Source organism: Herbidospora solisilvae, assembly GCF_009901565.1.
Taxonomy (GTDB): domain Bacteria; phylum Actinomycetota; class Actinomycetes; order Streptosporangiales; family Streptosporangiaceae; genus Herbidospora; species Herbidospora solisilvae.
This window is the reverse complement of record NZ_WXEW01000002.1, coordinates 677313-792655: the sequence shown is the minus strand read 5'-3', so window position 1 is coordinate 792655 and position 115343 is coordinate 677313. Positions and strand designations below refer to the sequence as shown.

Genomic DNA, 115343 nt, shown 5'->3' with positions numbered 1-115343 from the left:
GGGCGTGGGCCTCATCCCGTGGTCCCCGCTGGCGAGGGGCCTGCTGGCCCGCGCCGGGCAGGAGCAGCACACCACCCGCCAGGAGGGCGACGGCGACCGCCAGCGCTTCCTGTACGGCGGACCGGGAGACGGAGACGTCCTGGCGAAGGTGGCCGAACTCGCCGGAGAAAGAGGCGTCGCCCCCGCGACTCTCGCGCTGGCCTGGCTGCTCCACCAGCCCGGCATGGTCGCACCCATCATCGGCGCGACCAAGGACGGCCACATCGGCGACGCCCTGGCCGCCGTCGGTCTCGATCTGTCGGACAAGGAACTGGCCTCTCTCCAGGAGCCCTACCAGCCCCGGTCCGCCCACTTCTGAGACAGGCGCCCGATCCAGGCCGACGGGCGCGCGGTACCCGTCGGCCTGGATGCGGCCGAAGCGCGTCTCCGATCCCGCGAAACGAGTAAGGCTGCGAAACCCTCTGGTCCGGCACGGGCCGATCAGAATGTGCGCAGGTGGGCGCGCGACTTCGGGCGGATCGCCGCCATCGGCATCTCGGCCGCCCGGGTGCCTGTCCAGTTCACCGTCCCGGCCGGCGAAAGGCGATCGGTTCCACCACGTGTCCCTCCGGCGGAACGGCGTGGAACGCCTTATGGGTGAGACACCGGCCACCGGCCGCGTCTCGAACTTGATACAGAACCCGAGAAGGACAGACCCATGAAAAGCGTTCTCACCCGGCTGGCCGCAACCCTCGTCGCCACCGTCGGCGTCATCGGCCTGACCACGGCCCCCGCCCAGGCCGCGACCGAGATCACCGCCCACCTCGAAATCGGCTTCAACAACGGCGTGCCGGCCGCCCGGACCATCAACCTGAGCGTGCACGTCCCCATGAACGAGTACGACGCCAACGGATACCTCATCCACGGCGCCCGGATCCAGGTCCGTTTCTACGGCAGCGACCCGGGCACCGACCCGCTGCTCTACGGCCCGGTCACCTGGTACAAGGACGACTACGGCCTGACCGCCGGCCCGGACGGCATCCACCTCGACTACGGCTGGGAGGTCCCCCAGGGCTCGTTCCTCAACGAGGACAGCGGCTTCGCCAACAACGGCGACGAGGTCTACATCGTCGCGAAGTTCATCGACGGCGACGGCGCGACCATCAGCGCCCAGTCCAACACCGAAGAAGGCCTCTACTGAGCCGACCCCTTGAGGCCGGTGGTCCGGCGCTCCCCCTTCCGCAGCCGGGCCACTTCACGCCAACCCGGAGCCGCCGACCAGCACCGGCGACCCCGGAACAGACCATGCCCCGCCGGGTCACGCCGACACCGACACCGCCCGGAACGCATACCCGTCCTGCCCCGGAGCCTCCCACTCCAGGTCGACAGGCTGCCCCGCAGTCAACACCCGATACCCCACAGCCCGGATATGGCTGAAGTGCGTCCAGCACCCGCCCGGCGTCTCCGGAGAGTCGATGACCCCCCACCCCTCGTCGGCGTGCCACTCCCGCACCACCCCTCGAACGCCCATATCCGGACGATACAGTCGCCCCCATGGCGCCCATCGAGTTGTTCCACCGTGTCGCGGCCACCGTCCCCGCCTACGCCGCGTTCCTCCGGGAGCACGACGTCGACCCGGCCCGCATCAGGACGGACGCCGACTTCGCCACCCTCCCCTTCACGACCAAGGACAACTACACCCGGCGCCACCCGCTCAACGACCTCTGCCGTGACGGCGTCCTCCAGGGCATGATCGCCGTCTCCTCCGGCTCGACCGGCGAGCCGTCGTTCTGGGCGCGGACCGCCGATGACGAGAAGGTCATCGCCGACCGGTTCGCCCAGGTCATGGATAATTTCGGCCGCAGGCCCACGCTGGCGGTCGTGTGTTTCTCCCTCGGCACCTGGGTGGGCGGCCTGTTCACCCTCGCCTGTGTCAGGCACCTCCAGGACCGTGGCTACCCGATCACCGTCGTCGCCCCGGGGAACAATCCGGCGGAGATCGCGCGGGTCGTGCCGCAGCTGGCCCCGCTGGCCGAGCAGACGGTCCTGTTCGGCTATCCGCCCTTCGTCAAGGATGTCATCGACACCCTCGACCTCCCCTGGGCGTCGTACAACATCAAGATCGTCACCGCGGGTGAGGTCTTCTCCGAGGAGTGGCGCACGCTGGTCGCCGAGCGGGCCGGGATCGCCGAACCGGTCAGGTCGTTCGCGTCGTTGTACGGCACCGCAGACGCTGGCGTCCTGGGCAACGAGACGCCGCTGTCCATCGAGATCAGGCGGCATCTGGCCGCCCGTCCCGATAAGGCCAGGGAGATCTTCGGGGCCGACCGGCTGCCGACGCTCGTCCAGTACGACCCGGCGGTCCGCTTCTTCGAGGAGTCCGGCGGAACGCTGCTGTTCAGCGGCGACAACGGCATCCCGCTGATCCGCTACCACATCGCCGACGAGGGCGGCCTGATCCCCTACCGGGAGATGCTGGACCGGATCGGCTTCCGGCCGACGGGCGAGGGGCCCGAGCTTCCGTTCGTGTACGTCTTCGGCCGCAGCCGCTTCGCCGTCTCCTTCTACGGCGCCAACGTCTACGCCGAGAACATCTCGGTCGGCCTGGAGCAGCCGGAGGTCAACAGGGCGGTGACCGGCAAGTTCGTGCTGGCGGCCCCGGAGGGCGCCGACGGGCTGCACGTCACCGTCGAGCTCGCCCCCGGCCGGGAGCCGTCCGACGACCTGGCGAAGGAGGTCGCGGCGCAGATCGTCGCCCACCTCCGGCGGCTGAACAGCGAGTTCGCCCACTACGTGCCGGAGCACAGGCAGCTCCCGCTGGTCACGCTGCGGCCCTACGCCGACCCGGTGGACTTCCCGCCCGGCGTCAAGCACCGCTATGTACGCTGATCGGCATGGCACGGGCGAATGACGAGGCCGCTGCGGCCCTGGAAGAGTACGCCGAACTGTTCGCGCTGAACGGCGGCGACGCCTTCCGGGTGCGCAGCTACCAGAAGGCGGCCAAGTCGATCGCCGGTTACCCCGACGACCTGCGCGAGATCCCGGTCCGCCAGATCCCGGGCGTCGGCGAGGCGATCGCGAAGAAGATGGAGGAGTTCCTCGAACGGGGGAGCTTCCGCCAGCTCGACGACCTGCGGTCGAAGGTGCCCGACGGCGTGCGGCGGCTGACGAGGATCCCGACCCTCGGGCCGAAGAAGGCGCTGTTCCTGTTCCAGGAGCTCGGCATCGACTCCCCCGACGCGCTGGCCGCCGCGATCGGCGAGGGACGGCTCAAGGGGCTGAAGGGCTTCGGGCCGAAGACCGAGGAGAACATCCTCAAGGGCATCGCGCAGATGGCCGAGACCCGCGTCCACCTGGGCGTCGCGGCCGAGCTGGCCGACCGGGTCATCGCCTCGCTCGACGCCGACCAGATCACCTTCGCCGGTTCGCTCCGCAGGATGCGCGACACGGTCGGCGACATCGACATCCTGGCCGTGGGCTCGCCCGAGCTGATGGAGCGCTTCGCCGGGCAGCCCTACGTCACCGAGGTCATCGCCCGCGGCGAGAAGAAGACGTCGGTGCGCACCGACCGGGGGCTCCAGGTTGACCTGCGGCTGGTCCCGGAGGAGTCGTGGGGGGCCGCGCTCATCTACTTCACCGGGTCGAAGGAGCACAACGTCCACCTTCGCGAGATGTGCGTGAAGAAGGGGTGGAAGCTCTCCGAATACGGGCTCTTCGACGCCGACGACAACGTCATCGCCGCCGCGACCGAGGAGGACATCTACGCCGCGCTCGGGATGGAGTGGATCCCCCCGACCCTCCGTGAGGACGGCGGCGAGATCCAGGCGGCGCTCAAGCATGAGCTGCCCCGGCTGGTCACGCTCGACGACCTGAAGGGCGACCTGCACACCCACACCGACCTGACCGACGGCATCGCCACGCTGGAGGACATGGTGGCCGCCGCCGCCAAGCGCGGCTACGCCTACTACGCCGTCACCGACCACGCCCCCGACCTGGTCATGCAGCGCATGACGCTGGAGAAGGCCCTGGCGCAGCGGGCCCGGCTCGACGAGCTCCAGAAGAGCTATCCCGGCATGCGGCTGCTGCACGGCAGCGAGCTCAACATCGGGCCCGACGGGAGCGTCGACTGGCCCGAGGAGATCCTCGCGGGCTTCGACGTGTGCGTGGCCAGCGTCCACTCCCACTTCAACCAGTCGCGCGACGAGATGACCCGCCGGTTCATCGCCGCCTGCGAGAACCCCCAGGTCGACATCATTGGCCACCCGACCACCCGGAAGATCGGCAGGCGTCCGGGCGTCGACGCCGACTGGGACGCGATCTTCCGCGCCGCCGCCCGCACCGGCACCGCGCTGGAGATCGACGCCTACCCCGACCGCGCCGACCTGCCCTCCGACCTGGTCCGCCTGGCCCGCCACCACGGCGTCAAGTTCTCCATCGACAGCGACTCCCACGCCATCCCCCACCTCGACAACCAGAAGTTCGGCGTCGGCATCGCCCAGCGCGGCTGGCTGACCCCCGACGACGTGATCAACACCTGGCCGATCGAGAAACTGCTGCGCTTCCTGGGCCGCTGAGAAAGCCTTCTTCCGTTACGGCTCCCGCCCGGCCGGCGCCGACCACCGCCCCCGGCCGGGCGCCGCATCCGGCGCCCCGCACCGCTCCCGGCGACCCGCCGTCACGACTCAGCACACCACCCGATCACCGACCGTGACACCGCCGGGCCGGACGACCTCGGCGTAGGCCCCCAGGCAGGGATATCCCCCGACGTGGTTGTCGCGCAGCAGGGTCCTGACCGCGTCGGTCCGGCGCGGCAGGTTCCCGTGGGCGAGCGTCGGGACCGCGCAGCGCGGGGTGGGGCCGAGGATCCGCAGCACCACCGGACCGACGGTGAGCTCGCGGCCGGTCCAGCCGTTCTCGGCGTAGGGCGTCGCACCGGGCAGGTCCACGACCAGGTTCGGCCGGTAGCGCACCATCTCCGCCCGGGCCTGGGCGAGGGTGGCGGTCGTCACCAGGTGGATCGCGGCGTAGTCGACGAAATTGCGGCCCGGCGTGCCCTGGCCGATCTGGAGGTGGATATAGGGCACGTCCGCGTCGACCCCGGCGTCCATGACCGCTTCGGGGTCCGGCCGGACCACCGTCGCCTGCTCCGGCCGGGTGGTCAGCAGGCGGACCTCGCGGCCCAGCGCCCGTGAGACGGCGTCGTCGGCGTGGTCGGCCCGCACCGTCCGGCCGCCCGGGAGCCGGATCAGGGTCGTCCCGTCGTCCCATCGGGCGGCGAAGCCGAGCAGGTCCCGCCACAACCGGGGATGCTTGGCGCTGGCCACCGTCCCGGTCGCCACGTCCAGCAGCGCGGCCACCCGGTCGCCCTCGACGCCCTGCTCGGTCACGGCCGCCGCTTCGACGTCCTCCCCGAGCATCGACTTGACCGGGTAGCGCCGCAGCGCCACCACCGATCCCGTGGCCGGGCTCATGCCGTCGGGAGGTGCTTGGAGAGGAACGTGCGGATCAGGGCCGCGACCTCGTCTCCGGCGCTCTCCAGCAGGAAGTGGCCGCCGTCGAACAGGTGGATCTCCGCGTGCGGGCTGTCGCGGGCGAAGGCGCGGGCCCCGTCGGGGCCGAAGAAGGGGTCGTGCCTGCCCCACGCCGCCAGCACCGGCACCCGCCTGGCCCGCAGCCACTCGTGCAGCGCCGGGTAGAGCGGCGGGTTCGTGGCGTAGTCGAGGAACAGCTGCAACTGGACCTCCGCGTTCCCGGGTCGTGAGATGGAGGCGTGGTCGAGGTGCCAGGTGTCCGGGCTGAGGACGCTCTCGTCCGCGACGCCGGTCACGTACTGGCTTCGGATCGCCTCCAGCGTGAAGGCCTCGCGCAGCGCCGCCTCGTTTTCCGGGCTCTGGTCCCGCTGGTAGTCCCACACGCCCTGCCAGCCCGCGGGGACGAAACCCTCGTCGTAGCCGTTCCCGTTCTGGCTGATCACCGCGACGACCGCCTCGGGGTCGCGGAGCGCCAGCCGCCAGCCGATCGGAGCGCCGTAGTCCTGGACGCCGATCGCGTAGCGGGTCACGCCCAACTGGTCGAGCAGCCCGGCGGTGAGGCCGGCCAGCGCGTCGAAGCTGTAGCCGAACTCGGCGACCGACGGCGCGTCCGACAATCCGAACCCGAGGTGGTCGGGGGCGATGACCCGATATCCCTCCAGCGCGGGGATCAGGTTGCGGAACATGAACGAGCTGGTCGGAAAGCCGTGCAGCAGCACGACCGTCGGCTGGCCCGCCGACCCGGCCTCGCGGTAGAAGAGACGGTGCCCGTCGACCGTCGCATACCGGTGGTGCACCCTCACGCTCATTGATCTAACCACCTTTCGTCATTGATGACGGTTAGATCGTAGGCCTGCGACGTGTAACCTTGTCAACAGGCGAATGGAGGTTAGACCGAATGAAGGCGGCAGAACCCGACGAGGCGCTCCTCCTGGCCCTGCTGAACACCACCCCGACCGTCGGCGGAGAGGTGGACGACCGGCTCGCCGACCCGGCGGCGGCCCGCGCCTGGATCGTCGAGCACGCCGGCGACCAGCACGCCGACGAAGACCTCACGCTCCTGCGCTCGACCCGCGACACGCTGCAGGCGCTGGTCCACGGCCAGGCGGCCCCGGCGGCGCTCGCCCCGGCGCTCGACGGCGTCGGCTACCGGCCGGTCATCGGCGACACCGGCATCGAATGGCGGCTCTCGACGCCTCGCGAGCACACCCTGGCCGCCCGGGCCGCCGTCGCCTGGGACACCCTCCGGCGCACCGCCCCCGGCCGGGTCCGCCCGTGCGAGAACGCGGACGAGTGCACGCTCTTCCTCATCGACCACTCCAAGAGCAACAGCGCCCGATGGTGCTCGATGGCCGGTTGCGGCAACCGCATGAAGGCGCGCCGCCACTACGAACGCCGGAAGAACACCCGGACCAGCGGCTGACAGATTTGCCGCTTTCCTGGTAGGAAATACCTACAAGGGAAAGGGGTTCCTCATGGACCGGACGGCTCTGTGCACCCTGGGCGACATCCCGCCTCTCTCCGCCCACCGCGGCCCCATCGTCAAGCCACTCCCCGCCGACCTGTTCACCACCCGTGGCTCCAGCGCCGAGACCCGCTGGGAGGCCATGGCCGGCCAGGGCTACCACACCCCCAACGACCGCTTCTTCGTCGGCAACCACACCACCACCCCCTTCATCGACGCCCACTCCTGGCGGCTGCGCCTGCACGGCGACGGCCTCACGGGGCCGCGCGTGCTCACCTACGCCGACCTGCGCGGACTGCCCGCCCGCACGATGGACGTCGCCATCGAGTGCGCCGACAACGGCCGGTCGCTGTTCGGCCACCGGGACGACGGGTGGGGACTGGGCGGCATCGGGGTGGCCCGCTGGCGCGGCGCGCCGCTCCGGAGCGTGCTCGAACTCGCCGGGATCCGGCCCGACGCGGTCGACGTGCTGGCCACCGGCCTCGACGACCCGGTCGGCGACCGGGGGCACGTCCGGCATGTGGTCCCGCTCGCGAAGGCCCTCGACGACGTGCTGGTCGCGTACGAGATGAACGGCGTCACTCTCCCGCCCGACCACGGCTATCCGGCCCGGCTGGTGGTGCCGGGGTGGGTGGGGATCGCGTCGGTCAAGTGGCTCGGAGACGTCGAGGTGTCGACGCGGCCCCTGGACAACCCGTTCGGCACGGGCGTCACCACGCCGTCGGTGAAGAGCGCCTTCGAGCTGCCGCGACCCGCCCGGATTCCGTTCGGGCGGCGGCACGTCCTGCGCGGGCGCTCCTGGTCGGGCGCGGGCGCGATCGCGAAGATCGAGGTCAGCACCGACGGAGGCCGGTCGTGGCGGAAGGCCTTCCACCGCAGGGGAACCCGCGCCTGGACGCCGTGGCACCTGGAGTGGTGTCCGAGGGAGAAGGGCCCCGGCGTGCTGCTCGCCAGGGCGGTAGATCACAATGGGTACAGGCAGCCGGAATTCACTGCGTACGACAAGATGGGGTATTTGTTCGACGCCATCGTGGCGCACCCGGTGATCGTCGAGTAGCCAAGTGTTACCTTTACGGAAGGTTCGCTGGCTTTCGCGCAGCTCGGGGGGGTTCGCGAAGGGCTGGCCGCCTATGGGGGAAGTACGGGGAGACGATTCCGCGCTGCCAGAATCGCTCCTTGGAGACGTCTTGGTAACGCCCCGGTAACCGCTCCTCAGGAGGATGGGGGCGGAACCCGGCGGAGAACGACAGGGGGAGGTTGCCCATGGGCCAGCTCACGGCACTCGACGCGCAGTTCCTCAGCACGGAGTCCGACACGACGGTCACCCACGTCGCCGGTGTGGCCGTCCTCGACGGCAGCGTCACCCGCGACCGCCTGGTCGCGCTGTTGCGCGACCGGGTCCATCTCGCGCCGCCGCTGCGGATGCGGCTCGCCGACGTGCCCTTCGGGCTCGACCGGCCCTACTGGACCGAAGACGACGACTTCGACGTCGCCGACCACGTGCACGAGTCGACGCTGCGCCACGAAGACGAACTCGCCGTCCACGTGGCCCGCCTGCACGCCCGCAAGCTCGACCGGAGCCGCCCGCTCTGGGAGATGCACCTGATCCACGGCCTGGGCGAGGGCCGCGTCGCCGTCTACACCAAGGTCCACCACGCCGCCATCGACGGCGTGTCGGGCTCGGAGATCCTCGGCGCCTTCCTCGACCTCACGCCCGAGCAGCGGCAGGTCGAGCCGCCCTCGGCCGACACGCCGCGCGCCAAGGCGCCCAACCCGGCCGAGATGCTCGCCGAGGCGTTCGGCCGGCTGCTGACCCAGCCCGGCGACACGGTGCGGTCGCTGACCCGCGCGGTCGCCGACCTCGACGCCATGCCGGTCTCCGGCGGCCTGCCCGGCGCCCACCGCCTGGCCAGCGCCGCCCGCCGCCTGCTCGGCGAGAAGCCACTGCCGCCGCTGCCCTCGCTGGCCGCGCCGCGCACCCCGTTCAACGGCCCGATCACCCGCATGCGCACCTTCGCCTACGGGTCGATCGCGCTCAGCGATGTGAAGCACGTCGGCCGGACGTTCGGCATGAGCGTCAACGACGTCGTGATGACGGTCGTGTCGGGCGCGCTGCGGTCGTGGCTGGAGGAGCACGCCGCCCTGCCGGGCCAGCCCTTGGTGGCGGCGGTCCCGGTGGCGGTGCGCACCACCAAGGGGCACGAGACCATCGGCAACCAGATCTCCGCGATGATCACCCCGCTGGCCACCGACGTGGCCGACCCCGAGGAGCGCCTGTCGGCGGTCAGGGGCCTGATGGCCACCGCCAAGCGCCGCTTCGCGGTGTCGCGCACGAACTGGCTGAACGACCTGTGCTCCGTCCTGCCTGCCCCGATCGCCACCTTCGCGACGCCCCACCTGTTCCGGCTGGCCGGGAAGGTGACGCCCGGGGTGAACCTGATCGTGTCGAACGTGCCGGGCCCGCAGTTGCCGCTCTATCTGTGCGGGGCCCGGCTGCTGGCCTACTACCCGATGTCGGTACTGAGCGACGTGACGGGCGGGTTGTCCATCACGTGCCTGTCCTACGACGGCAGCCTCGACTTCGGCGTCGTCGCGTGCCCGGCCAGAGTGCCGGACGTATGGCGGATCATGGACCATCTGCGCGAGGCGATGGCCGAGCTCGTCAAGCTCGCCGACGCCACCGACCCCGAGTAGCACCTACTCCCCGCGCAGCACGTCGCCCGGCCGCGACCGGGCCACGCGGCGGGCGGGCCCGACCGCGAGCACGCCCCCGGCCAGCAGCGCGACCGGCACGGCGAGCCCGAGGGCCAGCGGGGCGAGCGGCGGCACGTACAAAAGCGGGGTGAGCCCGGCGACGGCCCGCCAGGCGGCGCGCCCCGCGGCCACCCCCAGCGGCACGCCCACCAGGAGACCGACGGCGGCGAGCGTGCCGACCTGAGTGAACACCATCGCGGCGCCTTGGCGCGGCGTCATGCCGATCGCGCGCAGGACGGCGACCGTGTGGCGGCGGCGTCTGGCCGCGGTGCCGAGCGCGTGGCCGACGGCGCCGACGGCGAGCAGCCCGAGGAACCCGGCGAGGACCGGCGGCAGGGCCTGCACGTTGCGGAGCCGGTCGAGGGCCCCGGGTTCCATCGGCGGCAGAGTCCCCGCGCCGAGCCGGGCCGACACCTCGGCCGGGTCGGCGCCGGGGCGCAGCGCGAGCAGGGTCTCACGGAACTTGAAGTAGCCGTTGGGGAACAGCCGGGCGTAGCCGTCGCCGCTCAGCCAGGCGCCGTCGGCGTAGCCGTTGTGCGGGTTCTCCGGGACGAACACGATCCCGGTCACCGTCAGGTCGGCCGTGGCGTAGGCCTTGACGGTCAGCGTGTCCCCCACGCCGGCGCCGATCGTGTGCGCCGAGTCGGGGGCCAGCGCGATCTCCCCCGGCCCGCTGGGCGGGCGGCCTTCAATCGCGACGAGGGGAAGCGATCCGGGGCGGGTGAAGACGGTGACCGGGGTGGAGCCGACGGTGACGACGCCGACCGTGGTCTCGGTCGCCGAGGCCACCGCGGGGTCGGCCGCCCACGCGCGGACCGAACCGGCCGGGATGACCTCGTCGCCGTCGAAGCCGGTCATGGCCCACAGCTGGAACGTCTGCCCGAACCGGGAGGGCGCGACGACGGCGTCGGCCGCCCCGGCCTGGAAGGTCAGCGCGGCCAGCACCCCGGCCGTGCCGGCCACGACCCCGGCGAGCACGGGGCGTACGGAGGCCGGCCGGCGTCCCGTGCCCGGTTCGAGGGCCAGCCGCACCCCCATGACGGCCGGGACCGGCAGGCCCATCCGATGGGCGGCCGCCGCCACGGCCGACCTGCGCGTCACGGCGGCCTCCCGCCCGGGTGACGGCCACGCGGCGAGGGCGGCGGTCACGGTCAGGACGGCCACCACGACGCCCGCGACCCCGGCGAGGACCGGCAGGTCGGCGTACACGCCGGGGGCCGGCTCCGCCGACGCCGCCGAGCCGATCGGGAAAAGGGGCGAGGCGGCGACCGCGAGCCCGGCGCCCAGCAGCGCACCGGCCCCCACCGACGCCGCGGGCCCGCAGACGGCGGCGGCCAGCGCCTGCCGGGGCCGCATGCCCAGGGTCCGCAGGACGCGCAGGTCGCCGGCCGAACCGGCGGCCTGGCGGGCCACCGCCTGGCCGAGGAGCGCGAGCGCGGTCACCAGCGCGGCCAGGGCGAGGGCGGCCAGAATGACCGCCTCGAACTCGTTCGCCTGGTCGACCTTGCCCAGGAGCCGGGTGAGGTCGCGGATCTCGATGTCGTTGCGGCCGGTCAGCGCGGCGAACGCACGCTGGAACTCCGGGATCGAGGCGGGTCCGCCGCTCAGCCGGACGATCGCGTTGTGGATGGCGTCCCCGGTCGTCCCTTCCAGGTCGGCGCGGTGGCGCTCGGCGAACGCCCGTGTCGTGGTGAACGCCGGGACCATCACGGCGAACGGGTAGCGGACCACCCCGACGATCGTGACCGGGTGCCGCGCCCGCGCCGATCCGGCGACCACCACGTCACCGACCCGCAGGCCGTTGGCCGTGAGGAAGTCCGTCGTCGCGACGGCCTCGTCGGCCCGGTCCTCGTCGGCGGCCCGGCCTGCCACGACCACGGCCCGCTCGACGGTGTGCAGAAGATCGCCGCCGGGCGCGACGTACTGGATGCCCGGCTCGGGCAGCCCCTCGAACCGGATGTCACTGATCAGGTACGTCGCCACGGCGACGACCCCCGGCAGCCGCCGGACGGCGTCCCAGTCGAACCCCGGCTGGTTGGGCTGGACGAGCACGGTCGCGGGCAGCGTGACGGCGCTGAGCCGGTCGACGGCCGAGGCCCCCCGGCGGGCGCCCGCGGCGGCGGCCGTCACCGCGGCCGAGCCCACCGCGACCAGCAGGGCGAGCGCCACCAGCGGGCGCAGGCGACGCCGCGCGTCCAGCCGGATCCACGTCCACATGGGGTCATCGCACCCCGCCGGCGGATCGGGCCGCCATGGGGTTAGCCCTCCGGCCGGAGTCTCCGCAGGCAGATCGCCGTGTACCAGATGGAGATCACGATGACTCCGGCGGTGAAGAGGAGGAGGCTCCAGCCCGCGCCGCCGGCCGCGGCCATCGCGCCGAAACTCGCGAAGAAGAAGACACCGCACAACGCCGAGGCGAGGGACCAGCCCCGGTCGCCCGCGTGCCGGTGGCGCCGGGCCAGGACCAGGGCCGCGACGGTGATGGCGGTGAAGCCGACGGCGCCGCAGACGAAGTGGAGGATGCCGGACGGGCTCACCTCGCCGCCCACCGGGTCGATCGTGAAGATGCCGGCGCCCATCAGGCTCAGGCCGTACAGGCAGAAGAGCGTTCTGACCAGACCGGTGAACGCGGTCGCGCCCGCGATGACGGCCAGGCCGGAGAGTTCGAGGGTGGTGACGTGGATCCAGCCGAGGTCGCCCAGGGACAGGGCGCTCCACGGGTGCGTCAGGGGGTCGAAGCCGTCGCGGAAGGCGATCTCGAGCAGGGAGACGACGACGTAGACGGGGCCGGCGAGAGCGCCGAGGAGCGGCATGAGTCGGTTCATGCCTACTCCTCGAACGGGGACGACGGTTTTCTACCGCCGCCCCGGAGAATTTCCCGGTGATGCCCGACGGACGGCTGTGGGTTCAGCCGAACAGCGCCGTCGCGATCAGGTCGGCCACCACGTCGGCGTCGATCGTGTGCCCCGTCAGGTGGGCGATGCTCTCCTGGTAGAGCAGCACCGCCGCGAACGTGGCCGCCGCCGCCTCCAGCCGCGCCGCGTCTCCCCGCCCGCCCGGCAGCGCCAGTTCGAGGGCGAACCGCGCCCGCCGGATGAGCTCGCTGTTCAACCCGTGAATACGGTCTTTGACCGATCGGTGGGTGTCGGCCTCGCGGAAGAGGATGCGCCGCATGGAGGGCGACGCGGTGAGCGGCAGACGCCGGGCCAGTGTGGAGAGCGCACGCGCGGGATCCCCCGGTTCGGGGTCCTCCTCGGTCACCAGGGTGCGTTCGTCGACCAGGGACACCAGCACGTCGATCTTGCGGGGGAAGTAGTGGAAGACGAGTCCTTTGGGCACCCCGGCGACCGCGGCGATCCGTGCGGTCGGGGTGGCGTCGTAGCCGCCGCCCGCGAACAGTTCCTCGGCGGCGTCGAGGATCCGGCTGCGCGCGTCCGATGGGCTGTCCACGCGCCGACCTTAACCGCTGTCCGTACCGCCCCGACATGCCGGAAAAGGGACACCAGCCTTCCAAGCGAGAAGCCCCCGGGGGCGGGTCCCGGGGGCTTCTCTCTGGAGGGGTTACTGGGTGGCGATCAGTGGGTGGACGCCTTCTCGGCGCCGACGCCGGTAAGGGAGCGGACCTCCATCTCGGCGTACTTCGACTCGTTGTACTCCTTGCTCATCCGCGTGGCGATGTAGCCGCACAGGAAGCCGATCGGGATCGAGAACAGGCCCGGGTTCTCCATTGGGAACCAGTGGAAGTCCATGTCCTTGATCAGCGAGGTCGGGCGGCCCGACACGACCGGCGAGAAGATCACCAGGACCAGGGCGGAGACCAGACCGCCGTAGATCGAGGCGACCGCGCCGGCGGTGTTGAACCTCTTCCAGAACAGGCTGTAGAGGATCGCGGGCAGGTTGCCCGAGGCCGCGATGGCGAAGGCCAGGGCGACCAGGAACGCCACGTTTTGCGCCTGGGCCAGGATGCCCAGCCCGATCGCGACCGCACCGATGACGAAGGCCGAGACGCGGGCGACCAGGATCTCCTGCTTCTCCGTGACGTTGCCGCGCTTGAAGACGTGCGCGTAGAGGTCGTGGGCGAAGCTGGAGGAGCTGGCGAGGGTCAGACCGGCGACCACCGCCAGGATCGTGGCGAAGGCCACGGCCGCGATGATGGCCAGCAGGATCGTGCCGCCGACGTCGCCGAAGATGGCCTCGCCGATCGCCAGCGCGAGCTGGGGCGCCGCCGTGTTGCCGGCCGCGTTCTCGGCCCGGATCGCCTCGCTGCCGACCATGGCCGCCGCGCCGAAGCCCAGGACCAGGGTGAGCAGGTAGAAGGTGCCGATGATGCCGATGCCCCACAGGACCGACTTCCGGGCGTCCTTGGCGGTGGGCACGGTGTAGAAGCGGATCAGGATGTGCGGCAGACCGGCGGTGCCGAGAACCAGGGCAAGGCCCAAGCTGATCAGGTCGAACTTGCCCCAGATGCCCTGGGCCTCGGTGGCGTAGCGCAGGTTCGGCTCAAGGAAGGCCGCGCCCTTGCCGCTCTGCGCGGCGGCCTCGCCGAGCAGGCCGGAGACGTTGAAGCCGTACTTGCCGAGGACCAGCAGGGTGACCAGGGTCGCGCCGCCCATCAACAGGACGGCCTTGACGATCTGGACCCAGGTCGTGCCCTTCATGCCGCCGACGACGACGTACACGATCATCAGGATGCCGACGCCGACGATGGTCAGCGCCTTGCCGGAGTCGGAGGTGATGCCGAGCAGCAGGCCGACCAGCGCGCCCGCGCCGACCATCTGCGCGAGCAGGTAGAAGATCGAGACCACGATCGTCGAGACGCCGGCCGCGGTGCGGACCGGGCGCGGGCTCATCCGGAAGGCGAGCACGTCGGCCATCGTGTACTTGCCGGAGTTCCGCATCAGCTCGGCGACCAGCAGCAGCGCGACCAGCCACGCCACCAGGAAGCCGATGGAGTAGAGGAAGCCGTCGTATCCGTAGAGGGCGATGAGGCCCGCGATGCCGAGGAACGAGGCGGCCGACATGTAGTCGCCGCCGATGGCCAGGCCGTTCTGCGCCGCGCTGAAGGCGCGCCCGCCCGCGTAGTAGTCGGCGGCGGTCTTGTTCTGCCGGCTGGCCCAGAAGGTGATCGCCAGCGTCCCGATGACGAACAGCAGGAACAGGACGGTGGCGAGTGTCGTGTGGCTCATTTACCTGTCCGCCTTCTCGATCTCACCGCGCAGCTCGTCGGCCAGGGGGTCGAGCTTGGCCGCCGAATGGCGCGAGTAGGCCCACGAAATGTAGAAGGTGGACACGAACTGGAGCAGTCCGAAGATCAACGCGACGTTGATGTTGCCCAGCACCTTGATGGCCATGAAGTCGCGCGCGAACGCCGACAACACGACGTACAGGAGGTACCAGACCAAGAAGGCGACCGTCATCGGGAACGCCCACGAGCGGTAGCGGCGGCGCAGCTCCTGGAACCGGTCCGTCGCCCTTATCTGCTCATATACCGAGGAGTCATGTTGCTCCGTCGTCACGAGACCTCCCACGCTGTGATCTGGATCACCCACACGGTAGGAGTGGACGCTACCCCGGGAGGAGATACGGAGACCCGTCCTTCGCCGAGCAGACGGGCAAAGGCGCTCAATGTTGTACGGCTTGCGCCGAATGGTCCGCTATCCGCGACGAACGGCACCCTTTTCGGCCGGCCTCAACAGTCCGTTATGACGACCGTGGACGCCAATCGCCCCGGTCCACGTCAAGTGTCTCGGGTGTGTGGAGACGTACCATCGTGCGTGCCACGTTCGGCGGCGTCCGCCCGGGGGTGAGCAGCGAGACGACGACCATGACGGAGAACGAGATCGGCACCGTCCAGGCGGCCGGCTGGGCCAGCAGCGCCCCGGCCCAGCCGCCGTGGGGCCCGCCGACGACGGTGACCAGCCCGGCCACCGCGGCCAGCCCGCCCCCGGCGAGCAGCCCGGCGATCGCCCCCGACGTGGTCAGCCTCCGCCACCAGATGCCGAGCACGAGCAGCGGGCAGAACGACGAGGCGGCGACGGCGAACGCGAGCCCGACGACGTCGGCGACCGGCAGCGCCCGTGCGACGACGGCCAGCCCGAACGGCACCGCGACCCCGATGACCGTGGCGACCCGGAACGACCGCACGCCGTCGGTGAACCGCAGGATGTCCTGCCCGAGCACGCCCGCCACCGACACCGCCAGCCCCGACGACGTCGACAGGAACGCCGCGAACGCCCCGCCGGTGACCAGCGCGGTCAGCAGCTCCCCCGCGACCCCGGGCACCAGGTGCCCCGGCAGGGCCAGCACGACGGAGTCGGGCCCGTCGAGCGACAGGGAGTAGACCCGGCCGAGATAGCCGTAGATCGACGGCAGCAGGTAGAAGGCGCCCAGCAGCGACAACACCACCAGCGTCGTGCGCCGCGCGGCCCGCCCGTCGGGGTTGGTGTAGAACCGCACGAGCACGTGCGGCAGCCCCATGGTGCCCAGGAACGTGGCCAGGATGAGCGAGTACGTCGCGTAGACCGGATGCTCGCGCCCGTGCAGCGGCAGCGCCCACGGGTCGCCCGCCTGGAGCCCTGGAGCGCCGTCGGCCCGCCAGGCCAGCAGCATGAACACCAGCGGCACGGCCAGCGCGGTCAGCTTCAGCCAGTACTGGAACGCCTGCACGAACGTGATCGACTTCATCCCGCCCGAGAGCACGTTCACCGCCACCACCCCGGCGACCAGCAGCCCGCCCGCCCACGCGGGCGCCCCGGTGATCGCCCGGAACACCATCCCGGCGCTCTGGAACTGCGGCATCAGGTAGAGCCACCCGATGAGCACGACGAGCACGCTCGACACCCGCCGCACGGCCATCGACTCCAGCCGCGCCTCGGCGAAGTCGGGCAGCGTGTAGGCCCCCGACCGCCGCAGCGGCGCCGACACCAGCACCAGCAGCACGAGGTAGCCGCCGGTCCACCCGACGGGCAACCACAACATGTCGGCGCCGTAGGTGAGGATGAGCCCGGCGATGCCCAGGAACGAGGCCGCCGACAGGTACTCCCCGCCGATCGCCGAGGCGTTCCACAACGGGGTGACGGTCCGCGAGGCGACGTAGAAGTCGGAGGTGGTCCGCGACACCCGGACGCCGAACGCCCCGATGAGGACCGCCGCGAGCACCACGAGCACGATCGCGACGAGCGAGCTCAATCGCCCTCCACCAGCTCGGCGAACCGCCGTTCGTTGCGCTCGGCCGCCCGGACGTACAACCAGGCCCCGACGACGAACGCCGGATAGATGAGCCCGGCGAGCACCAGCCACGGCAGCGGCAGCCCGAGGACGACCACCTCCCGCATCGACGGGACCAGCATGAACAGTAAGGGCAGCCCGCCGATGACGCAGGCCAGCAGCGTGCAGACGAACAGGGCCAGGCGGAGCTGGGTGCGGATGAGCGACCGCATGTAGACCTCGCCGAGCCGCGTCTGCTCGTCGATCTCCCGCGTGGCGGGGTAACGCGGTCGGCGGGCGGCGCTCGTGCGGGGGCTCGTCACCGTCTCGCGGCGCGGTCTGCTCGGGTCCGGGTCGTCTCCGGCGCGCGGCTGGCGGGCCGGCGTGCGGCGGCGGCGCTGGGCCGGGGGCGGGTCACTGCTCCGGCTTGGCACGGCGGGCCCGTCGAACCAGCAGATCACGGAGTTCACGCGTGTGGCGGCGGCTGACCGGGATCTCGGTGTCGCCGATGCGCACCACGCAGCGGCCCGAGTCGATGTGCAGCTCGTCGATGTGCTTGACCGCGACCAGGTGGCTGCGGTGCACCCGCAGGAAACCCGCCGAGGCCCAGCGTTCTTCGAGGGCGGCGAGCGGGATGCGGACCAGATGGCTGCCGGTCGCGGTGTGGAGGCGGGCGTAGTCGCCGCGGGCCTCCACGTAACGCACCTCGGTCGAGGCGACGAACCGGGTGACGCCGCCGAGTTCGACCGGGATGGTGTCGCTGGTCTCGGGCTCGGTGTAGGACTCGCTCCCGGCGCAGACCCGGCGGATCGCCTCGGCCAGGCGGTCGGGGCGCACCGGCTTGAGCAGGTAGTCCTCGGCCTTCAGCTCGAAGGCGTCGACGGCGTGGTCCTCGTAGGCGGTGACGAAGACGACCTTCGGGGGCCGCGAGAACTGGGTGAGCAGCCGGCCGAGCACCACGCCGTCGAGCCCGCGCATGCGGATGTCGAGGAAGACCGCGTCGATCGGCCGCCCGTCGGCCATGGCGCGGTCGAGGAGCTTCAGCGCGGCGGCGCCGTCGCGGGCGGTCTGCACCTCGCCGATGCGGGGGTCGGCGCGCAGGAGATAGGCGAGGTCTTCGAGCGCAGGCTGCTCGTCGTCCACAGCCAGCACCCGCAACCCGCTCACGTCCTACCCCTTCCCTTGATGAGTCCCTAGAGCGTGATAAATCGCCATTTGGAAGTCAACGCTCGTTCGGAATCGTTAACTACGAAGCTCTTCCGTTACGGCTCCGCCCACCCCGGCGCCGACGCCCGCCCCCGGCCCGCGCCGCACCCGGCGCCGACCGCCCGCGCCCGGAACGCCCGGCGACGAGCGATCTGTGGCCATCAGGTGTGGCCGCGTTCCACGCCATGCCACCGGCTATCGGACCGTCACCCCCGGCCGGTACTTGGGCATCCGCATGCTGACCTTCGTGCCCGCGCCCTTGCCGGTCTCCACGACCAGACCGAACTCGTCGCCGTAGACCTGCCGGAGCCGTTCGTCGACGTTGGCGAGGCCCACTCCCGTCGCCCGCTCCTCCCCCGCGAGCACCCGCCGCAGGTGCTCCGGGTCCATGCCGAGCCCGTCGTCCTCGACGGTGATGGAGCACTCCGACCCGGCGTCCTCGGCCACGATCGAGATGCGGCCCACCCCGGGCTTGCTCTCCAGCCCGTGCCTGACCGCGTTCTCGACGAGCGGCTGGATGCACAGGAACGGCACCGCCACGGCCAGCACCTCGGGCGCGATGCGCAGGGTGACCTGGAGCTGGTCGCCGAACCGGGCCCGCTCCAGGGTGAGGTAGCGGTCGATCGAGCGCAGTTCCTCGGCCAGGGTGGTGAAGTCGCCGTGCCGCCGGAACGAGTAGCGGGTGAAGTCGGCGAAGTCGATCAGAAGCTCCCGGGCCCGTTCGGGGTCGGTGCGCACGAACGAGGCGATGGTCGTGAGGGAGTTGTAGATGAAGTGGGGCGAGATCTGCGCCCGGAGGGCACGTACCTCCGCCTCCATGAGCAGGGTGCGCGACCGGTCGAGCTCGGCGAGTTCGAGCTGGGAGTCCACCCACCGCGCGACCTCCTGCACGGCCCGCACCAGCCCGGCCGAGGTGTGGTCGCCGTAGGCGGCCAGCGAGCCGACCACCCGGTCGTCGGTGGTGAGCGGGACGACCACCGCGTGCCTGATCGGGCACTCGGGCTGCGTGCAGGAGAGCTGGAGCACCTGGATGCGGCCGTCCTTGAGGGTGCTCCTGGCGTGGTCGAAGGCCTCGCGGGCGTGGTGGTCGCCGGTCCCGTCGTAGACGAGCAACTCCTCGGCGTTGGTGATCGCTATCGCCGGCGAGCCGAGGAGTTGCCGCAGGTGACGTGAGGCCTTCAGGACGCCCGCCTGGGTGAGCCCGGCGCGGAGCGGGGGCGCGGCGAGGCTGGCGGTGTGCAGGGTCTCGAACGTGGCCCGCTCGGCCGGTCCGCTGCCGAGTTCACGCCGTCCACTCAGCACGCGCCACAACACGACCGCCGGTACGCCGACCAGGGCTGCGACCACCAGGACGGCGACCAGGGGCTCCACGTCGCGGAGCCTACCGGACCGATTCGGGAACCTTGTCTTCTGAGACGGTTTCGTGCTCCTCGTCCAGCAGCGTGGTCTCGTCGAACGGGTCGCGGCCCGACAGCACCTCCTGGGCGCGCTCCCGGTCGAACTCGCCGGTCCAGCTTCCGATCACGACGGTCGCCACCGCGTTGCCGGCGAAGTTGGTCAGCGCGCGGGCCTCGGACATGAAGCGGTCGATGCCGACGATGAGGCCGACGCCGTCGACCAGCTCGGGCCGGTGCGACTGGAGGCCGGAGGCGAGGGTGGCCAGGCCCGCGCCGGTGACCCCGGCCGCGCCCTTGGACGCGATCATCATGAAGACCAGCAGCGAGACCTGCTCGCCGAACGACAGCGGGGCCCCGGTCGCGCTGGCCACGAAGAGGGTGGCCATCGTCAGGTAGATCGCGGTCCCGTCGAGGTTGAAGGAGTAGCCGGTCGGCACGGTGATGCCGACGACCGGGCGGCTCACGCCGAGGTGCTCCATCTTGGCGATCAGCCGCGGCAGCGCCGACTCCGACGACGAGGTCGACAGGATCAGCAGGAACTCGCGCCGCAGGTAGGAGAACAGCGAGAGCACGTTGACGCGGGCCACCAGGTGCAGCAGCGGGCCGAGGACGACGAACACGAACAGCAGGCAGGTCGCGTAGAAGCTGAGCATGATGACGCCGAGGCTGGTGAGGGCGTCGACGCCGGTGGCGCCGACCACCGCCGCCATCGCGCCGAACGCGCCGACCGGCGCGGCCCACATGATCATGGCCAGGATGCGGAAGACGAGCCGCTGGATGTGCTCGACGCCGGTGAGGATGGGCGTCGCGCGCGGCCCCATCGCCTGGAGCGCGAACCCGGCGAGCAGCGCGACCAGCAGCGTCTGGAGCACCGAGCCCTCGGTGAACGCCGAGACGAGCGTGGCCGGGATGATGCCGAGCAGGAACGCCGTGGTGTCGCTCTCGCCGCCCTTGGCGGCCTCGGCCGCGGCGGCCTCCCTCGCGGAGTCGGTAAGCTGCAGCCCCTGACCGGGGTCGACCAGGTTCCCCACGACCAGGCCGATCGCGAGCGCCACGGTCGACATGACCAGGAAGTAACCGAGGGCGAGCCCGCCGACCCGGCCGACCTTGGCCGCTTTGGCCACCGAGCCGATGCCGAGCACGATGGTGCAGAAGATGATCGGGCTGATCATCATCTTGATCAGCGCCACGAACGCGGTGCCCAGCGGCTTCAGCGCCACCCCGAGGTCGGGGGCGAGGAAGCCGACGGCGACACCGGCGACGGCCGCCACGATGACGGCGAGGTAGAGGTAGCGGGTCTTGTCGCGCCTCACCTGGGGTTCGGACATCAGGTTCACTCTCCCTGGGGGGTGTCGGTGGGGCGACTATCTGCCCGGGGAGTGACCTGGGTCACTATTGCGTACATTTCGTTCACCGGACCGAGTCAGAAGGGGTGAGGCCGATGCGGCGGTGGAGCCTCGCGCGGCAGATGCTCGTGCTGCAGATCGTCGTCGTGGTGGCGACCGTTGCGGCCGGCACCGTGATGGCCGTGCTCCAGACCCGTGAGCTGGTCGCGGAGGACGCGACGGCGGTGACCCACGCGGTCGCGGTGAGCGTGGCGTCGGCGCCGTCGGTGCTGGCGGCGCTGGAGGAGCCCGACCCGACGGCCCTGCTCCAGCCCTACGCCGAGAAGGTGCGGGCCGAGACCGGGGTCAACTTCATCACGATCATGACTCCGGCCGGCATCCGCTACACCCACCCGACCCGCGAGGAGATCGGCAAGCCCTACCTGGGCACCATCGCCCCCGCTCTGGCCGGACGGCCCTACAGCGAGACCTACACCGGCACGCTGGGCCCGTCGATCCGCACCATCACCCCCGTCGAGGACGCCGCAGGGCGGGTCAGGGCGCTGGTGAGCGCCGGTATAACGGTGGAGAACATCGGCGGGCGGCTGCGCGAGCAGTTGGAGGCCGGCGTGCTCGCGGGCCTGCTCGGGCTCGCGGCCGGAACCGCGGGCACCTATCTGGCCGGCCGCCGCCTCCGCCGCCACACCCACGACCTGGGAACCCACGAGCTGACCCGCATGTACGAGTACCACGAGGCGATCCTGCACGCCGTCCGCGAAGGCCTGCTGCTGGTCGACGGCCGGGGCGTGCTCACACTGTGCAACGACGGCGCCCGCGAGCTGCTCGGCCTCCCCGCCGACGCCGAGGGCCTGGGCATCACCGAGCTGGGCCTGCCGCCCTCCCTCACCGAGCTGCTGTCCTCAGGCGGAGACCGGACCGACGAGATCCACCTGACCGGCGACCGGGTGCTGCTGGTCAGCGTCGCCGCCGTACGCTCGGGCTCCCGTTCCCTCGGCACGGTCGTCACGCTGCGCGACCACACCGAACTGCAGGACGTGACGGGCCGGCTCGACGCCGAACGCGGCTTCGCCGACGCCCTCCGCTCGGCCGCCCACGAGGCGGCCAACCGCCTCCACACGGTGATCAGCCTGGTCGAGCTGGGCCGCCCGGAGCAGGCGGTGGCCTTCGCGACCGAGGAGCTCCGGGCGGCCCAGGAGCTCACCGACCGGGTGGTCGCGGCGGTCCGCGAACCGGTCCTGGCGGCGCTGCTGCTCGGCAAGTCGGCCCAGGCGGCCGAGCGCGGCGTGGAGTTGTCGATCAGCCCCGAGAGCGACCTCGACGACATCGGCCTCGACCCCCACGACCTGGTGGCCGTCCTGGGGAACCTCATCGACAACGCGGTCGACGCCGCCAAGTCGGGCATGCCCCCGGCGCGGGTGGAGGTGCACGTGGGCACGTCCGGCCCGGTGTGCGAGATCCGGGTCGCCGACAGCGGCCCCGGCCTCGACCCGGCCCGCGTGGAGCAGGCCTACCAGCGCGGCTGGACGACCAAGGGCGACGGCCGGGGCCTCGGCCTGCCCCTGGCGGCCCAGGCGGTGCGGCGGCTGGGCGGCACGATCGACGTCTCCGCCGACCAGGGCGCGGTCTTCACCGTCCGCCTGCCCCTGCCCGAGAGGACGCCGTCGTGATCTCGGTGCTCGTGGTCGAGGACGAGGAGATCACCGCCGAGGCCAACCGCGTCTACGTGGAGCGCATCCCCGGCTTCGAGGTCGCCGGGGTGGTCAGGTCGGGCGGCGAGGCGCTGCGTTTCCTCCGGCGGCGGCCGGTCGACCTGGTGCTGCTCGACCTCTACCTGCCCGACATGCACGGCCTGGAGGTGTGCCGGGCCATCCGGGGCGCGGGCGTCCTGTGCGACGTCATCGTCATCACCTCGGCCCGCGACCTGTCGATGGTCCGGTCGGCGGTGTCGGCGGGCGTGGCCCAGTACGTCCTGAAGCCGTTCACCTTCGCCGCGCTCAACGAGAAACTGCGGCAGTACGCGAGGTTCCGCTCGACGGTCGACGCCCCGGGTGAGGCCAGCGGCCAGGGCGAGGTCGACGACATGCTCGCCGCCCTGCGCGGCCCGGCCCGCTCCCACCTGCCGAAGGGCCTGACCCAGCCGACGCTGGAGGCGGTGGTGGCCGAGCTGCGGAGCGCGGCGGGCGGCCTGTCGGCGACGGCGGTCGCGGCCTCGGTCGGCGTCTCACGGGTGACCGCCCGCCGCTACCTGGAGCACCTCACCGAGAGCGGCGTCGCCCGCCGACTGCCCCAATACGGCGGGATCGGCCGGCCCGAGCTGGTCTATCAGCTCATCTGAGCGCGGATCTTGGCGGCGTACTCGCGCGCCTCCTCGTCGGAGGCGTATTTGGTGCGCGGCCAGAAGAAGCCCTTGAGACCGTCTTTCGGGTTCCGCGGCACGACGTGGGTGTGCAGATGCGCGACCGACTGCGAGACGACGTTGTTGAGCGCGACGAAGCTGCCCTTGGCGTCGAGCCCGGTCATGACGGCCCGGGTGAGGGCCTGGACCCGCTCGAAGTAGGGGCCGACCTCGTCGAGATCGAGCAGGGTGACGACGTGGGTCTTCGGCACGACCAGGACGTGGCCTTTGAAGACGGGGCGATGGTCGAGGAAGGCGAACACGACGTCGTCGTCGTAGACCGCGACGGTCTCGGTCTCCCCGGCGATCATCGCGCAGAACAGGCAGTCACTCACCTTCGCGACCCTAGTTGACGTCCGGCTACCAGCCGACCTTCAGCGCACCCTTCAGCAGGGCTCGGGCGATGACCATCCGCTGGACGTCGTTCGTGCCTTCGCCGATGGCCATCAGCGGCGCGTCGCGGTAGAGGCGTTCGAGCACGAACTCCTGCGAGTACCCGTACCCCCCGTGCACCCGCATCGCCTCCATCGTCGTGGTCAGCGCCGTCTCGGAGGCGAAGTACTTGGCCATGGCCGCCTCGCCGGTCACCGCGCCCTGCTCCGACCGGGTCGCCGCCCAGTACGTCATCAGCCGGGCGGCCTGGATCTCGGTCGCCATGTCGGCGAGCTTGAGCTGGATCGCCTGGAACTCGGAGATGGGCTGCCCGAAGGCCGTGCGCTCCTTCGAGTAGGCCAGCGCGGCGTCGTAGGCGCACTGGGCCACCCCGACCGCGCGGGCCGCGATGTTGATCCGCCCGAGTTCGAGCGCCGCGAGCACCTGCTGCATGCCCCGGCCCTCGGCCCCGCCCAGCAGCCGCCCGGCCGGGACCCTGACCTCGTCCAGGACGACCTCGCACGTCTCGGTGCCCTTGTAGCCGAGTTTCGGCAGGTCGCGGCTGACCTGGAGGTCGTCCTGGTCGACCAGGAGGACGGACATGCCCCGGTGCGCCGGGGTCTCCGCCGACGTCTTCACCAACACGGGCAGCGGGTCGGCGTGCCGGGCGTTGGTGATCCACGTCTTGGTGCCGGTGACCACGTAGTGGTCGCCGTCCCTGACGGCGCGGGTGGTGATGCCCTGGAGGTCGGTCCCGGCGCCGGGCTCGGTCAGCGCGATGCCGGTACGCCGCTCGCCCGACGCCCACCCCGGCAGGAACTCCTCCTTCTGCTCCGCGGTCCCGTAACGGGCCACCATCCACGTCGCGAGCGAGTGGGAGCCGAGGATGCCGGCCACGCCCATCCAGCCGCGCGCGATCTCCTCGAAGACGAGGGCGAAGGACACCCGGTCGAGGTCGAGGCCCCCGTACACCTCCGGAACCGTCATGCCGAAGAGGCCGAGTTCCCTGAACGACTCGACGATCTCGGCCGGGTAGCGGCCCGAGCGTTCCCACTCGGCCGCGACCGGGACGATCTCGGCGTCGACGAAGGCGCGCAGCGTCTGCCGGAAGAGCCGCTGGTCGTCGGTGAGGTCGAAGTTCATGCCAGCGGGCCGTTCTTCGCGACGGGGAAGAAGCCCTTGTCGTGGGGGGCGTCGCGTTTGTAGACCATGACGGAGCGCCGCCACGACATGACCTCGTCGCCGTCCTGGTTCAGGCCGCGGGTGCGGCAGGTGACGATGCCGGCGTAGGGGCGCGACCGCGACTCGCGCACGGCCTCGACCAGCGACTCGGCGTAGAGGGTGTCGCCGATGAAGACGGGGTGGGTGAGCCGGATCTCGTCCCAGCCGAGGTTCATCGAGGCGTTCTGGCTGACGTCGATCACCGACAGGCCGAGCACGATCGCGACCGACAGCCCCGAGTTCACGATGATCTTCCCGACCGGGGCCCTGGCGGCGAAGTGGGCGTTGAAGTGGTTCTGGTTGGTGTTCATCGTCAGCAGGGTGAACCAGGTGTTGTCCGCCTCGGAGATCGTGCGCCCGAGGGGGTGCTGGAACACGTCGCCGACGACGTAATCCTCGTAGTAACGGCCGAGATGGGCTGCGTGTACGGTCACTCCCCTATCGTCCCCAGATCGTCTCCCGAGTGATCACCCCGTCGGCCGGGAATGTCTTGGTAAACAAATGGTGAACAAAAGGCAAACGAGGGGAGATTGTTGTCCGCCTCACTGGCTGTTCTCGCCGGAGTGTTCGCGGTGGTCTCGGGGGTCAATGACGGAGGCGCCCTGCTGGGCGCCGGGCTCCGGGTCCCGGGGGTGCGCCCGCTGGTGGCGCTGTTCGTCCTGGTCGCCGCGGTCGCGGCGGTCCCGATGGTGACGTCGCGGGTGGCCGCGACCTTCACGACCCGGCTGGCGTCGCTGCCGGGCGCCGCCGGGCAGGTCGCGATGACCGTCGCGGTGGTCTGCGCGCTCGTCGTCGTGCTGGCCCTCAGCAGTAGGGGGTGGCCGACCAGCCTCACCCTGGCCATCGTCGGAGGGCTGACCGGCGCGGCCGTCGGGCTCGGGCTGCCCGTCTCGGCGGGCGCGGTCGGCCTGGTCCTGGTCGCGGGGGTCGCGGCGCCCTTCGTCGGGGCCACGGTGGCGGTGCTGGCCAGCCGCGTGGTGTCGGGGCTGGGCCGGGCGCAGTCGCTGCCGCGGCTCCACTGGGGCGGGTTCGCGGTGCAGTGCCTCGCGTACGCCGCCAACGACGGCCAGAAGATGCTGGCCGTCTTCCTCGTCGGGCTCGGGGTGGGCGGCGCACCTCCCCTGGTCTGCCTGCTGGTCGCGGCGCTGTTCGCCGTCGGCGCCGTCTACGGGCTGCCGCGCGCCGGGCGGACCCTCAGCCGGCAGTTGCTGCCCGCGCGTCCGCTCCATGCCGTGGCCGCGGGGCTGGGCAGCGGCCTGTCGGTGATCGGCTGCGCGGCGGCCGGGGCGCCGGTGAGCATGACGCAGGCCATCGCGGGCGGTTTCGTCGGGGCGGGGGTGGCCGACAGCGTCCGGCGGGTGCGGTGGGCGGCGACGTCGAAGATCGTGCTCGCCTGGACGCTGACCCTGCCGGTCAGCGGCCTGCTCGGCCTGACGGCCGGGCTGATGATCAAGGGGGTGGCGGGGTGAGACGGCTCCGGCGGGTGTTCGGCATGATGCGGGGCCGCATGGACACCACCCTGGCCGACGCGCTCATCGGCCAGCTCGACGCGACCCGGGAGGGCGCGTGGCTGGCCATCGCGATGAGCGGCGGCGAGATCGGCCGCACCAAGGCCCACCAGGCGATGCGCGAGATCGAGCACCGCGGCGACACCTGCCGCGCCCGCCTGGTCGCCGAGCTCGCCGGTGCCCTGGTCACCCCGATCGACCGGGAGGACCTGTTCCGGTTGTCGCGGTCGATCGACGACATCCTCGACTCGCTGCGCGACTTCGTCCGGGAGTCCCACCTCTACCGGGTGCGCGGTCGCCAGCGGTTCGCGCCGATGCTCGACCAGGTGATCGTGGGCGTCGACGCGCTGGAGAAGTCGGTCCGCGACCTGGCCACCCGCTCCTCGGCGGTCGGCCACGACGCCCTGGAGGCCAAGAAGGCCGGCGGCACGATCCGGCGGATGTACCAGTACGAGATCGCCCGCATCCTCTCCTCGGACGTCACCGCCGAGGCGCTGCGCGAACGCGAGCTGGTCCGCCGCCTGGAGATCGTGGGCACCGCGATCGGCGAGGCCGCCGACGCCATCGCCGACGGCGCGATGAAGCGGTGACTACAGTCGGGGCCATGCGAAGATCACTCCCCTTCCGGCGCCTCACACCGGCGGAGAAGCGACTCGTCGCCGCCTACCCGACGGGCGAATGGGTCGACGTCCGCCCCGACCGCGTCACCCGCCCCAGGGACGCGTCCCCGCCCGACGACGACCAGACCACCGACCATGAGGAGAACCGGCGAGCCGGGCGGGTCCGAGAGGCTTGGGCCCGGCTGAGCGAAAACAGGCGAGCCGAAGTGAACGGCGACAGACCGGCCCGCCGGGTCCGCGAGGCCTGGGCCTACGTGAACCGGAACGGTCCGGCCGATCGCGAGCGGGTCGTGCGGGCCGAGGTGATCCGGGCGCTGCTGCTCGGCGCCCGGCCCGGCCTGCCCGGCCAGGTGGCCGCGATCCGGCTCATCGGCGCCCGGGTGGTGGGCGATCTCGACCTGGCGGGGGCCGAGCTGACCACCACGCTCCACCTGATCGAGTGCCAGGTGGGCGGGGTGATCGACCTGGTCGAGGCGCAGACCAGGGCGCTGCGCCTCCGCGACTGCGACCTGCTGCGATTACGGGCCGGGCGGGTGCGGGTCGACGGTGTGCTCGACATCGGCGGCTGCGTCGTCCACGACGGCATCCGGCTCGACAACGCCCACGTCAGCGGGCAGTTGCGGATGTCGGGCTGCGAGATCGGCAGCCCGGCCCACTGGACGCTGAAGGAGGCGGGCTGGGCCGGCGCCCGCTACAGCGGCGACCCCCGCGAACAGGAGCAGCAGCACACCGCGCTCTGGGCGGGCGGCCTGGTGGTGGAGGGCGGCGCGTTCCTGCGCGGGATGACGGTGACCGGCGGCCTGCGCCTGCACGGCGCCCGGTTCAACGGCGGGTTGTGGCTGCAACACACCGAGATCACGGCGACCGGCCGCTACGCCGTCCACGGCGACTACCTGCAGGCGACGGTCGTGAACATGGGTTCAGGGTTCTCCGCCAAGGGTGAGATCAGTCTGCGTGGCGGTCGAATCAGCGGCACCCTCTCGCTCGACGGAGCGACGCTGAGATCCGAGGAGCTGGCGGTTCACACCCGCCACCTCGATGTCGGTGAGTTCCTGCTCACCCCCGAGTCGATCGAGGGCGGGGTCGATCTCGGATACACCCGGGTCGGGCTGCTCGCCGACCGTCCGGAGAGCTACCCGGGCGCGGTGCGGCTCAACGGGCTCGTGTACGAATCCCTCCGCAGCCCCGCGACGCTGCGCGACCGCCTGTCGTGGCTGACCAGGCACCCCGACGGCTACCGCCCGCAACCCTACGAGCAGCTGGCCGCCTACTACCGCCGGATCGGGCACGAGCACGACTCCCGGCGGGTCCTGCTGGCCAAACAGCGGGCCCGGCGGCGCACGCTGACCGTGGCCGGACGCGCCTGGGGCGTGTTGCTGGACGCCGTCGTCGGCTACGGCTTCCGTCCCTGGCTGGCCGCGGCCTGGTTGTCGGCCGTGCTCACGGCGGGGACGGTCGTCTTCTCCCTGGTTCCCCCGGTCCAGATCGGACTGGACGAACGTCCCCGCCACTTCAACCCTTTCGTCTACACCCTCGACCATCTGGTGCCGGTGAGCCTGTTCGAGCAGCGGGCCGCCTGGGAGCCCACCGGCTGGACGATCTGGGTGGCCAACGCGCTCATCGCATCGGGCTGGATCCTGGCCACCGCGCTCATCGCGGGCGGCACCCGCGTGCTGCGCCCGGCGAGCACGGCACCCTGATCACCTCTTGCGGCGCAACATCCGGCGGAACACCAGCAGCGCGGCGACCCCCGCCGCGACCGCCAGCATCGGGCGCTTCTTCGCCTCGGCGGTCAGCCGGTCGGTGGCGTCCTTGAACTGCGCGGGCGTGACTTCGGCCGCCTTGGCCGACACGGTCTCCCCGGCACCCCTGACCTTGTCCTTCACGACGTCGGGGATGTGCTGGTCCATGGTGGCGACCGCCTTCTGGGCGGCCTCGCGGACCTCGGGCATCTTCTCCTCGACGGTCGCGGCGACCTTGGCGGCGGTCTCGTGGAACGCCCCTTCGATCTTGGCGGCGGCCGTCTTCGCGGCGTCGGTCATCTCGTTCACTCTGTCGTTGGCCATGCGCGCGCGACTACCCGCAGGTGACGGCCTCACACGTGACGCCTGAGGAGGTGAAAGTTTCACCTCCGCGCAGGTGAAAGAGCGGCGAATCCGCACGTCGATTGACAGGGATTCGGGCGATCCGGGCATGCTACCGGTGGGAGCGCTCCCATCCCCCTGTGTCCCTGAGAGCTTGGAGACCCCCCGACAATGGCGATACGTGCTTATCGCAAACGCACCCTGTGGGCGGCCGCGCTGGCCGTCTGCACGGCCGCCGTCACATTGGTCGCACAACCGGCCTCCGCCGCCGTGACCTGCGACGTGACGTACGTGACGAACGACTGGACGACCAGCCCCGGCAACGGCGGCTTCACCGCGAACATCACGGTGCGGAACACCGGCGACGCCCTGAGCAGCTGGAACCTGGGCTTCACCTTCCCCAACTCCGGCCAGCGCGTCCAGCAGGGCTGGTCGGCGAACTGGACCCAGTCGGGCGCCAACGTCACCGCCACCAACATGCCGTGGAACGGCTCGCTGGCGAGCGGCGCGACCCTCTCCCTGGGCTTCAACGGGACCTGGAGCGGCAGCAACCCCAAGCCGACGTCCTTCCGGGTGAACAACGTGGTCTGCGGCGGCAGCCCCTCGCCGTCCCCGTCCCCGTCGCCCTCTCCCTCGCCCTCCCCGAGTCCTTCCCCCAGTCCTTCACCCAGCCCCTCGCCGTCTCCGTCGCCGAGCCCGTCGCCGAGCCCGTCGCCGCAGCCGGACGGGTTCGTCCGCGTCGCGCCGACGTCGGTGCTGGTCGCCGAGGGCGGTTCGGCCACGGCGGCGGTGTCGTTGTCGCTGCAGCCGACCTCGAACGTCACGGTCACCGTGTCGAAGCAGAGCGGCGGTGACGCCGACCTGACCGCGGCGCCCACGACGCTGACCTTCACGCCGGCCAACTGGAACGTCACGCAGAACGTCACGGTGAGCGCCGCGCAGGACGCCGACTCGACCAGCGGCACCGCCCGGTTCAACCTGTCGACGAGCGGGGGCGGGGTCTTCTACTTCTCCTCGGCCCTGGACGCCACCGAGGCCGACGACGACGGGACCACCCCGGGCAACGAGTACATCCAGCGCTTCACCACGCTCTACAACAAGATCCACGACCCGGCGAACGGCTACTTCTCGCCAGAAGGCGTGCCCTACCACTCGGTCGAGACCTTCATGGTCGAGGCGCCCGACCACGGGCACGAGACCACCTCCGAGGCCTACAGCTACTACCTGTGGCTGGAAGCGGTCTACGGCCAGGTGACCGGCGACTGGTCCAAGTTCAACACCGCGTGGGCGTCGATGGAGAGGTACATCATCCCCTCCACGCAGGACCAGCCGACCAACTCCTTCTACAACGCCAACTCCCCGGCCACCTACGCCGGTGAGTTCGACGACATCAGCTCCTACCCGTCGCAGATCAACTCGGGCGTCTCCGTGGGCACCGACCCGATCGCGGCCGAGCTGCGGACGGCGTACAACACCAGCGACATCTACGGCATGCACTGGCTGCTGGACGTCGACAACACCTACGGCTTCGGCCGCTGCGGCGACGGCACGACCAAGCCGGCGTACATCAACACCTACCAGCGCGGCCCCGAGGAGTCGGTCTTCGAGACCATCCCGCAGCCCTCGTGCGACACCTTCGCGCACGGTGGCCGCAACGGCTTCCTCGACCTGTTCATCAAGGACAGCAGCTACGCCCGCCAGTGGAAGTACACCAACGCCCCCGACGCCGACGCCCGCGCCGTGCAGGTGGCCTACTACGCCAACGAGTGGGCCAAGGCCCAGGGCAAGCAGTCGCAGATCGCCTCGACCGTGGCCAAGGCCGCGAAGATGGGCGACTACCTGCGCTACGCGATGTACGACAAGTACTTCAAGCAGCCCGGCTGCACCAGCACCTCGTGCCCGGCCGGTACCGGCAAGAACAGCGCCAGCTACCTGCTGAGCTGGTACTACGCGTGGGGCGGCGCGACCGACTCGTCGGCCGGATGGGCCTGGCGCATCGGTTCGTCGCACAACCACGGCGGCTACCAGAACCCGCTCGCGGCCTGGGCCCTGTCGACCCAGTCGGACCTGCGTCCGCGCAGCACCACCGGCGCCTCGGACTGGGCGACCTCGCTCACCCGCCAGCTCCAGTTCTACAAGTGGCTGCAGTCGGACGAGGGCGCCATCGCCGGCGGCGCGACCAACTCGTGGCAGGGTCACTACGCCATCCCGCCGTCGAACCTGCCCAAGTTCCACGGCATGACCTACGACTGGCAGCCGGTCTACCACGACCCGCCGTCGAACCAGTGGTTCGGCTTCCAGGCGTGGTCGATGGAGCGCGTGGCCTCGTTGTACTACGCCAGCGGCAACGCCGACGCCAAGACGATCCTCGACAAGTGGGTCGCCTGGGCGATGGCGAACACGACCATCAACGCCAACGGGACCTACCAGATCCCGTCGACGCTGCGCTGGTCCGGCGCGCCCGCCGGTAACTGGAGCTCCACCACCGGCATGCCCCCGGCCAACCCGGGCCTGCACGTCACCGTGGCCGACCACACCACCGACGTGGGCGTCGCAGGTTCGTACGCGAAGGTCCTCATGTACTACGCCGCCCGCGCGAACCACACGGGCGCGAAGAACATGGCCAAGGCGCTGCTGGACGGCGTCTGGCTCAACCAGGACGCCAAGGGCGTCTCGGTGCCGGAGACCAAGGCCGACTACAACCGCATCGACGACCCGGTCTACGTGCCCGCGGGCTGGACCGGCACCATGCCGAACGGCGACGCGATCAACTCCAGCTCGACCTTCATCTCGATCCGGTCGTTCTACAAGAACGACCCCGACTGGCCGAAGGTGAAGGCCTACCTGGACGGGACCGGCCCGGCCCCGACCTTCAACTACCACCGCTTCTGGGCCCAGGTCGACGTAGCCGTCGCCATGGGCGAGTTCGGCCGCCTCTTCCCGAACGGCTGATCCCCGAAGACGGGGGCGTGGCGGTGCCGGACCCGCCGTCACGCCCCTGAAGAACACCCATGAGGAGCCCTCTCCGGAGGGCTCCTTCCCTTTTGCGCGGGCCCCGAAGTGAAACATTCAGACGACGGAAGCCCAGGTCAAGGGCCTGGCCGGGGCCCCTTGATTGACATCTCAACCGTCGTCCACGAAATTCGCCTTGGGAGCGCTCCCACGCCCCAGATGGCGAGGGGCGCGACAGCGCCTGACCCGCTGCCGCGCCCCCGACACCCCCCTCCGTAAGGACGCTCCTATGCGCCGTACGCTCCGCATCGCGGCCGTGGCACTGGTCGCCGCCGTCACCCTGCAACCGCAGCAGGCCTCCGCAGCCGTCTTCAACTACGGCGAGGCGCTGCAGAAGTCGATCCTGTTCTACGAGGCCCAGCAGTCGGGCCCGCTGCCCTCCTGGAACCGCGTCTCGTGGCGCGGCCCGTCCGGGCTGACCGACGGTTCGGACGTCGGGCTCGACCTGACCGGCGGCTGGTACGACGCCGGCGACCACGTCAAGTTCGGCCTGCCGATGGCGGCGGCCACCACGATGCTGGCGTGGGGGGCGGTCGAGTACCGCTCGTCGTACGGCACCCAGCTCACGCACCTGATGAACAACCTGCGGTTCGTCAACGACTACTTCATCAAGGCGCACCCGTCGGCCAACGTGCTCTACGGGCAGGTCGGCAACGGCGGGCTCGACCACGCCTGGTGGGGTCCGGCCGAGGCGATGCAGATGAACCGGCCGTCGTACAAGATCGACGCGAGCTGCGGCGGCGCCGACCTGGCCGGGGAGACGGCCGCGGCGATGGCGGCCTCCTCGATCGTGTTCCGGCCGACCGACCCGACGTACGCGAACACGCTGGTGACCCACGCGCGCCAGCTCTACACCTTCGCCGAGAACGTGAAGCGCGCCTACAGCGACTGCATCACCGACGCGGCGGGCTACTACCGCTCGTGGAGCGGCTTCAACGACGAGCTCGTGTGGGGCGCCATCTGGCTGCACCGGGCCACCGGTGAGGCGTCCTACCTGGCCAAGGCCGAGGCGGCGTACGCCAACCTGGGCACCGAGCCGCAGTCGACGACCAAGTCGTACAAGTGGACGATCGCCTGGGACGACAAGTCCTACGGCGCCTACGTGCTGCTGGCGAAGCTGACCGGCAAGCAGCAGTACCTCGACGACGCCAACCGCTGGCTCGACTACTGGACCGTCGGCGTCAACGGGCAGCGGGTGGCCTACTCGCCGGGCGGCCAGGCCGTCCTCGACCGCTGGGGCTCGCTCCGGTACGCCGCCAACACCTCCTTCGCGGCGCTCGTCCACAGCGACTCCATCACCGACGCGACGCGCAAGGCCCGCTACCACGACTTCGCGAAGCGCCAGATCGACTACGCGCTCGGCGACAACCCGCGCAACTCGTCGTACGTGATCGGCTTCGGCGCCAACCCCCCGAAGAACCCGCACCACCGCACGGCGCACGGCTCGTGGACCGACCAGATGACCAACCCGGTCGAGACCCGCCACGTCCTGTACGGCGCCCTCGTCGGCGGCCCCCCGGACCCGAACGACGCCTACACCGACAAGCGCGACGACTACGTGATGAACGAGGTCGCGACCGACTACAACGCCGGCTTCACCAGCGCCCTGGCCCGCCTCTACGGCGAGTACGGCGGCACCCCGCTGGCCAACTTCCCGCAGCCCGAGACGGCCCCGGAACCGGAGATCTTCACCGAGGCGTCGGTGAACGCGACCGGACCCAACTTCACCGAGGTCAAGGTCATGGTCCGGAACCAGTCGGGCTGGCCGGCCCGGAACCTGACCAACGGCTCGTTCCGCTACTACTTCACCCTCGACGGCGACACCACCCCGGCCGACATCACGATCACGGCCAACTACAACCAGTGCAGCGCGCCGACCGGTCCCACCCAGCACTCCGGGGCGGTCTACTACGTGACGATCAACTGCACCGGCCAGAACATCGCCCCGGCGGGCCAGTCCCAGCACCGGCGCGAGGTGCAGTTCCGGGTGGCCAGCTCGAAGCAGTGGAGCGCGGCCAACGACTGGTCGTACGTGGGCGTGTCGACGACGCCGGGCTCGACCCCGGTGCGGGTCACCAACATCCCGCTGTACGCGGGGACGACCAAGATCTGGGGCAACACCCCGGGCAACGACCCGTCGCCCTCCCCCAGCCCGTCCCCGTCGCCCTCGCCCTCGCCTTCGCCTTCCCCCTCGCCCAGCCCGTCGCCTTCACCTTCGCCGTCGCCCTCGCCCTCGCCGAGCCCCAGCCCGTCGCCTTCCCCGACCGGTAAGGCCTGCACGGCGACCTACACGATCAGCAGCCAGTGGGGCGGCGCGTTCGGCGGGGAGGTGTCGGTGCGGAACTCCGGCAGCGTCGCCATCACCGGGTGGACCGTGAACTGGACGTGGCCCAACGGCCAGAGCATCTCCCAGCTCTGGAACGGCCAGCACACCCAGTCGGGCTCGGCCGTGACCGTCCGGAACATGAACTACAACGGCAACCTGTCCCCCAACGCCTCGACCGGCTTCGGCTTCAACGCGAGCTGGAACGGCACCAACGGAGTGCCGGCGGTGACCTGCACCCCGGCCTGACCCGAGCCGCCCGCCTTCCCCAGACGGACCCCTCTGGGGGAGGCGGGCCCCCAAACGGCCCCGCCCCTCATTCCGCAGGGGGGCGGGGCTTTCCACATGCGTTTCCTGGACGCCCGATTTGATGTGCGGCATTCTGCTCGCGTGACCGATCTGGACGATCAAGCGATTTCGCCCGCCGCACGGCGAACGGGTGAGCCGCCGGGGAAGATGTTTCTTTCCTGCACGATCCTGGTGACGCTGATGGCTTTCTACCTGACCTCCGTTCCCCACCCCTATTCGGAGGCGTGGGTCTTCGGCTTCCTGGCCTGGTGCGTGATTCTTCCGACGTTCGTCGTCAAGCTGGTGCTGGCCAAGCCCGGTGGCGGATCCTCACCGGTCCCGTCGCTGCTGGTGCTGGTGGTCTTCGCGGTCTGCCTGCTCGGAATGGCGCTCGACCTTCCCCACAAGGCGCGTTTCGCGTTGTCGGAGAGCAGCCTGGAGGCGTATGCGCGCGATGTCGCCGGCGACCGCGCCAGGACCGATTGCCGAATGGTCGGCCTCTATAACGTCTGCGACGCGCAGCCCATCGCCGGCGGGGCCCAGCTCATGGTCACCGATCCGCCCATCGCGCAGTCCCGAGGATTCCTCTGGCTTCCGGGCGGAACTCAACCGCCCGACGATACGGAGTGCGAGACGTTCCGGCATCTGTCCGGCCCGTGGTGGTCGTGCAAGACCTGGGACGGATGGTGAAATTCCTTGGCGCGATGAGAACATCCGCGCCGAAACAGACGCGGTAGAACCGAAATGTGGAATCGGATTCAGCCCGGCGTCTCCTGCACTGGTTCCATTTCGCGGTGCGCATCCTGCTGCTGCTCGTCCTGCTCGGTGGGGCCGTGCTCGTCAGCGCCACGTTCCGGCCGTCGATCCGCACCCTCGACCAGTTCCGGTTCGCCCTTTCGTCCGGTGAGGTCGACCGGGTGACGTGGCGGGGCAACGGCGGCGAGATATGGCTGCTGACGTGGTCGGAGTCGCCGCTGGTCTGGCACGAGGTCCAGAGTGACGGGCTGCGGGATGCCAAGGGGCCGTACACGATCAAGCGGCTCAACGCCGACGCCTCGCGCAACCCGGTCGTGCCCTCGATCGTGCAGCTCGACGATCGACGGGGCGGGTCGTTCGCGCCCTCATGGCCGTTCCGGTTCCCCGGCGGCACGAACCTGTGGTGGCTGGCGACCGCCTGGATCCTCACGTTCCTGCTCATGCTGTGGTCGCGGCCGAGGCTGGGCAACCGGTGGGCGTGGTTCTGGTTGTTCACCGTCGGGGAGATCGGCGCGCTGCTGTTCCTGGTGCTGGAACCGAGACCGCTGTGGCAGGGGCCCGGTGAGCGGCCCGCTCACGGCAGGCCGATCAGCGGCGGCACCGGCTGCCTGTACTCGATTCTGCTGGCCGTCGTCTCGGTCGGCGCCGCCCTGGGCGTCGGGGAACTCGTCAGGCTGCTGCTGGGCTGAGGCGCGGGTGATTTGATTTACCTGCCATCGCGCCCCAGCATGGCCGGGTGAAGCCCTGGGTGAAAGTCGTCTGTCTCGTCCTGGTCGTGAGCCTCGCCGGCGCGGCGTTGTTGTCGGCGGTGAACCTGGTCACGTCGTTCCTCTAGGCCGCTCTGATCTGGCGCACGATGGTCGGGTCGGTGATCGCGGTGTCGTCGGCCAGGAGGAAGGCCTTGCTGAGGATCAGCGACAGGCGGCCGTCCTCCTCGAACGGCAGGAACAGGCCGCTCGACGCGGTGGTCTTGGCGACGATGCACAGGTAGGCGTCGTTTGGCTCCATCAGGATGTTCGCCGAGTTGAGGTGGATCCGGTAGGTCCGCAGGTCACCCCTGACGACCAGGTAGCGGCCCGTCAGGGTGCAGCGGTCGGCGATGGTGAGGCGGGGCAGCAGGCGGGCCAGGGCGTCGCGGCGCACCTCGGCCGACGAGGACAACTCGGCGAAGGAGCAGCTCTCCCAGTAGTGGCGCAGCTCCCCCGGTTCGCGGTCGGCCCACTGCGGCTCGGACATGATCGAGCTGACCCCGACGAACAGGTCGGCGTCGCGCATGGCCTCGCTGAAGACCAGCGGCGGGACCTCCGTGAGCGGCGCCTCCCGCCACCGGTCTCCGATGTGCCGGTCGAAGGTGACGACGGAGGTCTGGGCGTAGCCCTCCTCGTAGAGGTGGTGGCTCAGGGTGGCCCGCCACTGCCCGCCCGCCAGCACGCGCCGGGCCTGGCCGTCGTCGTGTCCGCCGTCCCAGAAGCCCATGTAGCGGGAGGCCCAGCCACGGTCCTTGAACAGCGCGCGGATCCGTGAGTAGTGCACGATGTGCCCCTCGAACCGGCGGGAACCGACCCCGCTCGCCTCCTCGGCCGGGGTCAGCAGATAGACCTCGCGGAACGCCTGCTTGAACGGCTGGCGGATCTCCTTGTCCTGGACGACCTCCCGCCAGGCCCGCACCTCCTCGACCGACGCCCGCGCCGGGTGCCACAACCGCACCGGCACGTCGGGGACGGTCAGCCCGAGCCGCGCCTCCCACACGCCGGGCGTGACCTCGAACTCCCAGATCAGGCGGTCGGCGACCGGGTTGCCCTCCAGCTGGCGGTAGGGCGGCGGGGCCGGGCTCGTGTATCCGGCCTCCAGCGCCCTGGCCAGCGTGAGCTGCCGCTGTGCGGCCTGCCTGGCCGCGTCTTTCAGCCGTTTGACGTCGTCGGGGTGGTCGCGCCGGACCGCCGCGGGCACCGACTTGAGCTTCCGGTCGCCGTGCCACCACGACAACTCGACGGCCCCGTCGGTGGAGATGACCGCGGTGTGCTCGCCGAAGGTCTCGCGGAGCCGCCCGTCGGGCATCCGGAACGCGACGTCGAGCCGGTCGGCGAGCGTGGGCTCGATGCGCTTGAACTTCTTGGCCAGCTCCTTGGGTACCCCGGCGTGCCGGGTGATCCGGGCGGCGGTGCGCAACGAGGCGATCGCCTCGGGCGTCGGCCGGTCTTCGGTCGCGCGGGCGATCTCGTACAGCAGCGCCTGAGAGGGCAGGGTCTTGGCGTTGGTGGGCGCGACGGCGATGCCCCGTACAAGACCGTCGAGCAGGTCGGGCAACCAGGTCTCGTCGCGGTGGAGCGCCAGCCGGACGGCCCGGCCGAGCGCCGCGACCTCCGCGTCGTCGAAGAGCCTGGTCGTGTACGGGATCTCGCCCGCCTGCAGCCGGGCGACCCTTGCCTCGGCCGACTCCAGCGCGGTGCGGGTGAAGCCGAGGTAGCCGGGCTGCTCGGCCAGCCAGTCGAGCCCGTCGATTGGCATCGGCCTGCGGGGCACCGTCCAGGCGACGCTCCGCAGCAGCTCGCTGAACAACGCCCGCCGTTCGACCTCCCAGCCGAACACCACCGTGTTCTCGGCGACCGCGATGACCCCCTGTTTCTCGGCGAGCCAGGCCGCCAGCCGGGCGTCCATGCCCCCGATCCCGGCCGCGACCACGGTGGACCACGTGCCCAGGCTCGGATGCCGGTCGTGAATCGTGTTCTCGACCAGTTCACGCGCCCCGGCCGCCATCACCCGCAGGTCGGGGATGTTGGCCCCGGCCAGGGTGGTCGTGTCGCGGGCGGTTGCGCCGAGCACGTCGTAGAGGCGCTTGGCGAGGGGGGAGAGTTCCATGGAGAACATGTGCGTCATTTCGGTCAGGGGCGGAGCTGGCGGGTGATGGTGGGGTCGGTGATCTCGGTGTCGGCGGCCAGCAGGAACGCCTTCGAGAGGATGACCGACAACATGCCGGGCCGGACCCGCTGCGCGGCCGGGCCGTGGAGGACCTCCCAGATGAGGGCGCGGGCGTGGGAACCGGTGACCGGGTGGTCGAGGTAGAACTCCCGGACCGCTTCCCAGTGCCAGACGCGCTCGGTGGCCATGGCCCGCTCGACGCGGAACCGCTCGGCGGGCAGCGCCTTCTTGAGCTCCTTGGCGGTGGCCCGGAACTCGGCCAGCAGCCCGCGGTCGACGCTCTTGGGGATGGTCGTGCGGCCGTGGTGGGTGATCGCGCCGGTCACCGACAGGGTGAGCCCGTCTTCGGTGCGGGAGCCGTCGAAGCCCAGGCCGAAGGTGGGCACGGTGCGTTCGAGAAGCTGGTCGGAGGTCAGCCCCTCCCGCGCGGCGATCGACGCCAGGATCCCGGCGACCTTGGCCAGGATGTTCCTCCTGCGGACCCTCGCCTGCACTCGGGCGAGCCATGGCACCGCGTCGAGCCCGCCGCGCCGGTCGAGCACGCCCAGGGCGGCGTTGGCGACCCGTTCGTTGCGCGCGTTCGGACCGGAGCCGCCCATCCCGATGCCGGTGGCGAGGGCGACGTCACCCAGCAGGCCGGTCACCCAGGGCTCGTCGAGCGGCTCGCAGGTCCAGATCATCCCGCGCAGCAGGTCGGCGGTGCGGTGCTCCAGGTAGACGAGGACCTCGACGTAACCGTTGTGCCGGAGCCCCTCCCGGTAGGCCGGTACGCGGCCCAGGATCTCGCGGACCAGCTCGGCCGCCTCGGGGGTGAGGCGTTCGGCGGCGACCTGCGTCCACCGCCTCGACGGGTTGGCGGCGGTCGCGGTCGCCCAGTGGCGCGCCATCGGGAGGACCCGGCCCAGCCGCTCGCCGTATTCGTCGTGCAGCAGGTCGGCGAAGGCGTCGTCGGCGGGCAGGAGCGCGCGCACGGCCGCGCCGGGATCGCCGGCCAGGTGCTCGGCGAGGAGGTCGTCGAGCCGCCGCACGACCGGCGACGCGATGACCCCGGGAAGCCTCTCCATCTGGCGCCGGGCGTGGGTCATGAGCGCCAGCAGGGGTTCGCGCTCGGCGACCGGCACCCGGCGCACGGCGGAGACGGGGATCTCCAGGACGGTGTCGGCGTAGCGCTCCGAGACGCTGCCCGTGGTGCGCCACAGCAGCTCTCGCTCCCGGGGCGTCCAGTTCAGCCTGCGCCTGGCCACCTGGACGAGGAACGGCCAGTCGAAGACGTCGTCGGTCAGCGTGAGCAGTTGCGCCCACAGTGCCGTCGCGCGCCATTCGGCCTCGCCCCACCCGCCGCTCAGCTCCTTGAAGCGCGGGTTGTCGATGTAGCCGTAGGGGGCACGCGGGCTGACGACGCCGTCGAGGCGGTCGAACATCCGCAGCGTCCCGGGGTCGAGCTCGTCGAGCCAGCCGCGTGACTCCGCCGGGAGCCCGTCGAGCACGCCCATCTCAGCCGCCCACCAGCGGCACCAGCTTGACGAACGACACGACCGGGTCGACGAGCAGGTCGATCTCGGCGTCGAGGTCGAGGATCTGGCGGTCGCCGACCAGCAGCAGGAATCCATTGCGGAGGAACGCCGCCTCGGCCGCGTCGGCCTGCTTCTCCCAGTCAAGCCGCCGGGCCGTGCGCATGCGGTAGCCGTTGAGGTCGGCCTCGGCGTCGGTCGGCTTCACCAGGCCCCGGTAGTGGTGGGACGGCGCGGCGTTGTGGCGGGCCACCTCCTCGCGCACCCGCAGCCGGACCAGTTCCCGGGCGGTGATGCGTTCGGGCAGGTCGGGCAGGGAGAACTCGGCCAGCGCGCGGCCGGTCGCGGTCTCGTCGCGGAACGTCACCAATGCCATGGGGGCACCCGTCCTCGTGGGGGAAGATCATGTGTTGGCCCCAATTCATAGCAACGGCTTCCGACAAAAACGGCGGTAGCTTGTCGGGATGCCAGTGCACGCGGTCTGGGCCGGGGGGCGGGCCGGATTCTGGGCGGAAGGTTCGCCAAGCCCCGCGACGTCGGAACGTCATCCGTTCGCCGGGCCGCCGGAGGAGGTCGACGGCCGGCCCGAGGAGGTCGTGTTGCGGTTGCCGTCCGACGCCGACGGGCCGGTGCACTCGTCGTTCACCACGGCGACCCACCTGCGCGAGTGGGCCCTGTCCGCGGTCTTCCCGGGCGAGCCGCCCGAACTGGAGGAGCCTTCGGGGTCGGTACGCTTCCTCGCCGCCCTCGACGAGTTCGCGCGTGACCTGGTGAGAAGAGGCCGGGTCCTGCCCGGCCTGGTCGGCCGGGAGGCCCGCTGGCGGCCGGTGCTGACGGGCGCCGACGCGAGCCGGGCCGCGGAACTGGCCGCCGCGATGCCGCCGGTGTTCCGGGCGGCCGACGCGCGGCCCGCCCGCGAGGTGCTGCACGACGCGCTGACACGGCTGGCCGACCGGGCCGTCCGGGCCGCCCTGCCCGACCGCATCCTCATGGGCCACCGGCCGGGCAAACGCAGCCCGGTCGCCGACCAGTGGGCGGTGAAGCTGATCGGCGACGACGTCCACCTCGACGGCGACCTCGGTGAGCTGCGCGCGGAGCTCGACCGCTGGCACGACGCCGCGCACGCCTTCGACGGGCCGGTCAGGGTGGCCTTCCGGCTGGGCGAGACCGGCGACGACGGCTGGGAGGTCGGCTTCTCGTTGCAGTCGGCCGACGACCCGAGCCTCGACCTGCCGGCCGCCGAGGTGTGGCGGGGGGCGCGGCTGCCGGGGGTCGTCGCGGAGAACGAGCTGCTCGCGGGGCTGGGCCGGGCGGTCCGGCTCTATCCGGAGCTCGACCGGGCGCTCCGCGACCCCCGGCCCGAAGGGCTCACGCTCGACACCCGGGGCGCGTTCGCGTTCCTCAAGAACGCCGCGCCGCTGCTGAGCGCGGCCGGGTTCGGGGTGCGCCTGCCCGCGTGGGCGGGGAAGACGAAGCTGGGGCTCAAGCTCACCACCCGCAGCCGGCAGGGGCCGAAGGCGGTCGGCGGCCAGGGCTTCGGGCTCGACCAGATCGTCGACTTCCGGGTCGATCTCGCCGTCGGCGAGCACGTCGTCACCGAGGAGGAGCTGGCCGAGCTGGCCCGGCTGAAGGTGCCGCTGGTCCGGGTGCGCGGCCAGTGGGTCGAGCTCGACGACCGGCAGCTCAAGGCCGCGCTGAAGATCCTGGAGCAGCGCAGAGACGGCACGAGAACGGCGCGGGAGGTCATCAACGAGGTCGTGCTCGGCGGCGACGACGACCTCCCGATCACGACGGTCGACGCCGACGGTCTGCTCGGCGACCTGCTGTCGGGCGAGGCCGACCGGCGGCTGGAGCCGGTCCCCGCTCCCGAGGGGCTGACGGGTGCGCTGCGGCCCTACCAGCAGAGAGGGCTGGCCTGGCTGAGCTTCCTGTCGGACCTGGGGCTGGGCGGGGTGCTGGCCGACGACATGGGCCTCGGAAAGACGATCACGACCCTGTCGCTGCTGCTCGCCGAGCGCTCGGCATCGGCTTCCGGGAAGGCGGGACGCGGTGAATCCGGCTCGGAGACGCGCACCCCCGCGCCGACGTTGCTGGTCTGCCCGATGTCGCTGCTCAGCAACTGGCAGAAGGAGGCGGCACGGTTCGCCCCCGGTCTGCGGGTGCACGTCTACCACGGCTCCGGCCGCGAGCTGGCCGACGCCGACCTCGTGCTCACCACCTACGGCACCGCGCTGCGCGACGTCGGCCACCTGGCGGCGCGGGAGTGGGAGCGGGTGGTCTGCGACGAGGCGCAGGCGATCAAGAACAGCGCGGCCCGGCAGGCGCAGGCGGTCAGGTCGATCCCGGCCCGGACCCGGCTCGCCCTCACCGGCACCCCGGTCGAGAACCACCTCGCCGAGCTCTGGTCGATCATGGAGTTCTGCAACCCTGGCCTGCTCGGTTCGGCCCGCGCGTTCCGCGACCGCTTCCAGGAGCCGATCGAGGTGCGCCGCGACGAGAACGCCGTGGCCGCGCTGAAGCGCGCGACCGGCCCGTTCGTGTTGCGGCGGCTGAAGACCGACAAGACGATCATCTCCGACCTGCCCGACAAGCTGGAGATGAAGGTGTGGTGCACGCTCACCCCTGAGCAGGCCACCCTCTACCGCGCGGTCGTCGACGACGTGATGGGCCGCATCGAGGGCAGCGAGGGCATCGAACGGCGCGGCAACGTGCTGGCCGCGATGACCCGGCTCAAGCAGGTCTGCAACCACCCCGCCCACCTGCTGAAAGACGGCTCCCGGCTGGCCGGGCGGTCGGGCAAGCTGGCCCGCCTGGAGGAGCTCTGCGAGGAGATCCTGGCCGAGGGCGAGAAGGCCCTGGTCTTCACCCAGTACGCCGAGTTCGGCTCACTGATCCTGCCTCATCTGGAGGCCCGGCTCGACCGGCCGGTGTTGTGGCTGCACGGCGGCCTGACCAAGCGGCGGCGCGACGAACTGGTCGACCGTTTCCAGACCGACGACGAGCCGATGATCTTCCTGCTGTCGCTGAAGGCGGCCGGCACCGGCCTCAACCTGACGGCCGCCAACCACGTGATCCACGTCGACCGGTGGTGGAACCCGGCGGTGGAGAACCAGGCCACCGACCGGGCCTTCCGCATCGGCCAGACGAAGAACGTGCAGGTCAGGAAGTTCATTTGCACGGGCACCATCGAGGAGCGCGTCGACGAGATGATCGAACGCAAACAGGCCCTGGCCGAGCGGGTGGTCGGCACCGGCGAAGACTGGCTCACGTCGCTGTCGACGGAGCAGCTCCGCGACCTGTTCACGCTGGGGCCGGAGGCGGTGGCATGACCCGCTCGCGCCTCGGCGAAGCAGGCCGGCCCCGACGATTCGAGGTGGTCCGATGAGTCCCGTCGGGAAAGACGGCTGGTTCGAGGCCGGCACGCCCATCAAGGTCGAGGGCGGCATCAGAGCGCGGGGCCGGCGCGGCACCATCGGCGAGAAGTGGTGGTCGCGGCGGTTCGTCGACATCCTCGAACGGGTCTGCGACCCCGGGCGGCTCGCACGGGGCCGCGCCTATGCCCGCCAGGGCCAGGTGGTCTCGATGACCGTCAGGGCCGGGTCGGTCGAAGCGGTGGTCCAGGGGTCGCGCCCCGAGCCGTACAGGGTCGAGATCGAGATCGAGGCCTACGGCCAGGAGGAGTGGGCGGAGCTCGAACGGGTCGTCGCGGGGCAGGCCGGTCATCGGGCCCGGCTGCTGGCGGGTGAGATGCCGAAGGAGCTCGACGCGCTGTTCGCAGGCGCCGGTTACCCGCTCTTCCCCGAGCAGGGCGAACTGGAGATGACCTGCGGTTGCCCCGACTGGGGCAACCCGTGCAAACACGTCTCGGCGGTGCTCTACCTGCTGGCCGAGGCGTTCGACGACGACCCGTTCCTGGTGCTGGCCTGGCGCGGCAAGCCCAGGGAGCAGCTCTTGGACGAACTCCGCACCCCCGCCGACGAACCGCTGGAAGACCGGCTCGCCGACTTCTACGCGCTCAACGTCTCGGCCGCCCGGTTGAAGGGCCCGCGGACCCCGGACACCCTGCCCGACCTGCTGCTCCGGGCGCTGGAACCGCCGAAGGTGAAGGTCAGGCACATCCCGCTGCTCGACCTGCTGCGACCGGCCTATCGAAGCTTCACCGGGCCGGAGGAACCGCCGGGCGACGCTTGACCGCGGCCGCTTCGGGGGCTCAGGTGTCGACGAAGCCCTGCGGCACCATGACGCGCACCCCGTTGGGGATCGTCTTGATCACCAGCGGGGTCATCAGCCGCACCTCACCGTCGATGTCGGCGGCCATCGGCGGGTCGGTTTCGAGGAGCATCTCCTTGCCGACCACGAACGGGCCGCCCGCGAGGCTGCGCCACTTGCCGGTGGTGGCCCGCAGGAACGTCTCGCCCAGCAGCCGCAGCCGCTTGCCGGAGCCGAGCTGGTAGGCGACCAGGTTGCGGTTGTCGATGGAGATGTCGCTGGCGATCTGCCAGCCGCCGTGGAAGCGGCCGTTGGCGATGTTGAGCTGGTGGGTGAGCAGCTCGTGGCGGCGGCCCTCGACGGTGATGAAGGCCCGGAAGGGCGTGTGGCCGGGCAGGATCGTCAGCGCGGTGAGCGGGTAGGCGGCCCGGCCGGCCAGCCGCTTCAGCCACGGTTTGACGGTTCCGGCGACCTCGACCGAGACCCCGAAGCTGGCCAGGTTGGCGAACGGGCGGTCGCCGCACAGGCCGAGGTCGATGTCGGCGACCTTGCCCTCGGTGAAGACCCGCACCGCGCCCGCGCGGGTCAGCGGCAGGCCGAGGCTGCGGGCGAAGTTGTTGGTGGTGCCCAGCGGCAGCACGCCGAGCGCGACGTCGCGGTGGGCGATGTGCTTGATCGAGCTGGACAGGGTGCCGTCGCCGCCGCCGACGATGAGCAGGTCGGGACCGAGGCCGAGGGCTTCGTCGAGGCGGGCGCGCAACCGGCGCGGATCGTCGACGGGGAACACGCCGAGCGGCGAGAAGCCGGCTTCGCGGATGAGCCGCACGACTTCGGCGAAGTGTTTGCGGCCCCGGCGCGATTTGGTGTTCACGACGACGGCGGCCCGGCGATGCTCCCGGATGGCCGCCGTATGGTCGAGCTTGCTCCGCACCCTGCACATGGTAGTGCCCGGCGGTCTCCCGCCGGGCACCGGTCAGCCGAACGCGATCTTAACGGCTACTTCTTCGGCGGGGTCACCTGGACGATGACACCGAGGTTCAGCGGCAGCGGGCTGACGAGCTTCAGCTTCACGCCGAGCTCCTTGCCCTCGTCACCGGGGTTGCCGGAGCCGAGCACGAACCCGTTGACGTTCTCGCCGTACAGGTCGGTGGCCGGGCTGCCGTCGGGGTTGACGATCCGGGCGGTGTAGGCCTGGTTGTCCTTCGACGGCACGACCGCCGAGGCGTCGCGCAGGCGGAAGTAGAGCCCGTCGGGACGGTTCTCCAGGCCCGGGTACCAGGTCTTGGCGTCGGTGAACTCCTTGACCGGGTTCTGCGCCGGGAAGCTGGTGCAGTACTCGACGAACGGCTCGGCCGCCGGCTCCAGGCACTCCTTGAACGGATACGTCTTGCCGAAGCCGAAGGCGGCGTTGGAGGCCTGCGGACGCATCGGGATGTTCTTCAGGGCGCTGGTGTCCTTCGTCGCGGCGACGCCGGAACGGCGCAGCGGCTCGAAGTGCGAGTCGACCAGCAGGAGCTGGCCCTTCGACCCCACCGACGGCAGGTTGAACTGGTTGGCGGCCGGGTTGTTCATGCCGTACGACGCGTCGCGCAGCCACACGAGGAGGCCGGGGGCGTTGTAGGCGACCTTCTCGACCTTCCAGGCGCCGTCGCGCTGCCAGGTGGTGTCGTAGGTGTACTTGAGGCCCTGGTCGAAGCCGTCGTAGTTGCGCCACTCGGCCAGGTAGTACTGCTCGGAGTTGATCGAGCCGCCGTGGATGTTCCAGCCCGCGCCGGTCGTGTCGGTGAACGTGCCGGTGGTGGCGGTCCAGCCGTTGGCGCCGCCCTCGACGTCGTCGCTCCAGACGGTCGCGCCACCCGCGGTGACGGCGAAGTCGTCGGAGAACCAGCCGCGCTCGATGGCGGCCTCGTCGGTGTTGTACGCCAGGCGGATCTGGATGGTGGCGCCCGCGAACGGCGTCAGGTCGACGTAGTCGTGCCGCCAGCCGTGGGTGTCGCCGGTCAGGCCGTACTTCTTGTTGCCGAAGTCGTGCATGCGGCCGTTCGGGTCGGCGTAGCCGTCGTCGGTGGTGACGAGCGTGCCGTCCTCGGAGTAGACCTTCTGCTGGGCCCAGGTGGCACCGCCGTCGGTCGAGACCTCGACGAAGCCGAAGTCCCACTCCTCCTCGATGGTGTAGTCGTTCCACATCCAGAAGCGGGGGCTGCCGGTCGCCGGGACCTGGACGGTCCGGGTCAGCTTGCTGTCGGCCCACATCTGGTCGTTGTTCGACCACCACATGTTCGCGCCCGAGTGGGGCGTGGCCATGACGACGTGCTTGGACGGCAGGTTGATGCGCAGGCCGTCCTCGGTCAGCTTGGGCGTGCGCGAGGTCTGGCCGATGGTGACGAGCTTGCTCTTGTCACCGGGGTTGACGACCTCGGGGTCCACCCAGCCGAGCACCCACTTGTCCCAGAGGCCCATGTGGGTCGGCATGGACTGGAAGATCGGGCCCGAGTGGGAGCCGGTCGACATCAGGTCCCAGAACTCCACCGAGCTGTCGCCGGCGCCGGAGGCGTCGTACAGGTCGGGCAGGCCGAGGTCGTGGCCGTACTCGTGGGCGAAGACGCCGACGCCGGAGTCCTCCGGCTGCACGATGTAGTTGGCGATCTTCTTGTTGGTGCCGGGGACGGTGTAGCCGCCGGGGATGGTCGAGGAGTGCGCCCAGATGGCGTACGTGCCCTCGGCGCCGCCGCCGCCCGACTTGTCCTCACCGGCGTGCACGAGCACGAGGTGGTCGATGACGCCGTCGGGCTCCAGGACGTTGCCGTCGCCGTCGGCGTCGGCGGTGTCCTCGATGTCGTAGTCGGCCCACGGGAAGCTCGGCTGCTGCTGCGCGAGCACGTTCACCGCGTCGATGCCGAGCTGGGCCGGGCCCGCCGGGTTGTCGGGGTGGCCGGCCATCTGCTGCGGGTAGGTGCCGCACTGGCCGGCGCCGTACCAGGCCTCGGAGTGGGGGACCTTCAGCCAGCCGATCGCCGCGCCCGAGACGGTGTAGGCACCCTTGGACATCTCCTCGTACATCTTCTTCATGGTGAAGCCGGAGATGTCGATGCCCTTCTTACCGTCGCGGGGGTCCTTGAGGTCCTTGCGGACCCGCTCGGTGATCCCGGCGTCGGAGTAGAGCATCTTGTTGAAGTGGTCGGTGCTGAAGTTCGGCACCCAGAAGGAGTTGTTGTCCTTCCCGCCGCCCGCGGCCGTGGCCGGGTCGGGGATGTTGTTGTGCAGCGGGCCGTTCATCTTCGTGCCGGCCGGCTCGGTGACGCACGTGTTGATGTCGGCGGTCGACACCGGGCGGACGAAACCGGAGAAGTCGTCGTTGGCGTTCTCGTTGAACTCCACGAGAAGCGTCAGCAGTTTGGCCGTACGCTTCGTGCCCGCCTTCTTGTAGATGAAGTCGAACGGGTTCTGCCCGGTGCGGATGGCGCGGCGCTCGTTGTTGGCGAGCGTCCGGGCGGCGACGGGGTTGCCGCCGGCGTACTTGTGGTCGATCTCCTCGGCGATGGCCTGGGTGGCCTGCCGGCTCGCCTTGGCCGCCTCGCTCAGCTTCTCGGCCGAGCGGTCGGAGGTGTCCGACTGCGCGCGCGGGGGCGTGTAGTTGATGTAGTGGTCGCTGAGCGACGGGGTCCAGCGGGCCACCGTGGTGTCCGCCGAAGCCGGGACCGTGGCCGCGGTGAGCCCCGCGGCCAGCAGCCCGAGCGCGGGCACGATGGCGGCCAACCGCCGCGCCCTGCGAGGGGATGCTGCAAAGGCTGACAAGTGATTCCTCCCTCACCCGGTAGTCAGCCGGGCTTGTCGAGGCGCGCGGGGGTGGTGCGCGCCACCGTGCGGTCGTGGCGAAACCGCCACATCCGCCGCAACGGGACGTTAGATCACTCGGTAAAGGAAAAGTAAAGTGAATGGGGGATGTTGCGAAACCGATATCGATTGATCGCCTTACCGTGCATGTCAGACCCGTTGGTACTGTTTCGGGATGTGGACGACCTCATCTCAGCGCTGGCTCCCGGACGGGTGCTGACCGACCCCGACGTGACCGCCTCCTACGCCCGTGACCGCACGTTCCTGCAGGCCGGAGCGGTTCGTGCGGTGGTCCTGGCGGAGTCGCGCGACGACGTCGTGGCGACGATGAAATGGGCCACCGCCAACGGGGTCCCGGTGGTGCCGCGCGGCGCCGGCACCGGGCTGGCCGGAGGGGCGGTCGCGGGCGACGGGTCAATCGTCCTGTCACTGGCCCGCATGACTCGGATTGTGGAACTCTCCCCCGCCGACGAGATCGCGGTCGTCCAGCCCGGCGTGATCACCGCCGACCTCGACCGCGCCGCCCGCGCCCACGGGCTGATGTACGCCCCCGACCCGTCGTCCTACGAGATCTCCACGATCGGCGGCAACCTGGCCACCAACGCCGGGGGCCTGCGCTGCGTGAAATACGGCGTCACCCGCGACTCGGCCCTGGGCCTGGAGGTCGTGCTGGCCGACGGCCAGGTGATCAACACCGGCCGCCGCACCATGAAGGGCGTCACCGGCTACGACCTGACCGGCCTGTTCGTCGGCTCGGAGGGCACCCTCGGGATCATCACCGAGGCCACGGTCCGGCTGCGCCGCGCCCCGGCCACGCCGCCGGTGACGATGGCGGCCGAGTTCACCTCGTTGCGCGACGCCGCCGCCGCGGTGGCCGCGATCATCGCGGCGGGCTGCCGGCCCTCGATGCTGGAGCTCATCGACCGCAACACCCTCGTGGCGATCGACGACTGGCGGCACATCGGCCTCGAACCCTCGACCCAGGGCATGCTGCTGGCCCAGTCGGACGCCACCGACGGCGAGGAGTCCGCCGACCGCATGACGGCGATCTGCGAGGAGCACGGCGCCACGTTCGCGGCCCGGTCGACCACCCCCGAGGAGGCCGACGAGCTGATCGCGGTCCGGCGGATGGCCTACCAGGCCAAGGAGCGCCTCGGCGAGTGCCTGACCGAGGACGTCTGCGTGCCGAGGTCGAAGCTGCCCGACATGATCGCCGAGATCGAGGCCGTCGCCCGGCGGCACGACGTGCGGATCTGCACCGTCGCCCACGCCGGCGACGGCAACCTGCACCCGGTGTTCATCTTCGAGCGCGGCCTGCCCGAGCCGCCGCCGCACGTGTGGGCGGCGGCCGACGAGATCTTCCGGGCCGCGCTGCGCCTCGGCGGCACCCTCACCGGGGAGCACGGCGTGGGCCTGCTGAAGAAGCGGTGGCTGGAGCTGGAGAGCGGGCCCGTCGTGGCATCCCTCCAGACCGGGATAAAGCAGGTCTTCGACCCCCACAACATCCTTAACCCGGGCAAGGCCATCTGACCCACTGGTAGCGTGCTCCCCATGGTGGAAGGCGACCCCTCACGGCTGGGGCCGTTCGAGATCGTCGGCCGGCTGGGCGAGGGTGGCCAGGGCGTCGTCTACAGGGGCGTGACCCCCGACGGCGCGACCGTGGCCGTGAAACTGCTGCACACCCGGCTCAGCGCCGATCCGGCGGCCCGCGCCCGCTTCCTGCGCGAGGTCAGCCTGGCCCAGCGGGTGGCCCGGTTCAGCACCGCTCCGGTCCTGTACGCCGACCTCGCCGGAAACCAGCCCTACATCGTCAGCGAGTACGTCCCGGGCCCGTCCCTGAAAGACCTCGTCGAGCGGGAGGGCCCGCGCCGCGGCGCGGCGCTCGAACGGCTGGGCATCGCGACCGCGACCGCCCTGGCGGCCATCCACCAGGCCGGGATCACCCACCGCGACCTGAAGCCGGCCAACGTGCTGATGGGCCCCGAGGGCCCGGTCGTGATCGACTTCGGCGTGGCCAAGGCGCTCGACGCCCCGCAGGCCACGATGAGCGGCACCACCATGGGCACCCCCGCCTACCTGGCCCCCGAGTTACTGAGCGAGGCCACCGCGAGCCCCGCCTCCGACGTGTTCGCGTGGGGCGTCACCATGGTCTTCGCGGCCACCGGCCGCCCGGCGTTCGGCGCCGACTCGATCCCGGTCGTGCTGAACCGCATCCTGCACTCCGAGCCCGACCTCGGCGGGGTCGAGGAGCCGATGCGCACCCTGGTCGCGCGCTGCCTGGCCAAGAACCCGGCCGACCGCCCGACCCCCGAGCAGCTGATCGCCTACCTGCGCGGCGACCACGGCGTGATCAAGGCGGCCCCCGGGAGACGCGGCCGGACGGTCCTGGCCGCCGCGACGGCCGTGGTCCTCCTGGGCGCCGCCGCCTATGTCCTGACCCGGCCCGAGCCGCGCACCGCGATGGCCGCGCCGACGGCCGCCCCGGTCATCGCGCAGCTCACCCCGACCAAGCGCGCCCCCCGCCCGTCGCTCTCCCCGGTCGCGGCCCAGCCCGAGCCGCCCGCGCCGACGACGGAGGCCCCGACCGAGCGCCCCGACGTGGTCGACAAGCCGCGCCCGAGCCTGACCCCGACGCCCTCGCCGTCGCCCAGCCCCTCGCCGTCCCCGTCGCCGTCCCCCTCCCCCAGCCCGAGCCCGACGAAGGCCAGGGAGCCCAACCCCAACACGCCCGAGGGCCTGTGCGGGGCCGGGTTCACGATCGTCGACCGGCACCGCTGGCAGAACGGCCGGGCCACCACCTATCTCCTGTACGAACAGGCGACCGGCCTCAACTGCGTGGTCACCCTGTCGAAGAACGTCATCCCCGGCACCATCAAGATGGGCGCCCTCCTGCGCGTGCAGAAGGGCGCCCACGGCAACGACTGGGGCCGCTACACCGCCTACGCCGGCCCGATCCGCCTCCTGGCGAAGAAGAAGTGCGTCGTCTGGGGCGGCGGCTTCGCGAAGGCCACCTGGCAGAGCGGCTGGACCCACTGCGGCTAGAGCCGCTTCTCGTTCCAGGTGTAGTAGAGGTACGTGCTGCCGGGGCCGGTCAGCGTGCCGTAGACCTGCCAGAAGCTGTTGGGGGCGAGCGAGTAGCGGAAGATCTTGTCGCCGGGCCGGTTGTCCGTGAACGTGCTCCAGCTTCCGTTGTTGTAGATCCGCACCTCGATCGAGAACGTCTCGTTGTCGGGGATGTCGAGGCAGATCTCGTAGTCGTACGCCAGGTTGGCGCCGATGTTGTAGCTGCGCCCGTCGACGGCCCCCCGCTCCATGTTGGTGGGCATGTAGCTGGTGTAGACCCGCGTGTACGTGCCCGTGGAGCAGTCGACCGGGGAGGTCGCCGCGGACGCGGGAGTGATGCCGGTGAGCATGGCGCCGATGACGCCGACGACAACGAAGATGATGCGCTTCATGCCTCTCCTCATCCGTGCAGATAGTTGAAGACTCAATGAGTCTGATGAGGTCGCCATGGCCGGACAAGGCCGGACAGGAGTTTCCACGTAAGGGAGTCAAGCGGGGCCACGTTGAGCTGCGCCGATGAACAGGTCAAGGCTTACTTCGCCTGAAATTAGGCTGAAAGCCGCATGTCAGGGGGTTCGGGGGTCGTCCGCCCGCGCGGAAGATTAAACTCACCGAACGTGATCGAACCTCCCGACTCGGCGGAAACGCAGCGGCGGCGTGCGGCGATGCTCGACAGGATCGCCGAACTGACCGCCGAGCACGCCAAAGCGGTCGAAGGCGGCGGGCAGAAGTACGTCGACCGGCATCATGCCCGGGGCAAGCTCCTGGCCCGTGAGCGCGTGGAGCTGCTGCTCGACCCCGGCGCCCCCTTCCTCGAACTGTCCCCGCTGGCCGCCTGGGGGTCCGACTTCCCCGTCGGCGCCAGCGTGGTCACCGGCATCGGCGTGGTCGAGGGCGTCGAGTGCGTGATCGTCGCCAACGACCCGACCGTCCGGGGCGGCGCGTCGAACCCGTGGACGCTGCGCAAGACGCTGCGGGCCACCCAGATCGCCCTGGAGAACCGGCTCCCGCTCGTCAACCTGGTCGAGTCGGGCGGCGCCGACCTGCCGACGCAGAAGGAGATCTTCATCCCGGGCGGGCGCGTGTTCCGCGACCTGACCCGGTTGTCGGCGGCCGGCATCCCGACGATCGCCCTGGTCTTCGGCAACTCCACCGCCGGCGGCGCCTACGTGCCGGGGTTGTCCGACCACGTCGTCATGGTCCGGGAACGCGCCAAGGTGTTCCTCGGCGGCCCGCCGCTGGTCAAGGTCGCGACCGGCGAGGACGCCGACGACGAGTCGCTCGGCGGCGCCGAGATGCACGCCCGCGACTCGGGCCTGGCCGACTACCTGGCCGAGTCGGAGCACGACGCCCTGCGCATCGGGCGCGACATCGTCAAACGGCTCAACTGGCGCAAGCTGGGCCGGGCCGCCAGGCCGAGCCGCCCGCCGCTGCTCGACGAGGACGGACTGCTCGGCGTCGTCCCCGAAGACCTGCGCGTCCCGTTCGACCCGCGCGAGGTGATCCGCCGGATCGTCGACGCGAGCGAGTTCGACGAGTTCAAGCCGCTCTACGGCCCGAGCCTGGTGACCGGCTGGGCCGTGATCCACGGCTACGACGTCGGCGTCCTGGCCAACGCGCGGGGCGTGCTGTTCGGCCAGGAGGCGCAGAAGGCCGCCCAGTTCATCCAGCTCGCCAACCAGTCGCGCACGCCGCTGCTGTTCCTGCAGAACACCACCGGCTACATGGTCGGCAAGGACTACGAGCGGTCCGGCATCATCAAGCACGGCTCGATGATGATCAACGCGGTGGCCAACTCGACGGTCCCCCACCTGACGGTCGTCATGGGGGCCAGCTACGGCGCGGGCAACTACGGCATGTGCGGGCGGGCCTACGACCCCCGGTTCCTGTTCACCTGGCCGAGCGCGAAGTCGGCGGTGATGGGCCCGGCCCAGCTCGCCGGGGTGTTGTCGATCGTCGGCCGGGCCGCCGCCGAGGCGCGCGGGCAGGCGTTCGACGAGGAGGGCGACGCGGCCATGCGCGCGATGGTCGAGGCGCAGGTCGAGGCCGAGTCGCTGCCGTTCTTCCTGTCCGGCCGTCTCTACGACGACGGGGTGATCGACCCGCGCGACACCCGGACCGTCCTCGGGTTGTGCCTGTCCGCCATCGGCTCGGCACCCGAGCCGCCCGCCGCCGGTTTCGGCGTCTTCCGGATGTGAGTCAGATGATCAGTCGGGTTCTGGTGGCCAACCGGGGCGAGATCGCGCGCCGGGTGATCCGCGCGTGCGACGCGCTGGGGATCGAGACGGTCGCGGTGTTCAGCCACGCCGACGCCGGGTCGCGGCACGTCGCCGAGGCCGGGGCGGCGGTCGGCCTGGGCGACGTGAAGGCGTACACGGACGCCGGGAAGCTGGTCGCGGCGGCGCGGGCGGCGGGCGCCGACGCGGTGCACCCGGGCTACGGGTTCCTCTCCGAGGACGCCGGGTTCGCGCGGGCGGTGGTCGAGGCGGGGCTGACCTGGATCGGGCCCTCCCCCGAGGCCATCGCGGCGATGGGCGACAAGATCGAGTCCAAGGCGCTGATGGCCGAGGCCGGGGTGCCGTTGCTGCCCACCGTGACGTTCGCGGGCGGGGTCGAGGAGCCGCCCGCCGACCTCGTCTATCCCTTGCTGCTGAAGGCGTCGGCCGGGGGCGGCGGGCGCGGGATGCGGGTCGTGCGGTCGGCCGACGAGCTCGCCGAGGCGGTCGAGTCGGCGGGGCGCGAGGCCGCGGCGGCGTTCGGCGACGGCACCGTGTTCGCCGAGCCGCTGCTGGAGCGGGCCCGGCACATCGAGGTGCAGATCCTCGCCGACACCCACGGCACCGTCTGGGCACTCGGCGAGCGCGAGTGCTCGATCCAGCGCCGCCACCAGAAGGTCCTGGAGGAGGCGCCCTCCCCCGGCGTGACCCCCGACCTGCGGCGCGCGCTGGCCGACGCGGCGGTGAACGCGGCCCGCGCCATCGGCTACACCGGCGCCGGGACCGTCGAGTTCCTGCTGTCCGGCGACCAGTTCCACTTCCTGGAGATGAACACCCGCATCCAGGTCGAACACCCGGTCACCGAGGCCGTCTACGGCGTCGACCTGGTCCGCCTGCAGATCGAGATCGCCGAGGGCGCCGCCCTGCCCGGCCTGCCGCCGAGCCCGGTCGGCCACGCCATCGAGGTGCGCCTGTACGCCGAGGACCCGGCCGACGGCTGGACGCCGCAGAGCGGCCGCCTGCACCGCTTCGAGGTGCCCGGCGTGGAGGCCGAGTTCGCCCAGGGCGGCCTGCGGCTCGACTCGGGCGTGGTGTCCGGCGACGAGATCGGCACCTTCTACGACCCGATGCTGGCCAAGGTCATCGCCTACGCCCCCACCCGCGAGGCGGCGGCGCGAAGGCTGGCCACGGCGCTGGCCGGCGCGAAGCTGCACGGCCCGGCGACCAACCGCGACCTGCTCGTGCGCGTCCTGCGCCACCCGGAGTTCCTCCAGGGCCAGACCGACACCGGCTTCCTGACCCGCCACGACCTGGGGCCGCTCGCCGGCCCCGAGGCGGTGCGGTTCTCGGCGCTGGCGGCGGCCCTCGCCCAGGCGGCCCGGCCGAGGAAGACGCTCGGCGACCTGCCGCCGGGCTGGCGCAACGTCGTGTCGCAACCTCACCGGGTGTCCTTCGCCGAGGCCGGGGAGGTCACCTACCTGCACACCCGCGACGGCCTGCGCTCCTCGCCCGAGGCGGTCCTCGTGTCGGCCGCGCCGGAGGAGGTGGTCCTGGAGATCGCCGGCGTGCGCCGGGTCTTCGCGGTGGCCTCCTACGACGACGCCGTGTACGTCGACTCCTCGCTCGGCCCCGTCCGGCTGACCCCGCTGCCCCGGCTGCCGGAACCGGTGGTGCAGACTCCTCCTGGTTCGTTGCCCGCCCCGATGCCCGGGACCGTGCTCCGGGTGGAGGTCGGCGTGGGTGACACGGTGAAACCGGGGCAGACGGTCGTGGTGCTGGAGGCCATGAAGATGGAGCATCGCATCACGGCCCCCGCCGAGGGGGTGGTGGCCGAGCTGACCGCCGTCGCCGGGCGGCAGGTCGACGCGGGCACACCACTGGCCGTGATCAAGGAAGTGACACAGTGACCGAGGTCGTACACATGGCCGTCGAGCGCGGGGTGGCCACGGTAACTCTCGACTCGCCGCGCAACCGCAACGCCCTGTCGCGGCAGCTCGTCGAGGAGCTGTCGGCCCACCTGGAGGCGGCCGGGTCCGACGACGGCGTCCGGGCGGTGCTGCTCACCCACACCGGCCCGGTGTTCTGCGCCGGGGCCGACCTGTCGGAGGCGGCGGCCGAGGGCATGGAGGCCGGCACCCGCCGCATGATCGACCTGTTCACGCTGGTCGTCGAGCTGCCCAAGCCGGTGGTCTGCCGGGTCGCGGGCAAGGCGCGGGCGGGCGGCCTGGGGCTGCTCGGCGCGTGCGACGTCGTCGTGGCCGACGACGGCGGCGACTACGCGTTCACCGAGGCCCGCCTCGGCCTCGCGCCCGCGATGATCTCGCTGACCCTGCTGCCGCGCCTCGACGGCCGGGCCGCCGGACGCTACTTCATCACCGGCGAGACGTTCGGCGCGATGGAGGCCGAGCGCATCGGCCTGCTGACCCGGGCGGTTCCGCTGCCGCAGCTCGACGACGCGGTCGAGAGTGTGCTCGACGGCCTGCGCGCGGCCTCGCCGCAGGGCCTCGCGGAGTCGAAGCGGCTGGTCACCGAGCCGGTCCGGCGGCTGCTGGCCGAACGCGGCGACGAGATGGCGACCCTGTCGGCCAAGTTGTTCTCCTCGGCCGAGGCGCGCGAGGGCATGAGCGCCTTCCTGCAGAAGCGCCCGCCCGCCTGGGCCGTCTGATGGTGCGCATCGCCAACTGCTCGGGCTTCTACGGCGACCGCCTGTCGGCCGCGCGGGAGCAGGTCGAGGGCGGCCCGATCGACGTGCTCACCGGCGACTGGCTGGCCGAGCTGACCATGCTCATCCTGGCCGGGAACCGGACGAAGGGCCGCCCCGGCTACGCCACGACGTTCGTGACGCAGCTCTCCGACGTCCTGGCGACCTGCCTCGACCGCGGCATCAAGGTCGTGTCGAACGCGGGCGGCCTCGACCCTGAGGCCTGCGCGCAGGCGATCAGGGACCTCGGCCTGCCGGCCAAGGTGGCGACCGTCACCGGCGACGACCTCATGCCGCGGCTGCCGGAACTCGGGCCGCTGGTCAACCTCGACACCGGCGAGACCCTGACGGAGAAACCGGTCACCGCCAACGCCTACCTGGGCGGCTTCCCCATCGCCGCCGCGCTCTCGGCGGGCGCCGACGTCGTGGTGACCGGCCGCGTCACCGACGCGGCCCTGGTCACCGGTCCCGGCATCTGGCGGTACGGCTGGGGCCCGGCCGACCTCGACGCGCTCGCCGGCTCGGTCGTGGCCGGGCACGTCATCGAGTGCGGCTGCCAGGCCACCGGCGGCAACTACGCCTTCTTCGACGAGATCCCCGACCTGGCCCACTGCGGCTTCCCCATCGCCGAACTGCACGACGACGGCTCCTCCGTCATCACCAAACACCCCGGCACGGGCGGCGCGGTCACCGTGGGCACCGTCACCGCCCAGCTCCTGTACGAGATCGCCGGCCCCCGCTACCCCGGCCCCGACGTGACGGCCCGGTTCGACACGATCCGCCTCATGCAGGAGGGCCCCGACCGCGTGTCGGTGAGCGGCGTGCGCGGCGAGGCGCCCCCGCCGACGCTCAAGGCCGCGGTCAACCTGCTCGGCGGATACCGGAACACGATGACGCTGGTGGTGACCGGTCTCGACGCCGACCGCAAGGCGCAGGTCGCCGAGGAGGCCGTCTGGGCGCGGGTGCCCAGGGAGACCTTCGAGCAGACGTACACCGAACGGAACGGCGACCTGCTCCGGATCACGGTCATGGACCCCGACCGGCGCAAGGCGGGACGCCTGTTCTCCTCGGCCGTGGTGGAGACGGGGCTGGCCAGCTACCCGGGCTTCTACGGCCTGACGCCGCCGGGCGACGCCTCTCCCTACGGGGTCTACTGGCCGGTGGCGGTGCCGCGGGTCACCGCGTCGGTCACCCTCGACGGCGCGGAGGTGCCGTTCGAGGAGGCCGTGCCGGAGGCGGGCGAGGCCGCTCCGGTGGTCCCCGAGGGGTCCGAGACCCCCGGGCCGTGGTTCTCCCCGCCGATGCCGATCCCGCTGAACGGCGAGGAAGAGCTCCGACCTCTGGGCCTCATCGCCGGGGCGCGGTCGGGCGACAAGGGCGGCAACGCCAACCTCGGCGTGTGGGTGCGGTCGGCCGACCACTACGCGTGGTTGCGGAGCTATCTCACGGCCGAACGGCTGCCCGAGTTGCTGCCCGAAGTGACCGGATTGCGCATCGACCGCCACACGTTCCCGAACCTGCTCGCCGTCAACTTCGTCGTCCACGGCCTGCTCGGCCGGGGGGTCGCCGCCAGCCCGCTGATGGACGCCCAGGCCAAGGCCCTCGGCGAACGCCTGCGGGCGGTCCTGGTGCCGCTGCCCTGAGTCCATACCGAAATCCCAGCGAAACGTGAGCCCTCCTACAATTGCTCGCAATTGCGACTGTACGGAAGGACACCCCCTCATGCGCCTCCGCTTCCTCGGCACCACCTCCGAGGCCACGTCGTGCCCCGCCCTGTACGAGACCGACCGCGGCACCATCGTCGTCCAGGGCACGGAGGTGGTGGATCCGGAGGCCAGAGCCGATCTCCGGCACCTCGCCGACTACGAGACCGCCGTCGAGGTCCCCCGGGAACTCCTGGTCGAGATCGCACGCAAGGTCTTGACCTGATCACGATTAGGGAGCTCCCTATGGCCTGGGCGGCGAACTGAGGTCTACCTTGGTCCGCACCATGGCGGGAGGGATCGAGTGAGCGGTTTCCAGCAGGCGCGCATCGACCTGGGCATCCAGCTCAGGCAGCTCCGGGAGGTCGCTCACCTGTCGGGCAAGGACCTCGCCGAGCGCCTCAACTGGCAACCCTCGAAGGTCTCCCGCATCGAGAACGCCCGCCAGACGCCGACCGAGGACGACGTGGTCGTCTGGGCCCAGGCCGTCTCCGCCGACCCCGGCATGGTCGACAACCTGATCCAGCAGGCGGTCGGCCTGAGCGAACGCCACGACTCGTGGAAGGCCCGGCACAAGGGCGGGCTGGCGGCGCTCCAGGAGGACGTGCGCGATCTCGAGGCCCGCATCCGGACGCTGCGGATCTTCGAGGCCGGGCTGGTGCCCGGTCTGCTGCAGACCGCGGAGTACTCCCGGCACATCTTCCAGAAGGTGCGCCGGGTCTACGAGGCGGTCGACGACGTCGACGCGGCGATCCGGGTGCGGATGCAGCGGCAGGAGATCCTCTACGACCCGCAGCGCCAGTTCCGCTTCGTGGTGCCCGAGTCGGTGCTGCACGTGCGGCTGGCGCCGCTCGACGTGATGCGCGGCCAGATGGACCGGCTGCTGGCCATCACGACGCTGCCCAACGTCGAGTTCGGCGTGATCCCGTTCGAGACGATGTTGCCGGCCACCCCGCTGCACAGCTTCGCGATCTACAACGAGGCGCTCGTCGGCGTGGCCACGTTCACCAAGGACCTGCTGCTCAGAGACCCCGACGACATCGCCTTCTACGCCCGCGCCTACGACGACTTCGCGGGGGCCGCCGCCTATCGCGACGACGCCCGCGCGGTGATCGTCCGGGTCATCGACGAATTGGGGAAACAATCCGCTGATTCGTAAGAGCAATTGCTTGCCTCATGTGACGGGAGCGTGCAATCCTTTCCTCTCAGCCGGGAGGTGATTGTGCGATGCTTGACACTTTGTGGTGTCTTGAGCGATTCGCCGATGCGACACGTGAACACATCGACCTTTCGGTGCGCCTGCTCAGCGCCAATCCGCCGGCGGTACACGTCCGGAACCGCTTCTCCGACACCCTCGCGGAAACGGTGACCTGCACCGACTGCGGCGCCTTCGTGACCTCGTGGGGCTACCGCCTCGGCACGGTCGAGTCGGTCGAAGACGCCGCCGCCCGCCTCGCCTACCTGATGGCGGCGCTTCCGGCGTAGTCACGCCCCATGGTGTCGAGGTTGGTCAGGAATCTGCGCACGTCGTCGTCGCTATGCTGGACCGACAACGTCCACTGCTCGGTCTTTCCCCAGGGCGGCAGGAAGACCCCGCCGTTGTGCTGGTAAAGCCAGTGCGCGTGTCCCCACTCGTCGGGATAGTCCAGAAAGTCGCGATAGTCGCGGAGTTTCTGGTGAAATATTACCGAGCCTTTCGCGCCATATGACTGGACATATCCTGGCATGCCCCATTTGCGGAGAATGGCGGTGGCCTCGTCCGTCATCACGGTGCGCAACCGATCAAAGTGACGATAAGCGTCCGAATTCAGCACGTCCCGCAGCACGACCGCCGCGACCGCCATGGTGAGCGGATTGCCGTTGAAGGTGCCGACCTGCTCGTACACGCCCTCGGAGATCAGCCTCATCAGGTCTGGCGTGCCGCCGATCGCCCCGCACGGCAGGCCGCCGCCGAGCGCCTTGGCCAGGCAGATGAGGTCGGGCGTCACGCCCAGTAGCTCGGACGCGCCGCCGGGCGCCACCGACAACCCGGTCTTGACCTCGTCGAAGGCGAGGTAGGCGCCGTGGCGGTGCAGCAGGTCCTTGAGCTGGGCCAGGTAGCCGTCGGGCGGCGGGATGAGCCCGATGTTCATCATGACGGGTTCGAGGATCATCCCGGCGATCTCACCGGCGTTCTCGATCAGCGCCCGCTCGACGGCCTCCAGGTCGCCGAAGGGCACCACGACCGTCAGCCGGGCCAGGTCCGGCGGCACCGAGACGCTGTAGCGCACCGAGCGGGGCCGCAGCGGCGGGCCGGCCTCCTCGATGGACGGATAGACGCTGACCTGCACGGAGTCGTGGTGGCCGTGGTAGCTGCCCTCGACCTTGATGATCTTCATGCGCCCGGTGGCGGCCCGCATGAGGTGGACGGCGTCCATCGTGGCCTCGGTGCCGGAGTTCCCGAACCGCCACATCGGCAGCCCGAACCGCTCGGCCAGCAGCCGGGCGACGACGACGGCGTCCCGGGTCGGCTGGGCGAAGTGGGTGCCCTTCCTGACCCGTTCGTCGATGGTCTCGACGACGGCCGGGTGGGCGTGCCCGACGAGGTTGACCCCGAACCCGCCGTGCAGGTCAACGTACGAGGTGCCGTCGAGGTCGACGACCCGGGAGCCCTGGCCGTGCGAGATCCACACGGCGCCGGGGGGTGCGTCCTGCCAGTTGGAGGCCACTCCCCCGGGCAAGACATCGGAGCATTCGGTGCGCACTCGCCGCGACTCGACGGTCCGGGCGAGGAACGCGCCTTCTTGAAGGGCGATCAGGTCGTCCAGTACGCGAGCCGGTGTCCGCTCGCTGACGACGGTCATCGTCAGATCCTTTCGGGCAGGGCCGGCGCGCGGCCCGTGAGATAAGCGGTCGCCACGGTGGCGATCCACTGGAAGGTGACGTCCTCGTCGGCGGAGAACGGCCCCGGCCGGTAGCCGCGCGAGCTCACGCCCCGCTGCACGCCCTCGCAGGCCTGCCAGTCCTGGCGGTTGGTGAGGTCCCAGAAGTCGACGGCGTAGCCGACGTCGGTGGTGCCCCGGGGGAACAGCCACTGGCAGGTGACCTTGGTCCGGGTGGCGGACAGGGGTTCGAGGACGTGCGTCATGACGTAGTCGGGATGGAGGCTGAGCAGCAGGTTGGGGAACAGGTGGAGGTACTCGACGATCCGGAGCCGCTCGCCGGTGATGCCCGGGAGGGGCCCGGCCGCCGAGTTGCCGTCCATCGACATGGTCTCCGCGCCGTCGACCAGGTCCATGCGGCCACCCGCCCACAGGCCCGTCGGCACGTAGTTGTCGCCGCTGTCGGGAGGGCTCACGGCGCAGAGCTCCGGGTGGATCGCGGGGCAGTGGTAACACTCGTGGTAGTTCTCGACGGCGAGTTTCCAGTTGGCGTCCAGCTCGTACTCGTGCGACGCGGCGACGTCGAGCTCCTTCAGCGTGTACGGGCTGACGATCTCCTCCAGGCCGTGGAGGTAGTCGTGGACGGGCGGCGCCTGGCCGTCGGCGTTGACGAACACGAACCCGTGCCATTCGGTGACCGGCACCTCGACGAGCCCCAGCTTCGGCGCGGGCTCCCCGGGGATGCGGTGCAGGTCGCCCTTCAGGGTGTAGACCCAATTGTGGTACGGGCAGGCGATGAACCTGCCGGTCGCGCTCGACCCACCCGGCAGCAGTTCGTGGGCGCGGTGCCGGCACACGTTGTAGAAGCCGCGCAGGACGGCGTCGTCGTCGCGTACCAGCAGCACCGAGTCGTCGCCGACGGCGACGGCCTTCCTGCCCCGCTTCGGGATGTCGGCCGAGCGCCCGGCGCAGACCCAGCCCCCCGCGAAGATGACCCTGCGCTCCCAGGCGAGGACGTCGTCGGCGGTGTAGGCGGCCTGCGGAAGCATCTGACCTGGGGCTTTGAGACACTCACGGACCTCGTCGAGGTCCAGCGGAGCGGAGTTCACTTTCTCCAACCTCTCTTGCGGTCCTTGAGGATGCGGCGGGTGGCCAGGTAGCCGGCGATGCCCGTCACTCCGCCGCCGCCGTGGGTCGCCGAGCCGCACTGGTAGAGGCCCCTCACCGGGGTGGTGAAGTCGGCGTAGCCGGGGGCCGGGCGCAGGTGGAAGAGCTGGTCCGGGGAGAGTTCGCCGTGGAAGATGTTGCCGCCGAGCAGGCCGTACTCGTGTTCCATCTGGTGGGGGCCGATGACCTGGCGGTGGATGACCGAGGCCTTGAAACCGGGGGCCAGCTGGTCGTAGCCGTCGATGACGCGGTCGGCGTAGGCGTCGAGCTCCTCGGTGCGGGGCTCCTCGTTCCAGGTGTGCGGGACCCACTGGGTGAACATCGACATGATGTGGGTGCCCTCGGGGCAGAGCGTGCGGTCGACCGTCGAGGGGATGACCGAGTCGGCGAACGGCCTGCGCGCGGCGACGCCCGACCTCGCGTCCTGGAAGGCCTGTTCGACGTACTCGATGGAGTGGCAGAGCTCGACCGAGCCGGTCAGGTCGGCCTCGGGGTCGGACGGGAAGATCGGCAGCTCCGACAGAGCGACGTTGATCTTCACGACGCCCGAACGGGAGCGCCAGCGTTCGATGTCGCGCACGAAGTCGTCGGGCAGGTGGTCGCGGCCCACGTGCTTGAGGAACGTGGTCTTGGGGTGGGTGGCGGCGACGACGGTCGGGGCGGTGAACTCGCGCCCGTCGTCGAGGGCCACACCGGCGACCCTGCCACCTTTTATGAGGATTTTTCGGACAGGGGCCTCGGTGATGACCGTCGCGCCGAAGGCCTCGGCCGACCGGCGGATCGCGTCGCCGACCGCGCCCATGCCGCCGATCGGGTAGCCCCACGACCCCATCCGGCCGTCGCCGACGTCGCCGATCGTGTGGTGCATCATCACGTAGGCGGTGCCCGGCTCGGCCGGACCGGCCCAGGTGCCGATGACGCCGTTGATCGACATCACGCCCTTGACCTCGGGCGACTCGAACCACTCGTTCAGCAGGTCTTCGACCGACATGGTGAACAGGCGGACCGCGTCGGCGACGCCCCGGGTCCGCAGCCCCCGCAGCCCCCAGGCCAGCCGCAGCTGGTCGATCAGGTCCCTCGTCCTGAGCGAGCCGACGTTGGGCGGGGTGCGCATGAGGAGCGGGGACAACACGTCGCCGATGCCCTGGAGCCAGGCCTCGTAGCGGGGCATGGCGTCGGCGTCCTTCGCGGAGAACGCGGCGAGCTGGGCGTGGTCGCGGGCCGGATCGCCCGTCTCGGTCTGCAGGGAACGGCCGTCGGGGAAGGGGACGAAGCTGGGTCCCATGGGGATGACGTCATAGCCGTGCTCCCTGAGCCGCAGGTCACGCAGGATCGTGGGGGGCATCAGGCTCATGACGTACGAGAGAGCCGTGACCTTGAAGTCGGGGCCCCAGGGGGTCTCGGTCGTGGCCGCGCCGCCGGTGACCGGACGGGCTTCGGCGACGAGGGTGGACAGTCCGGCACGGGCGAGGTAGGCCGCGGCGACGAGCCCGTTGTGCCCGCCCCCGACGATGATCGCGTCGTATGCGTGTTTCACCGGCTGTACCCCTTCTGCATGGCGTTACGACCCGGAAAACTTATGCCCGCACGCCTTGCGGCCCCTGGGGGCCACACCGTCAGACTAACTGGGCAACCAGTCAGTCTGGCAAGAGGAGATTCGGTACCGGAAAAGGAAACAGCATGGATCGACGCAGGTTTCTGCTGGTCAGCGCCTTAGCTGCGACGGCGGCATGTGGAGGCGAGCGGCCCGGCCGCTCGACGGGGTCCTCCGCAGTGCCGCTGACCCGAACGGATTCACCCGGCGCCCTGCCGCTGCACGACGACATCCCGCAGGTCGCGGACGGGCTCTCCCCGGAGTCCGGCGGGGTGTTGAAGATCTTGAACTATCCCGAGTACGTGTCACCCGACGTGCTGAAGGCCTTCGGCAAGACCCATGGGGTCGAGGTCGAGGTGACGACCTTCAACACGATGGAAGACGCGATCTCCAAACTCCGCACGCCCGGGGCGTCGTTCGACGTGTGGTTCCCGACCCCCGACGTGATCGGGAAGGCGGCCGTCGGAAAGCTGCTCCGGCCCCTGAACAAGACCTATCTGGGCAACCTGGCCAACGCGTGGCCCCAGCTCCAGTCCCCCTTCTACGACGAGGGATCGCGCTATTCGGTCCCCTACTGCGCCTACACGTCGGGCGTCGGATACCGGGCCGACGAGGTGACGGCCGGGTTCGGGTACGGGCTGCTGTGGGATCCGGCCTACAAGGGCAAGGCCTACCTGATCGACGACCATCGCGAAGGCCTGGCCCTGGCGATGCTCAAGAACGGGTCCCGCGAGATCAACACCGAGGACCCGGTGAAGATCAAGCAGGCCGGGACGTGGCTGTCGGAGCTGGTGCCGCTGATGAACATCAAGACCGGGATCGCGGCCTACCAACTGGTCGCCGAGGGCCAGGCGACGGTGCACCACTGCTGGTCGGGCGACATGATCAACGCGCAGTCGTACCTGCCCAAGGGGGTGGACGCGGACGTGCTCGGCTACTGGTATCCGTCCGACGACCTCGGCGTGGTCGGCACCGACTCCATCGCCGTGCCGGCCTCGGCGACCAAACCCGTGCTGGCGCACCTGCTGCTCAACCACCTGCTGGATCCTGCCGTGGCGCAGGAGAACTTCTCCTTCACGGGCTACCAGCCGGCCCTGTCGGCGATCACGCCCGAGAAGATGGTGACCGACGAGTTCGTGACCGAGGGCCTGAAATCGGCGATCGTGACGCCGGAGGTCTACGCCCGCAGCCAGCAGATCTTCCAGATCTCCCCGGCGGCGGAGGCGGTCTGGCTGGACACGTGGTCGCAGTTCAAGGCAGGCCAGTGAGCGGGGACGGCGGCGGTTCCACGGAACCTCCGGAACCACCCGGCGAGGTGGCGCGCGGCGAGCACGCGGCTCCGGTCACCGCGTCGAGCCGCTCGGCCGGCCTCCAGGGGTCGTCTAAGCCCTACCGGCGGCGCGGCGGAACGCGTGGCGGTGGCCTGTGGGTCCTGCTCGCCGCGCCCGGCACGTTCTGGCTGGTGGTGCTGTTCGCGGTGCCCTTCTACGCCATCGCCGCCGTGGCCTTCGGCTCCACCGACCCGGTCTTCAACGCGCCCGTACCGGAATGGGACCCCCGCTACTGGGACTTCACCGCGTTCTCCGAGATCCTCACCCGCTCGGTCACCGGCGACCTGCGGCCGGTCTTCCTCCGCACGCTCCTCTACGTCGCCCTCGCCCTGGGACTGTGCGTGGCCATCGGCTATCCGGTGGCCTACTACGTCGCCCGGCACGCCGGCCGGCGCCGGGCCCTGCTGCTCGGCCTGATCCTCGCGCCGTGGTGGGTGAACTACCTGACCCGGATGCTGGCCTGGCTCAACCTGCTCCAGGACGACGGCTACGTCAACGACCTGCTGATGTTCACCCGGATCGTCGACGAGCCGGTGCGCTGGTTGTCGGGCAACCCGGTGACGGTCGTGCTGGCGCTGGTCTACGGGTACATCCCGTTCTTCATCGTGCCGCTGTTCTCGACCCTCGACCGCATCGACCCGCTGCTCCTGGAGGCGGCCCGGGACCTGGGCTGTTCGAGCCGGAGCGCGTTCTGGCACGTGACGCTGCCGCTGTCACGGCCGGGCCTGCTGACGGCGTCGGCCATCACGGCGCTGCCGATGTTCGGCGACTACTACACGAACACGCTGGTATCGGGGTCGCCCACCACGACGATGATCGCCAACCAGATCGAGTTCTACCTGCTCGGCGGGACCCGCAAGGAACTGGGGGCCTCGCTCGTCCTGCTGCTGTCGGCGCTGCTCATGGTGGTGATGGTGTACTACCTGATCTCCAGCCGGCGAGCCGAGGAGGGGTTGTCATGACATCCCAGCCGCCACCGGGCGGATCGACGTCCTGCCTGCTCAGCCGTTCGCCGGCCGTGCGCCGGATCCGCTTCGTGCTGCCGGAACTCGCCAGCTGTTCGAGAACGCCGGCGTGTTCGACGTTCAGGGCCATGCGCAACTGCAGCCATTGGGACCACGAGGTGACGTCGCACTCCACGTCCGCCCCATCGGGGAGCTCCCGAAACCGGTCGAGCAGATCCAGGTCCGCGCGCCTGTTGTCGGCGTATCGACGGTTCCGCTCGTCCGCGAGCTGGTTCACCCAGCCAGGCCGCCGCTCCGACGGCACGACCGGCAGAACCCGCAGGGCGACCGCCAGAGCGATCTCACCCTCGCCCTCCAACCGGACGACCTCATGGAGCAGCTCCGCTCGCGACTCATCCAGGTCGTCCAGCGCCCGGCAGTACAACTCCCACCGCTTGTGCTCGTCGTCCCTCTCGGCGCCCATGTCCACACCGATGAGCGCGGCCAGGCGATCGATCACCTCGTCCAGGCTATCCACCACCCGTGGCACCTCCCGTCGTCGAATCGGCCGGTCGTTCGCCCTCCCCGCCCCGCGAGCCGAGGAGGGTGTGGCGTGAGACGACGCCCGTGGGTGCTCGCGTCGGTGACGTGGGCGTACATCGTGTGGTCGCTGGTGCCGATTCTGGTGGCGATCCAGTTCTCCTTCAACGACGGCCGGTCCCGGAGCACCTGGCAGGGGTTCTCCCTGCAGTGGTACTTCGGCTCGTCCGGCTCGGTCGCGGAGGACCCCTCGCTGCGGCTGGCGCTGGTGAACAGCCTGGTCGTGGCCGGGCTGACCACGCTCATCGCCACCCCGCTGGGCGTGGCGACGGCCCTCGGCCTCGCCCGGTGGCGGGGACGGGCCGGGCGGGTCGTCGGCGGGCTGACGCTGCTGCCGCTGGCCACCCCGGAGATCGTGATGGGCTCGGCGCTCTATCTGGTCTTCACGAACCTGTTCCTGTTCGTGCCCCTGGGCCAGCCCGCGCAGGTCCTCGGGCACGTGACGTTCTCGGTCTCGTACGTGGTGGTGATCGTCCGCTCGCGGCTCGCCTCCATCGGCACCGACTACGAGGAGGCGGCACGCGACCTGGGCTGCGGACGCCTGTCAGCCGTCCGCCTGATTCTGCTCCCCCTGCTCACGCCGGCCGTGTTCGCCGGGGCGATGATCGTCTTCGCCTCGTCGATGGACGACTTCGTCATCTCGGCTTTCCTGTCCCCCGACGCCTCGTCGGTGACGGTCCCCATCAAGCTCTACAGCTCGGTACGCAATGCGCCGACACCCGCGCTCAACGCACTGGCGACCTTGCTGGTGTTCGCATCGCTGCTGGCGATATTCCTCGGCTGGCTGGTGCAACGACGACTGCCGGAACGGAATGCAGTACTTCGCCATTGATTTTGGTGAACGTGATCAGGTGCGCAGCTCCCTGCCACTCTCAGCCTTTCCGAGGCAGGCCGTTATTGTGCCGATCGAGGAAGCAGAGCACGGGCGCCGATGATTTCGAAACCGAGGATGCGGCCGTTCTCGTCGAGGTCGACGACAATGGTTCCGTTGAGATCGGGGGCATTCACTGCTATCTGACTCACCGCCTCGCCGTCCGCGATGGAGTCTGCGAGACAGAGATAGGCCGCGTCGGCCTCACCGTCGATGACCAGCCTCACCAACTGTGGTCTCCAGTTCCAGCGACGACGCCATGAATCCGCAGGTCCAGTCACCTGCGTCTATTTCGAATTCGGACCCCGCCGACGCCACCCGGTGCGTGATCCCCTCAAGCGTGATCGCCGCCTGAGGATCGAAATCCGCCGCCTGGTTCAGCCGGAGCATTCGCACGCCCGTGAACTTCAGCCATACGTTGACGTCGTTGTCATCGATCTCTTCCCAATTCGCCGCATACCGGAACGCCAGCACGACCTCGGCGAGTTCCGCGAAAAAGCTGATGCTCTCGAAGTGGGCGTTGTTGTGGAGATCGAATGCCCCAACCGGGGTCTCGAAATCAATCCGGTAATCATTGCCTGACCATGGCGAAAGCCCGATGAAAGACGCTTCCGTTGCCATTTCACACCTCGACGAGAACTGTGACCACCGCCGCGACGATGCGCATTCGGATCGGCCCGCCGACCTCGATCCACAACATCCGCCGATGACCGCCGATCGGAGGTTTCCCCAGCTCAGTAGGCCACTCTTCGGCCCACGGACGAACCCACCGGGCCGCGATGGAATCGACGAGCGGAACGGTATCAGGCATCCGATCCACCTGAAACCCATATATCTCGCGAACCGAGATGGCCACGTCGGGCTTTCCCGGCTGGGCCCGGAGATTCACGTCGAGGGCATCGGAATCCTCCATGAGGTGAAGATTCATGGATTCCACGAAATAACCCCGACAAGATTCGAGCGTCCGCACGACGCGATCGTCTGGGATCATGAGATGACCTGGCGGACTCCTCGCCGGGTCATCGACCGCGTGATGATCAGCCGCTGGATCTCGCTCGTCCCCTCCCAGATGCGGTCGACTCGCAGTTCCCTCAGGAACCGTTCGGCCACGTTCGTCCGCATGTAGCCTCGCCCGCCGAACGTCTGCACCGCCCGGTCGGCGCACCGCCACGCCGCCTCCGACGCGAACAGCTTCGCCAGCGACGCCTTCGCGTGCACAACCTTCCGGTCGGCCCCCGAATCGGCAAGCGCCGCCACCTCGTACACGAGAAGCCGCGCGGCGGCGGCGTCGGCCGCCGAGTCGGCCAGCGGGAAGGCCACCCCCTGGTGGTCGATCAGCCGCGAACCGCCCTGTTCCCGCTCGCAGGCCCAGGCCACGGCCTCGTCCAGCAGCCGCGTCATCGCCCCGACGCAGTGGGCGGCGATGCCCAGCCGTTCCTCGACGAACCAGTTCTGCTGGAGCGCGTCGGCCTGGCCGAGCCCGCCGAGCACGGCGTCGTCGCCCACGAGGACCCCGTTCAGGTGGAGGGTCGGGTGCCCGTGCGGGAAGGAGTGGGTGAAGGGCGGATCGTCCAGGTATTCGACCCCGTCGGCCTCGGCGTCCACGAGGAACAACGTCGGCCCATACCCCTCGGCCAGGGCCACCACGATGTGGACGGCCGCCACGTCGCCGCTGGTCACGAACCACTTCTCGCCGTCGAGCCGCCAGCGGTCCCCCACCCGTTCGGCGACGGTCGAGATGCCCGACGGGTCGGACCCGGCGTATTCCTCGGTGACCGCGTAGGAGACCCATCCCTCGCCGCGCAGGGCGGGGCGCAGGTAGCGGGAGATCTGGTCGGGCGTGCCGGCGGACAGGACGTTGTAGGCGTCGGGGACCCACCACCACAGGCCGTTGGTGTTGCGGCCGAACTGCTCGTGCACCACGACGTAGTCGGTGGCCGACCACCCCTGACCGCCGTGCTGGGCGGAGTGGCGGCCGCCGTTGAGCCGGGCCGCCAGGGCGGCCTTCATGATCTCGCCGACGTCGGAGGAGGGCAGTCGTCCGCCGGCCCGTTCGGCCGACTCCTCCCGTGGAATCAGCACGTCGTCGACGAAGGTCTTCGCCCGGTCACGCAACGCGATCTGTTCGTCCGACAGCCGTATCAGCGACATGTCGCTCTCCCCAACGATCCTGACTGGCGACCCAGTCAAATCGGAGAGCGATCACCGTGTCAAGCAGGGAACGACGCCCGGTCGACGCCCACCTCGCGGGCCGCCGCGATCCGGGCGTGCTCCAGCAGGCGCTTGCGCGACATCGCCCCCGAGTGGAGCGTGTAGCGCACCACGAGCCCGTCGAGCATGCCGTCGAGCCGCTCGGCGGCCCCCTGGGGATCGTCGCAGGTGAACTCGCCGGCCTCCATGCCCTGGGAGATCACCTCGGACAGGATCTCGATCCAGCCGCCTTCGAGTTCGAGCAGGATCTCGCGTACGTGGGGCTCGCGCACCCCCAGCGCCCACGCGTCGAGCCACAGGATCCAGCTCTGGTCGGAGCGCGACGACGGGATGTAGAAGCGCAACACGCGGTCGAGCCGCTGGATGGCGGTGCCCGGACCGGCGATGATCTCGCGAAGCCGCCGGACCTCGCTCTCGGAGGTGGCCCGCAGCATGGCGGTGATCAGGTCGTCTTTGGTGGCGAAATGGTAGTGGATCAACCCGCCACTGACGTTGGTCGCTTTCGCGATGTCGGAGACCCGGGTGCTGGCGAGACCTCGCTCCAGCACCACACGCCGGGCGGCGTCCAGCAGTTCGGCCCGGCGCTGATCTGCCTGATCGGCCCGGCTGCTCCGGGCGCCCTCCGCGCTGCGCACCCGGCAAGCCTACCCCAGCGCCGCCTCGCGTTGACGACACTCCTTGACTACTGACTGGTTGACCAACCAGTGTGGGAAGGGTGAGACCCGCGCGCCTGCTCGCTCCCCGTTCGGTCGCCGTCGTCGGCGCTTCGCCCCGCCCCGGCTCCTACGGCAACCAGGCGGTCGCCAACCTGGTCACCGCCGGTTTTCCGGGGCCCGTGTACGGGGTGCACCCCACCGCCCGCGAGGTGCACGGCGTGTCCTGCGTGCCGACCATCGGCGACCTGCCGATCGCCCCGGACGCGCTCGTGATCGCGACCCCGGCGGCCACCGTGCCGGACCTGCTGCGGCAGGCGGGGGAACGAGGATGTGGCGGCGCGGTCGTACTGGCGGCCGGTTTCGCCGAGATCCCCGAGGGCCGGGCGCTCCAGGACGACCTCCGCCGGATCGCCCTCGCGCACGACCTGCCCGTCTGCGGCCCCAACGGCAACGGCGTCGTCTCGGTCGTCGGCCGGGCCCCCATGTGGGGCGACGCCTACGCGCCCAAACGCCCCGGCCCGGTGGCGCTGGTCTCGCAGAGCGGCAACGTGGCGGTCAACGCCCTGCTCAGCAGGCGTGCGCTGCGACTGCACACCGTCGTCTCCTGCGGCAACCAGGCGGTCCTATCCGCCTCCGACTACCTCGCCGCCCTGGCGGAACTCGACGGCGTGCGGTCGGTCGCGCTCTACCTGGAGACCGAGGACCCCGGCCTGCCCGCCGCCCTGGCCCTGGCCGCCGGGCACGGCATCCGCGTGGCCGTGCTGAAGGCGGGCTCCAGCGAACGGGGCGCCGCCGCCGCGTCCGCCCACACCGGCGCGGTCGCGGGCGACCACCGCGTGCTCAGGGCCCTGGTCGAGGAGGCTGGCGGGGCGTGGGCGCGCAATCCGCACGAACTCCTGGAGCTGGCCAAAGCCCTGAGCTGGGACGGAAGCGTCCGGCGAAGGCCGCGCCCGCGTGGAGCGGGGGTGCTGGTGGTGACGTGTTCCGGTGGAGACGCGGCCATCGCCGCCGACGAGGCCGCCCGGCTCAAGGTCCCGCTTCCGGCGCTGGGCGCCGTCACGGTGGACAAGCTCAACGGCCTGCTCCCCGGTACGGCCACCGCCGCCAACCCCCTCGACTACACCGCCGTCATCTTCGGCGAGACACGCAGAACGGCCGACGTCATCACCACGGCCGGAGACGACCCGTCGGTCGGCGTCGTCCTGGTTTGCTACGACCGTCCGGAGGAGATGGACGCCGCGCAGACGGAGGCCTGGGACGCCGCCCTCGACGGGATCACCGCTGCGGCGGCGGATCTGGACGTCCCGATCGTCGTGGCCGCCACGCTGCCCGAACTCATGCCGGAGGCCACGGCCGAACACCTCATCGACCTGGGCGTGGTCCCGGTCGCGGGCCTCACCGAGGGCCTGGTCTGCGCACACGCCATGACGGCCCGCCCCGACCTGGGTCGTCTTCGCGAGATCGCCGACTGGCAGGCGGCGCACCTCGTCGTCGGGGCAGATCAAGGCCTGCCGCATCCAAGCCGGGGCGCCTCGCAGCGGCCGAGCGGACCCGGAGGCGCACCTGGGAGAGCCCCCCAAGGTCCCTGGCTCAGAGAGGTCGAGGGCAAGGCCTGCCTCAGGGCCCACGGCGTCGCCGTGCCCCGGGGCGCCGTGGCCGCCGACCCGGAAGAGGCCGCGGCGCTGCTGGAGGAACTGGGCACCGTCGTGGTCAAGGTGGACTCCGCCGACGTCCGCCACAAGGCCGCGGAAGGCGGCGTCATCCTGGGCGTCTCGACCCGGGAAGACCTCGACAGGGCGCTGCGGCAGGTGCCCCCGCCGGTCCTGATCGAGGAGATGGTCCCCCAGGGGGTCGAGGTGATGATCTCGGTCAGGTACGACGCCGTCACCCCGGTCGTCGTCGTCGCCCTCGGCGGGGCCTGGGTGGAGGTCTTCGACGACGCCGCCGTCGTCCCCCTGCCCGTCACGGCGGAACGCGTCGCGGAGGCCGTCCACCACCTGAGAGCCGCCAGGCTCGTTCCGGACGTCAGGACACTCGCCCGGACCGCCGTCGCGATCGCCGACATGACCCGTCGGGAGGGCTTCGCGCTGGTCGAGGTCAACCCCGTCATCCTGCGGGGCCGGACCGCGACGGCGGTCGACGCCGTCATCTGCCGAGGGCGCCCTGCAGGTCCATGACGTGGTCCTGCGTCTGCTGCAGCAGGGGGCGCAGCGCCTCGGCCACGTCGGGGAGGCCCAGGGCGATGGCCTGCTCGACCCGTTCCCGGTAGCGGACGAGCTGGGTCTCCTCCAGCTCCAGGTCCAGCCGGAGGGCGGCCGCGCCGTCGTGGGCGTCGGGGATGTGCGGGACCTTGACCGAGGGGACGCCGCCGAGGAAGTCGATCTGCTCCGCCAGGGCGGAGGCGTGTTCGAGTTCCTGCGACAGGTGGGCGCGCATCTCTTCGACGATGGGCTGGTATTCGGCGCCCTTGATGGTCGCCGCGTGCTGGGTGTACTGGACGATCGAGCGGTATTCGCTCTCGAGGTCCTCGTTCAGGAGCGCGATGAATGCCTGTTTGTCCATGCGGCTGCGGCTACCCCGCGATCGCGTTCCGACACCACCCGGGCGAGGCCGCGCAGCTGGGCGATCGCGGTGCGCACGACGTCCACGCTGCTGTCGGGATCGTCGACCCACCGCACCGGCACCTCGTGGAGGCGAAGGCCGCGCCACTGCGCCTTGAGCAGCAGTTCGGTGTCGAAGAACCAGGCGTCGTCGGTCACGTGCGGGAGCAACTCCCGGGCGACCGGGGTGCGCATCGCCTTGAACCCGCACTGGGCGTCGGTGAACTCCGCGCCGAGCGAGCGCAGCAGCCCGTTGTAGGCGCGGGAGATGAAGTCGCGCCGGGGACTGCGGACCACCGAGGATCCGGGGGCCAGCCGCGAGCCGACCGCGACGTCGCGCTCCCCGGCCAGCAGCGGGCCGACGAGCGGCACGAAGGCGGCCAGGTCGGTGGACAGGTCGACGTCCATGTACGCCACCACGTCGGCCTGGCTCCACGACCAGGCCTCCCGCAGGGCGCGCCCACGGCCCTTGGACTCCAGGCGGATCGTCCGGACGCCGTCCAGAGACCGGGCGACCCGCCAGGTGGCGTCCGTCGAGCCGTTGTCGGCCACGGTCACCTGGGCCGGGAACGGGCATTCCCGTTTGAGGAAGTCGAGGAGCGTGGCCACGCTCGACGCCAGCACCCGTTCCTCGTTGTAGACGGGCAGCACGATCTCGATCACGTGGCGGATCCGGGCAGCCGCACGGTCACCGTCGTCCCGCCCGACGGGCCGCTCTCCAGGCCCACCTCTCCGTCGGCGGCCCTGACCGCCTGGGCGACGATGGCCAGTCCCAGGCCCGAACCGGGCAGGCTGCGGGCGGCGGGAGAGCGCCAGAAGCGTTCGAAGACGTGCGGGAGCTCCTCGTCGGCGATGCCCGGCCCCTCGTCGCGGACGGTCAGCTCGCCGTCCCGCAGGCGGACCGTCACGGTGCCCCCCTCCGGGCTGAACTTGACCGCGTTGTCCAGGATGTTAACGGCCGCGCGCTGCAACCCGCGCACGTCCCCGCGCACCCGCCACGGGGACAACTCCACGTCGAAGACGAGCCCGGGGCCGCGCCGCCGGGCCCGGTCGACCGCCGCCGAGACGATGTCCTGGAGCTCCACGTCGGCCGACGAGCCGCCCGTCTCGGCGTTCCGTGACAGTTCCAGCAGGTCGGCGATGAGGGACGACATCTCCTCGAACTGTTCCTTCACGCTGACCAGCAGCAGCCTCTTGGCCTCGGGCGCCAGCGGGCGGCCGGTGTTCTCGCTGCGGAGCAGCAGGTCGATGTTGGTGCGCAGCGAGGTGAGCGGGGTGCGCAGCTCGTGGCCGGCGTCGGAGACCAGCTGCCGCTGGCGGTCCCGCGAGGCGGCCAGCGCGGCGGTCATCGTGTTGAAGGCGGCGCCCAGGCGGGCGATCTCGTCCTTGCCGTCGACGGGGATGCGGACCTCCAGGTCCTCGGTCCTGGCCACGTGTTCGACCGCGCCCGTCAGCGACGCGACGGGGCGCAGGGCCGTACGGGCCAGGTAGAGGCCGGTGACGCAGGCGCCGAGCACCCCGACGGCGCAGACCCCGGCGAGCACCAGGCCGAGCGTGCGCAGCGAGGCGTCCATCTCGCGCGTCGAGCGGAACACGGTCAGCGCCGTGCCGGGCTTGAACCACTCGGTGTAGGCGATGACGGGCGTGCGGTACTTGCCGCGCAGCACGCCGTCGCGCACCACCGGCGATCCCTCGGCGGTGGTGAGGGCGAGTTCGGCGGGCAGCGGGTCGAGCGCCGAGGAGCCCTCCTGGCAGATCGACCCGTCGGCCCTGACGAGCTGCCAGCCGCGCCCCGAGGGGTCCCACGGCTGGTCGCGGTGGTCCTGGCCGCAGCGGGCCAGCGCCTGCGCGACCTGCACGTCGAGCACGGGGAACTGCTCCAGCGACTCCACGACCTGGTCGCGGAGCCGGTCGCGGACGATCAGCCAGCTCACCCCGGCGCACACGGCGATGGCGACGGCCACCGCCACCGCGATCACGAACGTGACCCGCCGCCGCAGGCTCACGGCGCGGCCCTCAGCACGTAGCCGACCCCGCGCACGGTGTGGATCAGCCGCGGTTCGCCGCCGGCCTCGGTCTTGCGGCGCAGGTACATGACGTAGACGTCCAGGGAGTTGGACGAGGGCTCGAAGTCGAAGCCCCACACCGCGCTGAGGATCTGCTCCCGGCCGAGCACCTGCCGGGGGTGGGCCAGGAACAGCTCCAGCAGCAGGAACTCGGTCCGGGTCAGGTCGAGGGGCCGCCGGCCGCGCCGGACCTCCCGGGTGGCCGGGTTCATCCGCAGGCCCTCGAAGACCAGTTCGTCGCCGTCCTGGGCGGCCAATGCGCCGCGCCGCAGCAGCGCCCGGACCCGGGCCAGCAGCTCGTCGAGCTCGAACGGCTTGACCAGGTAGTCGTCGGCTCCGGCGTCCAGGCCCGAAACGCGGTCGCCGACGGCGTCCCGGGCGGTCAGCATCAGGATCGGCACCTGGTCGCCGGCCGCCCGGAGGCGGCGGCAGGTGGTGAGCCCGTCCAGGCGCGGCATCATGACGTCGAGCAGCACCGCGTCGTAGGTCTCGCGCTGGAGCTCGGCGAGCGCGCCCAGCCCGTCGGAGGCCGTCGCGACCCGGTATCCCTCGAACTCCAGGCTGCGCCGCAGCGCCTCACGCAGGGCGGGTTCGTCGTCGACGACCAGCAGCCGGGGTGTCTCGTCCGTCACGTTCACACGGTAACGACCGCCTCTGAGAGGACCCTTAACGTCCGAGGACGGCCATCGCCGCGTTGTGGCCCGGGATCCCGCTCACCCCGCCGCCGCGCCGCGCGCCCGCGCCGCACAGCAGCAGCCGTTCGTGGGCGGTCTCCACGCCCCAGCGGCCCTCCCCTTCGGCGTAGGGCCAGGACAGGTCCTGGTGGAAGATGTGGCCTCCGGGGAGGGCGGCGTCCTTCTCCAGGTCGAGGGGGGTCTTGGCCTCCAGGCAGCCGGGCAGCAGCACGTCCTCGATGGGTTCGGCCAGGACCGAGTCGATCGAGGCGAGGGTCCGGCGGACCGCCTCCTCCTTGGCCCCCGGGCGGTCGAACAGCCGCGCGGGCATGTGCAGGCCGAACAGCGTCATCGTCTGCGCGCCCGACTCGCGCAGGTCCGCGCCGAGGATCGACGGGTCGGTCAGCGAGTGGCAGTAGACCTCGGCGGGCGGCAGGTCGGGGATCCGCCCCGCCGACGCCTGCCGGAAGGCGGCGGCGAGCTGGTCGCGGCTCTCGTTGATGTGGAAGGTGCCGCTGAAGGCCTCGCGCGGGTCGACCGAGTGGTCCTTCAGCCGGGGCAGCCGCCGCAGCACCATGTTGATCTTCAGCTGGGCCCCTTCGGGCCGCTCCGGTTCCTCCTCGCCCAGCAGGCGCGCGAGCGTGAACGGAGGCACGTTCGCGAGGACCTTCCCGCCGGTCACGGTGTGCTCGCCGGTCTCGTCCCGGTACGTCACCTCGCCGGTCGCCGGGTCGATCGCGACCACCTCGGCGTTCAGCCGGATCTGCGCGCCCGCCCCGCGGGCGATGTCGGCGAGGCCTCCCGTGACGGCGCCCATGCCGCCCACCGGGACGTTCCAGTCACCCGTGCCGTCGCCGATGACGTGATAGAGAAAACACCGGTTGGCCAGCAGGTCGGCGTCCGGATCGGCGAAGGTGCCGATCAGGGCGTCGGTCAGCACCACCCCGCGCACGACGTCGTCGGCGAACCACTCGTTCACCACCTGGCCGATGGGGCGTTCGAACAGATCGGTCCACGGCTCGCCCACCAGGTCGCGAAGGCGCTCGCGCGGCATCAGCGGCTCGATCAGGGTGGGCGCGATCGCGGTCGCGGCGGCGGCCGTCATGGCGTAGAAGCGGCGCCAGGCGACGATCTCGTGGCCGCTGCCGGTGATGCTCGCGAACGACGCGGCCGTGCGGTCCTCGTCGCCGCCGTCGACCAGCAGCCCGCCGTTCCCGACCGGCGTGTACGACGAGTAGCGCCGCCGCCGCAGGTCGAGCGGCAGCCCCAGGTCGGTCACGACCTTGGAGGGCAGCAGGCTGACGAGGTAGGAGTAGCGCGAGACCCGGGCCTCGACGCCCGGGAAGGCCTGGGCCGAGACGGCCAGGCCGCCCACGTGGCCGAACCGCTCCAGCAGGAGCACGCTTCTGCCCGCGCGGGCGAGATAGGCGGCGGCGACCAGGCCGTTGTGGCCGGCGCCGGCGATGACGACGTCGAACATGGTGAGTCCCCTCGTTCTCGTGGCGTGACGAAAGCGGGAGCGGGACTAGAGACCGGTCTGCCAATGGGGCTGCGGCGGGGACACCATGCCCGCACCTTACATTTATGAGTGCTCTGGGACCACCTGCGACGTATGGGGATATTTCAATGATCAAGCGTTCCGAGGAAGTGGCGACCGCGCTCGCGGAGGGCCGCCCGGTGGTGGCACTGGAGTCGACCATCATCTCCCACGGCCTGCCGCAGCCCAGGAACCTCGAAGTGGCCCGTGAGCTGGAAGGACTGGTCCGGGCGGGCGGCGCGGTCCCGGCCACGATCGCGGTGCTCGACGGCGTGCCCCGGGCCGGGCTGACCGACGAGGAGCTGGTGCGGGTCGCCACCGAGCCGGGACTGCGCAAGCTCGGCTTCCGCGACCTCGCGCCGTGCGCGACGCTCAAGCTCAGCGGCGCGACGACGGTCTCGGCGACCTCGTTCCTGGCCGCGCGGGCCGGCATCCGGGTGTTCGCCACCGGCGGCCTGGGCGGCGTGCACCGCGGCTACACCTCCGTGCAGGACGAGTCGGCCGACATCGACACCCTGAGCCGCACGCGCATCACCGTCGTCTGCGCCGGCGTGAAGTCGATCCTGGACGTGCCCGCCACGCTCCAGCGCCTGGAGACCCGCCAGGTCACCGTGGTCGGCTTCCGCACGGACACCTTCCCCGGCTTCTACCTGCACACCTCCGGCGAGCCGGTCGACTGGCGCATCGAGTCGGCCGCGGAGGCCGCCGGCATCATGCGCGCCCAGGACGCCCTCGGCGGTCCCGAGACCGCCCTGATCGTCGCCAACCCCGTGCCGCAGGACGAGCAGCTCGACCCGGCCCTGCACGACCGCGTCCTCGCCGAGGCCCTCCAGGCCGCCGAGACGAGCGGAGTGACAGGTCAGGCCATCACCCCGTACTTGCTGGAATACCTGGTCGAGGCCACCCAAGGCGCCTCACTTGCGGCCAACCTCGCGGCAGTACGCGGAAACACCCGCCTCGCGGCGGAAATCGCGTCATCCTGGACGCCGGAGAACTGAGGGACATGGGATCGGGGATGCGGGCGCGGCCGGTGATCGGCGTTGTCGTGACCGACACCGGATCCGAGGCCCCGTGACGCGGGACATGAGGGGGCTGCTGGTGATCGGCGATGTCGTGACCGACGTCGTCGCGCTCCATTCGGAGCCGGTGGCCACGGGCACCGACACCGAGGCCGACATCACGCTGCGGCCGGGCGGCTCGGGCGCCAACACCGCCGCGTGGGCCGCCCACCTGGGCGGCGACGCCCGGTTGCTGGCCCGCGTCGGCGCCGACACGGCGGCGTGGCACCTGAACGCGCTGAGCGGCGTCAAAACCCATGTGACCGTCGACCCCGACCGCCCGACCGCCGTCGTGATCGCCATGGTCGACGACGCGGGCGAGCGGTCGTTCCTGACCAACCGGGGCGCGGCGCGTCGTCTGGGCCCCGGCGACTGGACCGACGCGCTGCTCGACGGCGTGGGCTGCCTCCACCTGTCCGGCTACCTGATGTGGACGCCGGAGGGGCTGGAGCTGGCCCGGATCGCCATGCGGGCCGCGAAGGGCGTCACGGTCAGCGTCGACCCCGCCTCGACGCGGTTCCTGCACGAGTTCGGCGCCGAACGTTTCCTCGCCGAGACCCGGGAGGCGGATGTGATCATCCCCAACCGCGACGAGGCGCTCGTGCTGACCGGAGCCGCCGATCCCGAGCGGGCGGCCGAACTCCTCGGCGACATCTACGGAACCGCGGTCGTGAAGCTCGGCCCGGCGGGCGCGCTTCTCGCCCAAGACGGGCGTATCGTTGCTCGGGCCGGTGCCGCCACGGCGGGGCCGGCCGACCGCGTCGTCGACTCCACCGGCGCGGGAGACGCGTTCGCGGCCGGGTTCCTCACGGCCCGACTCGCGGGTTCCACCCGTTCCGAATGTCTCGAAGCGGGCTGCCGCGCAGGCCGGCGGGCCGTTGGGCTGATCGGCGGCCGTCCTCCGGCCGTCAAGAACGCAACAGAGCTTTACCCTATTGACACCAATTGATAGCTTGCGGCGTAAGCTGCACCATTAGCAACAAGCGTCACTCTCGGGAGGGTGCGGTCAAACCGATGGACGCCGAGTCAACGATCTGCCTGAGCGATCTGGTTCCCGCTCTTCGCTGGAGCCGCCCCCAGCAGGTGGCCGATGTACTGGGAGATCCACGTCTCCCCGGCGGCTGGTGGGGCTCCGTCGCACTGGGCCGTGCCCTCGGCACGACCGGAGTTGACTGGGTCTGCGAGCGGCTCGCCCGGCTCGCCGTGACCCATCTCGACCATCTGCCGCTGACCGACTTCATGCCGGCCGTGCAGGTGCACACGGTCGACCGTCAGCTGCCCGGCTGGCCCGACCCCGTCCGCTCGGTGATCATCGGGCTGGGCGGCTGGCAGCGCCTGCGCCGCCTCACCGCCGGCGACCTCGACACCCCGTCGGCGGCGGCGACGCCCGAGGTGGTGCTGACGGCGGTGTTCAAGGAGATCTTCACGCACATCCGCATCGAGATCCCCGCCGAGACCGCCGCCCCGGCCGCCGCCGCGCCCCAGGCCCCGACCCCGGCGCAGGTCCAGCAGCCGGCCAAGTCGGCGCCGCTGGCGGCGCCCGTGCCGACCGTCGAGGAGACCGGCATGATGGCCGCGATCCCCGCCGCCCCGGCGCGCGGCCCCGTCAACGGCCAGGCCAACGGTCCGGTCAACGGTCAGGCCAACGGCGCGAAACCGGCCGTCAACGGCACCCCCGTGGTGCCGGCCCCGGCCAAGGAGCCCGAGAAGCCCGCGCCGGTCAACATCGCCGAACACCCGATGGTCGGCCTGGTCGAGCACCTGTTCCGCGAGTGGAACCCGCTGGAGCGCGCGGTCGCCGCGCAGCGCCTGTTCGCCGCCGAGCCGATCAGCCTCCGCACCCTCGCCCACGAGCTCAACGTCGACCGCGAGCTGCTGTCGCAGGCCCAGCGCACCGCCGAGGAGCGGGTGCTGATGTGGCTGCGCTCCCCCGACTCCGCCGCCCTGACGGGTCACCTGTTCGGCCTCACCGAGTGGCTCGGCACCGCCGCCACCCAGGAGCAGCTGATCGGCGCCGACCCGTCCCACCCCATCGAGGTCCCGGCGCTGCGTACGCCTCTGTGGCGGGTCCTGGTGACGCTCATGCCCGACCGCCGGCTGCAGGACGGCTGGCTCGTCGTGGGCGACCTGGGCGGCCTGCGCGACCGCACCCGCCAGCTGCTGTCGGCCCATCCGGCCGACGCCGACGTGATCGAACTGCTCGGCCAGCTCGGCATCCGTTCCCACTCCGCCAAGGCCTGGATGGAAGCCCTGCCGAAGACTCCCTCGAACGCGACGTCCCCCGCCAACGGCGCCCCCGTGGGCGACGCCCCGCTGCCGCGCCGCACCCCCGGCGCCAACGGCCACCCGGCCCGGCCGGCGGGCGTGCCGATACCGAAGATGGCCCACAGCGGTCCCGACCCGGCGACCGCGCTGGCCGCGCTCAACGCCCTCACCGGCGGCGCGCCGCGCCCTCACCTGGTGCCCAGCCCGCGCAGCACGCCGAGCCCGGCGTCCGACCCGCGCCGCTGGCAGCGCATCGACGTCACCAGCGGGCACCTGCGCGGTGAGCCGGTGGCGGTGCCGGAGAACTACGCGGCCCAGCTCGGCATGCGCCCCGGCACCCTGCTGTCGGTGACCGGTCCCGGCGACAACGCCGTGGTGCTGGTGTGGCGCGACCGGCAGCCGGTCTTCGACTCGCTGCAGCCGGTGCTGATGCGGTTGAACGCGCGTCCGGGCGACTCGGTCTACGTGACCGTCGACGGCTACCGGCTCGACGCCCAGCTCACGTCCTAGGGGTTCTTGGGGCGTAGCAGCTTGCGGTAGTAGGTGGCCGACACCTCGTAGCCGGTCGCCTTGTAGAACTCGGCCGCCCGGCGCGTGGCCAGCGCGACGTATCCCGCGTCGCGGCTGCGCGCCCAGAGCTCGAACTCGGCGAGCAGGTGGCGGCCGAGGCCGTGGCGGCGGAAGCCGCTCTCGATGATCGCCTCTTCCACCCACGCGACCCGGCCGTTGGCGAACAGGGTCAGGTGGGTGAAGCCCAGCAGGTAGCCCCGGACGACGCCGTCGACGGTGGCCACGAGGAGGAGCGCCTCCTCGTTCTCCAGGAGCTGGGGGAAGGCGGCGTCGAAGGCGGCCCGCTCTGGTCGGAACGACACGGCGAATTCGCGAGCCAACGCGAAGATCTGCTCCGCGTCGGTCTTCTCTGCTCTGCGAAGCTGGAGATCACCGGACGTCATGAGAGGACTCTAGGATCCCTCCGACCTGCGCGTCCATCACCGGGATGCGGTCACACGGCTACGGAGTCCGTCCGAAACATCCGGCTTAACAGAAGTTTAAGCAGGTGGGAAGTGGTACGTCCGGCCACGTACCACTGATGGTAATGGTGCCAAACTTTCGCACTTATCCGAGGAGGATCTGGTCGCCCTCGACCTTGATCGGGACCTCGGGGAGCGGGGTGGCGGCGGGGCCGCCCTGGACCGATCCGTCGGCGATGGAGAACTGCGAGTTGTGGCACGGGCACACGATCTTGCCCGCGTCGACGCTCTTGACCTTGCAGCCCTGGTGGGTGCAGACGGGGCTGAAGGCCTTGTAGGTGCCGGCCTCCGGCTGCGTGATCACGGCCTGCTCGGTGATCACGCCGCCGCCGACCGGCACGTCGGCCGTCGCGGCGAGCGCGTTGCCGCCGGCCGCGGGGGCGTCGGTCGCGGCCGGGGGCGCGGCAGCGCTGTCGGCCGGAGCCGGTTCGGCGCTGGTGGGGGCCTGCTCTCCCGAACACGCCGCGACCGCGACGCCGACCCCGGCCAGCGCGGCCGTGCCCATGACGCGACGACGAGTGACGTTCAGGTCCACTGTGATGCCCTTCATCTGGGTTACGGGGGTTGTCGTACACAGACAACCAGCCGCCGGGAGTGGACCCGCACGCTTGATCGGCTTTCTAAGGATTAATTAATCGTGGTCAGAGCCCTCCGAGGCCCAGTTCACGGGCGATGAGGAGGCGCTGGATCTCGCTCGTGCCCTCACCGATCTCCAGAATCTTGGCGTCGCGGTAGAAGCGTCCGACGGGGTACTCGTTCATGAAGCCGTAGCCGCCGAAGACCTGGGTGGCGTCGCGGGAGTTGTCCATCGCCGCGTTCGAGGCGACCAGCTTGGCGATGGCGGCCTCCTTCTTGAACGGCAGGCCGCGCAGCATCCGGTCGGCCGCGTGGTAGTAGGCCAGGCGGGCGGTGTGGGCGCGCACCTCCATGTCGGCGACCTTGAACTGCATCGCCTGGTAGTGGCCGATGGGGTGGCCGAAGGCGTGGCGCTGGGCGACGTACCGGACCGACTCGTCGACGCAGCCCTGGGCCAGGCCGACCGAGAGGGCGGCGATGGCGATCCGGCCCTCGTCGAGCGTCTGGAGGAACTGGGCGTAGCCCCGGCCGCGCTCTCCGAGAAGGTTGGCCGCCGGGACCCGGCAGTCCGTGAACGACAACTCGCGGGTGTCGCTCGACGACCAGCCGACCTTCGAGTACTTCTCGGAGACGCCCAGGCCGGGCGTGCCCGCCGGGACGATGATCGTGGAGATCTCGGGCCTGCCGTCGGCCCGCCGCCCGGTGATGGCGGCGACCCCGACGAAACCGGTGATGGCGGTGCCGGAGTTGGTGATGAACGCCTTCGACCCGTTGATCACCCACTCGTCGCCGTCGAGGACCGCGGTGGTCCGCATGCCGCCGGGCACGTCGGAGCCGCCGCCGGGCTCGGTCAGCCCGAACGCGCCCAGCAGCTCCCCGGCCGCCAGCTTGGGCAGCCACTCGGCCTTCTGCTCGGGGGTGCCGAAGCGGTACAGCGGCATCGCGCCCAGCGAGACGGCGGCCTCCAGGGTGATGGCGACGCTGGAGTCGACCCGGGCCAGCTCTTCGAGCGCCAGGCACAGCGCGAAGTAGTCGCCGCCCATGCCGCCGTGTTCCTCGGGGATGGGCAGGCCGAACAGGCCCATCGCGCCCATCTTGCGGACGATCTCGTAGGGGAACTCGCCCTTCTCGTAGAGGTCGCCGATGACCGGGGCGACCTCGTCGCGGGCGAACGCCTCGACGGTCTTGCGCAGGTCTTCGTGGTCTTCGGTGAGCATTCTCACTCCTTCGTGAGCGCGCGGACCACCGCGCTGGGGCTGGGGCGGCCGAGCCGGCCCGCCAGCCAGTGGCTGGTGGCGGCGAGGGCGTGGAGGTCGACGCCGTGGCGGATGCCGAGGCCGTCGAGGAGCCAGACCAGGTCTTCGGTGGCGAGGTTGCCGGTGGCCGACTTGGCGTAGGGGCAGCCGCCGATGCCGCCCGCGCTGGCGTCGATCACGGTGATGCCGTGGCGGAGCGCCTCGACGACGTTGGCCAGGGCCTGACCGTAGGTGTCGTGGAAGTGGACCGCGAGCGGCCGCTCCCGGGGGAAGGCGTCGAGCAGCGCGCCGACGTGCCCGGCGGTGGCGACGCCGATCGTGTCGCCGAGCGACAACTCGGCGCAGCCGAGGTCGAGCAGCCGGCTGCCGACGTCGACGACCTGGGCGATCGGGACCGGCCCCTCCCACGGGTCGCCGAAGCACATCGACACGTAGGCGCGGACCCTGAGCCCGTTCTCCCGCGCCCGCCGCACCACGGGGGCGAACATGTCGAACTGGGTCTTCAGCGACCGGTTGAGGTTGCGCTGCGCGAAGGTCTCGGTCGCGCTGCCGAAGATCGCGATCTCGGTGCAGCCCAGTTCGAGCGCGCGGTCGAGGCCGCGCTCGTTCGGCACCAGCACCGGATAACGCACCTGGTTGTCCCGGTGGACGGCCTTGAGCAGGTCTTCGGCGTCGGCGAGCTGCGGCACCCATTCGGGATGCACGAAACTGGTGGTCTCGATGACCTTCAGGCCCGCCGCCGCCAGCCGGGTGACGAACTCGGCCTTGACCTCGACCGGCACGACCGTCTTCTCGTTCTGCAGCCCGTCGCGCGGCCCGACCTCGTAGATCGTGACCTCGTCGGGCAGATTCTCGATCTTGTACGTCATTCCGTGGCCTCCACGATCGCGAGAACCTCGTCGAGGGAGACCTGCTGACCGGCCCGCACCTGAAGGGTGACGGTCCCGCCGACGGGCGCCGTGACGGTGTGCTCCATCTTCATGGCCTCCACAATCAGCAGCGGCTGCCCCTCGGCCACCTGCTCGCCCTGCGCGGCCTTGACGACCAGGACCGTCCCCGGCATCGGGCTGCGCACCGCGCCGTCACCCGCCTGGGCGGCCTTCGACCGCTCCTCGATGGGCTCATGCCGGGCGACCTTGTACGTCCGCCCCTCGGCGTGGAGCCAGAGGGTTCCGCCGTCGCGGGCGGTCGTGAACCGCCGGGTCACCCCGTCGTCTCCGGGCGCCTCGACGATCTCCCCGCCGACCTCCAGCAGGTGGGCCGGCGGGCGGTGCCGGCCCAGCCGCCAGCCGTCGGGGATGTCCCAGGGGTCGTCGGAGGCGGCGACCGGGGCGAAGAGGCGGGCCGCCTCGGCGAGCACGTAGCCGGGGATCTCCGGTTCGGCCGGGTCGACCTCGCGCTCGACCAGCCCGGTGTCGAGCACCCCCCGCCGGACCAGGGGGTTGTCGATGAGCCGCTGGAGGAAGCCCAGATTGGTGGTCACGCCGAGGACGACCGTGTCGTGGAGGGCCCGCCGGAGTTTCGTCAGGGCCTCCTCCCTCGTGGGGGCCCACGCGACCACCTTGGCGAGCATCGGGTCGTAGCCCGTGCCGACCACGCCGCCCTCGGCGATGCCCGCGTCGAAGCGGACCCCGGGCTCGGTGAGCTTGAGGATGCGGCCGGTGCTCGGGAGGAAACCCCGCGCGGGGTCCTCGGCGTAGACGCGGGCCTCCACCGCGTGGCCCTCCAGCCGCACGTCGTCCTGGGTCAGCGGCAACTCCTCGCCCGCCGCCACCCTGAGCTGGAGCTCGACCAGGTCGAGGCCCGTGACGAGTTCGGTCACGGGGTGTTCGACCTGGAGGCGGGTGTTCATCTCCATGAAGAAGAACTCGCCGGTCGTGCCGTGGACGATGAACTCGATCGTGCCCGCGTTGACGTAGCCGACGCTGCGCGCGGCCTCCACGGCGGCGGCGCCCATCTTGGCGCGGGTGGCCTCGTCGAGCAGCGGCGAGGGCGCCTCTTCGATGATCTTCTGGTGGCGGCGCTGCAGGCTGCACTCGCGCTCCCCCAGGTGGATCACGTTGCCGTGGCCGTCGGCCAGGACCTGGATCTCGATGTGGCGCGGGCTCTCGACGTAACGCTCGATGAGCAGGGTGTCGTCGCCGAAGGCGGCCAGCGCGGTCCGCCTGGCCGAGGCCAGGGCGTCGGGCAGCTCCTCCTTGGCACGCACCAGCACCATGCCCTTGCCGCCGCCACCCGCCGACGGCTTGATCAGAGCGGGGAACTCCGCGAAGTCCTCCAGGCCGGTGGACGCGCCCGGCACGACCGGGACGCCCGCGGCCGCGACGGTCTCCTTGGCGCGGATCTTGTCGCCCATGGCCTCGATCGCCCCGGCGGGCGGGCCGACGAACACGATGCCGTTGTCGGCGCAGGCCTGGGAGAAGCGCGTGTTCTCGGAGAGGAACCCGTAGCCGGGGTGGACGGCCTGGGCGTTCACCCTGCGAGCCGCCCGGATCACCTCGTCGGCGTCGAGGTAGCTACCGATCTGCACCGCGATGTCGGCTTCGTCGGCGTGAGTCGTGTCGCCCTCGGTGTGGACGGCCACCGACCGGATGCCCAGGCGGCGCAGCGTCTTGATGACACGGAGGGCGATCTCGCCCCGGTTGGCGACCAGAACGGTGTCGAACATGGGCCTCACATCCGGAAGACGCCGTAGCCGACCGGCTCCAGCGGCGCGTTCGCGCAGGCCCCGAGGGCCAGGCCGAGGACGGTCCGGGTGTCGGCGGGGTCGATGACGCCGTCGTCCCACAGGCGCGCGGTCGAGTAGTAGGGGTTGCCCTGCGATTCGTACTGGGCCCGGATCGCCTCCGGATCGGCGTCGCCGACCATCGACAACACGGTCGCGGCCTGTTCGCCGCCCATGACCGAGATGCGGGCGTTCGGCCACATCCACAGGAATCGCGGCGAGTAGGCCCGCCCGGCCATCGCGTAGTTGCCCGCGCCGAACGAGCCGCCGACGACGACCGTCAGCTTCGGCACCCGCGCGCAGGCCACGGCGGTGACCATCTTGGCGCCGTGTTTGGCGATGCCGCCCTGCTCGTAGGCCTTGCCGACCATGAACCCGCTGATGTTCTGCAGGAACACCAGCGGGATCTCCCGCCGGTCGCAGAGCTCGATGAAGTGGGCCCCCTTGAGCGCCGACTCGGCGAACAGGATGCCGTTGTTGGCGACGATCCCGACCGGATGCCCGTGGACGCGGGCGAAGCCGGTGACGAGCGTCGGGCCGTACTCCTGCTTGAACTCCAGGAACCGGCTGCCGTCGACGATCCGGGCGATGACCTCGCGCACGTCGTAGGGGGTGCGCGGGTCGGGGGGCACGATGCCGTAGAGCTCCCGGGGGTCGTATTTCGGCGCCTCGGTCTCGCCGCGCTCCCACGCCTTCCTGCCGGGGGCGAAGGTGGCCACGATGTCGCGGACGATGCGCAGGGCGTGGGCGTCGTCGTCGGCCAGGTGGTCGGTGACCCCGCTGATCCGCGAGTGCACCTCTCCCCCGCCCAGCTCCTCGGCGGTGACCTCCTCACCGGTCGCCGCCTTCACCAGGGGCGGCCCGCCGAGGAAGATCGTGCCCTGGTTCCGGACGATCACCGCCTCGTCGCTCATCGCCGGGACGTAGGCGCCGCCGGCCGTGCACGACCCGAGGACCGCCGCGACCTGCGGGATGCCCTTCGCCGACATCGTCGCCTGGTTGTAGAAGATGCGCCCGAAGTGTTCACGGTCGGGGAAGACCTCGTCCTGCTTCGGCAGGAACGCCCCGCCGGAGTCGACCAGGTAGACGCACGGAAGACGGTTGTCGAGCGCGACCTCCTGGGCGCGGAGGTGCTTCTTGACCGTCATCGGGTAATAGGTGCCGCCCTTGACCGTCGCGTCGTTGGCGACGATCACGACCTCGCGCCCGCTGACCCGTCCGACGCCGGTGATGATCCCGGCCGCCGGGGCGGCGTCGTCGTAGAGCCCCGTCGCCGCCAGGGGCGACAGCTCAAGGAACCGCGCGCCGGGGTCGAGCAGCGTGTCGACCCGGTCTCTGGGCAGGAGCTTGCCGCGCTCGACATGCCGGATCCGCGACCGCTCGGGCCCGCCCCTGGCGGCCGTGTCGAGCCGCTCCCGCAACTCGGCCACCAGCCGCTCGTTGACCTCGGCGTTCTTCTTGTACGGTGCCCCGCCCGGATCACCCGAACTGGACAGAACCGGCCACACCTGTCGGCCACCTCCTCCGTGTACTCCGCGCCTCACGTTAGTCGCCATTAACATCAACGTCTACCATGGGGGCTTGTGACCACACCTACCCGGAACCGGCGGGCCGAGATCCTCGACGCGGCGGCGGCCCTCTTCGCCGAACGCGGCTTCCACGGGGTGTCCATCGAGGAGATCGGCGCGGCGGTCGGCGTCTCCGGGCCCGCGCTCTATCGCCACTTCCGGGGCAAGGAGGCGCTGCTGACCGAGATCCTGCTCGACATCTCGGGCCGCCTGTCGTCCGCCGGCGCCTCCGCAGCGGCCCTGCATCCCGCCGAGGCACTGGATGTGCTGCTCAGGGGGCATATCGAGTTCGCGCTCGGCCACCCGGAGCTGATCCGCGTCCACGAGCGCGAGCTGCACAACGTGCCCGAGACCGACCAGCGGGCCATCCGCCGACTCCAGCGCCTCTACGTCGAAGAGTGGGTGGGCGTGGTGCGCGACCTCCATCCGGGCTGCGCGGTGGCCCGGGTGCGGGCGGCGGTGCACGCCGTGTTCGGGCTGCTGAACTCGACGCCCCGGAGCGTGGGGGAACTGGGGCGCGAGGAGATGGCGTCGACGCTGGAGGCGATGGCCCGGGCGTCGTTGCGGGCCGCTGTTAACGGCCGTTAACGTGTGCCGGGCCGATGCCTTTACAAAGTAGATTCAGCGATGCGTCTTGCGCGCGTTCGGCCCCTCTTGTGGAGATGGTGTAGGCCGTGCGCCGAAAGTCTGGGGGTGACCTGCCCCACACGTCAGGGTTACGACTTACTGGGCGTCTCATGTGTGATGGCTTCGCACGACTGCTACTTCCAGTTCCGCGCCACGACCTTCGTGTACCCGCGACGGGCTATGACCGCTCGACCCAGCGCCGCAAACCGTCGAGTGCCGCCGGCAGGCTGCCGTCACGGATGCGGCGCTCCCGTACGCCCATGCCGCCGCCGCTCCAGTAGTCCTCGCGCCAGATGTAAGTGATCAGCCGAACGGCTTCCGCCACCGTGAGATTCTCGGGCTTTCGCCCTTCTCGAAGCAGATTCGAGTAGTCGCACCTCACGACCAGAGGGGCGCGGAACAGGTGCCGGAACAGGTTTCCGACCGCCTCACTGCCGATGGTCTCCAGGTCGGCGGACGTGATGCGGTCGGCGGCCGCGAACAGGTCTTGCCACCGGTCCGCGGGTACGGCGGCGAGGACGCGGACGATCTCGGCATCGGTGACTCTAGGACCTTCTGTCCCCATCGCCTCCTTGTATGCGCGCAAGTCGGACGCCGAGAACAGAACGAGGCGTATATCGAGGTCGAAGTGTGTAGACCTCAACAGGCGGGAGACAAGGCGGGCGGAGTCGGCGACCGGCCAACCGAAGACTCTCGGCACCCAGATCCTCGGCGAGGACAAGCGACCTCAGGTAACAGGAGGCGAGCAGATCGGAGCGGTCTTCCGTCTGCGAATAGACCGGCCCCACGGTGTGGATCACCCAGCGGGCCGGCAGTTTCCCCGCAGTCGTGGCCACCACCTCTCCGGTCGGCAGTCCCTCGACGTATCGGGCGGCACGAAGTTCGCGGCACTCCTCCAAGATCGCCGGTCCGCCCCGGCGGTGAATCGCACCGTTGACCCCGCCTCCGTTGAGAAGTGAGGAGTTCGCGGCGTTGACGATGACGTCGACCCGCTGCTCGGTGATGTCGCCTTGCGCTAATTCACCCATGTTCGGGATTCTGTCAGCCACCACTTTCCCGCACATCTCAATGCCGTCATCCCCTTAGTCGACCGAGCGATCTGTTCTCGCCCCCTCGGCACGTCGAAATCGATGGGTCGACCGGCGGGCTTCCCGGCATGCATCTCCAGCGAGTCGGCTTCTGCCACGCGATCACCCGCGCCGGTAAGAATAATCAACTATCCCGGTCCATAACGCACTGATGCAGCAACAGGCCTACTGGATACCCCACACGCGACCATAAGTCGATTTCTGCCGTCCGAAATCCGGTTAGACGTTCGCCCCCGACGCGATGAATCGCCGGAAAAGCATTGTTTTATCGGCGCCTACCGATAGCCTTCCGCCAGCGGATGGGAAAGGGATGGCGATGGACCCTCGTGAAGTTGGGTTTGGACGGCTGAAGAGCGCTGCCGACACGGCTGGACGGATGGTCGCCGACCGCACAAGCGCCGCGAGGCGGCTTGTCATCAACGCCGCCGGCGATGCCGAGGAGATGGCAAGGCAGTCCGCCGAGCAGGTGAAGGCGAAGGTCGCCGAAGTAACGGACAACCTGTCGGGGCGGTCGTCCCCCGACAATGCAGATTCTGTTGACTTGTCCGCTCTCAGCATCGAGGCGAAGTTGCTTTATTGCCGGGTCTTGGTGAGCCTGGCACTGGTCGACTCCCTTCTCGATCCCCGCGAGATCGCGAATCTGTACTTGTTCGCATCGACGATCGGCCTCGATGGCGACGCGCGATCGGAGCTGCGCGGCGAGATAACCGGCGCCCAACGCGATGCGGCGAACGGTGTCGGGTCGCCCGACGCCACGGTGGAGCTGTCCAGGAGATTGCACGACCTCCTTGAGGAAAATCAGCGCGAGCCGGTGTTCACGATGCTGGTACGCGATCTGGTGCGAATCTCGCGCGCCGACAGGCATACCGCGGAGATCGAGCGTGAACGAATCGTGCTCGTCGCAGGACTCGTGTTTCCCGAGTCGGCCGACAAGGTCGTGCAGGCGACCGAACGGCTGGTGATCACCGAAGAGGATTTCGCATCCAGCAAGATCACGACCAGCCAGCTGGAGACCACCAGCAAGGACATCGCCGCCAAGGCGGCTGCGTTCGGCGTCCCGATCGCCGCGGTCAGTCTTGTCGGCAGCGTCTCCGGCCTCGGCGGAGCGGGCATCACCTCGGGCCTGGCCGCGCTGGGCTTCGGCGGCCTGCTGGGCCTCAGCGCGATGGTCACCGGAATCGGCACCGTGGTGATTCTCGGCGTGGCAGTCCACCAAGGCGCACGTTTCATGCTGGCCGCCAACGAGCGAGAAAGGGAGAACCAGCGCGAGCATCTGATTCAGCAAGTCATCAAGAATCACCAGCAGGCGATGGCCGAACTCACCGACGACATCGCAGGGCTGGCTCACCGGATGGAGGCTCACCTCACCCAGACCACAAGGAACGAGGAGCGCCTTGCCACACTGAGGGCTGAGCTGGCCGCCTTTCAGTTGGCCCTGGTGAATTTGCAGACCAGTCAGGAGACCTTCGATCGGCGGGAGCCGCTCCGTGCCGGGTGACCCGTTAGCGGCTGCCGCTGCGGTCGTGGCCTACCAAGCCGTCACGCTGACCGAACTGCGGAATTTGTTCGAGCAGGTGGAATTCGACCTCAAGGATGTCCTCGAACGCGAGCATCGTGTCAGCGACAGCTTGGACTCGGTCGAATCCGAGTTCGACGTAGTGCGCGCTCGCCTTCAAGCAATGGGTGTGCTGATGAGCACCCAGGAATCACCGTCGGCCGCAGTGCCCATGGTGAGCGACGAGACAACGAGGCGTCTTCGTTACTGCGTTCCGGTCGTTCCGACCGATGGCGACTTCGACGGGCTCGTCAAACTCGCCGAAGCCCGGTTGGATCGGCTGGGTATAGATCTGACCGGAGACCCGCTCCAGCAGGTTCTTCCGACCAGTCAGGTAACTCGCAGCCTGCGCAGCTACGCCGCCGAACACGGCGACATCAGTTGGGACAAGACCGACTGGACGGTCGTGTTGGTCGCCGGAGTCGTCGCGACCTTTCTTGACATCATCCTCGTCAGCATCCCCAAGGATTCCACCTTCCTAGGGGAGCGATACTCGGGATCACCTCTCACCAAGTGGCTCCAGGACGGTAACCGCGCAGAAGACATCCACCACCATTTTTTCAAGAAGTTCGAGAAGCTGGCCAAAGTGCCCTACGACGCCCCTACCACAAAGGCCACCGGTGGCCTGGTCAGCGGAATGCGGCCACGTACCCATCGGCTCCAGAGCCTCGGCCACGATCCGGCGCTGGGCTTCTTCTTCGGCGTGGCAGATCTCATGCACGGCACCGGCACCTACATCGACAAGGCAGGGCAACTGGTACAGGTCGCGACCGACGCCGACCCCATCGACCTGATCAGCGCTCTCATCACCCAGGTGCGCCATCTGCTCTCAGACGTATACACCCCAGCCGGCCTGCAACCCCCGTTGTTCAGCCTGTTGCAGCTCGGCCAGGTTCACTCCCCCTTTGCACTGGGCCCCTCAGGTGTCAAGGTGCCCTGGACCGACGTCGCCCGCTACATGTATACGAACGGCTACGACCTGCGCCATTTCTTCACCATGGGCATCACTCCCGGCGTCGTGTCCGCGATCATCCGTGGATATTGGCTACTCAAGAGCTATGCCACCGGCGGTACCGCGGCGCAACGAAAGCTGGAGCACGCCAAACTCACCTCCATGCTGCTCCTCGGGCACACCATCGCCACCTCAGGCACGCTTCTGAAGACCGGGCTGCTGTTCGGCATGAACCCTGCCGCCCTCAACTACAACCAGATTCTCGCCATGGCTCCCGCCATCATCGCCTGGTTCAAAGAAGCCATCGCCCGCGACCATCGCATCAATCTGGCTCTGGAGACGGAATGGAAAACGCTGCTCGCCGAAGCCTAAGGGGGATCTAGTTCGGCAGGCCGAATCACCGGCCTGGGCAGACCGTCGATCTGAGCGTCTTCACCTCGGCTTTCGTCTAGACCCGTCACCCCACGCGCCATCTCCCCGTGGGCCAACGGCCGTCCCTGGTGAATCCTGGTCGCGAACCGGTCGGTGGCCGCCGCCCTGGACGGCCACCGACCGGCCCGCCCGTCGTAGCGCCAGTTCGCATGGACGCGTGAAGCTCCAGCTCTCCCCGGTCAGGCGCGGATCACGTGGTCGGCCAGCATCCTCACCCGGTCGGCGTGCTTGTCGTGGGCGATGATGATGGGCGGCTCGTTGTAGGCCATCGCGTCGGACGAGCGCCGCAGCTTCACGTACTGCCCGCAGGCGTCGATGGCGTAGGGCTCCATGTCGTCCTGGAGGGCGCCGATCACGGTGATGCCGTAGGTCTCGCCGATACGCCGGAACAGGGCGACCGCCTCGCGGCGGTGTTCCTTGCCCAGGTTGCGGCCGAGCTCGTCGAGGACCAGCGTCAGGTGCTTGCCGCCGCTCGACGCGATGGCCGCCGCGCAGACCAGTTTGACCGCCTTCTCGTCCATCAGCGCCGTGTTGGCCCGGCGGTTGTAGGGCACGTAGCCCTGGCCCTCGCCGCGCTTCCACTTCGGGACCACCCGCCACGACCAGCGCTGCTCCGGGTCGGCCGGGGCGGCCGGGACGGGGAAGTCGAGGGACGCGCCGTAGCCGCCGTAGCCGGTGTCGAGGCGGTCGAACTCCTCGGCCACGCGGGTCAGGCGGGCGCGGATGGCCTCGGTGAGGGTCGCGCGGTGCACGGCGGTCGACTGGGCCGCCTCCTCGGCGCCCCGCGTGGCGGCGGCGAGGTCGCGGCGGCGGGTGGTGATCTGGGTCTCGATCTGGCGGCGCTGGTGGCGTTCGTACTCCTCCTGGGCGCGCAGGTAAGAGCCCAGCGCGTTGCACACCGCCTGGAAGGTGGCCAGTTCCTCGGCGGCGCGGCCGTCTTTCCGGGCGGCGATGAGGTAGGCGAGCTCCTCGGGCATCTCGTCGCCGTCGTCGAAGGTGCCACGCAGGGCGGCGTCGAGGTGGCGCTCGGCGGCCCGCCACCACTCGTCGGCGGTCAGCTCGTCGGCGGCGAGCCACTCGCGGGCGCCCTCGACGGTGCCGCCCCAGTCTCTGACCAGCCGGTCGAGGCCGAGGGCGGTCCGCTGGGCCTCGATGCGGGCGGCGCCCGCGCGGGCCTCGTCGCGGCGGGCGGTCAGGGCGTGGCGGCGGCCCTCCAGACGGTCGGCCTCGACGTCGCGGGTGCGGGCCCGGAAGTCGAGCGCGGCGACCTGCTCCTCTGCGGCGTCGAGCGCCGGGGTGAGCTCGCCGGCGGCGGCCGTCAGCTCGGTGAGGCGGTCGCGCTGGGCGTCGAGGCGGGTGGCGAGTTCGGCCAGCCGGTCGGCGGCCTCGGCGCCCTCGACCCGGCGCTCGGCCGCGGCGACGCCGTCTTCGGCCTTCCGCACGGCCGCGGCGGCGGCCTCCTGCGCGGCGACGGCCCGCTCGACCCTTTTGGCGGCGGCCTTCACACGCGCGTCCCGCCCGGTGACCTGCGCTTCGGCCATCCCTACCACGGCCACCCCGGACGAGGAGACCACGACGGAACCGGGGAAGGCGGCGAGTGCCTTCGTGGCGGCGTCCAGGTCGGCGGCGTCGACCACCACGGCATCGCGGGCGTCCTTGGCGACGCCGGCCTGTTCCGCCACGTCGAGGGCGTCGAGGAGGCCGGCGGCGGGGATGCCGGCCAGGCCCAGCGCCGTGAGCTGGGCAGCGGCCGGGCCGTTCTCGGCGTCGCGGAGGGCGGCCTCGGCGGTCTCGTGTTCGCGGTCGGCGACGCCCAAGGCTTTGAGGGCCTCGGCGTGGACCGTGCGGGCCTCGGCCAGTTCGGCGCGGGCCCGGGTGGCGTCGCGGCCGTCGGCGCGGCGGCGCTGCTCCTCCAGGGCGGGGATCTGGGCGCGGAGCTGGTCGGCGGTGTTCTGGGCGACCGCGCGTTCGGCCTCGACGCGGGCGGCGCTCGCCTGGACGGCGGCCAGTTCCCGGCGCGCGGTGGCCAGCGCCCGGTCGAGCGAGTCGTCACGCAGGGCGGCGATCTCGGCCTTGACCTCGTCGATCGCCGACTCGGCCGTCTCGGCGGCGGCGTCGAACTCGGCACGCTGCGCGGCCAAGGTGCCCTCGGCCTCGGCGGCGTCGGCGACCCGGCGGGCGAGCCGGCCGCGCCAGTGTTTCAGGGCGTCGGCCAGCCGTTCGCGGGCCCGGTCGCGGCGGTCGAAGGCGGCCAGCAGGTGGCGGGACTCGTCTTCGAAGTCGGCCAGGCGCTGCTGGGCGTCTTCGGCGCGCACCCGTTTGGCGTGTTCGTCGCGGCGGGCCTCGCGTTCCTGGTCGAGCTCGGCGTCGAGGCCGGTCAGGGCGGCGATGGCCTCGAAGATGCGGTCGGGCGAGATCTCGTTCAGCGGCTGCGAGAGCAGGTTGGTGGCGACCTTGCTGCGGACCGACGTCGAGAGGAACGACACGCACCTGACCCGGTCGCCGTAGAGGACCCGGGTCAGGTCGCGGGCGACGACGTCGCGCCGCCCGGCGCTCTTGGGCAGCCCCGACCAGATGACGTCGGCGTGGGTGACCCGTTCGGCCTCGGAGGCGGCGGTGGCGAGGTGGACGCCCTCGGCCCACCGCACCTCCAGATGAGGCGCCTCCTGGTTGACCCGCACCCACACGGTCACCGGCAGCCCGGCCGACGGCACGTCGAAGACGCCGACGATGTAGCCGTGGTCGGCGCTGGCCCACTGCTGGTCGCCGTGGGCCGCCAGTTCGGCGTTGAACAGCAGCTCGGAGACGGCCTTCGCGCCCGAGGCGAACCGCCACTGCTCGTCGCCGAGCAGCGCCGTGACGGCCGCGATGAACGACGACTTCCCGGCCCCGTTGGAGTCTTTCGGCCCGGCCCCCGCGACGACGACGAGCGTGCCCGGCACGATCGGGACCGTGTGGGTCGACAACCGCGAGATGTTGACCGCCTGCACCGCGACCAGCACCCGGTCGCCGACGACGTTGTCCTGCGGCGCCCGCACCGGCCGCACGTCGTCGATCGGTACGACGACCTGGAACAACCCGGAGGCCCCCGGCTCTCCCGGCTTGTCTCCGCTCAGATCGACGACCTCAGTCATCCCATGCCCTTCCCAGACCGAACAACCCGAAGACCTCCCTACGACCGCGCCGTCGACGGACATGCCTCGGCGGCGCCTCGCCGGAGGCTCCACGCGAACGCGCCGTCCGCACCGGAACATCGCGCGTCAAGCTCGCTGCCAGGGCCGCCCGCGCGTGGCGCTCCACCGGCCGGGAGACCGCGCATCATGTTTCCCCGTCCGGACCCGCCGGCTCATGGCGGCGGCGTTTGGCCCGGATGGCCACGGCGAGGGGCGTCTGCGGCCCGGCCGCGAGGATGAGCTCCTCCTGGAGCCGCGCCCGCGCCGCCCGCGTCAGCCGGTGGAACTGCGGCCCGGGCACATAGCCGCCCGCGCCCTCTTCGCTGGTCTTCTGCTGGACGATCAGCCCGGCCTGCCGGAGCGACCGCAACGCGGCCTCCAGCTCGCCGATGGGCAGCAGGGTGCGCCGCCGCAGCTCCTCGGTCGCGACGGGATACTGCGACAACCAGGTGTCCTCGCCCAGCAGCCCCTCGGCACGCGGGATCGCCACCGAGTGGACGAGCACCAGCGCCAGCACCGCCCGCTCGGCCTCGGGCAGGGAGGTGACCCGGTAGGCGTCGGTGTAGCCGGAGATCCAGGCGTCGCGCCGCTGCTGCAGCACCCGCCCCCGGCGGGCCAGCATCTCCATCAGTGCCCGCCGCAGGGCCGGGTCGCGCAGCGCGGCGAAGCGTGCCTCGTGGACCGGCTCGGCCGCCGTCTCGACCGCGACGAACGCGGCCACCAGCTCGGCCCGCCGCCGCTCGTCGAACGCCCCGAGCAGGTCGCCGAACTCCTCGGGCCCCTCGTCGCGCGCCTCCACGACGGGCGTCACCTCGCCCGACGGCGGGGGCGCGGCGATACGCCGCATCAGCTCCCGCAACTGGACGTGACCGTCGGCGGTCCAGAGCACGCAGCGCGGGCCGAGCCGAAGGGTGCCGAACCCGGACAACACGATCCAGCCGGTGTCGTGGAGCCGCCGCAACGCGCCCACGGCCCAGCTCCGCACCGAGTCGTCGGTCCGCCCGACCATGGTGCGGTAGCAGGCGAGCACGTCGTCGACCGCCGCCCACACCCCCGGCCACGGCTCGGCGTCGAGGTCGGCCCAGCACATGCGCAGGCAGCAGGCCAGCACCCGCCGGGTCTCCCCCGCCCGCTCCACGGGCGCGCCGGCGACCTGGTACTCCTCCAGCAACGAGGGCGACGCCCCATCGGGCCACACGGGCACCCCGACCTCGCCCACCCGGACGAATCCGGGCGGCACGGAACCGGCCAGCTTCACCAGGCCCGAGGAACGCGCCTCGGCATGCGCCTCACCCATGGAACCGGCCCGTCACACCGCTCCCGTCGCCGACCCGTTCGCCCACGGGTCTGGTTCGACCGACCACCGCCGCGCCCCGGCACGCGGACCGCCTAATCGGACTCGCCCACCCGTCAGCCATCCGTCCGCTCCAGCCTGCCGTGGGACAACCAGCTCGGATGCCCCGACGGGTCGGCCGACAGGGTGTCGGACCAGGCCAGCCGGTAGGGCGCCTCGGGATGCAGGTCGGCCGAGGCGAGGTCGGCCAGCACGCGGCGGATCGTCGACCAGTCGCCCGTCAGCACCTCTTCCAGCGCCACCGCGTCGCGATCGCCGAGCAGCGACTCGGCCACCTCCGTGAACCGGCCGGGAGCCGAGGCCGCCAAGGCGGAGGACGCGCCCTCGTCGGGCAGCGCGGAGCGGGGCGGCGCTGGGCGGACCGGGACCGGGCGGGGCGCCTCGTCGACCGCGCGGACGATCGCGCCCGGGTCGTGCCACGGGGCGGCGGCGTCGAAGACGAAGCCGTCGAGGACGGCGGCGAGGCGTTCGCGGGAGGCCGTCTGGGCGAAGGTGCGCCACGTCTCGGCCGGGAGCAGGGTCAGGTTGCGGGTCGTGCCGGCCGAGTCGGCCAGGCGGCCGGCCGCGCGGCGGGAGGCGTCGCTGTAGGCGTAGATGGCCGAGCGCAGGTCGGTGCAGACGCGGTCGAGCTCGGGCCAGCGGGTCAGGATCGTGGTGTGGAGGCTCTGGGCGCGGCGGGCGATCTCCTCGGTGCCCCACAACTTGGGGGCCTGCTCGCGCAACTCCTCGATGGTGCCGGTCGTGAGGGTGACGAGTTCGAGGGCCCACAGGCGGAAGGCGCGGGCCAGCATGTCGGCCGAGCGGCGGGCCTGCTCCATCGTCGTGCGCGGCCCCGCGACGGTCAGGTCTTCGAGGGCCAGCAGGCGGTGCATCTCGCTCTGGCCGCCGTCGTCCATCATGCGGCGGATGAACATCAGGCCGACCACCGAGGTGAACGACGCCCGGTAGCGGAGCTGGTTGGGCTTGGGGAACACCTCGCGGATCGCGCCGAGGCCGCGCAGCACGCGCAGCCGGTTCTCGAACTGCTCGACCGGATGGGCACGGCACGCGTGGCGCATCTGCTCGTGGGTCAGCCACTCTTCGCCCGCCTCGGCGAACGCCGCGAACAGCGTCTCGGCGATGTCGACCAGGGCGGGGTCGTCGACGACCGCGCCGCTGTCACGGGCCAGGGCGGCGAACATCCGGCGGTAGGTGACCAGCACCGCCTCGTCGGACAGCGCCGAGTCGAGCGTCTCGGGTAGCACGCGCCCCACCGTAGGGCACCGCTCCGACATTCCGTGTTCCTAGGATCGTTCCGTGAACGATCCATGGCCGAGGCGGGCCGCCGCGCAGTTCCTCGACCGGCCCCGCACGAGCGTGCCGGAGCTGGTGCGCGGGCTCCTGGCCGTACAGGCGCAGGATCCGAAGGCGGCGGCGCTGGCCCTGCGCGCCCGGGGCACCGGGTTCACCAGGCGGGACGTCGAGGAGGCGATCCGCACCAGGGAGATCACCCGGGCCTGGGGCCCGCGCGGCACGCTGCACCTGATCAGGACCGACGACCTGCCCTGGTTGTTGTCGCTCACCCGGCCCTCGACGGCCACCATCGCCCGGCGGCTCGCCCAGCTCGGGGTCACCGGCGACGACCTGGCCGGACGGGTCGAGAGGGCCACCTTCGGCCAGGGCCCGCTCACCAAGGCCGAACTCGGGGAGCGGCTCGGGGCCGAAGGGCAGGCGATCGTCCACCTGGCCGCGCTCGCCGCCGAGCGCGGGCGGCTGGTGCTGGGTCCCGATCGTGGCGGCAGGGCGACCTACGTCCACGCCGCCGACTGGCTCGGCGCGCCGATCGCCTTCGAGCCCGACCGCGAGAAGGCCCTGAAAGAGCTCGGCGTGCGGTACGCCCGGGCCCACGCCCCCGCCACGCCCGAGGACCTCGCGTACTGGTCGGGGGTGAGCCTGAGAGAGGCGCGGCGGGCGCATCACGACGTACCGGAGAAAGAACCCTGGCACGGACTGCGCCTCTTGCCCGCCTTCGATGAGTTTCTGCTCGGCTGGAAGGAACGTGCCCCGATGACCGTTCCAACCGCCACCATCGTCCCCGGTGGGGGAATGATCCGTCCGGCCGTTGTCAAGGACGGGATGATCGTCGGAACGTGGTCGCTCGGCGCAAACGATCGGGAAATTCCCGACGGCGAGGAAATCGCCGACATCGCGAATTTCCTTCACATCACCAGCAAATAGCCGCCATATCCCAATGCCACCACTGACACCACGAAAAACAGAAACACCCACAATGCGCCGGGGACCCGCGTCAGCCGGGCGAGCTGGTCGGCGTCGGAGTCGGGGGCCCGGCCGCGCCGCCGCTTGCGCTGCAGCTCCAGGATGGGCCGCACCCCGCCCAGCATGAGGAACCAGGCCGCACCGTAGGCCACCACGGCCTGCACGTCGGGCTTGGCCAGCCACGACACGCAGAACACCGCGCCGCCGACCGCCAGCAGGGAGACCACCCCGAACACGTTCCTGATCAGCAGGAGCATGCACGCGAGCAGCAGCAGCACCAGCCAGAGCAGCAGCGTCACATGGCCGGAGTCGGTCAGCCACGCGGCCCCCAGCCCGACGAGCGAGGGGGCGATGTATCCGGCCGCCGCCGTCAGCACCATGCCGGGACCCGTCGGGCGGCCGCGCGTCAGCGTCACCCCCGAGGTGTCGGAGTGGAGCCGGATGCCGCGCAGCTTGCGCCGGGTCAGCACCGCCATCAGGGCGTGCCCGCCCTCGTGGGCGATCGTGATCAGACCGCGCGACAGATGCCAGGTCTGCGGGTAGGCCACGATCAGGAAGGCCACGACTCCCGCGACCGCGATCACCCACAGCGGCGGCGCCGGGTGGGTGTCGATGAGCTGGTTCCAGAGGGCTTTCAGGGGGCCACCTTTTTCCAGGCAGGTTCACAACGCGGGCCACAGCCGGCCTTCGGCCGTCAGCGTCTCGCTTGGGGCAAAGCCTAGGGGCTTCCGCGCCCCAGAGGATTGATCCGGGTATGGAGGGATAACGTCACCCTGTGGCAAAGCTGCGCATGCGGACCTGGATGAGGCGAGACGCCTCCCCCGAGGCGTCCATGGACCCCCGTAAGCCTGAAGACGTCCTGGTCAGACAGAGCGTCATCGACAACGCGATCTACCTGAACGGGCACCGGATCGACTCACCCCTGTCCCTCGCGGGCGCGTTCGCCTCACTGCGCGCCAACCCGGGGTCGATGGCGTGGATAGGCCTCTATCGCCCCGAGGACACCGAACTACTCAAGGTCGCCGAGGAGTTCGGGCTGCACGACCTCGCCATCGAGGACGCCATCGTGGCCCACCAGCGGCCCAAGGCCGACCGCTACGGCGACACCCTGTTCATGGTGCTGCGGGCCGCCAACTACCTCGACGCCGAGGAGGAGGTCGCGTTCGGGGAGCTGCACATCTTCCTCGGCCCCGACTTCGTGATCACCGTCCGCCACAGCGAGGCCCCCGACCTGTCGCTGGTCCGCAAGCGCATGGAGAACGACCCCGACCTGCTCCGCCAGGGCCCGCAGGCGGTGCTGTACGCCATCCTCGACGCCGTCGTCGACGCCTACGCCCCCGTGGTCGCCGGCCTGCAGAACGACATCGACGAGATCGAGGTGCAGGTCTTCGGCGGCGACCCGGCGGCCCCCCGGCGCATCTACGAGTTGTCGCGCGAGGTCATCGAGTTCCAGCGGGCCACCCTGCCGCTCACCCAGATGCTCGACGGCTTCATCGAGCACGCCCCCAAGTTCGGCGTCGACGAGGAGCTGCAGAGCTACCTGCGCGACGTGGCCGACCACGCGATCACCGTCACCGAGCGGGTGGCCGGGTTCCGGCAGATGCTCCAGGACATCCTGATCGTCAACTCCACCCTGGTCAGCCAGGCCCAGAACGAGGAGATGACCAAGCTCACCAGCGCCAGCATCGCCCAGGGTGACGAGGTCAAGAAGATCTCGGCGTGGGCGGCCATCCTGTTCGCGCCCACCCTGGTCGGCACGATCTACGGGATGAATTTCGACCACATGCCCGAGCTGCACTGGGCCCTCGGCTACCCGTTCGCGGTGCTGCTCATGGGGTGTGTCTGCCTGACGCTCTACGTGGTGTTCAAACGCCGGGACTGGTTGTGAATCCGTCGACACGTCCGACTATCTAGATATATCTTTGAACATATCTAGATAGTCGGAGGTTGAGTCATGCCCGCTCCCCCCATACCGTCGCTCCTGCAGATCAGGCGCGGCAACGTCCGGGCGGCGCTGCTCGCGCTGCTCGCCGAGGAGCCCCGCAACGGCCACCAGATGATCGAGGAGATCGCCCGCCGCAGCGGCGGCCTCTGGCGGCCCTCCCCCGGCTCGGTCTACCCGTCGCTCCAGCAACTGGAGGACGAGGGCCTGGTCGCGGCCGAGGAGTCGGCGGGCGCCCGCGTCTACCGGCTGACCGAGAACGGCCGCGAGGTCGCCGGCAGCCGTACCGGACCCGAACCCTGGACCGAGGTGGCCCAGGGGATGACCGAGGACCGCCACGAGATGCGGCTGCTCTGGGGGCAGCTCGCCGAGGCGTTCATCCACCTCACCCAGGTCGCCACCGACGAGCAGGTGGCCCAGGCCAAGAAGCTGCTGAAGACCACCCGCCGCGAGATGTTCCGCATCCTGGCCGGCGACGACGACGAGGAAGGGGATCGATGAACGCCGTCGAGGTCACCGGACTGCGCAAGTCCTACGGCAAGGTCGACGCGGTCAAGGGCGTCGACTTCGCGGTCGCGCACGGCGAGGTCTTCGGCTTCCTCGGGCCCAACGGCGCCGGCAAGTCGACCACGATCAGCATGCTCTGCACCCTGGTCAATCCCACCGGCGGATCGGCCCGGGTGGCCGGTCACGACGTGGTGAAGGAGCGCGACGAGGTCCGCCGCAACATCGGCCTGGTCTTCCAGGACCCCACGCTCGACTCCTATCTCACCGCCGAGCAGAACCTCCGCTTCCACGCCGAGCTCTACGGCGTGCCGAAGTCGGTCGTCGACGAGCGGCTCCGGCAGGTCATGGAGATGGTGGCCCTGTGGGACCGCCGCGACGGCAAGGTCCAAACCTTCTCCGGCGGCATGAAGCGCCGCCTGGAGATCGCCCGCGGGCTGCTCCACTCCCCCCGCGTGTTGTTCCTCGACGAGCCCACGGTCGGGCTCGACCCGCAGACCCGCTCGGCGATCTGGGGCTACATCAACGAGCTGCGCCGGACCGAGGACATCACGATCTTCATGACCACCCACTACATGGACGAGGCCGAGTACTGCGACCGCATCGCGATCATCGACCACGGTGAGATCGTCGTCATCGACTCGCCCGAGGCGCTGAAGGCGGGCGTCGGCAAGGACCGGGTGCAGATCCACACCTCCGACGACCAGGCCGCCATCGCGGCCCTGAAAGAGCGCTTCGACGTCGACGCCGGCGTCCACGACGGCGCGGTGACCTTCGCGGTGGCCTCAGGAGAGGAGTTCGTGCCGAGACTGTTCGCCGAACTCGGGCTGCCGATCACCGGGGTCAGCGTGCACCGTCCGACGCTCGACGACGTGTTCATGAACTACACCGGCTCGACCATCCGCGACGCCGAGGAGTCCGGCGGGATGAACCAGATGATGAGAGCGAGGCTGCGCCGATGACGACGACCGAGATCGCCGCGGTACGGCTGCCCACCGGCGGCCTGGCCCACGACGTGCGCGCGGTGAAGGTCGTGCTGCACCGGGAGATGCTGCGGTTCGTCAACGACCACACGCGGCTGGTGTCCTCGCTGGCCCAGCCGATCCTCTTCCTCTTCATCCTCGGTACGGGCCTGGGCTCCATCGTCAGGAACGCCATCCCGGGCCTGGACTACCGCACCTTCATCTACCCCGGCGTGCTCGCCATGACGGTGATCACGACGGCCATGTTCTCGGCCGCGTCGATCGTGTGGGACCGCGAGTTCGGCTTCCTGCGCGAGATGCTGGTCGCGCCGGTCAGCCGGGGGGCGATCGTGCTCGGCAAGTGCCTGGGCGGGGCGATCGTGGCCACCGCGCAGGGTGTCATCATCCTGGCCATGGCCGGGCTGGTCGGGGTGCCCTACGACCCCGTCCTGATCGTCACGCTGCTGGCCGAGATGCTGCTGGCGGCGTTCACGATCACCGCGTTCGGCACGCTGCTGGCGGCCGGGATGAAGAACATGCAGACGTTCTTCGGCATCATGCAGATGGCGATCATGCCGATGATCTTCCTGTCCGGCGCGATGTACCCGCTGGCCAACCTGCCGGCCTGGCTGCACGTCCTGACGGTGGTCAACCCGCTGACCTACGCCGTCGACCCGATGCGCGAGGCCGTCTTCGGCCACCTGACCGTGGCGCCGCAGGTCATGGCCCTGCTGAACCCGGGCATCAGCTGGTTCGGCTGGCGGCTGCCGGTCTGGTTCGAGCTGGTCATCGTGGCGGTGATGGGGTTCGTGCTGCTCCAGCTCGCGATCGCGCGGTTCCGGCGTACCGAATAGGAACCCGATGGAAAATGCCCGGGACGCGTGGGGTGTCCCGGGCATTCTCACCTACGGGTACTACTTGACGGGCACCCAGTCGGACTTGCTGGTGCTGGGCTTGGTGTCCTTGTCGCCCGCGAAGACGACCCTCCAGTCACCCGACTTCTTGGCCGTGGCCGTGGTCGAGAACTCGCCCGAGCCGTCGGTCCACGCGGTCTTGACGTAGGTCCACTTGCCGAACTTCGCCTTGAACCAGACGCTGACCTTGCCCTCGTAGCCGTCCCAGCGACCGTGGTCCCAGGTCTGCAGCTCACCGACGAGGGAGAGCTTCTTGCCCTTCTTCACCGGTTCGGGGGAGGCGTTGAAGTCGACGACGCGGCTGGCGGCGTCGGGCTTCGGCGGCCTCGGGCGGAAGACGGTGACCTGGTCGCTGTCGCTGCTCGAACCGTGAGTGAAGCCCCTGACGCCGTCGTACTCGGCCTTCCACCAGCCCGACTTCAGGGCCTTGACGTGGACCGCGAAGTCACCGCGCCAGTTGGTGCGATCCCAGGCGACGGTCTTCCAGCGGAAGGAGCCCCTCTCCTTGAAGAGGATCTTGACCCGCTGGTTCTTCAGGCCGTCGGGGCCCTTGGCGCCGAAGATGACCAGCCGGCCCGACACGGTCAGCGTGGAACCGAACTTCGCCGGCTCGGGGCCGGCGCCGAACCTGACGATGTCGGTCGACCAGACCTGGAACACCCTGAAGTCCTTGGAGGCTTCGGTGGTGCCGGTCTCGTTGCTCGCCTTGACGGAGAGCTTCCACTCGCCGGCGGGCTCGCCGCGACCGAACGAGAAGGTCCCCGTGTACTTGCCGTCCGGGGTACCCGTCGGAGCGGTCAGGGTCAGCGACTTGGCGTCGCCGTGCCGGGGCGCGATCGTCGCCTCGACCTTGTCCGCTTCCTTGCCCACGACGAAGGAGAACGTCGCGGTGACCTTGTCACGGCTGGTCACGACCACGGGACTGGGGTTGATCGTGAGGTCGGACACGGTCGGCTTCTCCGCCGTGGAGGCGTTCGCCGCGCCGCCGGTGGCTAATCCCACCGAGGCCACGGCCGCCGCGAGAATCACGGCGCTGAGGCGTTTCAACATGCGGGTTTTTTCCTTCCCCGTGTGTGTCGAACGCGACATGAGGGTGCCGCGCATTTGCCTTTCTAGTAGACGGCTTTTGCGGCGGAATGGTTTGATCGCCTGACATGTTGTGATGAAAACTTGTCAAATCGGGCCGGACTGCGCAAGGGGCGGGACGGCACGCACGAGGTGACGACATAATCGGGCATGTGGCGCGGGACACTGTTGAGACGCATTTCGCCGAGGTCGTCGGGGCGCTTCGCCCCCCGACTGAGAAGGGAGACCCGGAGCGTGCGATCCGTCCCGGTTCACCACTGACCGGCAGGCAGGCCAGGAAGGTGTACGAGGCCCAGCTCGCCAGCCGCCTCTGCGATGTGGCCGCGCGCTGGATGCGCGAGAACGACCTGGGCTACTACACGATCGGCTCGGCCGGCCACGAGGGCAACGCGGCCGTCGCCCTGGCGCTGCGGGCCACCGACCCGGCGCTGCTGCACTACCGGTCGGGGGCCTTCTACCTGGCCCGGTCCTCCCAGGCGGGCCGGGTGGCCAACGAGGGCCTGCGCGACATCCTGCTCGGCGTGGCCGCCTCGGCCGAGGAGCCCATCGCGGGCGGGCGGCACAAGGTCTTCGGCCACCCGTCGCTGGCGGTGATCCCGCAGACCTCCACGATCGCCAGCCACCTGCCGCGCGCGGTCGGCGTGGCGTTCGCCATCGAACGCGGCCGGCAACTCGGCGCGCCAGGCCCATGGGCCCCGGACGCCATCGCGGTCTGCAGCTTCGGCGACGCGTCGGTCAACCACGCGAGCGCCCTGTCGGGCTTCAACACCGCCGCCTACGGCGCCTACCGGGGGTTGTCGCTGCCGATCCTGTTCGTCTGCGAGGACAACGGCATCGGCATCAGCGTCCGGACCCCTCCCGGCTGGGTCGAGGCCTCCCGCCAGCCCCTGATCGAGTACTTCGCCGCCGACGGCTCCGACATCGCCGAGACCTATGAAGTGGCGCTGCGCGCCGCCGCCCACGCCCGGGAGAACCGGGCGCCCGCCTATCTCCACCTGAAGACGGTCCGCCTGATGGGCCACGCGGGCTCCGACGTCGAGATCGGCTACCGCACCCGCCGCGAGATCGCCGCCGACCTGGCCCACGACCCGCTGGTGGCGACCGCGAGACTCCTGGTCGAGGCCGGCCTGGAGACCCCCGACGGCCTGCTCTCCCAGTACGAGGCCGAGCGCGACCACGTGCTCAAGCTCGCCATGGAGGCCGCCCGCCGCCCGAAGCTGACCAGCGCCCGCGACATCATGGCGCCCATCTCCCCCCGCGACCCGCAGCGCGTCGCGACGGAGTCGGCCCGGCCGCCGAAAGGACGGGAGAGCGTCTTCCGCACCCTCCCCGAGGACGAGGGACGCCTCACCCTGGCCCAGGCGATCAACCGGACCCTCGCCGACCAGATGCTCGACGACCCCGGCCTGATCGTCTTCGGCGAGGACGTCGCCCGCAAGGGCGGCGTCTACGGCGTCACCCGCGGGCTGGTCCGCCAGTTCGGCACCGAGCGCGTCTTCGACACCCTCCTCGACGAGCAGGCGATCCTCGGCCTGGCCCTCGGCTCCGGCGTCTCGGGCCTGACCCCGGTCCCGGAGATCCAGTACCTGGCCTACCTCCACAACGCGCTCGACCAGATCCGCGGCGAGGCGTCGTCGCTGAGCTTCTTCTCCCAGGGCGCCTACCGGAACCCGCTGGTCGTCCGCGTCCCCGGCCTCTCCTACCAGAAGGGCTTCGGCGGCCACTTCCACAACGACAACTCCGTCGCCGCCCTCCGCGACATCCCCGGCCTGGTGGTCGCCGCCCCGGCCCGCCCCGACGACGCCGCCGCGATGTTGCGCACCTGCCTGGCCACCGCCCGCGCCCAGGGCACGGTCTGCGTGTTCCTCGAACCGATCGCGCTCTACCACACCCGCGACCTGTTCGACGACGGCGACAACGGCTGGACCGCCCCCTACGCCCCGCCGTCGCGGTGGGCCGAGACCCACGTCCCGGTGGGCCGCGCCCGCTCCTATGGCGACGGCCGCGACCTGACGATCGTGACCTTCGGCAACGGCCTGCGGATGAGCCTGCGGGCCGCGGTCCGGCTGACCCAGGAGGAGATGAGCTGCCGCGTCCTCGACCTGCGCTGGCTCTCCCCGCTGCCGATCGACGACCTGATGCGCTCGGCCGAGCTGACGGGCAACGTGCTGATCGCCGACGAGACCCGCCGGACCGGCGGCGTGTCGGAGGCCGTCGTGACGGCGCTCGTCGACAACGGCTTCACCGGACGCATCGCGCGGGTGACGTCACAGGACAGCTTCGTGCCCCTGGGAGCGGCCGCCGACCAGGTGTTGCTAAGCGAGCAGGAGATCGAGCACGCCGCGCACAAACTGCTCTCCTGATTCAGCGCAGGGTCGAGCCCGCCCTGCCCTTGTGGACGCGGAGCTGGGCCGGGATCCGGACCCGCAGTTCGGCGACGTGGCTGACCACGCCGACCGCGCGCCCGCCCTCGCGCAGGGAGTCGAGGATGTCGAGGACGTCGTCGAGGGTCTCCTCGTCGAGGGTGCCGAAGCCCTCGTCGACGAAGAGGGTGCCGATCTCGGCGCCGCCCGCCTCGGCCGCGACCACGTCGGCCAGGCCCAGCGCGAGCGCCAGTGACGTGATGAAGCTCTCGCCGCCCGAGAGGGTGGCCGGGTCGCGGTCGACGCCGGTCCACGCGTCGAGCACGCGCAGGCCCAGCCCGCCGCCCGAGCGGCCGCGGTGCCCGGCCGTCTTCTTCACGTCGTACTGCAGCAGGTAGCGGCCGTCGGACATGTGGGTGAGGCGTTCGTTGGCGGCGTCGGCGACCTGGCGGAGGCGCTCGCCCAGGACGTAGGACGACAGGGGCATGTCCCACTGGTTGTCGGAGGAGGTGCCGTTGGCGAGTTCGGCCATCCGGCGGGCCAGCCGGTGACGGCGCTCGGCGGGGGCGCGGCGGGCCTGCGCCTCGGCGAGTTCGGCCGCCAGCGCGGTGAGCTGGGCGAGCCGGGCGACGGCGCTGTCACGCGCGGAGACCTGGACCGACCGGGCCGCGTCGGCCTCGTCGTGGGCCTGCTGGAGGGCGGGCAGGTCGGGCGGCGGCTGGGCGGCGGCGGCCTTCAGTTCGGGGTCGGCGAGGGTGCGGACCACGGCGGCCAGTTCGTCGCCCAGTTCGCGCAGGCGGCGGCCCATCTCGTCGATCTCGGCCGGGGTGCGGCGGGCGGCGGCCAGGTCGTCGAGGCCGGTGAACCCCGCCTCGACGGCGGCGGCCAGCGCGGCGTCCGCGGCGGCGGCGAGTTCCCTTCTGGCCTCCTGGAGGGCTTCGGACACCTCGGCGGCGTGGCGGTGGGCCTCGGTCTCGGCGCGGAGGCGTTCGACCCGGTCGTGGATGGAGGCGTCGTCGCCGCGCAGGCGGTCGAGGCGGGCCCTGAGCTCGGACTCCTCGTAGGCGAACCGGCCCCGGGCGGCCCGGGTCTCCATGAGCATTTTGGTGTCGGCGCCCTCCCTGACCTTCAGGTCACCGACCTCCCGGGTCAGGTGCTCGACGGCCTGGCGGGCGGCGAGACGGCCGTCGAGAACGCCGGTGAGCTCCTCGACGGCCTGCCGTGCCCTGGCGAGCAGGGCGTGCGCGGCCGGCACATCAGGCCAGACCGCCGGGTCAGGCGGCAGCCGCTTCGCATCCACGCTCAGGCCCGCGCCGCCACCGTCAGAACCGGCCGTACCCGCCCCACCCAGATCGGGGAACTCCAGGCCGGTGCCTCTGGTCATCGCCGCCACCTGGTGGCGCGCATCCGCGAGAAGGCCCGTCAGAGCGGTCGTCCTCGCCTCTGCCACCAAGGCCGCGCCGATCGCCGCCGCTTCGGCCGTCAGGCGGGTGCGGCGGGAGGAGACCGTCTCGCCCGGGTCGAGCGCGGCGGACAGGCGGACCTCGATGCGTTCCTCCTCCGCGCGGGAGGTCTGCTGCCTCGTCTGGAGTTCCCGTAGGGCGAGGGCGGTCTCGGCCTCCGCTTCGCGGACGTCGCCGAGGGCCGTCTCCAGGCGGGTGACCTCGTCGCGGTGGGCGGGTTCGCGGGCGGCGGCGGCCTCCAGGGCCGCGAGGTCGGTTCGGGCCTCCTCGCGGGCCTGTTCGGCTTCGGCCTGGGACAGGCCGTCGGCGGTGTCGGCGGCGCGTTCGTGCCGGCCGTCGAGGGCGGCGACCGTCGACTCGGCCGCCTCCCTGGCCGACTGCGCGGCGTCGGCCTCGGCCTGGGCGGCCTCCTCGTCGTCGGCGGTGGCCATCTCGGACAGGGGCTCGGCCGGGGCGGGGTGGTCGGGCGAGCCGCAGACGGCGCACGGGTCGCCCTCGGCCAGGCGGGCGGCCAGTTCGGCGGCCATGCCGTCGATTCTGGCCTGGCGGATCTCGTGGAGGCGGTCAACGGCGGCCTGCGCGGCGTCGACGGCGATCCGGCGGGCGTCTTCGGCCCCGGCCAGTTCGGCGGCGAGCTCGTCGCGGCGGATCACCGCTTCGAGCCGCTCCTCGGCGGCGACCAGGCGGGATCGGGCCGCGGGCAGGGCGGCGGCCTGTTCGCGGCAGGTGGCCAGGCGGGCGGCGGCCTCGGCCAGGAGGCCGGGCAGGGTGGTCAGGCGGTCGGCGAGTTCGGCCTCGACGCCCGCCAGGCGGGCGGCTTCGGTTTCGGCGGCCTCGCGGTCGGCTCTGAGCGCGGTCAGGCGCGACTCCTCGCCGTCGAGGGCGTCGAGGCGGGCGAGTTCGTCGCGGCGGTCGCGTTCGAGGGCGGTGAGCTCCGGCTCGGCCAGGCCCGGATGGCCGGCCGCCGCGCGGGCCGCCACGGCGTCGGACAGGTCGGCGGTGATCGTGTCGCGGCGGCGGACGGCTTCGAGCAGGTCGGCCGCCCGGTCGCGGGCGGCCTCGGCGCCGGGCAGGGCGGCTTCGGCGACCGCGGCGGCGGCGCGGCGCTCCTCGGCCTCGGAGAGTTCGGCGGTGGCGGCCTCCAAGCGGTCGGCCGTCTCGCGCAGGCCCTTCTCCAGGGTCGCGATCTCGTCGTTGAGGTGTTCCTGTTCGCGGATCACGCCGTGGAGGCGGGCCTCGTCGGCGAGGGCCTCCTCCAGGCGGACCAGTTCGTCGCGGCGGCTGCGTTCGGCCCGGCGGTGGTCGGTCTCGGCGAGGCCCGACGTGGCCGTCTCGAATGCCGCCGACGCGGCCGACGCCGTCTGTTCGCGGGACCTGAGCTGGTCGAGCAGGGGGACCACGCGGGCCGCCGACGCGGCCTCGGCCAGGATCGTCTCCAGGTCGGCGCGTTCGTCGGCGCGCGCCTCCAGCTCGTCGTGGCGGATGCGGGCCGCCGTGTGGCGGCGCTGCCGGTCGGCCAGGTCGCGGCCTTCGGCCAGCCGATCGCGGGCCTGCCGGAGCGCCTCGTCGGAGACCGCCGCCTCGGCCGAGGCGGCGGCGGCCGAGGCGGCGGCGAGCAGGGCCGACGACCATTCGAGGGGGTCGTCGGGGTCGCCGGCGTGCGCCAGCAGCCCTGCCCCGGCGGCGCCGCGCATGCGGTCGGCGCGGGCGCGGACCTCCTCGGCGAGCTGGTCGGCGATGCGGCCGGTCTCCCGGCGGTGGTCGGCGAGCCACTTCTCCATGTCGGTGAACACCCGCACGCTGAACAGGCGCTCCAGCAGCCTGCGCCGGTCGTCGCCGGAGCTGCGCAGGAACTTGGCGAACTCGCCCTGCGGCAACATCACCACCTGGCCGAACTGGTCGGCGTTCATGCCGAGCAGCCCGCCGACGAAGTCGCCCGCCTCGTCGATCCGGGTCGTCACCGGAGCCCAGTCGCCGTCGCGGAGCTCCTGGACGATCACCTTGGCCTGCTCCTGGGTGGTGCCCTGCCCCCGCAGCTTCGGGCGGGCCCACGCGGGCGAGCGGGTGATGCGCAGGGTCCGGCCCCGGATCGTGGTCTCCAGCACGACCTGGGGCCCCTTGCCGGGGGGCGCGTGGTCGCAGCGCAGCGACCGGGCGTCGTTGCGCTGGCCGGGGACGACGCCGAACAACGCGCAGCAGACGGCGTCGAGGATGGTGGTTTTGCCCGCCCCGGTCGGGCCGTGGATCAGGAACAGCCCGGCCGCGCCGAGCCGGTCGAAGTCGACCTCCTCCGTGCCGGGGAAGGACCCGAAGGCCGAGATCGTCAGCCGGTGGAGGCGCATCAGGCGGTGCTCTCCTTGATGCGGCAGGCCATCGCGGCCTCTTCGAGGATCCGGCGCTCGTCGGGGTCGGCCGCCTCGCCGCGGACCTCGCGGACGAAGTCGAGCGCGACGTCGATCTCGGGCCGCCCGGCCAGGCGGGGGCGCGCGGGCGCCGCCTCGGGCACGTCGTCGGGGGCGAACTGGAGGTCGACGGTGTGGGGGAACCGGGACCGCAGCCGCTCCATCGCGGCCTTGGGGCGGACCGGATCGGTCAGCGTCGCCTGGATCCAGTCGCCGGACGGCGGCAGCGCGAGCAGGTCGTCGATGCGCCCCCGCAGCCGGGCCAGCCGGCGGGGCACCGGCGCGGGCACGAACTCGATCGGGCCGCCCAGTTCGACCAGCCACGACCCCTTCACGTGGTCGGTCTCGGAGAAGGAGTAGGCGATCGGGGAGCCGGAGTAGCGGACCGTCTCGCTCATGGTCTGGCGGCCGTGGAGGTGGCCGAGGGCGACGTAGCCGGCCCCGTCGAAGACCCGCAGCGGCACGTGGGCCACCCCGCCGACGGTGATGTCGCGCTCGCTGTCGCTGGCCGCGCCGCCGGTGACGAAGGCGTGGGCCAGCACCACCTTCGCCGGGGCGGCGTCGTCACGGCGGACGCGGTCCATGACATGGGTCATGGCGGCCGTGTGGGTGCGCTCGGGGAGGTTCCACGGGGTGCGGACCAGCTCGGGCTCCAGGTAGGGAATCCCGTAGAAGGCGACGTCGTTCACGACGATTGGGGACCAGGCCCGGTGGGGGTCGGTGCGCAGGTGGATGCGGTCCATCAGGCCGGCGCCGAAGCCGAGCCGGACGGGCGAGTCGTGGTTGCCGCTGATGATCACGGTGTGGACGCCGAGACCGCGTAAGCGGCGCAGCGTCTCGTCGAACAGGGCCACCGCGTCGACCGGCGGGAGCGCCCGGTCGTAGACGTCACCGGCCACCAGCACGACGTCGACCCGCTCCGCGGCGACCGTCTCGACCAGGTGGTCGGCGAACGCGGCCTGGGCCGGGAGCAGGCTCTCGCGGTGGAAGGACCGGCCCAGGTGCCAGTCGGACGTGTGCAGCAGCCGCATGGCGCACGAAGCTAACAGGTCTCACCGACAAATTGCGCCTCCCCTGAGACAACGGCATCACGTAATGACTTAACCTGGCGACCAGGGGGCATCGTAAGGAGGAAGGCACGACTCGGAATATGGACCACCCATCGGGGAGCGGCCTGATGACCATTGGGCGGGGCACGCTGACGATTCTCGCCGGCGTCCTCGTGGCGCTGCTCGGAGTGATCGGCTACCTCCTGCCGCCGCCCGCGTTCGATCCGCCGCCGCTGGAGCCGCCGGCCGCCTTCCGCGACCTGCCGGCCCAGCCCGCCTCCGAGACGCGTCCTCCGGCGACGGTCTACCCGGTCACCACCGAGACGATCACCGTCCCGGTCCGGGGCGACAACCTGGTCACCACGATCCGCACCCCCCAGGGCCCCGGCCCGTTCCCGGCGATGGTCTTCGTGCAGGGCTCGGGCTCCGGCGACCGGGGCGAGTTCTCCTCGCAGGCCGAGTGGCTGGCCCAGCACGGCATCGTGACGCTCGCCTACGACAAGCGCACCCACGGCTACTCCTTCCGCAGCCGCGACTTCGCCCTGCTCGCCGACGACGCGGTGACCATGATCGACCTGCTGCGGCAGCGACCGTCCACCGACCCGGCGCGGACCGGCCTGTGGGGGGTCAGCGAGGGCGGCTGGGTGGTCCCGATCGCGGCGTCCAGGAGCTCCGCCATCGCCTACACGGTGCTGGTCTCCTCCCCCAACGTGTCGCCGATGCGGCAGGTCGCGTGGGCGCTCAACGAGCAGCTCCTGCGGCTGCACGCGCCGACCGGGGTGCGCGACCTGCTCACCCGGGCCATGGGCGGGGTCGGTTTCGACTTCCTCCGGTACGACAGCGCGCCCGCCCTCCACGGCATGCGGCAGCCCACCCTCGCCCTCTACGGCACCGGCGACCCGTCGATCCCGTTCGTCGAGAGCACCCAGACGCTGATCGACGCCAAGCCCGCCGACAACTACACGATCCGGTTCCTCGCCGGGGCCGACCACGCGATGCGGCGGCACGGCGGGCCGTTCGTGCCCGGCTACCTGCCGACGTTGTCCAACTGGATCACCGGCCTGCCCCACGAGTCGCCGGTCAAGATCGCGGGAGCCAAACCGGTCCAGCGCTATGAGGCCAGCGACGTGCCCGCCGCCCCCTGGTACGGCGCCAGCAGCTTCCTCGGCCTCACCCTGACCCTGGCCGCGTTCGGCTACGTCGCGGCGCCGGTGACCGAGATGTTCGTCCGGCTGCGCGGTCGTGACCTGCGGCACCAGACCAACACCCACGTCTGGCCGCCGATCCGGCGGCGGCTTTGGCGGATGATCTGGACCAGCCTGGCGCTGCTCGTCTCGGTGCTGGCGTTCATCATGCTGATCGTGTTGTTCTCGGTGAACCAGGCCGGGGCCTGGCCGGCCGTGCAGGCGGGCTGGCTGGTGGTGCGGGTGCTGGCGGTGGTGATGCTCGCGCAGGTGGTGGGCGCCACGGGGGCGGTGCTCGTGGGACTGCGCGACGGCTGGGAGATGAGCCGGTCGCAGCAGGTGTCACTGACCGGCGTGCTGGGGGGCACCGCCCTGATGCTCGTCACCGCCGCCTACTACGGGTTGTTCGGCTTCCCCTGGTAGCGCATAGGCCAGCCAGCGGTCCATCTCGTCGAACACCTGCTTGCGCACCGGTTCGGCCGACAGCACCAGGTCGTGCACGCCGCCCGCCACCCGGACCACCGTCACGCGGGGCCCGATGCGGGTGGCGTGCCGGGCGATCTGCTCCACGTCGAGCACGGTGTCGCTGTTGCGCACCTCCGGCGCGAAGTCCTTGACCCGCAGGCTCTGGTCGGAGCAGAGCACCAGCACCGGCACGTCGACCCTGAGGCCGCCCTGCAACCGGTGGTGGGCGCGGCGGATCGCGGCCAGCCAGGCGGCGTGCACGGGGAAGCCGCCCAAGGGCTTCCATTCGAGGTCGTAGTCCCATTCGCCCTCGCGGGACAGGTGGATGCTGTCGCCGTAGACCGTCGAGACACCCACCGGCAGCACCGTGCGGGCGGGCAGCCGGGCGAACACCCCCTTCAGCGCGTCGGCGAGCCCCTTCACCAGCACCGGGACGTTCAGGTCGAGGAACGGGCTGTTCAGCATGAGCGCCTGCACGAGCCCCCGGCCGCGCACCCGGTCGGCCCACAACGCGGCGACCAGGCCGCCGGTCGAGTGGCCGTTGACCACCAGTTCGTCGTGGTCGGCCCGGATGATCCGGACGGCGGCGTCGATCTCCGGGAAGTACTCGGTGACGCTCCGGACGAATCCGCGCGTCTGGTAGGGCAGCAGCGACCGCCCGTACTTGCGCAGGTCCAGCGCGAAGAACGAGACGCCCTGCTGCACGTAGTGGTCGGCCAGGTGGGCCTGGAAGAAGTAGTCGGTGAAGCCGTGCAGGTAGAGGACCGCGCGGCGGGCGCCCGGCACGACGCGGCGGACCAGCGTCGCGACGACCTCGCCCTCGTCGTCGGGCGGGAGGGGGATGGTGACGACGTCGTAGTCCGCGCCCAGGATGTCCTCCGACATGGGGTCAGAGTACGCGAACCGGGTGAATCGGCCACGAACTCGCCGGTGTCTGGAAGGTAAAGGCGTTCGGCCCCCTCGGACGGTTCAATGTAATCGTGGCGACACGGTCCGTGACCACGTAATCGAGCATCTTCGGGGATGGGCGTGCGGAAACCAGGTCAGGTGATCGGATGGGTCGCGTTGTCGGTGCTGTTCCCGGGGGTGGCGCACCTGCGGGCGGGCTGGCGGCGTACCGGCGCCTCGGTGCTGGCGGTCTATCTGTCGGGCGTCGCGGTGGTCATCACGGTGGCGGCGCTCGCGGGGGCCGACCTGGCCGGGCGGCTGATCGGCCGTCTCGGGCTGCTGGCGGTCATGTCGGGCACGCTCGGCGTCGCGTGGTTCGTGCTCGTGGTGCACTCCTACGTCGTCCTGCGGCCCGGGCGGTTGTCGATGCCGGGCCAGATGGTCTCGGGGGTGTTGACCGGCGTGCTGGCGGTCGGGTCGGCGCTGCCGTTCGGGCTGACCGCCCACTACGCGGCGGTCTCGCAGCGCACGATCGACGGCCTGTTCAAGGGGTCGGCCGAGATGCCCGCGGGCGAGCCGTTCGGCGGCCGCGACCGGGTCAACATCCTGCTTCTCGGCGGTGACCTGGCCGGGAACCGGGTCGGCGTGCGGACCGACAGCATCAACGTGGCCAGCGTCGACGTGCGCACCGGGCGCACCGTCATGTTCGGGCTGCCGCGCAACCTCGAAGGGGTCCGGTTCCCCGAGGGCAGCCCGATGTACAACCACTTCCCCTTCGGCTTCCGGCTGCCGAGCGGCCCCGACGGGGCGCGCGAGGACCTGCTGTTCTCGGTCTGGGAGTACGCCGACCAGCACCCCGAGGTCTTCGGCGGGCGCACCGGCATGGGCGCGACGGCCCTGAAGGAGGCCGTCGGGGAGATCCTGGGGCTGCGCGTCGATTGGTACACGCTGGTCAACATCGGCGGCTTCGCCAAGATCGTCGACGCGATCGGCGGCCTGCACCTCACCGTCGACCGCGACGTGGTGTACGGCCGCCGCAACGAGGGCCTCATCCCCGCCGGCACCCGCAGGCTGACCGGCGAGCAGGCGTTGTGGTTCGCCCGGTCGCGGACCTTCTCCGACGACTACGCGCGGATGAAGCGGCAGAAGTGCGTCTTCGCGGCGCTTCTCGACCAGGCCGACCCGGCGACCGTGCTGACCCGCTTCACCGAGATCGCCGCGGCGACCGAGGGGCTGCTGGAGACCGACATCCCGAGCCCGATGCTGGAGCACCTGGTGCCGCTCGCGGCCAAGGTCAAGCGGGCGGGGGTGACGAGCGTCCAGTTCGTCCCCCCGATGATCAGCACCGCGGCGCCCGACTGGACCCTGATCAGGAACACCGCCGCGCGGGCCCTGACGGGCGGGGGCGGCGCGTCGAGCAGTGCGCCGAAGGCGCCGAAGCTGGCCGAGGGCTGCGCGCCCGTCGAGTCCTAAC

The 115343-nt window shown here is 71.0% G+C and carries 96 protein-coding genes and 2 pseudogenes (2 of these 98 cut by a window edge); 45 read left to right on the top strand and 53 right to left on the bottom strand.

Features of this window, described 5'->3' with window-relative positions:
• The 4 genes from GT755_RS09290 to polX all read left to right on the top strand — a co-directional run.
• On the top strand, nt 1–358 hold the 3' portion of the coding sequence (locus tag GT755_RS09290) for an aldo/keto reductase (protein ID WP_161479267.1). It extends 617 nt beyond the left edge of the window; 358 of the gene's 975 nt are visible here — the last part of the coding sequence; the start codon falls outside the window, past its left edge; its stop codon occupies nt 356–358.
• A gap of 339 nt (nt 359–697) precedes the next feature.
• Nucleotides 698–1180, top strand: a complete 483-nt coding sequence (locus tag GT755_RS09285; RefSeq protein ID WP_161479266.1) for a hypothetical protein — start codon at nt 698–700, stop codon at nt 1178–1180.
• A 353-nt stretch (nt 1181–1533) separates the two neighbouring features.
• Nucleotides 1534–2868 (top strand): phenylacetate--CoA ligase family protein, encoded by a 1335-nt coding sequence (locus tag GT755_RS09275; RefSeq protein WP_161479264.1) that lies wholly within the window; start codon nt 1534–1536, stop codon nt 2866–2868.
• Between the two features lie 5 nt (nt 2869–2873).
• Complete coding sequence (gene polX, locus GT755_RS09270; protein ID WP_161479263.1) at nt 2874–4553, top strand: DNA polymerase/3'-5' exonuclease PolX; 1680 nt, start codon at nt 2874–2876, stop codon at nt 4551–4553.
• A 108-nt stretch (nt 4554–4661) separates the two neighbouring features.
• Here polX and GT755_RS09265 read toward each other — a convergent pair whose 3' ends face one another.
• Nucleotides 4662–5450, bottom strand: coding sequence for an MOSC domain-containing protein (locus GT755_RS09265; protein ID WP_161479262.1), 789 nt, complete (start codon nt 5448–5450; stop codon nt 4662–4664).
• Nucleotides 5447–6319, bottom strand: coding sequence for an alpha/beta fold hydrolase (locus tag GT755_RS09260; RefSeq protein WP_161479261.1), 873 nt, complete (start codon nt 6317–6319; stop codon nt 5447–5449). Before GT755_RS09260 ends, GT755_RS09265 begins: the two co-directional genes overlap by 4 nt.
• Nucleotides 6320–6408: 89 nt before the next feature.
• On the opposite strand from GT755_RS09260, the gene GT755_RS09255 reads away from it, so the two are divergent.
• From GT755_RS09255 to GT755_RS09245, 3 genes are all read left to right on the top strand, one after another.
• Complete coding sequence (locus GT755_RS09255; protein WP_161479260.1) at nt 6409–6933, top strand: CGNR zinc finger domain-containing protein; 525 nt, start codon at nt 6409–6411, stop codon at nt 6931–6933.
• Between the two features lie 52 nt (nt 6934–6985).
• On the top strand, nt 6986–8032 hold the full coding sequence (locus tag GT755_RS09250; RefSeq protein WP_161479259.1) for a molybdopterin-dependent oxidoreductase: 1047 nt from the start codon (nt 6986–6988) through the stop codon (nt 8030–8032).
• A gap of 206 nt (nt 8033–8238) precedes the next feature.
• A complete protein-coding gene (locus GT755_RS09245; RefSeq protein WP_161479258.1) occupies nt 8239–9669 on the top strand; it encodes a WS/DGAT/MGAT family O-acyltransferase in 1431 nt (476 codons plus the stop codon).
• Between the two features lie 3 nt (nt 9670–9672).
• Here GT755_RS09245 and GT755_RS09240 read toward each other — a convergent pair whose 3' ends face one another.
• The 10 genes from GT755_RS09240 to GT755_RS09195 all read right to left on the bottom strand — a co-directional run bounded on the left by GT755_RS09240 (nt 9673) and on the right by GT755_RS09195 (nt 20866).
• Nucleotides 9673–11946, bottom strand: coding sequence for an ABC transporter permease (locus GT755_RS09240; RefSeq protein WP_161479257.1), 2274 nt, complete (start codon nt 11944–11946; stop codon nt 9673–9675).
• A gap of 41 nt (nt 11947–11987) precedes the next feature.
• A complete protein-coding gene (locus GT755_RS09235) occupies nt 11988–12554 on the bottom strand; it encodes a DUF998 domain-containing protein (protein WP_161479256.1) in 567 nt (188 codons plus the stop codon).
• Between the two features lie 82 nt (nt 12555–12636).
• Nucleotides 12637–13179 carry a TetR/AcrR family transcriptional regulator gene (locus tag GT755_RS09230; protein ID WP_161479255.1) on the bottom strand — a complete coding sequence of 181 codons (543 nt, stop codon included), beginning with the start codon at nt 13177–13179 and terminating at the stop codon, nt 12637–12639.
• A gap of 125 nt (nt 13180–13304) precedes the next feature.
• On the bottom strand, nt 13305–14915 hold the full coding sequence (locus tag GT755_RS09225) for a solute symporter family protein (protein ID WP_161479254.1): 1611 nt from the start codon (nt 14913–14915) through the stop codon (nt 13305–13307).
• Nucleotides 14916–15245, bottom strand: a complete 330-nt coding sequence (locus GT755_RS09220; RefSeq protein WP_030454132.1) for a DUF485 domain-containing protein — start codon at nt 15243–15245, stop codon at nt 14916–14918.
• 184 nt (nt 15246–15429) lie between these two features.
• Entirely contained in the window at nt 15430–16917 is a 1488-nt protein-coding gene (locus tag GT755_RS09215; protein WP_161479253.1) for a sodium/solute symporter, read from the bottom strand.
• On the bottom strand, nt 16914–17369 hold the full coding sequence (locus GT755_RS09210; RefSeq protein WP_202609777.1) for a hypothetical protein: 456 nt from the start codon (nt 17367–17369) through the stop codon (nt 16914–16916). The genes GT755_RS09215 and GT755_RS09210 overlap by 4 nt, the downstream gene beginning before the upstream one ends.
• Nucleotides 17350–18102, bottom strand: coding sequence for a LytR/AlgR family response regulator transcription factor (locus GT755_RS09205; RefSeq protein ID WP_030454135.1), 753 nt, complete (start codon nt 18100–18102; stop codon nt 17350–17352). Before GT755_RS09205 ends, GT755_RS09210 begins: the two co-directional genes overlap by 20 nt.
• A gap of 234 nt (nt 18103–18336) precedes the next feature.
• The gene (locus GT755_RS09200; protein ID WP_161479252.1) at nt 18337–19512 is read right to left on the bottom strand and encodes a sensor histidine kinase; all 1176 of its coding nucleotides are present in this window, start codon (nt 19510–19512) and stop codon (nt 18337–18339) included.
• A 10-nt stretch (nt 19513–19522) separates the two neighbouring features.
• On the bottom strand, nt 19523–20866 hold the full coding sequence (locus GT755_RS09195; protein WP_161479251.1) for a cation:dicarboxylate symporter family transporter: 1344 nt from the start codon (nt 20864–20866) through the stop codon (nt 19523–19525).
• Nucleotides 20867–20979: 113 nt separating this feature from the next.
• Between GT755_RS09195 and GT755_RS09190 the strand changes: the two genes are divergently transcribed.
• Both GT755_RS09190 and GT755_RS09185 read left to right on the top strand, forming a co-directional pair.
• Entirely contained in the window at nt 20980–22551 is a 1572-nt protein-coding gene (locus GT755_RS09190; RefSeq protein WP_161479250.1) for a sensor histidine kinase, read from the top strand.
• A complete protein-coding gene (locus GT755_RS09185) occupies nt 22548–23219 on the top strand; it encodes a response regulator (protein WP_161479249.1) in 672 nt (223 codons plus the stop codon). Before GT755_RS09190 ends, GT755_RS09185 begins: the two co-directional genes overlap by 4 nt.
• Here GT755_RS09185 and GT755_RS09180 read toward each other — a convergent pair.
• The 3 genes and pseudogenes from GT755_RS09180 to GT755_RS09170 form a co-directional block, all read right to left on the bottom strand.
• A pseudogene (locus GT755_RS09180) lies at nt 23207–23620 on the bottom strand (HIT family protein); the annotation flags it as partial. The gene GT755_RS09185 and the pseudogene GT755_RS09180 sit on opposite strands and share 13 nt — an antisense overlap.
• Nucleotides 23621–23639: 19 nt before the next feature.
• Nucleotides 23640–24794, bottom strand: coding sequence for an acyl-CoA dehydrogenase family protein (locus GT755_RS09175; protein WP_161479247.1), 1155 nt, complete (start codon nt 24792–24794; stop codon nt 23640–23642).
• The gene (locus tag GT755_RS09170; protein ID WP_161479246.1) at nt 24791–25306 is read right to left on the bottom strand and encodes a MaoC family dehydratase; all 516 of its coding nucleotides are present in this window, start codon (nt 25304–25306) and stop codon (nt 24791–24793) included. The genes GT755_RS09175 and GT755_RS09170 overlap by 4 nt, the downstream gene beginning before the upstream one ends.
• Nucleotides 25307–25405: 99 nt before the next feature.
• Between GT755_RS09170 and GT755_RS09165 the strand changes: the two genes are divergently transcribed.
• From GT755_RS09165 to GT755_RS09155, 3 genes are read left to right on the top strand one after another with little or no spacing between them, the layout of a single operon-like run.
• Entirely contained in the window at nt 25406–26341 is a 936-nt protein-coding gene (locus GT755_RS09165) for an inorganic phosphate transporter (RefSeq protein ID WP_235966207.1), read from the top strand.
• Nucleotides 26338–26970, top strand: coding sequence for a DUF47 domain-containing protein (locus tag GT755_RS09160; RefSeq protein WP_161479244.1), 633 nt, complete (start codon nt 26338–26340; stop codon nt 26968–26970). Before GT755_RS09165 ends, GT755_RS09160 begins: the two co-directional genes overlap by 4 nt.
• 14 nt (nt 26971–26984) lie before the next feature.
• The gene (locus GT755_RS09155) at nt 26985–28700 is read left to right on the top strand and encodes a hypothetical protein (RefSeq protein ID WP_161479243.1); all 1716 of its coding nucleotides are present in this window, start codon (nt 26985–26987) and stop codon (nt 28698–28700) included.
• On the opposite strand, the gene GT755_RS09150 is transcribed toward GT755_RS09155, so the two are convergent.
• Nucleotides 28701–29066 (bottom strand): hypothetical protein, encoded by a 366-nt coding sequence (locus GT755_RS09150; protein ID WP_161479242.1) that lies wholly within the window; start codon nt 29064–29066, stop codon nt 28701–28703. It abuts the gene before it with no gap.
• A 189-nt stretch (nt 29067–29255) separates the two neighbouring features.
• Between GT755_RS09150 and GT755_RS09145 the strand changes: the two genes are divergently transcribed.
• The 4 genes from GT755_RS09145 to GT755_RS09130 all read left to right on the top strand — a co-directional run bounded on the left by GT755_RS09145 (nt 29256) and on the right by GT755_RS09130 (nt 36152).
• The gene (locus GT755_RS09145) at nt 29256–32036 is read left to right on the top strand and encodes a glycoside hydrolase family 48 protein (RefSeq protein ID WP_161479241.1); all 2781 of its coding nucleotides are present in this window, start codon (nt 29256–29258) and stop codon (nt 32034–32036) included.
• Nucleotides 32037–32325: 289 nt separating this feature from the next.
• Nucleotides 32326–34668 carry a glycoside hydrolase family 9 protein gene (locus GT755_RS09140; RefSeq protein WP_161479240.1) on the top strand — a complete coding sequence of 781 codons (2343 nt, stop codon included), beginning with the start codon at nt 32326–32328 and terminating at the stop codon, nt 34666–34668.
• A gap of 141 nt (nt 34669–34809) precedes the next feature.
• Entirely contained in the window at nt 34810–35397 is a 588-nt protein-coding gene (locus tag GT755_RS09135; RefSeq protein WP_161479239.1) for a hypothetical protein, read from the top strand.
• Between the two features lie 56 nt (nt 35398–35453).
• Nucleotides 35454–36152 carry a hypothetical protein gene (locus tag GT755_RS09130; protein WP_161479238.1) on the top strand — a complete coding sequence of 233 codons (699 nt, stop codon included), beginning with the start codon at nt 35454–35456 and terminating at the stop codon, nt 36150–36152.
• A gap of 142 nt (nt 36153–36294) precedes the next feature.
• Here GT755_RS09130 and GT755_RS09125 read toward each other — a convergent pair whose 3' ends face one another.
• From GT755_RS09125 to GT755_RS09115, 3 genes are read right to left on the bottom strand one after another with little or no spacing between them, the layout of a single operon-like run.
• Entirely contained in the window at nt 36295–38322 is a 2028-nt protein-coding gene (locus GT755_RS09125) for a DUF4132 domain-containing protein (RefSeq protein WP_161479237.1), read from the bottom strand.
• Nucleotides 38323–38345: 23 nt separating this feature from the next.
• Nucleotides 38346–39875, bottom strand: a complete 1530-nt coding sequence (locus tag GT755_RS09120) for a DUF4132 domain-containing protein (RefSeq protein WP_161479236.1) — start codon at nt 39873–39875, stop codon at nt 38346–38348.
• Between the two features lies 1 nt (nt 39876).
• Nucleotides 39877–40269 carry a hypothetical protein gene (locus GT755_RS09115; protein ID WP_161479235.1) on the bottom strand — a complete coding sequence of 131 codons (393 nt, stop codon included), beginning with the start codon at nt 40267–40269 and terminating at the stop codon, nt 39877–39879.
• 88 nt (nt 40270–40357) lie between these two features.
• Between GT755_RS09115 and GT755_RS09110 the strand changes: the two genes are divergently transcribed.
• Both GT755_RS09110 and GT755_RS09105 read left to right on the top strand, forming a co-directional pair.
• Nucleotides 40358–43222, top strand: coding sequence for a DEAD/DEAH box helicase (locus tag GT755_RS09110; protein ID WP_161479234.1), 2865 nt, complete (start codon nt 40358–40360; stop codon nt 43220–43222).
• A gap of 52 nt (nt 43223–43274) precedes the next feature.
• The gene (locus GT755_RS09105) at nt 43275–44084 is read left to right on the top strand and encodes an SWIM zinc finger family protein (RefSeq protein ID WP_161479233.1); all 810 of its coding nucleotides are present in this window, start codon (nt 43275–43277) and stop codon (nt 44082–44084) included.
• A gap of 19 nt (nt 44085–44103) precedes the next feature.
• Here the strand turns inward: GT755_RS09105 and GT755_RS09100 are convergent, their stop codons facing one another.
• Nucleotides 44104–45042: a diacylglycerol/lipid kinase family protein gene (locus GT755_RS09100; protein WP_161479232.1), complete on the bottom strand. Its 939-nt coding sequence runs from the start codon at nt 45040–45042 to the stop codon at nt 44104–44106.
• 56 nt (nt 45043–45098) lie between these two features.
• Complete coding sequence (locus tag GT755_RS09095; protein ID WP_235966206.1) at nt 45099–47858, bottom strand: immune inhibitor A domain-containing protein; 2760 nt, start codon at nt 47856–47858, stop codon at nt 45099–45101.
• A gap of 255 nt (nt 47859–48113) precedes the next feature.
• On the opposite strand from GT755_RS09095, the gene GT755_RS09090 reads away from it, so the two are divergent.
• Both GT755_RS09090 and GT755_RS09085 read left to right on the top strand, forming a co-directional pair.
• Nucleotides 48114–49466, top strand: coding sequence for an FAD-binding oxidoreductase (locus GT755_RS09090; protein ID WP_328794261.1), 1353 nt, complete (start codon nt 48114–48116; stop codon nt 49464–49466).
• Between the two features lie 21 nt (nt 49467–49487).
• Nucleotides 49488–50978: a serine/threonine-protein kinase gene (locus tag GT755_RS09085; RefSeq protein WP_161479229.1), complete on the top strand. Its 1491-nt coding sequence runs from the start codon at nt 49488–49490 to the stop codon at nt 50976–50978.
• On the opposite strand, the gene GT755_RS09080 is transcribed toward GT755_RS09085, so the two are convergent.
• The gene (locus tag GT755_RS09080; RefSeq protein WP_161479228.1) at nt 50975–51391 is read right to left on the bottom strand and encodes a hypothetical protein; all 417 of its coding nucleotides are present in this window, start codon (nt 51389–51391) and stop codon (nt 50975–50977) included. The two genes, GT755_RS09085 and GT755_RS09080, sit on opposite strands and share 4 nt — an antisense overlap.
• Nucleotides 51392–51664: 273 nt before the next feature.
• Here GT755_RS09080 and GT755_RS09075 point away from each other — a divergent pair, with 273 nt between their 5' ends.
• From GT755_RS09075 to GT755_RS09045, 7 genes are all read left to right on the top strand, one after another.
• On the top strand, nt 51665–53197 hold the full coding sequence (locus GT755_RS09075) for an acyl-CoA carboxylase subunit beta (RefSeq protein WP_235966430.1): 1533 nt from the start codon (nt 51665–51667) through the stop codon (nt 53195–53197).
• A 5-nt stretch (nt 53198–53202) separates the two neighbouring features.
• Nucleotides 53203–55122, top strand: a complete 1920-nt coding sequence (locus GT755_RS09070) for an ATP-binding protein (RefSeq protein WP_161479226.1) — start codon at nt 53203–53205, stop codon at nt 55120–55122.
• Entirely contained in the window at nt 55119–55880 is a 762-nt protein-coding gene (locus GT755_RS09065) for an enoyl-CoA hydratase family protein (protein ID WP_328794260.1), read from the top strand. The genes GT755_RS09070 and GT755_RS09065 overlap by 4 nt, the downstream gene beginning before the upstream one ends.
• Nucleotides 55880–57559 carry an acyclic terpene utilization AtuA family protein gene (locus GT755_RS09060; RefSeq protein WP_161479225.1) on the top strand — a complete coding sequence of 560 codons (1680 nt, stop codon included), beginning with the start codon at nt 55880–55882 and terminating at the stop codon, nt 57557–57559. The genes GT755_RS09065 and GT755_RS09060 overlap by 1 nt, the downstream gene beginning before the upstream one ends.
• 79 nt (nt 57560–57638) lie before the next feature.
• A complete protein-coding gene (locus GT755_RS09055) occupies nt 57639–57845 on the top strand; it encodes a hypothetical protein (RefSeq protein WP_030454164.1) in 207 nt (68 codons plus the stop codon).
• A 78-nt stretch (nt 57846–57923) separates the two neighbouring features.
• Nucleotides 57924–58778, top strand: coding sequence for a helix-turn-helix domain-containing protein (locus GT755_RS09050; protein WP_161479224.1), 855 nt, complete (start codon nt 57924–57926; stop codon nt 58776–58778).
• Nucleotides 58779–58912: 134 nt separating this feature from the next.
• Nucleotides 58913–59104 (top strand): hypothetical protein, encoded by a 192-nt coding sequence (locus GT755_RS09045; RefSeq protein ID WP_231515518.1) that lies wholly within the window; start codon nt 58913–58915, stop codon nt 59102–59104.
• Here GT755_RS09045 and GT755_RS09040 read toward each other — a convergent pair.
• From GT755_RS09040 to GT755_RS09030, 3 genes are all read right to left on the bottom strand, one after another.
• Nucleotides 59077–60291 carry an aspartate aminotransferase family protein gene (locus GT755_RS09040; protein WP_407929402.1) on the bottom strand — a complete coding sequence of 405 codons (1215 nt, stop codon included), beginning with the start codon at nt 60289–60291 and terminating at the stop codon, nt 59077–59079. The two genes, GT755_RS09045 and GT755_RS09040, sit on opposite strands and share 28 nt — an antisense overlap.
• Nucleotides 60292–60464: 173 nt before the next feature.
• Nucleotides 60465–61529, bottom strand: a complete 1065-nt coding sequence (locus tag GT755_RS09035; RefSeq protein WP_161479370.1) for an aromatic ring-hydroxylating oxygenase subunit alpha — start codon at nt 61527–61529, stop codon at nt 60465–60467.
• Nucleotides 61530–61585: 56 nt separating this feature from the next.
• The gene (locus tag GT755_RS09030; RefSeq protein WP_161479222.1) at nt 61586–63184 is read right to left on the bottom strand and encodes a phytoene desaturase family protein; all 1599 of its coding nucleotides are present in this window, start codon (nt 63182–63184) and stop codon (nt 61586–61588) included.
• Nucleotides 63185–63420: 236 nt separating this feature from the next.
• Here GT755_RS09030 and GT755_RS09025 point away from each other — a divergent pair, with 236 nt between their 5' ends.
• Nucleotides 63421–64509: a polyamine ABC transporter substrate-binding protein gene (locus GT755_RS09025; RefSeq protein WP_161479221.1), complete on the top strand. Its 1089-nt coding sequence runs from the start codon at nt 63421–63423 to the stop codon at nt 64507–64509.
• Nucleotides 64506–65534, top strand: a complete 1029-nt coding sequence (locus GT755_RS09020; protein WP_161479220.1) for an ABC transporter permease — start codon at nt 64506–64508, stop codon at nt 65532–65534. Before GT755_RS09025 ends, GT755_RS09020 begins: the two co-directional genes overlap by 4 nt.
• Here GT755_RS09020 and GT755_RS41035 read toward each other — a convergent pair.
• On the bottom strand, nt 65473–66057 hold the full coding sequence (locus GT755_RS41035) for a hypothetical protein (RefSeq protein WP_202609775.1): 585 nt from the start codon (nt 66055–66057) through the stop codon (nt 65473–65475). The two genes, GT755_RS09020 and GT755_RS41035, sit on opposite strands and share 62 nt — an antisense overlap.
• 72 nt (nt 66058–66129) lie before the next feature.
• On the opposite strand from GT755_RS41035, the gene GT755_RS09015 reads away from it, so the two are divergent.
• On the top strand, nt 66130–66948 hold the full coding sequence (locus tag GT755_RS09015; RefSeq protein ID WP_202609774.1) for an ABC transporter permease: 819 nt from the start codon (nt 66130–66132) through the stop codon (nt 66946–66948).
• Nucleotides 66949–67010: 62 nt separating this feature from the next.
• Here GT755_RS09015 and GT755_RS09010 read toward each other — a convergent pair whose 3' ends face one another.
• Genes GT755_RS09010 through GT755_RS08990 form a run of 5 tightly spaced genes read right to left on the bottom strand, consistent with a single transcriptional unit; the run spans nt 67011 to nt 69833 of the window.
• Nucleotides 67011–67214, bottom strand: a complete 204-nt coding sequence (locus tag GT755_RS09010) for a DUF2283 domain-containing protein (protein WP_161479219.1) — start codon at nt 67212–67214, stop codon at nt 67011–67013.
• Nucleotides 67192–67608, bottom strand: coding sequence for a hypothetical protein (locus GT755_RS09005; RefSeq protein ID WP_161479218.1), 417 nt, complete (start codon nt 67606–67608; stop codon nt 67192–67194). The genes GT755_RS09010 and GT755_RS09005 overlap by 23 nt, the downstream gene beginning before the upstream one ends.
• 1 nt (nt 67609) lies before the next feature.
• On the bottom strand, nt 67610–67957 hold the full coding sequence (locus tag GT755_RS09000; protein WP_161479217.1) for a hypothetical protein: 348 nt from the start codon (nt 67955–67957) through the stop codon (nt 67610–67612).
• Nucleotides 67958–67974: 17 nt separating this feature from the next.
• Nucleotides 67975–69138 carry an acyl-CoA dehydrogenase family protein gene (locus GT755_RS08995; RefSeq protein WP_161479216.1) on the bottom strand — a complete coding sequence of 388 codons (1164 nt, stop codon included), beginning with the start codon at nt 69136–69138 and terminating at the stop codon, nt 67975–67977.
• Between the two features lie 59 nt (nt 69139–69197).
• Complete coding sequence (locus tag GT755_RS08990; RefSeq protein ID WP_161479215.1) at nt 69198–69833, bottom strand: TetR/AcrR family transcriptional regulator; 636 nt, start codon at nt 69831–69833, stop codon at nt 69198–69200.
• An 80-nt stretch (nt 69834–69913) separates the two neighbouring features.
• On the opposite strand from GT755_RS08990, the gene GT755_RS08985 reads away from it, so the two are divergent.
• On the top strand, nt 69914–72031 hold the full coding sequence (locus tag GT755_RS08985; RefSeq protein ID WP_161479214.1) for an acetate--CoA ligase family protein: 2118 nt from the start codon (nt 69914–69916) through the stop codon (nt 72029–72031).
• Here GT755_RS08985 and GT755_RS08980 read toward each other — a convergent pair.
• From GT755_RS08980 to GT755_RS08960, 5 genes are read right to left on the bottom strand one after another with little or no spacing between them, the layout of a single operon-like run.
• Complete coding sequence (locus GT755_RS08980; RefSeq protein WP_161479213.1) at nt 72000–72416, bottom strand: ferritin-like domain-containing protein; 417 nt, start codon at nt 72414–72416, stop codon at nt 72000–72002. The genes GT755_RS08985 and GT755_RS08980 overlap by 32 nt on opposite strands.
• Nucleotides 72386–73117 carry a dolichyl-phosphate beta-glucosyltransferase gene (locus GT755_RS08975; protein WP_328794259.1) on the bottom strand — a complete coding sequence of 244 codons (732 nt, stop codon included), beginning with the start codon at nt 73115–73117 and terminating at the stop codon, nt 72386–72388. Before GT755_RS08975 ends, GT755_RS08980 begins: the two co-directional genes overlap by 31 nt.
• Nucleotides 73114–74460 (bottom strand): sensor histidine kinase, encoded by a 1347-nt coding sequence (locus GT755_RS08970; RefSeq protein ID WP_161479212.1) that lies wholly within the window; start codon nt 74458–74460, stop codon nt 73114–73116. Before GT755_RS08970 ends, GT755_RS08975 begins: the two co-directional genes overlap by 4 nt.
• Nucleotides 74457–75152, bottom strand: coding sequence for a response regulator transcription factor (locus GT755_RS08965; RefSeq protein ID WP_328794258.1), 696 nt, complete (start codon nt 75150–75152; stop codon nt 74457–74459). Before GT755_RS08965 ends, GT755_RS08970 begins: the two co-directional genes overlap by 4 nt.
• A 34-nt stretch (nt 75153–75186) precedes the next feature.
• A complete protein-coding gene (locus tag GT755_RS08960; protein ID WP_161479210.1) occupies nt 75187–76674 on the bottom strand; it encodes a phytoene desaturase family protein in 1488 nt (495 codons plus the stop codon).
• Nucleotides 76675–76820: 146 nt separating this feature from the next.
• Between GT755_RS08960 and GT755_RS08955 the strand changes: the two genes are divergently transcribed.
• The 3 genes from GT755_RS08955 to GT755_RS08945 all read left to right on the top strand — a co-directional run bounded on the left by GT755_RS08955 (nt 76821) and on the right by GT755_RS08945 (nt 80564).
• Nucleotides 76821–77729, top strand: coding sequence for a pseudouridine-5'-phosphate glycosidase (locus GT755_RS08955; protein WP_161479209.1), 909 nt, complete (start codon nt 76821–76823; stop codon nt 77727–77729).
• 73 nt (nt 77730–77802) lie between these two features.
• Nucleotides 77803–78738, top strand: a complete 936-nt coding sequence (locus GT755_RS08950) for a carbohydrate kinase family protein (protein ID WP_328794257.1) — start codon at nt 77803–77805, stop codon at nt 78736–78738.
• Nucleotides 78739–78803: 65 nt separating this feature from the next.
• Complete coding sequence (locus GT755_RS08945) at nt 78804–80564, top strand: hypothetical protein (RefSeq protein WP_161479208.1); 1761 nt, start codon at nt 78804–78806, stop codon at nt 80562–80564.
• On the opposite strand, the gene GT755_RS08940 is transcribed toward GT755_RS08945, so the two are convergent.
• From GT755_RS08940 to GT755_RS08915, 6 genes are all read right to left on the bottom strand, one after another.
• Complete coding sequence (locus GT755_RS08940) at nt 80561–81007, bottom strand: GNAT family N-acetyltransferase (protein WP_030454187.1); 447 nt, start codon at nt 81005–81007, stop codon at nt 80561–80563. The two genes, GT755_RS08945 and GT755_RS08940, sit on opposite strands and share 4 nt — an antisense overlap.
• A gap of 163 nt (nt 81008–81170) precedes the next feature.
• Nucleotides 81171–81635, bottom strand: coding sequence for a Rieske (2Fe-2S) protein (locus GT755_RS08935; RefSeq protein WP_202609772.1), 465 nt, complete (start codon nt 81633–81635; stop codon nt 81171–81173).
• 91 nt (nt 81636–81726) lie between these two features.
• Nucleotides 81727–82878 (bottom strand): acyl-CoA dehydrogenase family protein, encoded by a 1152-nt coding sequence (locus GT755_RS08930; protein WP_161479207.1) that lies wholly within the window; start codon nt 82876–82878, stop codon nt 81727–81729.
• A gap of 2 nt (nt 82879–82880) precedes the next feature.
• Nucleotides 82881–83786, bottom strand: coding sequence for a hydroxymethylglutaryl-CoA lyase (locus GT755_RS08925; protein ID WP_161479206.1), 906 nt, complete (start codon nt 83784–83786; stop codon nt 82881–82883).
• Nucleotides 83783–85585, bottom strand: coding sequence for an acetyl/propionyl/methylcrotonyl-CoA carboxylase subunit alpha (locus GT755_RS08920; RefSeq protein WP_202609771.1), 1803 nt, complete (start codon nt 85583–85585; stop codon nt 83783–83785). The genes GT755_RS08925 and GT755_RS08920 overlap by 4 nt, the downstream gene beginning before the upstream one ends.
• Before the next feature lie 5 nt (nt 85586–85590).
• Nucleotides 85591–87150 (bottom strand): carboxyl transferase domain-containing protein, encoded by a 1560-nt coding sequence (locus GT755_RS08915; protein WP_328794256.1) that lies wholly within the window; start codon nt 87148–87150, stop codon nt 85591–85593.
• 75 nt (nt 87151–87225) lie between these two features.
• Between GT755_RS08915 and GT755_RS08910 the strand changes: the two genes are divergently transcribed.
• Nucleotides 87226–87798, top strand: a complete 573-nt coding sequence (locus GT755_RS08910) for a TetR/AcrR family transcriptional regulator (RefSeq protein ID WP_161479203.1) — start codon at nt 87226–87228, stop codon at nt 87796–87798.
• A gap of 217 nt (nt 87799–88015) precedes the next feature.
• Here GT755_RS08910 and GT755_RS39350 read toward each other — a convergent pair whose 3' ends face one another.
• Both GT755_RS39350 and GT755_RS39345 read right to left on the bottom strand, forming a co-directional pair.
• Nucleotides 88016–88537 (bottom strand): hypothetical protein, encoded by a 522-nt coding sequence (locus tag GT755_RS39350; RefSeq protein ID WP_235966448.1) that lies wholly within the window; start codon nt 88535–88537, stop codon nt 88016–88018.
• Nucleotides 88538–88583: 46 nt separating this feature from the next.
• Nucleotides 88584–88865: pseudogene (locus GT755_RS39345) on the bottom strand (macro domain-containing protein); the annotation flags it as partial.
• A gap of 376 nt (nt 88866–89241) precedes the next feature.
• Between GT755_RS39345 and GT755_RS08900 the strand changes: the two are divergent.
• The gene (locus tag GT755_RS08900; protein WP_202609770.1) at nt 89242–90423 is read left to right on the top strand and encodes a hypothetical protein; all 1182 of its coding nucleotides are present in this window, start codon (nt 89242–89244) and stop codon (nt 90421–90423) included.
• Entirely contained in the window at nt 90413–91804 is a 1392-nt protein-coding gene (locus GT755_RS08895) for a hypothetical protein (protein WP_161479201.1), read from the top strand. Before GT755_RS08900 ends, GT755_RS08895 begins: the two co-directional genes overlap by 11 nt.
• 239 nt (nt 91805–92043) lie before the next feature.
• Here the strand turns inward: GT755_RS08895 and GT755_RS08890 are convergent, their stop codons facing one another.
• From GT755_RS08890 to GT755_RS08875, 3 genes are all read right to left on the bottom strand, one after another.
• Nucleotides 92044–94998, bottom strand: coding sequence for a coiled-coil domain-containing protein (locus GT755_RS08890; RefSeq protein ID WP_235966205.1), 2955 nt, complete (start codon nt 94996–94998; stop codon nt 92044–92046).
• A gap of 184 nt (nt 94999–95182) precedes the next feature.
• Complete coding sequence (locus GT755_RS39340; RefSeq protein ID WP_235966204.1) at nt 95183–96334, bottom strand: hypothetical protein; 1152 nt, start codon at nt 96332–96334, stop codon at nt 95183–95185.
• Nucleotides 96335–96447: 113 nt separating this feature from the next.
• Nucleotides 96448–97635, bottom strand: coding sequence for a hypothetical protein (locus tag GT755_RS08875; RefSeq protein ID WP_285582709.1), 1188 nt, complete (start codon nt 97633–97635; stop codon nt 96448–96450).
• A 52-nt stretch (nt 97636–97687) separates the two neighbouring features.
• Here GT755_RS08875 and GT755_RS08870 point away from each other — a divergent pair, with 52 nt between their 5' ends.
• On the top strand, nt 97688–98608 hold the full coding sequence (locus GT755_RS08870; protein WP_161479199.1) for a winged helix DNA-binding domain-containing protein: 921 nt from the start codon (nt 97688–97690) through the stop codon (nt 98606–98608).
• Here the strand turns inward: GT755_RS08870 and GT755_RS08865 are convergent.
• Nucleotides 98590–99285, bottom strand: a complete 696-nt coding sequence (locus GT755_RS08865) for a M50 family metallopeptidase (protein WP_202609844.1) — start codon at nt 99283–99285, stop codon at nt 98590–98592. The two genes, GT755_RS08870 and GT755_RS08865, sit on opposite strands and share 19 nt — an antisense overlap.
• Nucleotides 99286–99422: 137 nt before the next feature.
• On the opposite strand from GT755_RS08865, the gene GT755_RS08860 reads away from it, so the two are divergent.
• From GT755_RS08860 to GT755_RS08845, 4 genes are all read left to right on the top strand, one after another.
• A complete protein-coding gene (locus tag GT755_RS08860; protein WP_328794255.1) occupies nt 99423–100535 on the top strand; it encodes a magnesium and cobalt transport protein CorA in 1113 nt (370 codons plus the stop codon).
• Between the two features lie 66 nt (nt 100536–100601).
• Complete coding sequence (locus GT755_RS08855; RefSeq protein ID WP_161479198.1) at nt 100602–101090, top strand: PadR family transcriptional regulator; 489 nt, start codon at nt 100602–100604, stop codon at nt 101088–101090.
• A complete protein-coding gene (locus tag GT755_RS08850; protein WP_161479197.1) occupies nt 101087–102055 on the top strand; it encodes an ATP-binding cassette domain-containing protein in 969 nt (322 codons plus the stop codon). The genes GT755_RS08855 and GT755_RS08850 overlap by 4 nt, the downstream gene beginning before the upstream one ends.
• Nucleotides 102052–102909 (top strand): ABC transporter permease, encoded by an 858-nt coding sequence (locus GT755_RS08845; protein ID WP_161479196.1) that lies wholly within the window; start codon nt 102052–102054, stop codon nt 102907–102909. Before GT755_RS08850 ends, GT755_RS08845 begins: the two co-directional genes overlap by 4 nt.
• Before the next feature lie 60 nt (nt 102910–102969).
• On the opposite strand, the gene GT755_RS08840 is transcribed toward GT755_RS08845, so the two are convergent.
• On the bottom strand, nt 102970–104019 hold the full coding sequence (locus GT755_RS08840; protein WP_161479195.1) for a hypothetical protein: 1050 nt from the start codon (nt 104017–104019) through the stop codon (nt 102970–102972).
• A gap of 188 nt (nt 104020–104207) precedes the next feature.
• On the opposite strand from GT755_RS08840, the gene GT755_RS08835 reads away from it, so the two are divergent.
• Entirely contained in the window at nt 104208–106418 is a 2211-nt protein-coding gene (locus tag GT755_RS08835; protein WP_161479194.1) for a thiamine pyrophosphate-dependent enzyme, read from the top strand.
• A gap of 1 nt (nt 106419) precedes the next feature.
• Here GT755_RS08835 and GT755_RS08830 read toward each other — a convergent pair whose 3' ends face one another.
• On the bottom strand, nt 106420–110223 hold the full coding sequence (locus GT755_RS08830; protein ID WP_161479193.1) for an AAA family ATPase: 3804 nt from the start codon (nt 110221–110223) through the stop codon (nt 106420–106422).
• Complete coding sequence (locus GT755_RS08825) at nt 110223–111314, bottom strand: exonuclease SbcCD subunit D (protein ID WP_161479192.1); 1092 nt, start codon at nt 111312–111314, stop codon at nt 110223–110225. Before GT755_RS08825 ends, GT755_RS08830 begins: the two co-directional genes overlap by 1 nt.
• Nucleotides 111315–111460: 146 nt before the next feature.
• Here GT755_RS08825 and GT755_RS08820 point away from each other — a divergent pair, with 146 nt between their 5' ends.
• The gene (locus GT755_RS08820; RefSeq protein ID WP_161479191.1) at nt 111461–112939 is read left to right on the top strand and encodes an alpha/beta hydrolase family protein; all 1479 of its coding nucleotides are present in this window, start codon (nt 111461–111463) and stop codon (nt 112937–112939) included.
• Here GT755_RS08820 and GT755_RS08815 read toward each other — a convergent pair.
• On the bottom strand, nt 112859–113866 hold the full coding sequence (locus GT755_RS08815; RefSeq protein WP_161479190.1) for an alpha/beta hydrolase: 1008 nt from the start codon (nt 113864–113866) through the stop codon (nt 112859–112861). The two genes, GT755_RS08820 and GT755_RS08815, sit on opposite strands and share 81 nt — an antisense overlap.
• A gap of 162 nt (nt 113867–114028) precedes the next feature.
• Between GT755_RS08815 and GT755_RS08810 the strand changes: the two genes are divergently transcribed.
• Nucleotides 114029–115342 carry an LCP family protein gene (locus GT755_RS08810; RefSeq protein WP_328794254.1) on the top strand — a complete coding sequence of 438 codons (1314 nt, stop codon included), beginning with the start codon at nt 114029–114031 and terminating at the stop codon, nt 115340–115342.
• Here the strand turns inward: GT755_RS08810 and GT755_RS08805 are convergent.
• Nucleotides 115339–115343, bottom strand: partial view of an enolase C-terminal domain-like protein gene (locus GT755_RS08805; protein ID WP_161479188.1) — the 3' portion only. Its footprint extends 997 nt past the window's final position; the window shows 5 of its 1002 coding nt (coding positions 998–1002); the start codon falls outside the window, past its right edge; the stop codon is at nt 115339–115341. The genes GT755_RS08810 and GT755_RS08805 overlap by 4 nt on opposite strands.

Bases quoted from the DNA above. Each gene is read 5' to 3' on its own strand.
- GT755_RS09055 (WP_030454164.1), top strand. From the start codon at position 57,639: ATGCGCCTCCGCTTCCTCGGCACCACCTCCGAGGCCACGTCGTGCCCC.
- GT755_RS09060 (WP_161479225.1), top strand. From the start codon at position 55,880: ATGGTGCGCATCGCCAACTGCTCGGGCTTCTACGGCGACCGCCTGTCG.
- GT755_RS09115 (WP_161479235.1), bottom strand. From the start codon at position 40,269: ATGGCATTGGTGACGTTCCGCGACGAGACCGCGACCGGCCGCGCGCTG.
- GT755_RS09125 (WP_161479237.1), bottom strand. From the start codon at position 38,322: ATGGAACTCTCCCCCCTCGCCAAGCGCCTCTACGACGTGCTCGGCGCA.
- GT755_RS09240 (WP_161479257.1), bottom strand. From the start codon at position 11,946: ATGTGGACGTGGATCCGGCTGGACGCGCGGCGTCGCCTGCGCCCGCTG.
- GT755_RS09110 (WP_161479234.1), top strand. From the start codon at position 40,358: ATGCCAGTGCACGCGGTCTGGGCCGGGGGGCGGGCCGGATTCTGGGCG.
- GT755_RS08980 (WP_161479213.1), bottom strand. From the start codon at position 72,416: ATGGACAAACAGGCATTCATCGCGCTCCTGAACGAGGACCTCGAGAGC.
- GT755_RS08920 (WP_202609771.1), bottom strand. From the start codon at position 85,585: ATGTTCGACACCGTTCTGGTCGCCAACCGGGGCGAGATCGCCCTCCGT.
- GT755_RS08940 (WP_030454187.1), bottom strand. From the start codon at position 81,007: ATGACGTCCGGTGATCTCCAGCTTCGCAGAGCAGAGAAGACCGACGCG.
- GT755_RS09145 (WP_161479241.1), top strand. From the start codon at position 29,256: ATGGCGATACGTGCTTATCGCAAACGCACCCTGTGGGCGGCCGCGCTG.
- polX (WP_161479263.1), top strand. From the start codon at position 2,874: ATGGCACGGGCGAATGACGAGGCCGCTGCGGCCCTGGAAGAGTACGCC.
- GT755_RS09085 (WP_161479229.1), top strand. From the start codon at position 49,488: ATGGTGGAAGGCGACCCCTCACGGCTGGGGCCGTTCGAGATCGTCGGC.
- GT755_RS09265 (WP_161479262.1), bottom strand. From the start codon at position 5,450: ATGAGCCCGGCCACGGGATCGGTGGTGGCGCTGCGGCGCTACCCGGTC.
- GT755_RS09255 (WP_161479260.1), top strand. From the start codon at position 6,409: ATGAAGGCGGCAGAACCCGACGAGGCGCTCCTCCTGGCCCTGCTGAAC.
- GT755_RS09175 (WP_161479247.1), bottom strand. From the start codon at position 24,794: ATGAACTTCGACCTCACCGACGACCAGCGGCTCTTCCGGCAGACGCTG.
- GT755_RS08845 (WP_161479196.1), top strand. From the start codon at position 102,052: ATGACGACGACCGAGATCGCCGCGGTACGGCTGCCCACCGGCGGCCTG.
- GT755_RS08825 (WP_161479192.1), bottom strand. From the start codon at position 111,314: ATGCGGCTGCTGCACACGTCCGACTGGCACCTGGGCCGGTCCTTCCAC.
- GT755_RS09250 (WP_161479259.1), top strand. From the start codon at position 6,986: ATGGACCGGACGGCTCTGTGCACCCTGGGCGACATCCCGCCTCTCTCC.
- GT755_RS09245 (WP_161479258.1), top strand. From the start codon at position 8,239: ATGGGCCAGCTCACGGCACTCGACGCGCAGTTCCTCAGCACGGAGTCC.
- GT755_RS09105 (WP_161479233.1), top strand. From the start codon at position 43,275: ATGAGTCCCGTCGGGAAAGACGGCTGGTTCGAGGCCGGCACGCCCATC.
- GT755_RS09100 (WP_161479232.1), bottom strand. From the start codon at position 45,042: ATGTGCAGGGTGCGGAGCAAGCTCGACCATACGGCGGCCATCCGGGAG.
- GT755_RS09260 (WP_161479261.1), bottom strand. From the start codon at position 6,319: ATGAGCGTGAGGGTGCACCACCGGTATGCGACGGTCGACGGGCACCGT.
- GT755_RS08930 (WP_161479207.1), bottom strand. From the start codon at position 82,878: ATGCTCACCGAAGACCACGAAGACCTGCGCAAGACCGTCGAGGCGTTC.
- GT755_RS09140 (WP_161479240.1), top strand. From the start codon at position 32,326: ATGCGCCGTACGCTCCGCATCGCGGCCGTGGCACTGGTCGCCGCCGTC.
- GT755_RS09155 (WP_161479243.1), top strand. From the start codon at position 26,985: ATGCGAAGATCACTCCCCTTCCGGCGCCTCACACCGGCGGAGAAGCGA.
- GT755_RS09075 (WP_235966430.1), top strand. From the start codon at position 51,665: ATGCTCGACAGGATCGCCGAACTGACCGCCGAGCACGCCAAAGCGGTC.
- GT755_RS09070 (WP_161479226.1), top strand. From the start codon at position 53,203: ATGATCAGTCGGGTTCTGGTGGCCAACCGGGGCGAGATCGCGCGCCGG.
- GT755_RS09080 (WP_161479228.1), bottom strand. From the start codon at position 51,391: ATGAAGCGCATCATCTTCGTTGTCGTCGGCGTCATCGGCGCCATGCTC.
- GT755_RS08945 (WP_161479208.1), top strand. From the start codon at position 78,804: ATGGACGCCGAGTCAACGATCTGCCTGAGCGATCTGGTTCCCGCTCTT.
- GT755_RS09035 (WP_161479370.1), bottom strand. From the start codon at position 61,529: ATGCTTCCGCAGGCCGCCTACACCGCCGACGACGTCCTCGCCTGGGAG.
- GT755_RS08850 (WP_161479197.1), top strand. From the start codon at position 101,087: ATGAACGCCGTCGAGGTCACCGGACTGCGCAAGTCCTACGGCAAGGTC.
- GT755_RS09285 (WP_161479266.1), top strand. From the start codon at position 698: ATGAAAAGCGTTCTCACCCGGCTGGCCGCAACCCTCGTCGCCACCGTC.
- GT755_RS09150 (WP_161479242.1), bottom strand. From the start codon at position 29,066: ATGGCCAACGACAGAGTGAACGAGATGACCGACGCCGCGAAGACGGCC.
- GT755_RS09225 (WP_161479254.1), bottom strand. From the start codon at position 14,915: ATGAGCCACACGACACTCGCCACCGTCCTGTTCCTGCTGTTCGTCATC.
- GT755_RS08955 (WP_161479209.1), top strand. From the start codon at position 76,821: ATGATCAAGCGTTCCGAGGAAGTGGCGACCGCGCTCGCGGAGGGCCGC.
- GT755_RS09190 (WP_161479250.1), top strand. From the start codon at position 20,980: ATGCGGCGGTGGAGCCTCGCGCGGCAGATGCTCGTGCTGCAGATCGTC.
- GT755_RS09195 (WP_161479251.1), bottom strand. From the start codon at position 20,866: ATGTCCGAACCCCAGGTGAGGCGCGACAAGACCCGCTACCTCTACCTC.
- GT755_RS08820 (WP_161479191.1), top strand. From the start codon at position 111,461: ATGACCATTGGGCGGGGCACGCTGACGATTCTCGCCGGCGTCCTCGTG.
- GT755_RS08815 (WP_161479190.1), bottom strand. From the start codon at position 113,866: ATGTCGGAGGACATCCTGGGCGCGGACTACGACGTCGTCACCATCCCC.
- GT755_RS08900 (WP_202609770.1), top strand. From the start codon at position 89,242: ATGGACCCTCGTGAAGTTGGGTTTGGACGGCTGAAGAGCGCTGCCGAC.
- GT755_RS08840 (WP_161479195.1), bottom strand. From the start codon at position 104,019: ATGTTGAAACGCCTCAGCGCCGTGATTCTCGCGGCGGCCGTGGCCTCG.
- GT755_RS08935 (WP_202609772.1), bottom strand. From the start codon at position 81,635: ATGAAGGGCATCACAGTGGACCTGAACGTCACTCGTCGTCGCGTCATG.
- GT755_RS08960 (WP_161479210.1), bottom strand. From the start codon at position 76,674: ATGTTCGACGTCGTCATCGCCGGCGCCGGCCACAACGGCCTGGTCGCC.
- GT755_RS09235 (WP_161479256.1), bottom strand. From the start codon at position 12,554: ATGAACCGACTCATGCCGCTCCTCGGCGCTCTCGCCGGCCCCGTCTAC.
- GT755_RS08925 (WP_161479206.1), bottom strand. From the start codon at position 83,786: ATGACGTACAAGATCGAGAATCTGCCCGACGAGGTCACGATCTACGAG.
- GT755_RS39340 (WP_235966204.1), bottom strand. From the start codon at position 96,334: ATGGGTGAGGCGCATGCCGAGGCGCGTTCCTCGGGCCTGGTGAAGCTG.
- GT755_RS08995 (WP_161479216.1), bottom strand. From the start codon at position 69,138: ATGTCGCTGATACGGCTGTCGGACGAACAGATCGCGTTGCGTGACCGG.
- GT755_RS09275 (WP_161479264.1), top strand. From the start codon at position 1,534: ATGGCGCCCATCGAGTTGTTCCACCGTGTCGCGGCCACCGTCCCCGCC.
- GT755_RS08830 (WP_161479193.1), bottom strand. From the start codon at position 110,223: ATGCGCCTCCACCGGCTGACGATCTCGGCCTTCGGGTCCTTCCCCGGC.
- GT755_RS08855 (WP_161479198.1), top strand. From the start codon at position 100,602: ATGCCCGCTCCCCCCATACCGTCGCTCCTGCAGATCAGGCGCGGCAAC.
- GT755_RS09120 (WP_161479236.1), bottom strand. From the start codon at position 39,875: ATGGGCGTGCTCGACGGGCTCCCGGCGGAGTCACGCGGCTGGCTCGAC.
- GT755_RS08890 (WP_235966205.1), bottom strand. From the start codon at position 94,998: ATGACTGAGGTCGTCGATCTGAGCGGAGACAAGCCGGGAGAGCCGGGG.
- GT755_RS09005 (WP_161479218.1), bottom strand. From the start codon at position 67,608: ATGGCAACGGAAGCGTCTTTCATCGGGCTTTCGCCATGGTCAGGCAAT.